Consider the following 113,184-nt stretch of genomic DNA (forward strand, 5'->3'; position numbering starts at 1 on the left):
CCGGCCTGCTGCTGGACCGTAATGACCACGACGAAGAAATTGACTTCGGGCAATGGCACACGATCAAGCAGCACGGTGACCGCTTCGGTCATGGTCATGCCGACAGCCTGCTGATCAAGCACCCGAGCGAATTCGGATTTGACGGGTTCTTTGGCGTCCTTGGCCACCACCCGCATGGAGTCATTGAGCGGCAGGCCGGTCTTGACGCCGCGCACAACGGCTTCAACAGCGTTGGGCAGCTCGTCGAGGAACCTGTCCTGATACTTGCGGCGCTTGCGATTGACATACATGCGCGGCACCAAATATCCGGCGGCTATCGCAAAGACCGGGGCAAAATAGATTGGCACCTGTACCAGGACCAGAACTACAAACGCCACGACGCCCAAAATGACGCTATTGCGAATGAAGGCCGCCGGCTTGATGGTCATGCCCGCCTGAAACAGGCGCTGCTTGAGCGTGGCGCGCTTTTTCTGGTTCAGCGCAGCAGTCTGGTTCTTGAGCGTCTGCTGCAGTTCCTTGCGGCGCTGGTCGCGGTTGCGCGTGGCATCCAGCTCCAGCCGATTGACCCGAATGTCACCCTGAAATGACTTCAGGCGCTGCTCGGCACGCCCACTGCCGATTGCCGAAGGCACCAGGGCAAAGCCGATGGCACCGACAACAATCATGGCAAGCAGAGCGATAATGAGGGGACCAAACATGCTACTACCCCATCAGCTCGTGCTGTTCGGTATTGGACTTCTCGAGCGCTTCGACCAGATTGGCTTCTTCGTTGAAATAGCGGGCGCGCTCGGCGAATTGCGGCTTGGTAATGCCGGTGGAGCGATGGCGGCCCAGCAGCATCCCATTGGCGTCTTCGCCCGTGATATCGTAGAGGAAAATGTCCTGGGTCACGATGACGTCACCTTCCATGCCGAGCACCTCGGTGATGTGGGTGATGCGGCGCGAACCGTCGCGCAGACGGGCGGCCTGGACAACCACGTCGATCGATGAGGTGATCATCTCACGAATGGTCCGGCTGGGCAGGGAGTAGCCGCCCATAGTGATCATGGATTCAAGACGCGCCAGGGCCTCGCGCGGGCTGTTGGCGTGCAGCGTGCCCATGGAGCCGTCGTGACCGGTGTTCATGGCCTGGAGTAGATCGAAGCTCTCGGGGCCACGCACTTCGCCCACGATGATGCGTTCGGGACGCATGCGCAGGCAGTTCTTGATCAGATCACGCATGGTGATCTCGCCTTCGCCTTCGAGGTTGGGTGGGCGGGTTTCGAGCCGCACCACGTGAGGCTGCTGCAGCTGCAACTCGGCCGAGTCTTCACAGGTGATGACGCGTTCGTCTTTCTCGATGAAGGCCGTCAAGCAGTTGAGCAGCGTGGTCTTGCCTGAACCGGTGCCGCCCGAGATCAGCACATTGGCGCGTACCTTGCCCAGAATGCGCAGCACCTCAGCGCCTTCTGGCGAGATGGAATTGTATTTGACGAGCTGCTGCAGGGTCAGCTTGTCGCGCTTGAACTTGCGGATGGTGAGCGCGGCGCCATCGATGGCCAGTGGCGGGGCGATGACGTTGACACGCGAGCCGTCCGGCAGGCGCGCGTCGCAGATGGGAGAGCTTTCATCGACACGGCGACCCACCTGGCTGACGATGCGCTGGCACACATTCATCAGATGGGAATCGTCGCGGAAACGGACATTGGTGAGCCGCACCTTGCCGTTCACTTCGATGTAGCAACGCTGGCTGCCATTGACCATGATGTCGGCGATGTCGTCGCGGGCCAGCAGTGGCTCCAGCGGACCGTAGCCCAGCACGTCGTTGCAGATGTCCTCAAGCAGATCTTCCTGCTCGGAAATGGACATGATGATGGATTTGAGTGCGATGATTTCGGCGACAATGTCGCGAATTTCCTCACGCGCGGCAACCTGATCCATGGTTGCCAGCTGGCTCAGGTCGATGCTGTCAATCAGTGCATTGAAGATGGCGGACTTGGTGTGGAAGTACTCCTTGTCACGCTGTGCGTTGACCGGAGTGCCTACGTCAATGACGTCTTCGCCGGGGCGAAGGCGCGAAGCCATGCTGTCCGTGTCGGCAGGGCGAGACACAGGCGGCGCCGCTACATCGGCTCGCGGCGGCGGACTCTGTACTGGGCGCGCGACTTCGCCGACGCCGGGGGTATTGCCGCCAAAACTGGTGCGCTTGCCAAACATAGTCATCCTACCATTCTAGGCTGTCGATACGCGGTCACGCCCGCTTCTTGAGAAACGAGGGCAGCTTCATCAGACCGGACGACTTGGTCGCGACATGGCCGACCTGCCGACCCGTCACCTGCATGCCGATGGCCCGATAGACCTCGTTGATTTTGTTGTTGGCCGCGACCTCGGCGATCATCTGACCGTTATTGGCTGCAGTACCAAACAGCGCCGCATCGAACTGCAACTGACCGATCAGCTCACATTCGACCGAGCTGGCAAATTCATCGGAGCCGATCTCGGGACGGCGCGGCAAGCCGACTTTGTTGAGCACCAGCGAGGGCGGATTTTCGGTGGGCCGCAAGGCCTTGATGGTATCGGCGAGGTTCTTGGCATTGCGCAGATTGGCCAGGTCAGGTTCGGCAACGATCACCACTTCATCAATGGTGGCCAGCGTGTGGCGCACCCAGGCATTCCAGGCGTGCGGAATATCAAGGATCACAACTGGCAGCGTGTTCTGGCACATCTCGATGATCTGTTCGAACTCGCGTTCCTCAAAATCAAAGGTGCGATCAAGCGTTACCGGGGCAGTCAGCAGGTTGATATGGCTGGCGGCCTTGCTCATCAGCCGCTCAAGTATGGTCTGGTCGACCTTCTGATTGGCAAGGACGGCATCGGCCAACCCGTGTGGCGGATCCTGATTGAAATTGAGGCCGGCTGTACCAAAAGCCAGATCCATGTCCAGCACGAGGCAATCCTGACGCAGCGCCGTGGCGATGGCCCAGGTAACATTGTGCGCCACAGTGGAGCCGCCAGCGCCACCCTTGGCCGAAACAAAGCCGACCGTCCGCCCGATCGGGGCGGCATTTTCCGAAGCGAAGAGCTCGGTGATCGCCGAAACGATCTGGCTGGCCGTCGCAGGGAGCACGATGTATTCGGAGATGCCTGAGCGAACCAGTTCACGATAGAGCTGGACGTCGTTGACGTGCCCCAGCAGGACGACCCGGGTCGACGCGTCACACACCTCGGCGAGCTTTTCGAGCGCCGCCGGAATCTGTTCGGGCGATAGCGTGCTCTCGACGATGATCAGATTGGGGGTGGGATTGGTCTTGTAGGTTTCAATCGCCCCGTCAATGCCACCATTGTGAGTGGTCAATGCCACCTTGGACATGCGCCGATCGTGGATCGCACTTTCGACCAGTTGGGCGGTCTGGGAATGCTCACAGAATGCCTGGATAGTGATACGCGGGATCAGGCGTGCGCCAGCCGCAATGTCGGTTGCCGGATCATCGGGCTTTTTGCCATCTGGGCTGAGAAAACTCATGAAACCTACTCTCCTTCATCGGGGCTGGTGCGCGGCCCCAAAGCCTTGGCAATCAAACTCAGTTCAATCACCGGCTCGCATTGATGTCTTGCCGCAGGGCAAGCAGTGAAACCCGGTTCGTCCCGCGCTAGTCGAGAACAAAACCGACAGACCCCGAAAAACTGCCGCGGATTTCTCCGGTGCCGGCCACGCCGTACATATTCTCAAGGCGCCCCAGGAAAATGCTTTCCGCATCACTGGCCACGACGGATCTGTCCGTGGGCACGGGGATGGCGTTGGCTGGGCTGGGATTGACCAGGTAGGGGGTAACCAGAATGACCAATTCGGTCTGTTCGGTCTGAAAGTCGCGCGAGCGGAACAGCGCTCCCAGAATGGGGATATTGCCCAGACCGGGGAGCTGATTGATCTGCTGGCGGGCGGTTTCCTGCAACAGCCCACCGATGGCAAGGGTCGTGCCCGCTGCCAATTCAACCGACGTGCTGGCCTGTCGCTTGGTGATGGAGAAGTCGGCCTGCGGCTCTGACACCGAGGTATCGACCTTGAGCGCAATCACGCCGTTCGATTTGACCACCGGTGTAAACGAGAGTTCCACGCCATATGGCTTGAAGATAACCGTCTGCTGTTGGTTGCTCGTATCATAAGTCGAGTATGGCAGTTCGCCACCGGCCAGAAATTTGGCTGGTTCGCCCGAAATCGCGGTGAGCGTGGGCTGCGCCAGCACGTGCAGGGCGCCACGGCCTTCGAGAGCCCGAATGGCGGCATTAACCGCAACGCCACCAATATTGAAACTGGCATCGGCGCCGCTGGGCGGAAAGGTATTGTTCATCGGCGAACTGTTGATGCCGAAGTTGGCCGTGCCAACACTGAAGGCAGCGCCCAGATTGATGCCGAACTGCTTGGCCACATCGCGCTTCACTTCCGAAACAGTGACCTGCAGCATGACCTGCTGGCTGCCCGAGACATCGAGGATGCTCGCGACATTTTCCGGGGCGCCGGCGTATTGAACAGCGACGGCTTCAGCGCGTTCCTTGTCCTGGCTCGACAGCACTGTGCCGGTCAGGACCACGCGGTTGGTGGCGCCACCCAGGGTAATCGACTCGACCGAGATATTGGAGCCGGGGATGATGCGTGCGAGCGCGGTCTCAAGGGCGTTGCCAACCTGGGATGGCTCAACGATAACCTTGACGTCCAGAACGGAGATGGTCCGCCCCTGGTCATCGACAAAAAAGATATTGGTATCGCCGCCCGTGACCCCCTGGATGATCGCGCGGGTGCGAGTGCGCATGATGGCGGCCGCAACGCCGGGTTGCGAGACAATGACTTCAGCGGCCCCGGCAGGCAGATCAACCAACACGGTCTTGTTGATCTGCACCTCAAGCTTGCGCGTCGCGCCATAGGCAGCCGATGCAATGGTCAGGTGCGTTTCCTCGGCCGCCGCAGGCGCCATGCCGAGCGGGCCGGCGGCGAGCCCCACGGCCAGAGCGGGAGCGAGCAGCAGGCCAACCAACGGGCGGGGAACTTTAGTCAAAGTCGTCTTCATGGTGTTCTCCGCCCTACTGGGGTGCAAGCTCAATTGCGGCGTCTGGCGCCTGCTCAATTGCGGGAAGGTTATTCTCACCTTCATCGGCACTACTTATTCCTGCGCTTTGGGCGATTTGCACCGCCCCGGTGCTGCCCGCCATGACGCTCTGCTCCTTGCCGAAGCGGAACACCCGAACCGTCTGGTTATTGCCGGGCCGCTGCGCCGTCGTGTCTTCGGCAAAATCGGCCACCGAGCGGAGTGTGAGGGTCAACTGCCCCCGCGTGGCCGCATTGATCAGCGTCTCGGCCTGACTTGGGTCCAGTTCGAGCGTGGCAATGGTGGAATCCTCAAAGGTGATTGCCTGGGGCGCACTGCCCGAGGAAACCTGATCTTCTGTCTGCCCGCCGCTGGTGCCAACTTCGCCGAGGCGCTTGCCGATGGCCAGGACCCGGACATTGGCTAAAATGACTTCGGAGCGTTCGCCGGCCGCGCCCTGGGTGGTGAGCAGAACATCGACATGGTCGTTGGGAACGACAAAGCCGCCGGCACTGGACACCGCGCTGACGCCAACCGAAACGCCGCGCATGCCGGGGGAAAGCACCGCCGAGAGATAGCCCTGATCGGCGCTGACCAGTTTGGCCTCGCGAATTGGTTCACCGGGAAAAAATTCATAGCGGGCCACGGCGCCGGTCAGCTCAGCTGGCGCATCGGGCATGGCCGCAATGGTCACGTAGTCGGCGCGCAGCGCGCCTTGCGGCCAATCCTGCCACTCAAGAGTTTGCTGATTGAGACGCTCACCTACGCCGATTGGCGTTCGGGCCACCAGGATCTGCGTCTTGGCCTCTTCGACAACCTCGGTGACATACTGCGTCTCGGTCACTGGGCCGCCACCTCGGGTAACCAGAAACGCCGCCAGTCCGCCGGCAACAAGGGCAACGAGCAACAGGATGATACGCGCCGGCTTCATAACTTACTCCGGTTTCATTCAGGGCGGTGACGCCCAACTCGACCGGTCGGACTTTGCACCCAAAGGGTCAAAGTTTGGTTAATTGAAGCTTGGCAAATTCAGTTAATGATAAGTAAATTCTGTTGATCCAAGAATCGTCAGGGCGGCAACACCGATGGGCATCAATCTGATATTCAAACAACAGTCAAACTATACTCAACGACTTAAATACTCACGCAGCAAGTCGTTCAAAGATGACGGAGTTGGAATAGATCAACAGTCCCGCTATCGCCAGGGCGATACCATAGGGCACGCCGGATTTGCGATCATGCAGCCGCTCCAGCCACCCATAGCGCGCCAGCACGGGCATCAATGGCAAATTGCGCAGGCCCAGGATTGCCAGGGTCAGCACACCGCCGAGCAGGGCGGAATAGACCAGGAATGGCACGGCCAGGTCAAAACCCAGCCACAGGGCGGTTGCGGCGGCCAGCTTGGCATCGCCGCCCCCGATCCAGCCAAAGGCAAAGAAGGCAAAGCCGACAGCCAGCACCAAAGCAGCGCACAACACATGCATACCCAGCACATCGAGTGGCAGCTGGACGGCGAGGGCGACGATAAAGAACGCCGCGACGATCAGCAGCACCAGCTTGTTGGAGATTTTCATGGTGAGCAGGTCAGAGGTCGCTGCCAGGGCCATCCCGGCCGGAAACAGCAGCAAAGCGACGCTCGAAATCATGACAAGGCTCCCCGTCAGGTCCGCGCCCGACGCTGCCAAACTGCCCATTCGGGGTTAACAAAGGCCAAATACGAAACGGGGGAAGCGTCGCGCCTCCCCCGTAGTCCACAATTCATATGCGATCGGTCGCCTACGGGGTCTTTTTCAACTCGGTGGAGATCTTGTTGAAGGTAGTACCCAGGTTGGTACCCAGAGCGCTGACGGCAACAATGATGCCGACAGAAATCAGTGCGGCGATCAGGCCGTATTCAATTGCGGTCGCGCCGGACTCGTCCTGCGCGAAACGTGCGAAGAGGTTCATTCCCAGACTCCATTTTTTACGTCATCAAGAGACGCCATCGTTCGACACGTCACACATCGAACATTGGCGAAACTAGGCGTCACTCCTTGAAAAGACGTTAATTGAATGCTGTAAATCGCATCGAAACACGAGCAAGTTCAATATAGTTACCAGCAGTTTAAGTAAATTCATTGCTATGGGGCGCAGCAACACACAGCATCGCGCGGGACCGCACCGTAACGCGCTCGACATTGTGGCGCCCGGCGGCAGGTCAAGCAGAATATCGTCCAGTTTTACTGATCCGACCGACCCAAACCAGCAAATCCGGCGTTTGCCAATTGTTCACCATTCGCGTGGAAAATAGGCATCCTGAGTATCAGTACCGCCGGAACAGCCATGCGCAACAAATTCCTCGCCGCTCTCGCCCTTTGCCTATCGCTTGGATCTGGTCTGGGCGTGGCGCCCGTGATGGCCGCCGATGGCGCGCCCATCAATGTCAATGTGAACATGGCCCGCATTTTGCGCATCAATGCTGCTGCGGCAACGGTGATCGTGGGCAATCCGGGTATTGCCGATGTCACCATTCAGGACCCCAAAACCCTGATTTTGACGGGAAAGAGCTTCGGCCAAACCAATCTGATCGTGCTGGACAATGCAGGAAACCCCATTGCCGATACGATCATCGAGGTGGTGCAGATGCAGGCGGGCGTCACAACAGTCTATCAGGGCCAGGCACGCACCAGCGTGGCCTGCGCCCCGGTTTGCCAGAACATCATCATGATGGGTGATGACCCGGCCTTTTCCGGCCAGGCCGTAGCCTCGTCCAGCCTCGTCAGTTCAATGAGCAACTAGCCGATTGCCGAGTGCAATATTGCGTTAACCAGTAGTGCACTTGCCAGCGCGACGAGGCCCTATCCTAACCTTCAGTTAGCCATGTGCGGATAGCGTCGCACTCTGGCAACAAGGCAAAACCATGGCGATCGCACTGGGAACATTGTTTGGACGAGCACTGCGCCGCTGGCCAATTGGGGCATTTTCGCGCAATCAGCGCGGTGCCACTGCCGTGGAGTTCGGCCTGCTCGCCCTGCCATTCTTTTCTATCATTGGCGCCATTCTGGAAACCTCCCTGGTGTTCCTGTCGGGCCAGGTGCTCGAAAGTGCCGTACAGGATACCAGCCGTCAAATTCGTACCGGACAGGCGCAAGGCATCATCATGAATGCGGCGGACTTCAAGGCCCGGGTTTGCGATCGGTTGTTTGGACTGTTTGGCGATTGCAGCGGGCTGCATGTCGAGGTGCAAACCATCAATAATTTCGCTGAGCTGGGAATTTCGCCGCCGGTGGACCTGAACTGCACCGCCAACTGTAGTTGGACCCGGCCTGAAATCTATACTTCGGGAAAAGGCTCCAGCATCGTCGTGGTACAGGTCTACTATAAGTGGCCAGTCATCCTGTCGATTGGCGATATGAGCCTGGCCAATCTACCCGAACAGAAGCGCCTGATGGCGGCAGCCACGGTGTTTCGTAACGAGCCCTATAGCTGATGCGATCGCGCGCCAGGGCTTTCCGCTGGATTGAGCGCTTCCAGCGCGCCGAGACCGGTGTGGCTGCGGTCGAATTTGCGATGATCCTGCCGATCATGTTGTTATTGTATGTCGGCATGGTGGAAGGCAGCACGCTGATCTCGATGGACCGAAAGGTGCAGTCCGTGTCGGGGGCCGTGGGTGATCTGGTGGCCCGCTCCAATGGCGCCATCATCAAAGACACTGTTGATGATTATGTCAAAGTCGCCGGCGGAATCATGACTCCCTACGCGGACGACACGCTGGAGCAGATCATATCGCAGGTCTATGTCGATGACAAAGGCGAGGCCAGGGTCAAATGGTCCATGCGCTATGTGGGCCAGGAGCGACAAAGCCTGGGGGCGCACGAAAAGGAAGCGCTTTATTTGTTGCCGGCTGCGATTGTGGCGATTGCCCCGGAGCAATTTGTCATCGTGTCGGAGGCTGCTACTACCTACACACCGCTCTACGGCATTGTCTTCGACAAGGCGATAAACCTGTATCGCGAGAATTTCTACATGCCGCGGTTTGGCGAGGAGATCAAGCTGAACTAGCGCACTTGCACCCCCCAGGCCTGCATGGCACAAGCCGGGTGCTATCCCTTCTCCAGGCAGGTTGACCATGACAGACACGCTCGTCCCCGTATTCGACATTGGCGGCGTCTTCGTCGACTGGAACCCGATGTATCTGTTCCGCAAGCTCTTCGAGTCGGAAGAAGACGCGCTGTGGTTTCACCAGAACATCTGCACGCTGGACTGGAATCTGGAATTTGACGCTGGCGAGATCTACTCTGAGGGCGTTGCCAGGCTGATTACGCGCTTTCCCAAGTATTGGCGCGAAATCCAGGCGTTTGACCTGCGCTGGAAGGAAACACTGGGCGACTTCATCCAGGGCACGATCGATATTCATGACGAACTGATCGAGCAGGAAGTCCCAACTTTCGCCATCACCAATTTTTCCTGGGAGAAGTGGGTCAGCTGCCTGCCCGACTGGCCCTTCCTGGAGAAGTTCGATGGGGTGATCGTCTCGGGTCTCGAAGGCTTGGTGAAGCCTGATCCACGGCTCTACCGGGTGTTCAGTGAGCGTTACGGCATTGCCGCCGAAAACTGCGTGTTCATCGACGACAGCGAGTCCAATATCATCTCGGCGCGCAAATTTGGCATGCATGGCATCCACTTCAAGGACCCGACCATGTTGCGCAAGGAATTGATCGCGCTCGGTCTGCCACTCAAGGCAAAGTAGGCAGGCGGGACCACCCAAACTCGGATGTCATCCGGCGAAGGCCGGAATGACATCGCAATTCAGGAAAGGTATGAGGCCTAGCCGAACCGGCCGCCCTGCTGGATAACTTCGATCTGATAGCCATCGGGATCGGCGACGAAGAAGAACCTTCCCACCAGCTTGTCACCATTCTTGAAATCGACCAGCTTGCGCGGCGCAAACCCCGCCGCGATCAGGCGTGCGTGCTCGGCATCGACATCGTCCACCACAACCGCCAGATGGCCATAGCCATCGCCCAGATCATAGGGTTGGGTGCGTCCGAAATTGACCGTCAATTCCAGCTCGAATCCGCCGGTCGTCGGATCATTGAGATAGATCAGCGCAAACTCGGGAAATTCGATCCGATCGACAATCTGCAGACCGAAGGCGCGCCGATAAAAATCGAGCGACCGCGCCTCGTCAATGACGCGGATCATCGAGTGGACGAGCTTGGCCATAAATTGAACTCTCAGTTGGCGTGGACGAGCGTAGCGAGGACCCCGCGCGTGACGACCGTTATTTCGTGCCGTACATGCGATCGCCTGCATCACCCAGGCCGGGGATAATGTAGCCCTTCTCATTGAGTTTTTCATCAATGGCGGCGGTGAAGACAGGCACATCGGGATGGGCCTCGGTGAAGCGCGCCACGCCTTCCGGCGCCGCCAGCAGGCACAGGAAGCGGATATTGTTGGCGCCACGTTCCTTGAGCTTCTCAATGGCTGCGGTAGCCGAGTTGGCTGTAGCCAGCATGGGGTCGACCACGATGATCAGCCGATCTTCAAGATTGGATGGCGCCTTGAAGTAGTATTCGACCGGCTGGAGCGTCTCATGGTCGCGATAGAGCCCGATATGGGCGACGCGCGCGGCCGGCACCAGATCAAGCATGCCATCGAGCAGGCCATTGCCGGCCCGCAGGATGGAGGCAAAGACCAGCTTCTTGCCCTTGATGGCAGGCGACTGCATCTGCGCCATCGGGGTTTCGATGGTGATCATTTCGAGTTCGAGATCGCGCGTCACCTCATAGCACATCAAATGGGCTATCTCGCGCAGCAGGCGGCGGAAACCGGCAATGGAGGTTTCCTTGTTTCGCATGATAGTCAGCTTGTGCTGAATGAGCGGGTGATCGATGACGGTTACGTTGCCGCGCACTGGATTCATGGGATCACCTGCTTGTTGTTATTCTAAAGAAAGCTCTTGCCGTGCGCGCCGGGCGCCAGCCCCAGCCAGTGGGCTATGCTTTCGCCAATATCGGCGAACGTGGTGCGAATGCCAATCTCTGACTGCCCCAGGCTTGGGGAAAAGACAAGGATCGGAATCTGCTCACGGGTATGATCAGAGCCGGTCCAGGTCGGATCATTGCCATGATCGGCCGTCAACACCAGCAGATCATCGTGCCGCATCGCCGCGATCATCTCAGGCAGGCGGCTATCAAAGAATTCCAGTGCCGCGGCATAGCCCGGCACGTCGCGGCGGTGGCCATATTCGCTATCGAAATCGACGAAATTGGTCATGATCAACGCCCTGTCATCGGCCATGGTCATGGCATCAAGCGTCTTGTCGAACAGTTGGTCCAGGCCGGTGCCCTTGATCTTGTGAGTGACCCCATGGCCGGCATAAATGTCCGAAATCTTGCCAATGGCATAGACCTGATGCCCAGCGGTCTGATTGCGATCGAGCAGGGTCGGGGCGGGCGGCGGAATGGCAAAGTCACGGCGATTGCCAGTCCGCTTGAAGCTGGCGGCATCCTTACCGACAAAGGGCCGCGCAATGACGCGACCGATCATCAGCGGCGCGGTGAGCTCAAAGGCGATCTGGCAAATCTCATATAGCCGCTCAAGGCCGAAATGGGTCTCGTGGGCGGCGATCTGGAACACCGAGTCGATCGAGGTGTAGCAGATGGGCTTGCCGGTGCGGATACTCTCCTCGCCCAGTTCGGCAATGATGGTGGTGCCCGAGGCATGCTTGTCGCCCAGAATGCCGGGCAGCTTGGCGCGCTTGATGAATTCGGCGATCAGATCGGGCGGGAAGGTCGGCTCGGTCTGGGGAAAATAGCCCCAATCGAACGGCACCGGCACACCCGCGATTTCCCAATGGCCCGATGGTGTGTCCTTGCCATTGCTGACCTCGCGACCGACACCGAAGATGCCGCCGCCGGCGGTTGCGGACAGGCCGGGCGGCAGTACGCCCGTCGAGAGCTTGATGGCAGCGCCGATCCCCAGCGCGTCCAGATTGGGCACGTTGAGCGGCCCGGCGCGCAGCCCGGCGCGGTCGGCCTTGCCGGCATGGGCCCATTCGGCGATGTGGCCGAAGGTGTTGGCGCCGACATCACCATATTTGTCGGCGTCGGGGGCCCCGCCAATACCGACGCTATCGAGAATGCAGAGGATGGCGCGGGGCATGGTCAGATCTCCTGAGCGGTCAGATACGGCACGGCGTCGGGGATCAGCGCATAGATCGTGGGAGTGCCTCCCAGACGGTAGGCGGCCTTGATGCGGCGCTCGGCCTCCGTGGCGGTGGCTTCGTCGCGCGCATGGATGCGGGCAATGGGGGTGTGACTGTCGAGCTGGGCGCCAAGCCCGGCCAGCCGATCAAAGCCGACCCGGTGGTCAATATCGTCGCTGGGCATGGTGCGACCGCCGCCCAGTGCCACCACCGCCATGCCAACGCCGCGGGTGTCGATCTCCGACACCGTGCCCGCGCTGTCAGCGAAGACATCGCGGATGATCGGCGCCGCGGCCAGATGGCTGTCGAGCCTGTCGATGAAGTTGCCCGGGCCACCAAGGGCATGGACCATGACGGCAAACCGTTCGGTGGCGCGGCCGCTGTCGAGTGCCGTTTCGGCCAGCATGCGACCGGCCTCGACCGTTGCGGCAACACCGGTCATTTCGGCGACGGCGGCGCAAAGTGACAGAGTCACTTCCTTGAGCCGCGCATCCTGATGCCGACCAGTCAGGAAATCGACGGCATTGCGCACTTCCAGCCCGTTGCCGGCAGCGCTGGCCAAGGGCTCGTTCATGTCGGTAATCAGCGCGCCGGTCCTCAGCCCCGCGCCATCGGCGACGGTGACCAGACTTTGCGCCAGCTCGCGAGAACGCTCCAGCGTGGGCATGAAGGCGCCCGAACCGGTCTTGACGTCGAGGATCAGCGCGTCCAGCCCGGCAGCCAGCTTCTTGGCCAGGATGGAGGCCGTGATCAGGGGGATGGATTCGACCGTGCCGGTGACATCGCGGATGGCGTAGAGCGTCTTGTCGGCAGGGGCCAGATCGGCGGTCTGGCCGATGATGGCGCAACCGGCCTGGCGCACGACCTGGCGGAACAGCTCATTGTCGGGCTGGGTCTGGTAGCCGGGAATGGCGTCGAATTTGTCCAGCGTGCCGCCGGTATGGCCAAGGCCACGTCCCGAGATCATCGGCACATAAATGCCCATGGCGGCCATGATCGGCGCCAGCATCAGGCTGACATTGTCACCCACGCCGCCAGTCGAATGCTTGTCGGCCACCGGGCCATCGAGGTCAGACCAATCGAGCACGGTGCCGCTATCGCGCATGGCCAGCGTCAGCGCCACGCGCTCGGGCATGCTCATGTCCTGAAAATACACCGCCATGGCAAAGGCAGCCGCCTGCGCGTGCGAGACCGTGCCGCGGGTAAAGCCATCCATGAAGGCGGCGATTTCAGCCTTGCTGAGTTCCTGGCCGTCGCGTTTGCGGGCGATGACTTCTTGGGGGAGGAAGACCATGGGCAGCTTTCTTTCTCGGGGGACGGCCAGGGTATCCGGGTCAGGCTCCGTACGGAATCCAGACGTTCTTGACCTGGGTGGCCTTGGCCAGAAAATAGTCACCCTCGAAACGACGGTTGGACAGATCGAACTCCAGGCCACGGCTGGTCCAGGTCTGCTTGAGATTGCTGGTTGAGGCCTTCTCAACCATGGCCGATGCGTCGGCGCTGCCGACAAACCACAGGCCGTCCACACCATCATGCTCGGCCAGGGTCTTGGCCAGCGCCACGCTATCGCCGGTGACGATATTGATCACGCCATTGGGCACATCGGAGGTTTCGATGACCTGATAGAGATCGGTCAACGAAAGCGGCGACGTGCCTGAAGGCACCAGCACCACAGGATTTCCCATCGCCAGCGCAGGCGCCAGCAGCGCGATCGAGCCCAGCAGTGGTCGCGCGTTTGGCGCAACAATGCCGATGACGCCGAGCGGCTCAATCATGGCGGCGGCGACGGCGCGCAGCGGCGGGTTGTGCACAGCGCCATCATATTTATCGGCCCAGCCGGCAAAGGCGAACAGGCGCTCGACCGATAGCGCGACTTCCTCGGTGCCGTCCTCGCCGGTCTGCAGCTTGAGGCGGGCGGCGAATTCGTCGCGGCGATAGTCAAGGTTTTCGGCGAGGAAGTAGAGAATTTGGGCGCGGGTATGCGCCGGGGTAGTCGACCAGCCGAGCGCAGCGCGCGCCGCTTCCACGGCGTTGCGAATATCCTTGCGATTGCCGTCACCAACCTCGCCAATCAACTTGCCGGAAGGGTCGAGTACGGCGCGCGAATAGCCGCTATCGGGTCGCGCCTGCTTGCCGCCGATATACATCTTGGCGGTCTGGTCGAGATGGCCCGTATCGAGCGGGTTGCCGGCTCGGGGCTCCACCGCTTTGGCAACAGGCACCGCTTTGAGCTCTTTCTCCCAGGCTGGCTTGAGATAGGCACTCATGCCCTCGCGGCCACCTTCGCGGCCATAGCCGGATTCCTTGTATCCACCAAAGCCCACGGCGGCATCGAAATTATTGGTGCCGTTGATCCAGACCACGCCCGCCTTGATCTGGGGGGCGATATCGAGGGCGAGATTGATGTTCTCGCTCCAGATCGTGGCGGCCAGGCCATATTTGGTATTGTTGGCCAGTTGCACGGCCTCTTCGGGTGTGCGGAAGCTCATGGCGACCAGAACCGGCCCAAAGATCTCCTCGGCTACCAGCGTATTGGCGGGCGAGACATTGGTCACCAGAGCCGGCTTGAGGAAGCAGCCGCGGGACGGCAACTGTCCATCGGGCTCATAGATATCAGCGCCCTCGGCAACGCCGCGCTTCATCAAGTCCTTGATGCGCTCGACCTGCACGGGCGCAATCATGGCGCCGATGTCGATGGATTTATCCAGCGGATCGCCGACGCGCAGGCTTGCCATGCGCTTTTTGAGCTTGGTGATGAAGCGGGCCTCAATGCTCTCCTGCACCAAGAGGCGCGAGCCGGCGCAGCAGACCTGGCCCTGGTTGAACCAGATGGCGTCGATCAGCCCTTCGATGGCGCTGTCGATATCGGCATCTTCGAAGACGATGTAGGGCGACTTGCCGCCCAGCTCGAGGCTGAGCCCCTTGCCCGACCCGGCGGTGACGGCGCGGATCGCCTTGCCCACTTCGGTCGAGCCGGTGAAGGCAATCTTGTCGATGCCGGCATGGGCGGTAATGGCCTGGCCTGTGCCGCCCTCCCCGGTCACGATATTGACCACGCCCTTGGGCAGACCGACCCGTTCGCAGATTTCGGCAAACAACAGCGCGGTCAGCGAGGTGAATTCGGCGGGCTTGAGGATCACCGTATTGCCGGCGGCCAGCGCCGGGGCGATCTTCCAGGCCAGCATCAGCAAGGGAAAGTTCCACGGGATGATCTGGCCGCAGACGCCATAGGGCACCGCGTCGGGAAATTCGCGGCTCAGGTGCTGGGCCCAGCCGGCATGATGATAGAAATGGCGGGCGACCAGCGGAATATCGATATCGCGGCTTTCGCGGATCGGTTTGCCATTGTCCAGGGTTTCGAGCACCGCAAACAAGCGGGCATGCTTCTGGATGGCGCGCGCGATGGCATAGAGATATTTGCCACGCTCATAGCCCGACAGGGCGCTCCAGCCCTTGAACGCCGCCCGTGCCGCCTTGACCGCAGCGTTGACGTCGTCCTCGCTACCCATGCTGATCTGGGCGAGGCTCTCGCCGGTGGCCGGATTGTCCGAGGAGAAAGTCTTGCCGGGCCTGGTCCATTTGCCGTCGATGAAATGACCAAACTTGCGGTCATGGGCATCGAGCCAGGCATTGGCCTGCTCGGGTCCTTCAGGCGCCGGACCGTAATCGAGGGTTTCAAAGATGCGCGCGATCTCGTTCATGGATGGCCTCCTTTAGAGTGCCGATAGTTCTGTGCTGGGGCCTTGCGACCCACTCCTGTCCCCTCCCCTCAAGGGGGAGACCCTCCCAATCAGTCATCATCCCCCAGTCACCGAGTGTGCAGCGCTGTCGCCTCCCCCTTGAGGGAGGGCCGGGGTGGGGCCGGCAAATTCACACCATGGGCTGCCGATAATCGGCCGCGTAGTGCCCGGTCAGTCCATGCTCGATCTGCCGCTCGATATCGGTGAGCAGGCTCGAGGCGCCGAAGCGGAACAGATGCGGCTGCAACCAGCCAGTGCCCAGTTCCTCCTTCATCAGCGCCATGTAGTTGAGTGCATCCTTGCTCCTGGAAATACCGCCGGCCGGCTTGTAGCCGATCTCGATGCCGGTCTCTTCGGCAAACCAGCGGATCATGCGGATCATGGTCAGGCTGGTGACCAGATTGGCATTGACCTTTTCCTTGCCGGTGGAGGTCTTGATGAAATCGGCGCCAGCCATCATGCAGACCAGGCTCGCCTTGGCGACATTGGTCTGGGTGGCCAGTTCGCCGGTGCCCAGAATAGTCTTGATGTGGGCGTCGCCGCAGGCCTTGCGGAAGGCGCGGACCTGATCGTACAGACCCTGCCAATCATTGCGCAGCACCATGCCGCGCTCGATGACGATGTCAATTTCGGCCGCCCCGTCGGCGACCGACATCTCGATCTCCTTGAGCCTGGTTTCGAGCGGCGCCAGGCCATGCGGAAAACCCGTCGAGACAGCGGCCACCGGGATGCCCGAGCCATCAAGCGCCTCGACAGCGGTTTTGACAAAGCGGTGATAAACGCAGACGGCGCCCGGCAGGATGCGCAGGTCGGGGACATCGAGCCGGTCAAGAATATCCTGGCGCAGCGGGTGGCGTGCCTTGGCACATAGCCGCTCGACGCGACCGTCAGTATCGTCGGAATTGAGTGTGGTCAGGTCGATCAGCGTGATGGCCTTGAGCAGCCAGGCCAGCTGGTAGTCCTTCTTGACGGTGCGGCGCGCGCCAATCGAGGCGGCGCGGCGCTCCAGCGCCGAACGGTTCATGCGGACGCGTTCGACCCAATCGAGATCGAGCGGAAAACCGGGATTGCGCTTGTGCGGGCTCTGCGGCTGGCTGTTGTCAACGACGCGCAGACTCATAACTCCTCCACCAGCGCCGGGATCAGCCGTTTCAGCTTCCCGGCGCCCTTAACCGCCATGATCTTGGTGTGCTCATGGCTGATGTTTTCGCTCGACAGGCCCGCGCCCATATTGGTGATGGACGAGCAGGCCCATACTTTCATTCCCAGGAAACGCCCGAGAATGACTTCGGGTGCGGTCGACATGCCCACGGCGTTGGCGCCCAGGTGGATCGCCATCTGGATTTCGGCCACCGTCTCAAAGCTCGGGCCGGAATACCACAGATAGATGCCTTCGCCGAGCTTGATATCAAGGCGCCCGGCCAGGGCATGCGCCTTGTCCCGCAGCTCAGGGTCATAGCAATTGACCATGTTCACAAAGCGGCGGTCGGTCGGCTCGCCGATCAGCGGGTTCATGCCGGCATAGTTGATATGATCGCTGAGCAGCATCAAATCGCCGGGCTGAAACCGCGCATCAAGGGACCCAGCCGAATTGGTCAGCAGCAGGGTCTTTGCGCCCAGATCGGCCATGGCCTCGAGCGCCGGCCGCATGGCGGCAGCATTGCCGTGTTCGTAATAGTGTTCGCGACCGGTCAGAACCGCAATCCGCTTGCCGCCCAGCATGCCGATCAGCAGATCGCGGCCATGGCCGGAGACGCCGCCGCCGGGAAAGCCCTTCAGCTCGGAATAGGGGATGGTAATCTTGTCGGCCAGCAGGTCACCGATGGCTGACAGCCCGGAACCCAGCACGATGGCGGCATCGATTGGTTGCTTGCCGGCGATCTTGTGGATGGTCTTGGACGCCTTGGTCATTTGGCAAGATACTCCGGTCCAAAACTATACGGCAGTAGAAAATCGAGGGTTCGGATCAGCGGCTCACCATCGACACCGTGCGAGATCACCTCAATGTCGAGATCGGCAAATTCGCGGATGCGCTGGCGGCAGCCGCCGCAAGGAGTGACGGGTGCGGTGCCCGGCCCCGTGACATAAATTCGGGTGATGCGCTTTCCACCACCAGCAATCATCGCCGCGATGGCCGAAGCCTCGGCGCAATTGCCCTGCGGATAGGCGGCGTTTTCAATGTTGCAGCCGGCATAGATCTTGCCGTCATCGGCCAGGATGGCGGCGCCGACATTGAAGCCGGAATAGGGTGCATAGGCTTTGGCCCGAATAGCTTCAGCGGCCTCGAACAGGGCCTGATCGGTCGGCGTTTTTGACATGTTTCGTCCTTTGCGCCAGGTGCGGCTAGCGCTCCTTGGTATAGGGAATGCCGCCGGCCTTGGGTCCCACGGCCTTGCCGATGAACCCGGCCAGCAGCACGACAGTGAGCACATAGGGTAGCGCCTGAATGGCCTGCACCGGAACTTCGATGTCGAAAACCCGCGCGCCCTGCAGTCGGATCTGCGCCGCGTCGAGAAAACCGAACAGCAGGCAGGTGAACATGGCGGGCAGTGGCTTCCATTTGGCAAAAATCAGCGCCGCCAGGGCGATGAAGCCCTTGCCAGCCGTCATGTTGTTGCCGAAGCCCGAGCCCTGCGCGATGGAGAAATAGGCCCCGGCCAGACCGCACAGCAGGCCGGTAATGATGACCGCCTGATAGCGCAATTTATTGACCGAGATACCGGCAGTGTCGACAGCCTTGGGGTTTTCGCCCACGGCGCGCAGCCGCAGCCCGAACCGCGTGCGATACAGCACATAGGCGGTGACCGGGACCATGATGAAGGCGACATAGACCAGAATATAGTGGCCCGAGATCAGCTCGGCGTAGATCGGGCCGAGAATGGGGATACCGGAAAGCTCATGGGCAAAAGGCAGGTCAATGGTGCTGAAACGACCGTTCGGCCCCAGGGCCGGCGTGCGTCCGCCCTGATGGAACCATTGCTGGCCGAGAAAGGTGCACAGACCCGCCGCCAGCATGTTGATGGCGACGCCGGCAATCAGCTGGTTGCCCTTGAGCGAGATCGCGGCGGCACCCTGGAGCAATGCCGTCGCCACTGATACGCCAATGCCGGCCAGCAGGCCGAGCCAGGCTGATCCGGTAACGGCAGCCACGGCGCCCGCACCAAAAGCGGCCGCCAGCATCTTGCCTTCAAGCCCGATATCAAACACCCCGGCTCGCTCCGAATAGAGCCCGGCCAGACACGCCAGCAGCAGCGGCGTGGACAGCCGCAGCGTGGCGTCGAGAATGGAAATAATGGCTGCAGCATCCATGTCTCAGTTCTCCGTCTTGACGGTAGAGACAGCGACGGCTTCGGCCTTCTGCTCTGGCGAAAACAACATGAAGCTGCGCTGCAGACCAGGTCGGAACAGACCCTCCATCGCCCCGGTGAACAGGATCACCAATGCCTGGATGATCACCACCACGGTGCGGTCGAGGCCGGAGATTACATATTGCAACTCATTGCCACCCTGATACAGCGCGCCGAACAGCAAGGCTGCCAGCCCGATGCCAATGGGATGGTTGCGCCCCATCAGCGCCACGGCAATGCCGACAAAACCGGCGTCGGCAACGAAGTCGAGCACCAGCCGGTTCTGCACCCCCAGCACTTCATTGAAGGCCACCAGGCCCGCCAGCGCGCCCGACAGGGTCATGGTGATGATGATCATGCGGGAGTTGGAAATGCCGGCATAGCGGGCGGCCGTCGGGTTCTGGCCCATGACGCGCAGGGCGTAGCCGAATTTGGTATGCCAGATCAGGATATAGACCCCGACCAGCGCCAGGATGGCGATGAAAATTGAAATATTGACCGGGGTATAATTGAAGGGCGCAAAGAAGCTGCCCAGCTTGGGCATGCGACCGCTTTCGGCGATCATGGCCGATTCCGGCCCCGAGACCCCGGCGGGCTTGAGCACGCGGTTGAGCATGTAGATCATCAGCGCCGAGGCGATGAAATTGAACATGATGGTGGTGATAACCACGTGGCTGCCGCGCTTGGCCTGCAGATAGCCGGGAATGAACGCCCAGGCGCCGCCAAATACCGCTGCGGCAACCAGCGCTGCCGGGGCGACGATCAGCCAATGGGTATCCTGCAGGGCCAGGGCAACCAGAATGACCCCCAGACCGGCCACATAGGCCTGGCCGTTGCCGCCGATATTGAACAGGCCGCCATGGGCCGCCAGCGCAACGGCGAGGCCGGTGAACACGAAATTGGTGGCATAATACAGCGTATAGCCGATGTTGTAGCCGCTGCCGAAGGCGCCGGTGATGACGGCCCAGATGGCCATGAACGGATTTTGCCCGATCATCAGCACCACGAGACCCGAGACCAGGATGGCCAGTGACAGGTTGAGCAGGGGCAGCAGGGCCACATCGGCCCAGCGCGGTAGGGGTTTGAGCGCGCTCAAGTGGTGGACCTTTCCTCGACGACGCCGGCCATCATCAGACCCAACTGGCCCTCGGTGGCGGTGGCCGGGTCGGCCTCCCCCACGATCTGGCCGTCGAACATCACCAGGATACGGTCAGCAAGCGAGCGTATTTCGTCAAGTTCGACCGAGACGAGCAGAATAGCCTTGCCCGCATCGCGCATCTTGATGATCTGGTTGTGAATGAATTCGATGGCGCCGATATCGACGCCACGCGTCGGTTGGCCCACCACCAGCACTTCGGGGTCGCGGTCCATTTCGCGCGCCAGCACGATTTTTTGTTGATTGCCGCCCGAAAACAGCGCGGTTTTCAGATTGATGTCGGCTGGCCGCACGTCGAATCTCTCGATCTGCTCGGCTGCCTTGGCTTTGGCGGCGGCAATATCGAGAATGGGACCGGCGCCGTATTCGGGCCGGGTCGAATAGCCCAGAATGGCGTTTTCCCATTCGGAGAAATCGGTGACCAGTCCCATGCGCTGGCGATCCTCGGGCACATGGGCAAGGCCCGCCATACGTGCCCTGGCGGCGCCATCATCGCCTTTGAGCGAGAGCGCCTGGCCGTTGAGGATGACCTGACCGCCGTGCTGGTCGCGCATGCCGGTCACGGCTTCGAGCAGTTCGGACTGGCCATTGCCGGAAACCCCGGCAATGCCAACGATCTCGCCAGCCCGCACCGAAAAGCTGATATTCTTGACGCGGGTAATACCCATGTCGTCCTTGACCACGAGATCCTTGACCTCGAGCCGTTTTTCGCCCGGCGTGGCTGGCCCCTTGCTGACATCGAGCAGGACGTGGCGACCGACCATGAGTTCGGCAATCTCTTCGGCATTGGTCTCGGCGGTCTTGAGCGTGGCCACCATCTCGCCCTGCCGCATCACCGAAACCGCATCGGTGATCGCCATGATCTCTCGCAGCTTGTGGGTGATCATGATCACCGTCTTGCCCTGTTCGCGCAGGGTGCGCAGCACGCGGAACAGATCGTCGGCCTCCTTGGGCGTCAGCACGCCGGTGGGCTCGTCCAGAATGAGGATTTCAGCGCCGCGATACAGTGCCTTGAGAATTTCGACGCGCTGCTGCTGGCCGACCGAGATTTCCTCGATAAGGGCGTCCGGGTCCACTTCCAGCTCGTATTCGCGCTCCAGCCGATCGAGTTCGCTGCGCGCCCGATCCAGGCTGGTCCGGATGAATCCGGAATCCTCGGCGCCCAGCACGACGTTTTCGAGGACGGAGAAATTGTCGACCAGCATGAAATGCTGGTGCACCATGCCGATACCCAGCGCCAGCGCATGGCGGCTGTCGGTAATGGCCTGGCGGGTGCCGTTGACGCGGATCGTGCCGCTGTCAGCGGTGTAGAACCCATAAAGAATGGACATCAGGGTGGATTTGCCGGCCCCGTTTTCCCCGACGATTCCGTGGATGGTGCCGCGTCCGACCTTGAGATCGATATCCTTGTTCGCCTGAACGGCGCCAAAGCGCTTGTTGATTTGTTCAAGCTCGATCGCCCAGCCGCTGGCTGGGGCCGAAGCAGCGGCCGTTTCCGGCCGCTGCTTGATGGGTGGGGGTGTGTCGCTCATCTGGCCGCTTACAGCGGGCAGGACGAATCGGATTCATAATCGTGGACGACAATCTCGCCCGACAGGACCTTGGCCTTGAGAGCCTCGACCTGGGCGATCATGTCTTCGGTGATCAGATCCTTGTTGTGCTCATCAAGAGCGTAGCCAACAAAGTCGCCTTCCAGGCCCAGATCGATCTTGCCTGGCTTGAACGTGACGTCATCGCCGGCATTGGTGAAGGCTTCGATGACCGCGTTATCAACACGCTTTTCCATCGAGGTCAGCACCGAACCAGGATGCAGATAGTTCTGGTTGCTATCGACGCCGATGCCGAACTTGCCGTTGTCAGCCATGGTCTGCAACACGCCCAGGCCCGAACCACCGGCGGCAGCAAAGACCACCTCGGCGCCCTGATCGATGGCGGCCTTGGCCAATTCACCGGCAGTCACGGGATCATTCCAGGCTGCGGGCGTGGTGCCCGTGTAGTTTTCAATCAGCTTTGCTTCGGGATCGACAGAGCGAACACCCTGCGCATAGCCGCAATAGAAACGATGGATCAGCGGCACGTCCATGCCCCCGATAAAGCCGAAGGTCCCGGCGTCGGACTTCATGGCAGCCAGGGCACCCACGAGGAATGAACCAGTATGCTCATCAAAGCGGATGGACTGCACATTGGGCGCATCCACCACCGCATCAATCACCACGAAGTTGGTGTCGGGGAACTCAGCCGCCAGCGGCCCCAGCACCGATTCCCACATAAAGCTCATCACCACGATCGGGTTGGCACCCTGGCTGGCGAAACGGCGCAGAGCCTGCTCGCGCTGGGCATCGTTCTGCAGTTCGAGGTCGATGTAGTTGCCGCCGGTCTCGGCCTTCCATTTTTCGGCGCCGTTATAGGCCGCTTCGTTGAACGATTTGTCGAACTTGCCGCCGAGGTCATAGATCAGTGCAGGATCGGCAAGGGCGGCACCTGTGAGAACCGCGCTCAGCGCAACGCTGCTGGCAAGGGCCTTGGTAAAGGTGGTGAATTTCATTGAGTTCGTCTCCCTGTCTGACACGCTTGCGCTGGCCGTTGGCTGCAGCGGATGCTCGGCGTGCACTATCAGTCGATACAATCGTGCAAATCGGCAGCTTGCAAGATGCAATTGATGATATTTTTCCGGTTGGTCAAAATTTGACCATCAGGCCGCTGACCACGCACCCGTCAGCCAGGCTGACAGCACAGCCCGAGCACTGCATTGCAACTGCCTGCAGCCGAAGATCGATACCGGGGTCGGAAACGGCCTGGCGCTGATTACCAGCGAGCCGTTGGCAAGGGGAACGACGTGTTCCCAGGCGCCGTCCTGCCGGCGTGACAACCGAAATCATGCAAGCCAATCAACAGGTTAGGTCACCTGGGCTCGTCGACGGGCAAGGGCGTCACCTGGGCATCCATGGCCGCGCCAAAACGCTCGAAAAAGCCATCGATGATCTTCTGCGCCGAATTGCCGATGATCGCTTTGCCCAGCTTGGTGATCTGACCGGAGGCGCCGCCCCGCGCAGCAAAGACCAGCAGGGTGTGTTCACCATGATCGGACAGAATGATATCGGCTGCGCCTTCAGCCAGTCCCAGCAGTCCGCCCCTGCCCCGGCCCGTGAGCGTATAGCGCTCGGCCGGGACGATATCGGTCAGCGCCAGATCGCCTTTGAAGATGGGATGGACGACGCCAAGATTGACCTTGATCTCGAGATCCAGTGTATCGGCCCCCGACCAGACGATCTTGTGGCAGCCCGGAATGGCGGCTTTCAGCATGGCGGTGTCATTGAGCGCGGCCCATACCGCGACCCGCGGCGCTGCCATCAGATAGCGTCCACCAAAATCCATCAGCGGCTCCCCTCGCGCCGGTGCTGGGACCCGGCCCTATTGTGGCCGCGATGCCAAGGGAAACAGCTAGGTGTCATAGGGGTGCTCCGGCTCTTTACGTGCGGCTTTTTCGCACCAATATGTCTAAATAGTTGTCGGGGCGAGCAGTTGCAATTGTCACGCAGCGGCACACCAGCGATCAATAGCACGACGACAGGCATTTGCCGGCTCGTCTGGATAGGATGAGGAGCGATAAAATGGCTAATGACGGGTCGACGACATCAACGGCTTCAGTTGCACCCGCTGCCATGGGGGCGGAAAAGCCGCTGCAGTATCTGGACAAGGCAGTCAACGCCATTCGTGACCTGGGCATCTGGCCCGAACAGCAGGGTGAAGCCCCGATTACGGGCCTGCTGGAGAAAATTACCGAGCTGGACGAAACCCGCGTGTTGCTGATCGGGCGGACGCTGAGCCAGGCGAGTGCCTTCAATGAGGTGGTGCGCGAGCAGATTGCCGCCATGCAGATCGGCGAGCGCTACGAGGACATCACCAAGGGCTTTGATTCCATCCGCGACGACGCCAAGGGCATGGTCGACCAGTTGGCAGACAACAAGCTCGACCTGCTCGAGCGGGCGTCCAATGTATGGATGAAGGTCAGCCGCGGCGATATTGCCACACGCTTTGACAAGATCCGCGATACCTATCTGGAGGTCACGGCCGATACCAAGGACCAGATCGATCGCGAGCACACCATTCTGGAGGCCTATCGCGATTTCCGTGGTGCGCTCAAGCAGTCCGAGGTGATGGCGCTCGAAGTGCTGCACACCGCTGAACAGCGCCTGAAGGGTAAAAAGGACATCCTGCTGGCGGCATCGACCGCTGTGTCGTCCTTTTCCGGCAGTGTGCCGGCGGACCGGGCACGGCTGGAAATGGATCGCGACGAAAAGCTGCGCGACATGCAAAATGAGGAAGCGCGGTACCAGATCGCCAAGGATCTGTCGGACAATCTGACTATTTCCTACAACACATCCGAAGTGGTAATGGCGCGGCTGATGCAGACCACCAACGCCAAGGAACGCGTGTATCAGCAGTCGATCTCGTTCTTTTCGACCAATGAAACCGTGCTGACCGCACTGTCTGCCTCGTTTACCGGCATGTTTGGTTTGCACGAGTCCACCGCCACGCTGAATGCGATGAAGGAAGGGATGAGCAAGAGCCTCGAAACCCTTTCGGAAATCGGCGACAAGGTGACCGAGGAGGCCGTGCGGGCCGGTTATGGCCCAACCGTACGCGCCGATGCGGTCAAGAAGCTGGTGGATTCCGTGGTCAACTTCCAGGAGAAGAGCCGCACCATCATCAACGAGATGCGGGTGGCCTCGACCAAGAATTCCGAGGAAATCCGCGACGCAGTGGAAGATGGCAAGCGCCGGCTGGCGGCTTTGGCCGCCGAGGGCAATGCATTGCTGCTTGAGGGCAAGAACTGAGGGGACCGGCGGGCAAGGGCGGGCGGCAATAATGAGTGACGTGACAGCGCGGTCCGCTGCCCCCCTGGACGAAGTCATGCTGGCCATGGACGTGGTGGACACGCTGCGCCACCAGCAGGGTCTGGCCACGCGTGAACTCGATACCGATGCCAAGGAAGCGCAACTGATCGACAGGCTGCGCGACATTTACCATCAGCAGGGCATTGAGGTACCGGACCACATTCTCAGGGAGGGTGTGGTGGCTCTGCAGGAAAGCCGGTTTACCTATGATCCCCCGGCACCCAGCTTTGGGGTGACGCTGGCGCGACTCTATGTCGGACGCCAGCAATGGGGCAAGCCGGTATTGCTGATCGCTGCGGCCCTGGTGGCGCTGTTTGTTGGCTATTTCGGCGTGTGGCAGCCCTATCAGGCCGAACAGGCCCAACAGGCGCGGATTGAGCTGGCCGAAGGTCTGCCCGCGCAGATGGACAATCTGTACGATACGATTTTTGAAGAGACCAAGGTGCAGCAGGCGGTGCTGGATGCCGAAGCCATCCGCACGCGAGGCCAGACCTTTGCCGCTGAGGGCAACCGCCCGGCAGCCGAGGATGCGGTGGCGGACCTGACGGCGCTGCGCGATCTGATCCGGCAGGAATATACGCTGCGGGTGGTCAATCGCGCGGACGAGCAATCCGGCTTCTGGACCTTCCCGGAGATTAATACCGACGCTACCAACTACTATCTGGTGGTCGAGGCGCTCGATGCCGACGGGCAGACGCTCAGCCTGCCCATTCTCAACGAAGAGACTGGCGCGACCGAAACGGTCAGCATCTGGGGCGTGCGGGTTCCCGAAGCGGTCTATGACGCGGTGGTGGCGGACAAGCGCGAAGATGGCATCATCCAGAACAATGAAATCGGCCGGAAATCCTATGGATTCATCGAAGTAAACTACAATGTGCCGGTGTCCGGCGGGGCGGTAACGCGGTGGTAGAGTTATGAGCATTCGCGGCCCTGAGGCACTGGCGAGCCTGGACGAGGCGATGCGGGATATCCGCCGCGAGGAAGACGAGATTTCCAAACGGCTGGCCCGCGCCGCCGATCGCATCAGCAAGATCCGCGAGGGCGAGGCAGAACTGTTCCGGCAGCTCGCGCGGCTGCGCCTTGACCCGGCAATACAGGGCGAGCTGGACGGCGCCATTTCGACGGCCGAAACCAGGGCGCGGGCGCAGGTCAAGGCCCATGCCAAGGATTTGAGCAGGGCCGAGAGCGCGGTGGCCGAGATCGACGCCCGGCTCAGCCAGTTGACCACAGAGCGGGCCGCCGTCCTCAAGCAATACGAGACCCATCAGGCCGAACTCAGGGCCCTGGCCAACTCTCTTGGTGCGTCAATTGCCCGCGATCCAGCCTTTGCCGCCAAGCAGGAGCAGGCAGTGGCGCTAGCCGAAGTGGCCGCCCAATCCATGCGCAAGACCGAGCAGGCCGAGGCCGATCGGGAGGAAAAGGGCAAGCCTTACCGCGAGGATCGGCTGTTCATGTATCTTTGGGAGGCGGGCTACGGCACGGCCAACTACCGGGCCAACAATCTGGTGCGCTATCTTGATGGCCTGGTAGCCAAGCTGGTGGGCTTCCACAAGACGCGGCCAAATTTTGCCATGCTCAACGAAATTCCGCTGCGGTTGCGTGAACATGCCGAACGGCAGATCGCAATGGCCAAATCCGCCGAGGCCGAACTCGACGAGATGGAGACCGCAGCGATTGATGCGGCAGGCGGCAAGCCGATCCGCGACGCCATGAAAAGCGCCCAGCAGCAGCTCACCGATTTTGATGCTCAGATGTTGGCCACCGAGGATCAGCGCGACGAGGCCGCCAGAACCGTGGCGACGCTGTCACAGGGCCTCAACCCGGCCATTGAAGGCACGCTGGGGGAACTGGCCACCGCGCTCGAGCGTGAAGACATCCAGAGCTTGCTGGCCGATGCGCGTCGCACCCGCACCGGCCAGGACGACACCATCGTGGCGCAGATTGACGATGCACGGGCCCGCGCCAAGGAAGAAGAGCAGGAAACGCGCGAGCAGAAGGAGCGGCTCAAGACCCTGGCCGCCCGCCGACGCGAACTCGAAGATATCCAGTGGGAGTTCAAAAAACAGCACTTTGACGATCCACGCTCGACCTTTCGCGAGGAACGGCTGGTGGGCGATCTGCTCAACGACTTCCTGCGCGGCAGCATCACGGCAGCGTCCTATTGGGACAAGTGGCAGCGCAGCCAGAATTGGGGTGCGGGCACCAGCGATTGGGGCGGCGGGGTCGGCCTGCCCAATAATGGCCGGCAGCGCTCCAACACGCCTTGGCCCGAAGGTGGGGGCTTTAGCTGGCCGGACAACAGCTTCGGGGGCGGCGGCGGCAAGTCCAAGGGTGGCTTTGGCGGCGGTTTCGGACGTCCCTCCGGGGGGGCCACTGGCGGCGGCTTCTCGCGTCCCCGCACCGGATCGAGCGGCACGCGCAAGCATGGCGGCTTCAAGACGGGTGGCGGCTTTTAGGGCAGCGGCAGCAAGTGTTGGGGCTCCTGCCCCCGCACTATCAGCGCCGCCCCTCTATGGAGGGTTTAGTGCGCTGGTGGCTTGGCCATCAGTTCCCAGACATTGCCTTCGCTGTCCTCGAAATAGGCTGAATAACCCCATTCCGATTGCGTGCCTTCGGTGATGATGGCGCCGCCAGCAACGAGCACCCGGCGCAGGATATCGTCGACATCGGCCGGACTTGCGGCCTGGTGGCTGAGCACGAAGCCAGGTGTGCCGGCGATGGCGACCGGCTTGCCAGCGGTCTGGGCGATCTGCTCACGCGGGAACAGCACGAAGGAAAAGCCATCATCGAAGAAAAAGGCGATGTGGTCTTCGCCAGCGCCAATCTGGTCATCGCTGATATCAAACAGGGTGCGGTAAAAGGCAAAGGCGCGTTCGAGGTCGTCGACACCGATGGTGATGATGGATATCGAGGGCTGCACGGCACGCTCCTTGTGGCTGTTGCGCGCAACCTAGCCAGCATAGCCCGCCTCGTCACCCACCAGTTTGGCGCGGGCGCAGTTCTGTGGGGTGGGTGCCCGATCCGCAGCACTGCGAACCGGGCGGTTTGATCTCAGGATTTGGCCAGCAAATTCCTGAGCTTGCCGACCGCCGTCTCCTGATCCTCGCCATAGGAGATGGTGCCCTGGAACGCTCCCTTGTCGTCGAGCAGGAATACAAGCGCCGTGTGATCCATGGTGTAGCCACCATCGTCGAGCGGAACGCGTTGATAGTAGACCCCCCAGGACCCAGCGATCTTGGCGATCTCCTCGGGCGTGCCGGTAATGCCGGTGATGCGATCGCTGACCCAGCTGACATAGTCGCCCAACATTTCCGGCGTATCGCGCTCGGGGTCGATGGAGACGAAATAGGCCCGCAGGTCCTTGCCCTCATCGCCCAGCGCCTCGAACCAGCCGGCCATTTCGGCCATGGTGGTGGGACAGACTTCCGGGCAATGGGTGAAGCCGAAAAACAGCGCCGACGGGTGACCGATAAACAGGGTCTGATCGACGGCCTTGCCGTTCTGGTCGATCAGGCTGTAGGTCCCGGTGCCGAAGGGGGTGGCGCCCGGCGGCGACTGACGCAGCAGCAGGGCACCGACACCAGCTGTCAGCGCCAGGGCGACAACCGCGCCCCAGAGCCAAAGCCGAACCGTCTTGATGGCCACTATTTGGTGGCCGCAGCGGGCGCCGCGGTACCGTGACCCATTTCCATGGCGCCCTGCTCGGCCGATTTCGCCGCATTGCCCAGTACTGGCAGGGCCAGCTCGACCGAACCGGCCTTTTCGAACACCAGCGTCACCGGCACGGCTTCGCCTTCGACAAAGGCCTGATTGAGACCCATGAACATGATATGGAAGCCGCCGGGGGCCAGCGCCACGGTTGCACCGGCCGGAATTTCAAGACCGTCGGCCAGCTCGCGCATCTTCATGACATCGCCTTCCATGGCCATTTCATGGATTTGCACATCGCCGGCCACGGCGGAACTGGCGTCGATCAGACGATCGGCCTCAGCTCCCGTATTGGCGATGGTCAAAAAGCCCCCGCCGACGGGTGCGTTGGGCAGGGTGGCACGCGTGAAGGGCTGGGTGATGTTGAGCTCGCCGACATGGGTGGTCCCGTCATGGGCGAAGGCGGGCGTGACGAGCAGCAGAATGGCTGCAACAGCAGCGTGCAGAGTACGGATCATGGTGATGACTTTCGAAAGAGAAATGGATCTGAATGAGCCAGGGGCTCGGGGCAATCAGACCAATGCCGGTGGGCCACGGGGCCCCGACGGCGGGGCAATCGTCGCCGGACGAACCGTGACGCGCGCCACAGGACGCGGGGCGGCGAGCATGATAGCGCCCAGATCCAGCACCACGGCGTCAAGAGCCGGGCCCACGAGCGCGGACTTGCCGACACCGGTGACCGGGCATTTGCTGACCGGCGTTTCGCTGTCAGGGTCAGAATCGGAAGTCGAAAGGGACGAACACAGCACCCAACCGCTCTGCAGCGTCGAATAGCCCAGCTTTTCAAAGGCCAGCTGGCTGGCGCGGGCTTCGTGCAGCGGCGCCAGCAGGGTAAGCAGATAGATCGCCAGCACGGCCAGGGCCGTTCCGATCTCGCTGCTGATGCTGCGCGTGCTGTTCATGGTTCACTCATAGGGCGGCGGCGGATCGCGTGAAAGCGCCGAAATGTCGCAAGCCTCAGATTGAGGGGGTATAGGTCTCGCTGCACAGGGCGATAAAGCTCTTCATGGCGGCTGACAAGGGGGTTGATTTGCGGCGGGCGACCAGCAATTGGCGCAGCGCCCATGGCTCGGCGAGCGGGGCGCAGACCAGATCGGTACCGGCCAGCAGATGCAGGCTGGTCGAGCGCAGGAAGCCGATGCCAAAGCCGGCCTCGACCATGCGCACCAGTGCCGGAAAACTCTCGACGCGAAGGGTCTCCGTCAGCGGCTTGCCGGCCGTGTTGGCTGCATCCGCCAATAGTCGGTCGAGCGAGCCGGCGTGATGGATGCCGACAATGGGATGGTCGAGCACGGCAGCAAAGGCAATTTCCTTGCGCGGCTCGATGCTGGCGGCCAGTGGATGGTCGGGCGGCACAACGACCCAGACGCGATCATCCTCGAAGGGTTTGATCTCAAAGCGGGTGAAATCGTAATTGTCGGAAACAATGGCGATATCGGCCCGCCCCTCATCAAGAGCCAGCAGCGCCTTGGCCGCGCTCATTTCCTGAATATCCAGATCAATGCCGAGATGCCGGGCCGCGTAGTGCGCCAACAGTTCTGGCAACCGTCCGGTCAGGGCCGAACTGGTACAGGCCAGCCTGAGCGCGCCGCGATGACCCGAACTGAAATCGGTCATTACCGCGTCAAGATCGGCAATGGCGCGCAACACGGTACGGCAGCCTTCGGCATAGGCCTCGCCCGCAATGGTCAGCCTGACGCCTTGTGCCGAGCGGTCAAACAGCACCACGCCGAGGCGGCTTTCCAGATCGGAGACGCGACGACTGACGGCCGATGAGGCAATGCCTTCGCGCTCGGCGGCGCGACCGATTGAGCCGGTATCAGCCAACAATAAAATCAGGCGCGCGGTAACGCTGTCGAACGGTGCCATCTGGTCCCCTGGCCGGCACCATACTGATCGCGATCAGATCAGCAAGGAAATGCCGCGGCCCAGATAGAATATCCCGATGGCGGTGACAATCCAGCGGGTCCAGGAACGGAAATTGGCATCAGTGAGCCGCTGCAAAATCCAGTGACCGGCGCTGGTACCGGCGATGGCAAAGGGCGCTGCGAGCGCAATGGCACCCCATTCCAGCGGGGTCAGCACCGCCGCGGCATTCCAGTAGAACACCACCTTGGCGGCGTGCGAGACCACCTGCGTCGTCGCCTTGGTGGCGATGATCTTGCGACGATCCATCTGGGTGCGGATAAAGAAGATATCGACGGTCGGTCCAGAGACCCCGACCGCCAGGTTGAGACCGCCACCGAGCAGGCCACAAAAGAAGGCATGCAACGGCTTGCTGGCGTCGAGTTCCAGCCAGCTTTTGGGAATCCAGACCAGAATGGGCAGCAGCCCGATGGCGATGCACACCGTTGTCAGATCCGGTGTATAGCGCACGATGAACAGGATGATGCCCGCCACCAGCAGGCCCAGGCAGATCATGCCCAGTATTTTCCAGTCGATATAGGCCCGTGACATGAAGGCGCGCGAGCCATTGGCCACGATCTGGATGGCGCCCTGCACGGCGATGGCCGTGCCGACCGGCAGGATGGCCAGCAGAATACCCAGCAAAACCAGTCCGCCAGCCATGCCGAACACGCCCGACAAAGTCGAGGTACCAAACACGGCCAGCAGCAACGCCGCACTCACCCACAGACTCACGCACTTCACTCCTGCTGTCGGGGCGCTTCATGCACCGGCGCGGCAAGCGGCGCCAGAACCGATGTGGCAAGAGGGGGTGTCGAGGTGGTCATGCCGGATTGGCAAGCACGGTAAGGCGGCAAGCGCGCACTGGGCTCAGGTGCTCGCCGCCTTGGCATTGGCCTTGCTGACCAGTTCGTCGGGAATGTCGTCAAAGCTGGAGTAGTTCATGTTGTAGAGCTTGGCGTAGAGGCCGCCGAGTTCCATCAACTCGTCATGATTGCCGGTTTCGATCAATTCACCATTCTGCAGCACGATGATGCGGTCGGCGCCGCGAATGGTCGCCAAACGGTGGGCGATCACCATGCCCGTGCGGCCTTCCAGCAGGGTCAGCAAAGCCTTCTGGATCTGCCGCTCGGTATAGGAATCGATGTTGGCGGTAGCCTCGTCGAGCACCAGGATCTTGGCGTCCGCCACCAGGGCACGGGCAAAGCTCAGCAATTGGCGCTGTCCCAGCGACAGATTGGAGCCGCGCTGTTCGAGAATGCTGTCATAGCCGTTTGGCATGCGCTCGATGAATTCGTGCGCCCCGACGGCCTTGGCCGCATCAATGACGTCCTGGCGCGTCGCGTTGACCTTGTTGTAGCGGATATTGTCAAACACGCTGCCGGTGAACAGGAAGGGCTCCTGCAGCACCATGGCGACCTGTTCGCCCAGCGATTGCTGGGTGATATCGCGCACATCATGGCCACCCACCAGCACGGCGCCGGACTGCACCTCGTAGAAGCGGTGCACCAGGGCCATGGCACTTGTCTTGCCCGACCCCGTGGGGCCGATCAGCGCGACCGTCTCGCCCGGATTGACCGTGAAACTGACATTCTTGAGCACCGGGCGATCCGGGTCATAGGCGAAATTGACATTGCGGAACTCGACCGAGCCATCCATGTCACGCGTCAGGGAAATGGCGTCAGGTTTGTCGGTGATCGAGGCGGGAATATCGAGCACTTCGGTAATGCGGCGGCCCGAGGTCATGGCGCGCTGCATGATGGAATACTGCATGGTCAGCGAGCGGATCGGGTCAAAGAAGCGCTGGATGTAGAACAGGAAGGCGACGATGACGCCGATCTCCAGCTTGCCATTGAGCGCCAGCGAGCCACCCACCACCACGACAATGGCCATGGCGGTGCCGGTCAGGGAGTCGACAATCGGCACCATCACCTGGGCAAAGCGCGAACCGATCAACTGGGTGCGCAGATTGGCATAGGCCTTGTCGTCGAACAGGTCGAAATTGACCTTCTGGCGGTCAAGATTCTGCACGGTGCGGACGCCATTGATGCCCTCGGCCATGGCGCCGGCAGTGATCGAATTGGTCTCATGGGCATTCCAGAAGGCGCGCTTGGCGGGAGGCAGCCAGAAGATGCGGACGATGAACAGGATGGGCATGGTGGACAGCGTCAGCAGGCCGAGCCGGAAATCGAGCGACAGCAGCACCACGACGATGCCAATCAGCAGCACCATGTCGCCGACCGAAATCACCGAGGTTTCGAGGAACTCCTGCATGGAATTGACGTCGCCCTGCAACCGGCTCATCAGGCGACCGACTTCGGTCTTGTCCATAAAACTGAGCGAGACGCGCTGCAGTTGGGCGAACATGGCGCGGCGCATGTCGAACAGCACGTTTTCGGCCACCTTGCCCACTTCGGTCTCCTGCACGAAGGAGGCGCCAAAGTTGAAGATGACGGCAACGGCGAAGGCGGCCACCGCCCAGAGCAGATTGGTGGCATTGCCCCCTTCGGTCATGCCGCTGTCGATGGCACGGCCAATGATCAGCGGAATGGCCAACTGGGTAGCGGTGAACACCAGTACCGCCGCAACCGAGAGAACGATCTTGGCCCGATAGGGACGCACGAATGCCCAGATGCGGCGCACCGTCTGGGGATCATAGGCCTTGCCAAAAACGTCCTCTTCAATGCGGTGGCTCCCGACACTGGCGCGGGGTGGACGCTGGCCCGGAAAGGCGGCAACTTCGCGTTCGTCTTCGTCAAGCACGCTCATTGGGCAGCGCTCCCGAGTTCAATATTGTCGCTGGGGCGGGTCTGCAGATCGTAGAGCGCACGGTAGCGACCGCCCTGGGCCAGCAGTTCGTCGTGGCTCCCCTGCTCGACGATTTTGCCATCTTCGAGGAACAGGATGGTGTCGGCATGCAGCAGCGAACTCAGGCGATGGGAAATCACCAGCGTCACCCGGTCGCTGGCATAGCGGCGAATGGCACTGCGAATGCGGTGCTCGGTCCCCGCATCAATGGCAGCGGTGGAATCGTCAAACACCATCACGGCAGGCTTGAGCACCAGGCTGCGGGCAATCGACAGACGCTGGCGCTGCCCACCGGAAAGCGACACCCCGCGTTCACCCACTACAGTGTCGTAGCCGGCGGGCAGACCCATGATGTAATTGTGCAATTGCGCGCTTTCGGCGGCCCGTTCGATCTTGGTTTCCTTGGACCAGGGATCGCCATAGGCAATGTTGTTTTCAATGGTGGTGGTGAACAGGAAGGTGTCCTGCTGCACGACCGCTACCGCGCGGCGCAGTGACTGCAGGGTGACCTGACTGACATCCTGGCCATCAATGGTGATCTTGCCGGCGTCGATGTCGTAAAAGCGCGGGATCAAATGGGCGAGCGTCGACTTGCCGCTGCCGGGGGCGCCAACAATGCCAATGGTCTGGCCCGCTTTTGCCTCGAAGCTGACGCCCGCCAAAGTGGGGTGGGTAGCGCCGGGATAGGTGAAGTGCACATCCTCAAAGCGCAGCGTGCCCTCGGTCAGCTTGAGATCGACCGCGCCGGGCACATCATCAATGGCCAACGGCTCGTCGAGGAAATTGAACAGCCGGTCGCCACAGATGGAAGCACGGGCGAAAGAATTGACCATCAGTCCGAGCTGGCGCACCGGCATCTGCAAAATGGTCATGAAGGTCAGAAACGAGGCCAGCGTGCCCACGCTCATGTCGCCAGCGATCACCTTGTTGCCACCGAACCACAGCACCAATCCCATGGCAGCGAAGAAGGAGAAGGTCATGGCGCTGGTATTGCGTACCCGCACATCGACCCGCTGATGGGACAGCGCCAAGGCTGCACGCGAGGCAGTATCGAATTTGTCGAGCTCGAAATCCTGCGCCGAAAAGGCTCGTACCACGCGAATGCCGCCCAGGTTTTCTTCCATCACCCGGGTCAGGCCGGAGAGCTTTTCCTGCAGGGCGATCCAGGTGGCGCGCAAGGTAAGCTGGGCCACCGAGGAGCGCCAGGCGACGAAGGGCACGAAGCTCAGCGCCAGCAAACCCAGCATCACATCGGTGGTGAGCAGCATGGTGGCCCCCACCCCGATCAGCACCGAGAGCAGCACCATGCGCACGAGGCCCGTGGCAAAGAACATGCGCACACCGTCGAGATCGAGCAGGCCCATGGTGATCAGGTCACCGGTGTGGATCTTGTCATGGTAGGAATAGGAGAGCTTCTGCACCTTGTCGTAAAAGGCCAGCCGCAGCTCATAGCCGACATGGTGGCCCACCGATTCCGAAAAATAGTTCTGCACCAGGGTGAAGGCGCCGCGCGCCACCGAGACGGCCAGCAGCGTCATGGCACTCCAGAACAGGGCCTGTTCGGCCCCCTCGGCGGCGGTGCTGAGAATACCCTGCGCCTGATCAATGGCGTGGCCGAGCAGGCGGGGAATCATCAATTGCAGCACTGAGGCGACAATGGTGGCACCGATGGCCAGCGACGCCTGCCAAGGATGACGCAGTGAAAACAGCGCAATTCGCACCAGCGGGCGGCGGCCCTTACCAGCGTGAGCGGCAGCCAAATGCGCCCGTGCATCGCCGCGAAAATGGTCGCGGCCAGCCGTATGGGTGGTCAAGGAAGTATCCAGACTTCAATAAATGTGGGGTCCGAACGGGCCAGGCGCCAACCGCTACCGGAGTTCGGACAAATCAGCTCGTGGTTTATTGAATGCCCAATCAGCCTACCATTCAAGACGCAATTTGGGCAAAAATGTAATTCGCAACGTTATCAGGCCGGCCTGCCCCTATTGGCTCATATTGAGTTCGGGATAGATCAGCGCCGAACACTGGCGATTGCTGGCGTCCAGAATGGTCTGCTCCTGCGCCGACACCATGCCGGAATAGACGGCGCCCCACAGATCGTTGGCCTCCACGCCCTCGAGGCCGCACTGGCAATAGGTGGTGCAGAGCGGGGCGCTGGTGCCGCCCGCCATGCAGGTGGTCTGGCATGAGCGAAGAAAATCGCTGCTGCGCATGGCGATCTCCGGCTGCAGAACCGCGGCGGCCGGATAGAGCAGGCCCAGCAGAATGGGCTGATGCAGCAGATAGATCAGCAGGCTCCAGCGGCCGAGCAGCGCCAGCAATTGCGGCAGGCGGCCCGCTGGACTGATGGCAGCGAGGCGCCCGGCCAATGGCGAGGCGAGCACCAGACGGGTGGCGATGAGGCCGACAAGGACGACGCCAAACCAGGGAAACAGCGGCACCAGATCATTGGCTGGCGGCGGCACTTGCCAGAAACCGATCCAGGAGAACAGCTTCTCGTTGAACAGCGGGTCCGAATACAAGAATGGCAATATGATAACAATCGCCGCCACCGCGATCGCCAGCCACAGCGGCGCACGCACAAAGGCGAGGCCCAGCAGGCTGAACAGGGCGATGGCGTGCAGCACGCCGAAATAGACAAAGCTGTCGGGAAACACCAGCCAGGTGCCAAGGGTGATCGCCAGCGCTCCCAGCACGACAAAGACGGTACGCCGCCAGAAGCTGGGCCAGCGAATGCCGTTCCCATGCCCGAGCACCAGACCGACGCCGACCAGCAGCATGAATGCCGCCAGAATGGTGCGGGCGATCAGCACCCAATTGGGATCGCGACCGACATCGGGGGCGATGAAGCGCAACAGGCTGAGATCCCAGCACAGATGATAGGCAACCATGGCGATGATCGCCACGCCGCGGGCGATGTCGACAATGGCGTAGCGCGGGCGGGAAATGGTCGGCTCGCTGGTCAAATTGTGCTCTCGTCCCGAAAAGCCGCTGGATTGCTTAGCGACTACCTAGCCGGTTTTGCGGCGCACTCCTAGTTGCGCGTCTTCACGAATAGCGCGCCGGCCGAGGTCGGGCCGCCGCGCGTTGCAAACAACAGCATCGCCCCTATAGTGCCGCCATGAAAACCTATTCCGCCGAAGACGTTCGCCAAGGCCTTGATTGGCCCGTTCTGCTTGCCGCGCTCAAGACGGCCTTTGTCGAGGGGGCGGAGGCGCCCCTGCGCCAGCACCTGCATGTGGGCGACGCTGCCACCAATGGCAATCTTCTGCTGATGCCGGCCTGGCAGCCGGGCCGGCATATTGGCGTCAAGCTGGTGACGGTGTTTCCCGATAATGACCAGCTCGGGCTGCCCGCCGTGGCCAGCGTCTATACCCTGTTCGACGGCAAGACCGGCGCCGTTATTGGCCAGATCGATGGTGGCGAGCTGACCGCCCGCCGTACCGCCGCCGCCTCCGTGCTGGCCGCGACCTTCCTGGCGCGGACCAATGCCCGCCATCTGGTGATCCTGGGCACCGGCCGGGTATCGCGGAACCTGGCCCAGGCCTATTGCGCCATCTTCGCCATCGACAAGCTGACCCTGTGCAGCCGCTCGCTGGACAAGGCGCAGGCGCTGGCCGACGAACTGGGCCCCATTGCGCCGAACATCGTCACCACCACCGATTTCGCCAGCGCCGTCAGCGACGCCGATATCGTCAGCACAGCGACCCTGGCCAAGACGCCGATCATCCTTGGCGAGCTGCTGCGCCCGGGCACCCATGTCGATCTGGTGGGCAGCTTCCGCCCCGATATGCGCGAGGCCGATGACGCCGTGCTCAGCCGTGCCGGGGGAATTTTCGTCGATACCTTTGAGGGCGCCAGCAAGGAAAGCGGCGACGTCACCCAGCCGCTGGCAGCGGGCAATTTGAGCCGGGAGGGCCTGTTGGCCGATCTGGCCATGCTGTGCCGTGGCACCCATCCGGGGCGCCAGAGTGAAACCGCGATCACCGCCTTCAAGTCGGTGGGCACGGCGCTCGAAGATCTGGCCGCTGCCGTGGCACTGACGGCTGCCGACCGCGCCTGACTAGCTGATCCTGGGCCAGGTGTCCGACAGCCGATAGCCTGCCGGCCAGGGATCGGCGGGGTCGAGCATTTCCTGCCGCGTCCCGGTGATCCAGGCGCGGCCGGTAATGGTGGGGATGATCGCCGGCGTGCCGGCCAGATCGGTCAGCGCTTCAAGCTTGCAGAAGAATTCCGAGCCGATGATCGAGCGGCCGACAAACTCATCGCCCACCGCCATCAGCCCGCGCGCATGCAAAGTCGCCATGCGGGCCGAGCAGCCCGTGCCGGTGGGCGAGCGGTCGATCTTGCCCGGCTGGATCACCACAGCATTGGCGCCGGTCAGCCGGCCCTCAACAGTCTCAAGCGGCGCTGCGATCTGGCAGAACGAAATATGGGCCCAGTCGGGATTGGTGGGGTGGGTGAAGCCGAGTTGTTCATTGGCCGCGCGGGTGATGCGGATGCCGGCTTCAGCGATGTCGCGCGCCTCATCCTGGGCAATGGCAAAGCCCAGCGCCCGTGCATCGGCAATCACGAAGCTGTCGCCGCCATAGGCGGTGTCGACGCGCAGCGTGCCGATCCCCTCCACCTCGATAGTGGCATCAAGCCTGTCGACGAAAGAAGGCACATTGCGCACGGTGATCGACTGCGCCTTGCCATCGCGACACTGCGCCACCACTTCCACCAGCCCGCCCGGCGCTTCGAGCACCATGTGGGTTTCCGGCTCGGTCATCGGCACAATGCCGGTATCGAGCAATACCGTCGCCACGCAGATCGAATTGGATCCCGACATGGGCGGGGTGTCCTCGGGCTCCATGATGATCCAGCCCATCACCGCCCGCTTGTCCTTGGCCGGCACCAGCAGATTGATATGGCGGAACACCCCGCCGCGCGGCTCGTTCAGTACGAAATTGCGCAGGCTCTGGTCCCTGGCAATCCAGCGCGACTGTTCCCAGATGGTGTCGCCGGGCGGCGGCGCCACCCCGCCCACGATCACGTCTCCCACCTCACCCTCGGCGTGGCAGGAAACGATGTGAATGGAGCGGGTGGAACGCATGGCAGGGTCTTTCGCGGGCGAAGAATTGGTTTAGCTGACCAGAAAGCCGTGTCTGAACGGGTCGCGGTCATCGACAAAAATGGTGTTGAGGCCGGTCATTCGCGCCCAACCGGCAATCGAGGGCACGATGGCGGGCAGCCCGCCGACGCTCAGCGTGTTCTCCACCTGACCCTTGAAGATCGAGCCGATAATGCTCTCATGGACAAAGGCGTCACCTGCCTTGAGCTTGCCCTTGCCATACCACTGCGCCATACGCGCCGAGGTGCCGGTGCCGCAGGGCGAGCGGTCAATCGCCTTGTCGCCGTAAAACACCGCATTGCGTGCCGTGGAGCCGGCCAGCTTGGGCGCGCCGGTCCACATGATGTGGCTCAGCCCATTGATCTCGGGCTGCTCGGGATGAACAAAGCTGTGCGCCGCGTTCAGCCGTTGCCGCAGCACCGGGCTCCAGCGGATGAAGTCGGCGGCCGAATACCGGTCCATGTCGGCGAAGTTGTCCTGCGGGTCGATGATCGCGTAGAAATTGCCGCCATAGGCCACGTCGACCTTGAGCAGGCCCAGATCAGGGCACTCCACCTCCAGGTCGGTCTTGTAGAGGAAGGACGGCACGTTGGTGATTTTCACCTCTTCGACGTAATCGCCGACCTGGGTGTATTCGGCGATCACCAGCCCGGCCGGCGCTTCGAGCCGCACCACGCCCGGCACCCTGGGCACGATCAGTCCCTGCTCGATCGCCATGGTCACCGTGCCGATGGTGCCATGGCCGCACATGGCCAGGCATCCCGAGGTCTCGATGAACAGGATCGCCATGTCATTGGCCGGGTCACTGGGCGGATAAAGGATCGAGCCCGACATCACGTCATGGCCACGCGGTTCGAACATCAGCGCGGTGCGGATCCAGTCGTGCTGCGCCAGAAAATCGGCGCGGCGCTCCAGCATGGTCTGGCCCTTGAGCTGCGGCCCGCCGCCCGCCACCAGCCGCACCGGATTGCCGCAGGTATGTCCGTCTACGCAGAAGAAGCTGTGTCGTGCCATGGCTGTTCTCGGCTCATAAGTGGTCTGCTGCAGCGGGGTATAAGGTTCGCAGCTGCTGCATTGGACATGCCTTGCCGCAGCGGGCATGTCCAGCACGCCGCTCTGCGTCATTTCCGTCGTCAGGGCCGCACTGCCGCCTTGGCAATTGACGGCCGCGCAGTCTTGCCGTCCCGGGAGCGAGGCCGGATCATTCGCCCAGATAGGCCTGCACGATGGATTTGTCGGCCCGCAGCGTGGCTGCCTCCCCCTGCATGCGGATATGACCGCTTTCGAGCACATAGCCGTAATGGGCAAGCTTGAGCGCGAGGCGCGCATTCTGTTCGACCAGCAGGATGGTGGTCCCGGCCTCGCTCAGCCGTTTGACGATCTGCATGGTCTCGATCACCAGCTTGGGCGCCAGTCCCATCGAAGGCTCGTCCAGCAGCAGCAGGCGGGGGCCATGCATCAGTGCCCGGCCAATGGCCAGCATTTGCTGTTCACCCCCCGATAGCAGCGAGCCATCGCCGTGTTGGCGCTTGGCCAGCACGGGAAACAGCGCGAACACCTCATCCATCCGCTTGCGCCGTGTGGCCGGGTCCTTGACGGTGAACGCCCCCAGTTCGAGATTTTCGCGCACGCTGAGACCGCGCAGCACGTGGCGGCCTTCGGGCACATGCACCAGGCCCCGCCGGGCAATTTCATGCGCCGGGGTCTGGGTGATATCCTCGCCGGCAAAGCGCACTGTGCCGCCCGACGCCCGCACCAGCCCCGAAATGGTCTTGAGCGTGGTGGTCTTGCCCGCCCCATTGGCGCCCAGCAGGGTCACCATGGCGCCAGTCTGCACCTTGAGATCAATGCCGTTGAGGGCCACGATCCGGCCATAGCCAGCGGTGATATTTTCCAGCTCAAGAAGGGTCTCGGTTGGCGCGCTCATAGCAGATCCTCCCCGTCGTCCTGGCCCAGATAGGCTTCGATCACCTTGGGGTTGGCCTGGATCTCCTTGGGCGCGCCCTCGGCGATAATCACGCCATGGTCGAGCACGCTGATGCGTTCGGAGATTTTCATCACCATGCCGGTGTCATGTTCGATCAGCAGCACGGAGATAGCGAGTTCGTCACGAATGCGGCCGATCAGATTGAGCAGGTCCTGTTTCTCGCCGGCATTGAGGCCTGCCGCGGGCTCATCGAGCAGCAGCAGCTTGGGCCGGGTTGCCAGCGCGCGGGCGATTTCGACCCGGCGTTGATGGCCATAGGCCAGATTGGTCGCGTCGCGATCCATCTCATCGGCAATGCCGACAAACTCCAGACACTCAATGGCATGGGCGCGGATCGCTGCCTCCTCGCGGCGCTGGCTGGGCAGGCCCAGAATGGCCGATATGGCGCCGGCACTGGAGCGGCAATGGCTGCCGCTCATCACGTTTTCCAGCACGGTCATCTGCTGGAACAACCGCACATTCTGGAAGGTGCGGGCAATGCCGGCCTGGGTAACCTTGTGCGGCTTGAGCCCCATCAACTCGTGGCCATCGACCTTGATCGAGCCCGATTGCGGTTTGTAGAAGCCGGTAATGCAGTTGAACAGCGAGGTCTTGCCGGCTCCATTGGGGCCAATCAGGCTGACGATCACGTCACGCCCGACGCTGAAGTCGACATTGTCGAGCACGGTATTGCCGGCAAAGCTCAGATTGACGCCGCGCAGTTCAAGCAGGGGAAGGGCCATGCTCATTTCCCCCTCACTGGCCAGATGCCACTGGGGCGGAACAGCATGATCAGCAGCAGGCCCACCGCGAACAGCAGCAGACGATATTCGCCCAGATCGCGCAGCAGTTCGGGCGCCAGCACCACGATGAAGGCGCCGAGGATGACGCCGGGGATCTTGCCCATACCACCCAGAATAACCGCCATCAGGATCAGTACGGATTGCTGGAACGAGAAGCTCTCCGGTGAAATGGCCCCGAGATTGACGGCAAAGAACGCCCCGCTGATCGAGCCAAAGATCGCCCCGATCACATAGGCTGCCAGCTTGACGCGCACCGTATCGATGCCCATCGCCTCGGCTGCGTCCTCATCATGGCGCACATAGAGCCAGGCCCGGCCCAACCGCGAATGCTGCAACCGCACGCTGACGATCACGGCGATGATCGCCAGCACCACGAACACATAGTAGAATTCAAACGGCGTGTTGATGTGCCAGCCAAACAACCAGGGCTGCTGAATGCCCGAAATGCCGCTGGCGCCGCCGGTGATTTCCATATTGCGCGCGCTGAAGCGCACGATCTCGCCAAAACCCAGTGTCACGATCGCCAGATAGTCCGAGCGCAAGCGCAGGGTGGGCGTGCCGATGATGACACCGGCGATCATGGCAGCGCCCACTGCAAATGGCAGGGTGAGCCAGAAATCGAGCCCGAAAATGTGGGTCAGAATGCCCACCGTATAGGCGCCCACCGCAAAGAAGGCCGCATAGCCCAGATCGAGCAGGCCGGCATAGCCGACCACCACATTGAGCCCCAGCGCCAGCACCACATAGAGCAGCGCATTGGTCAGGATCACGGTGGCATAGGGCCCCAGCGAAATGGGGGCAATCAGCAGCAGCGCGACGATCACCGCAAACGCTGCATAGCGTTTCCAGGGCTCGTCGAACTGGGCGATGATATTGTTGAAAGCGTTGGAGCGGGGCTGAGCCATGTTACATGCGCTCCTGCTCGGACTTGCCCAACAGGCCAGTCGGTTTGAGCACCAGCACCAGGATCAGCACGGCGAAGGAGAACACGTCCTTCCACTCGCTGCCAATGCCGGGGATCTGGGTACCAAAGGATTCAAGCAGGCCCAGGATCAAGCCACCCAGCATGGCGCCGGGGATCGAGCCGATGCCGCCGATCACCGCGGCGGTAAACGCCTTGATGCCGATCAGAAAGCCCATGAAATACCAGACCGAGCCATAATAGGCCCCGGCCATGGTGCCAGCCGCGGCGGCCAGCGCCGAGCCGATAAAGAAGGTCACCGCGATCACGGCGGTGACATTGATGCCCATCAGGCGGCACATGTCCTTGTCGATCGAGATCGCCCGCATGGCCCGGCCATATTGGGTGCGCGACACGAACAATTCCAGCGCGATCATCAGCGCGGCGGCGGTGCCCACCAGGATCATCTGATTATAGCTGATGAACAGCAGGCCCAGATTGACGCCGCCAAAGCCGAGATCGGCGCCCATCGGCTGATATTGTCCATGGGTCAGCGTCAGCACGCCATTCTGCAGCACCAGCGAAACCGCCAGCGCCGTAATCAGGATGGAAAGCCGGGGGGCGTTGAGCATGGGTTGGTAGGCAACCCGCTGGATCACCACGCCGAGAAAGCCGACCGCGATCATCGCCACGACCATCGAAACGGCCACGCCAGTCCAGCCCGGCCCGACCATTGGCGCCACCACAGAGAGCACCAGAAAGCCGACAAAGCCGCCGACCATGTACACGTCGCCATGGGCGAAATTGAGCAGCTTCACCACACCGTAGATCATGGTGTAGCCCAGCGCCACCAGCGCATAGAACGAGCCGAGCACAAGCCCGTTCACCAGTTGCTGCAAGAAGATATCAAAGACGGACATGCACAAGTTCCCCCACCGGACGCCGATCGTCATTGGCCCCGCCGCCCATGCGGCGGCGGGGCCAGTGTTCGGGTTGGGCTACTGCGCCAGGCCCCACTTGCCGCCATTGCCCTTCAGCACGACGAAGTTCGAACGGGCGAGGGTGTTTTCGGGGGTGAAGGTGATCTGACCGGCAATGCCGGGATAGTCAGCATCCATCAGCGCGGCGTTGATCGCGGCGGGATCGGTGCTGCCGGCTGCCTCGATTGCGGTGGCGAGCAGGTGCATGCCGTCATAGGCCAGCGGCGCATAGGGGCCCGGAGGCGAGCCATTGGCTGCCGTGTAGTCGGCAATGAAGTCCTTGGCCCCGGGCAGGAACTCAGCGATGGGATTGGAGAACCCGATCACGCCCTCGGCCGCCGAGCCGGCAATGCTGAACAGTTCCGGAGAATTGGAGCCATCGCCCACAGCGATCGTGCCCTGATACCCGGCCTGGCGCAGCTGGCGGATCAGCAGGCCGCCATCAGCATAATAGGCAGTCCAGAACACGGCATCAGGATTGGCCGAACGGATGGCCGTCACGATGGCCGAATAGTCCTGCTCGCCCTTGTTGGCGACTTCGAAGGCGGGGACCGTGTTGCCGGCAGCTTCCCAGTCCTTTTTGGTCAGGTCAGCAAGGTCCTGCGAATAGGCATCGCCCTGGTTGACGATGGCCAGCGATTTCGCGCCAACGGAATTGAAGTACTCGATGGCCTTGGCCACCTGATCATTGCCGGTGGAATTGATCATGAAGGCGTTGCCGGGATTGGCCGGGATCAGCTTGGTGGAATTGGCGCCGGTGATCACGAACGGAATGCTGGCATCGCCGAAAATCTTGAGGGTGGGAACGGTGGCGCCCGAGCAATAGCCCCCGACGACACCCACGACATCGGATGACGCCAGCTTGCTGGCAGCATTGACGGCCTGCTGCGGATCGCAGCCATCATCGCCGATCACCGAGCTGAGCTGCTCACCCAGAACACCGCCCGCAGCATTGATTTCGGAAATGGCCAGATTGACGGCATTGGCCATGTCCTGCCCGTAGGTGGCTTCCGAGCCGGTGGTGGGCGCCAGAATGCCGATTTTCATTTCCGCATAGGCGGGGCCCGCCAAGGCCATGGCAATCGCGGTAGTCGCAAGAAGTGTCGTGAGTTTCATCGTGAAGGCTCCTCAACCTGTTATCGATCCTGGCGTTGTTCCCTCCACCAGGGCATCTAAAACTTAGGTTTGCACGATTGTATCCAATATACAACATGCTATGTTCTGCTTCGGCGCCCAGACGCCGGGAGGCAGATAGCGCCGGCAAAAAGCCGGTATGGGCCACAGTGGAGGAGCTGGATTGATGGAAGGGCTGAGTGCACGAGCGTCCAATATCGGTGCCGGCGCGTCCTCGTCGGACGTGATTCTTGACGCCCTGCGCACGGCCATTATTCGCGGTGAACTCGCAGAAGGGCAGACCCTGCGCCAGGATGCCATTGCCAAGATGTTCAATGTCAGCCGCATCCCGGTGCGCGAGGCGCTCAAGCAGCTCGAAGCCAGCGGCCTGGTCACTTCGGTGCGCTACAAGGGGGTGGTGGTCAGCCGCATCTCGGTCGCCGAGATCCAGGAGATCTTTGACTTCCGCGCCACGGTCGAACCGAAATTGATCGCCCATGCCGTGCCGCGCATGAGCCAGCATTCGCTCGACCATGCCCAGCAGCTTTGCGAAGCCTTTGCCGAGGAAACCGATGGCGTGCGCTGGGGCGATCTCAATCGCCAGTTCCATTCCTCGCTCTATCTCGATGCTGGTCTGCCATATTATTTTGCGGCCGCCGAAGCTGCCAATGACCGCATCGAGCGCTATATCCGCGCCCAGCTCAGCCTGGGCCATGGCCGCGCACTGGCCATTGCCGAGCATCAGCAGATCATCGATGCCTGTCGGGCCGGCGAGGCCGAGCGCGCCGCCGATCTGACGCGCAAGCACATCGTCAAGGCCTCGGAATCGTTGACCCGGATTATCACCGAACGCGGCTGAGCTGGCCCGCGCAGTACGCAGGCCAATAAAATATCTGGCCCTGCCATAACGATACCGTCATTATTGCGGTGGTTTGACAGGGGCGTCGCCGCCGTACGCAGCGTGCGGATTGACGATAGTCAGGAGCTCCCCCTGCGGAGCCAGCCCGGAGGAGCATTCTGCATGACCACCCTAATGTCTCGCGCGCTACCGCTCGCTACTGCCCTGGCCATAATCGGCACCATGGCACCCGTTCAGGCCCAGCCGGCCAATCTCGATCTCAGTGCGGCGCCGAATATGGATGCTGTCAAACTCGCCCCTGGCGGTCTCGATCTGGCCCTCGACCAGCTTGAGGACACCATCGCAACCATCATGGAACGCAGCCTGGTCCCCGGCGTGGCGGTGGCGGTGGTGCATGGCGGCGAGACCGTCTTTGCCCAGGGCTTTGGCGTGCGCAAGCTGGGCGAGGACGATCCGGTTACCCCCGATACCGTGTTCCAGATTGCCTCGGTTTCCAAACCGCTCGCCGCCACCGTGGCAGCCATTGCCGTCAGCAATGGCCTGGTTGCCTGGGATGATCTGGTCACCGCCTATCTCCCCGAATTCCGGCTCAATGACGACTGGGTCACTGAGCACGCGACCATTGGTGATCTCTACGCCCATCGCTCGGGCCTGCCGCTGGGCGGCGGCGATGAGCTTGAAGATCTCGGCTTCACCCGCGCCGAGATCATGGCGCGACTGCGCCTTCTGCCGCTCGACAGTTTCCGTACCTCCTACAATTACTCAAATTTCGGCATTACCAGCGGCGCCGAAGCGGTCGCTGCAGCGACCGGCAAGAGCTGGGAGGATTTGTCCGAAGCGACGCTGTACGACCCACTTGGCATGACGGCGACCAGTTCCCGCAATGCCGACTTCGTCGCCCAGGCCAACCGCGCCAGCCTGCACACGCTGGTCGATGGCAGTTTGCAGCCTCTGTATCAACGCAACGCAGACCCCCAGGCGCCCGCTGGTGGCATTTCCTCCACTGTCATTGATCTGGCCGAATGGCTCAAACTGCTGCTGGCCGATGGCGAACGCGATGGGCAGCAGCTGATCGACCCGGCCGCCCTGCAGGCGGCACTCAGCCCCCAGGCATTCAGCTCGCCCGGCCACGTCCCCAGCGCCCGTCCCAGCTTTTACGGCTATGGCTTCAATGTCGGCATTGGCGCTGATGGCCGCACGGTGTTCGGTCATTCCGGAGCCTTCACCCTGGGCGCTGCCACCCGTATCCAGTTCATCCCATCGGCCGATGTCGGCATTGTCGTTCTCACCAATGCCGGACCGCTAGGCGCGGCCGAAGCCATCGCCAACAGCTTTCTGGACACCGTGCAATTTGGCGAGCCTACCCGAGACTGGTATGACGCCTTCCATCCCCGCATGGTGGCGTTTTACGACCCCGAAGGCGATCTGGCCGACAGCGCGCCGCCCGCCCAACCCGCCCCTGCCCGGCCGCTCGATGCCTATCTCGGCACCTATCAGAACGATTATTTCGGGCCGCTCGAAATCACCCAGGGTGATAGCGGGTTGACCGCCCGGCTGGGCCCGCGCGGCGACAGCTTCGCCCTGATCCATTGGGATGGTGAGGTGTTCGCGATGGCGCCGCGCAACGAGAACGCGCCGGCCGGTTCAAAGTCCTCGGTCACCTTCGATCCGGCGGACGGTAGCGTGCTGATCGAGTATTTCAACCGCAACGGCCTTGGCCGCTGGCAGCGCTGACCGGCAGTTTTGGCCCCGGCCTGATAGGCGCCGTTCCCCACGCCGCAAAACAAAACTCCCGCAGGGCATGGCGCTGCGGGAGCAGGGGATGATCAGGCTGCTGCGGGCAACGCCTTGATCGCTTCCATCGCCTGATGCTGGCTCAGATGCACCCCACCGGACAGATGCTGCAGGAATTCGGTGCCCGCCAGGCGGTCCATCACCGGTCCCTTGACCTCCGACAGGTGCAGGCGGACGCCCAAATCCTGGAGCTGGTGCTGGATCGCCTCAAGGCTTTCCAGCGCCGACATGTCGATGGCGTTCACCGCCGAACACATCAGCACCACGTCCTTGAGTTCAGGCCGCCCGGCGACCTCGCCATAGACCAGATCCTCGAGATAGCGCGCATTGGCGAAATAGAGACTTTCATCGACCCGGATCGAGAGCACGCTGGGAATGGTGTGCACATCATGGCGCTTGACGTTGCGGAAGTGCTCGGTGCCCGGCACCTGACCAACCACGGCGGCATGCGGCTGGGATGAGCGATAGAGAAAAATCAGTATCGAGGCGGCAACGCCCAGGGAAATGCCCACCTCCACGCCCATCAGCAAGGTGCCCAGCAGCGTGATGGCCACGGCGGTGAAGTCGGCCTTGGAATAGGTCCAGGCGCGTTTGAGGATCGAGAAATCCACCAGGGTCAGTACGGCCACAATGATCGTTGCCGCCAGGGTCGCCTTGGGCAGAATGGCCAGGAACGGGGTCAGCAGCAGGGTGGCGCCGGCAATACCAATGGCGGTGAAGGCACCGGCGGCGGGGGTGGCCGCACCGGCATCGAAATTGACCACCGAGCGGGCAAAGCCGCCCGTTACCGGATAGCCGCCACCGACAGCGGCCGCGATATTGGCCGCGCCCAGGCCGATCAGCTCCTGATTGGGGTCGATGCGCTGGCGGCGCTTGGCCGCCAGGGTCTGGGCCACCGAAATGGATTCCACAAAGCCGACGATCGAGATGATCAGCGCCGGCAGCAACAGCGCCTGCATGGTATCGAGATTGAAATTGGGCAGCGAGAGCATGGGCAGGCCCTGCGGCACGTCGCCTACCAGTGCCACGCCCCTGGCACCCAGATCGCCCAGCACCGACCAGGCCATGGTCAGGAAGACCACAAGTACCGGCCCGGCGCGGGTGATGATGGTCACCGCACCCTTGGGCAGGCCGAAGCGGATCAGCCAGTTCTTGAGGTCCATGCGGATCCACAGCAACAGGGCCAGGGACACCGCGCCGACGGCCAAGGTATACCAGTTGATGGTGCCGATATTGTGCACAATCGACATCACCAGTTCGGGCAATGCATGGCCCTCGGTCTTGATGCCGAGCATGCCACCCACCTGGCTGGTGGCGATGATCAGGCCCGAGGCGGTGATGAAGCCCGAGATCACCGGGTGTGACAGGAAATTGGCGATGAAGCCGAGCCGGAACAGACCCAGCACCGCCAGAATGATGCCCGACATGGCGGCTAGCAGGATGGCGGCGCTGGCATAGTCCACCGTACCCTCGGCAGCGATGCTGCCAATGGCCGAAGCGGTCATCAGCGACACCACCGCCACCGGGCCGACGGCCAGCGCCGTCGAGGTGCCGAAGATGGCATAGGCCACCAGCGGCAGCACCGAAGCATAAAGACCTACCTCCGGCGGCAGGCCGGCCAGCAGCGCATAGGCCAGCGATTGCGGGATCAGCATGATCGTCACGATCACCGCCGCAACCAGGTCGCTGGTCAGGGAGTCCCGATTATAGCGGCTGCCCCATTCGAGAATGGGAAGATAGGTCTTGAGCTTCATGGTGTCTTACTTGGATAGAGTCGCGTAGAGGCTGCCGGCGCGTGCGCCGGAGCGGCAATAACCCAGCATTGGCTTGGGCAGGTTGGTCCAGGCATCGTGAAAGCGGATAACCTGGCCTTCGCCCAGCATGCCGGAAACCGGAATGTGGACAATCTTCAGGCCCGCCGCTTCGGCGGCGCGGGCAACTTCGGCATAGCTGGGCTGGCCGCCTTCTTCATGATCGGGACGGGCGCAGACGATGGACTTGTAGCCCGCGTCGGCAATGGCCTTGATCTGGTCGGGGGTGATCTGGCCAGTGGTGGCGTAATCGGCAGTAATCTTGTTGAGGTGCATGGTCTTCTCTTTGGGTTTTGCTTGAGTAAAGGGCCACATGGTCAGAGCCCGTTCACGGGGACTTTGAGAAAGGTATTGCCGTCTTCATCCTTGGGGGGAAGCTTGCCGGCGCGCATGTTCACTTGCAGTGACGGGATGATCAGCTTGGGCATGTCCAGTGTCGCGTCGCGCGCTTCGCGCATGGCCACAAAGGTGTCTTCGTCGGTGCCCTTGCCCACATGGATATTGTGCTCCAGCTCGTCGGCCACCGTGGTTTCCCACTGGATGTCGCGGCCATTGGGACCGTAGTCGTGGCACATGAACAGCCGGGTCTGGGCAGGCAGGGCGAGAACACGCTGGATTGAACGATACAAGGTGCGCGCATCGCCGCCGGGGAAGTCGGCACGGGCCGAGCCACCATCGGGCATGAACAGGGTGTCACCGACAAAGGCGGCATCACCAACCACATGCGTCATGCAGGCCGGGGTATGGCCCGGCGTGTGCATTACATGCGCGGTCAGGCCACCGATCTTGTAGCTGTCACCATCGGTGAAAAGCCGGTCGAACTGGCTGCCATCGCGCTGGAATTCGGTGCCTTCATTGAAGACCTTGCCGAAGGTTTCCTGCACGATCTTGATATTCTCGCCAATGCCCAGCTTGCCGCCCAGCTTGCCCTGGATATAGGGCGCCGCCGAGAGGTGATCGGCATGCACATGGGTTTCGATCAGCCACTGCAGATCCAGCTTTTTATCCTGGATATAGGCGATGATCTTGTCGGCACCATCATAGGTGATGCGACCGGCCGCGTAATCGATATCCATCACGGAATCGATGACCGCACAGGCGTTGGAATTGGGATCCTTGACCACATAGCTGATGGTGTTGGTTGGCTTGTCAAAGAACGCCACCACTTCAGGATGCACATCAAGTTCTGGGGTGAATGGAATGGACGTCATGGTCATATCCTCTTCTTGAATGAATTCAGACGGTTTTGGCGACCCGAGGCAGCAGGGCGTCACGGGCCGTTTTGGCGGCGGCGATACCAACCAGCATCGCGGCAACAAAGATCCAGGCGGCACTCTCTCCCAGGCCCAGGGCCGGGATGGCGCCGCCGGGGCAGAAACCGGCAATTCCCCAGCCTATGCCGAACAATGCAGACCCTGCCAGTAGCGATGCATCGAGCTTGCGGTTGGTCGGCAGGTGAAACCGGGTTTCCAGGATCGGCCTGTCGCGCTTGAGCACGAAGAAATAGCCGACTGCCGCTACCAGCAGGGCGCTGCCCATGACAAAGGCAAGCGAGGGATCCCAATCGCCAGCAAGGTCAAAGAAGTTGAGCACCTTGGCCGGGTTGGCCATACCAGAAATGGCGATGCCGGTTCCAAATACAAGGCCAATCAGGCCAGCGAAAATTGTGCGGCGCATCAGAAGCCTCCCAGCACATGGCGAACGACATAAACGGTGGCGAAAGACGCCCCCATGAAGACCGCTGTTGCGGCGATCGAGCGCGGCGACAGGCGGGCCATGCCGCAGACGCCGTGACCCGAGGTGCAACCAGAACCGAAGAACACACCGACGCCGACGATCAGACCACCAATGATGACCCAGGGTGTGGGAACGGGACTGGCGAAACCGACATCATAGCCGGTCAGCAGCACCATGAGAGCGGGCGCGATGATTGCACCGCCCAGAAACGCTGCGCGCCAGGCCCAGTCGGGGGCTATGGGCGGCAGCAAACCAGTCAGAATGCCGGTCATACCGGCAATGCGACCATGAAAGGCCATGAGTAATACGCTGGCGAGACCGATCAGCGCGCCGCCAAGCAGCGACACGAGAGGGGTAAATTCCGTCATCTATAAATAACCTTGCACGTCGAGGGGCCAGTTGGCGTGTAAACAGGATAGAGGCTGGTGTCCGTCCAGTGGCGCAGTCAGCGCTGTCCATCTGGGTCGTCAAATCAGCCTCCTTGATCATTGCTATGTTTGAGTGCTACGTCTCAAAGCGAATATACACTTATTAGAACATTCTAATATGGTCAAGATGGAAATTGAAAAACTCGAGGCCAATGCCGAGCAGGCGTCACGCCTGCTCACAGCCATGGCCAACGCCAAGCGCCTGCGCATTCTGTGCTGCCTGCTTGATGGTGAAATGAATGTGGGTGACCTGGAAACGCGAGTCGGGCTGGCCCAGTCCCCACTCAGCCAGCACCTGTCCAAGCTGCGGGCCTGGAACTTCGTTACGACGCGGCGCGACGGCCAGCAGGTCTTCTACTCCATCGCGTCCGATGATGTGCGCCATATTCTGACGACGCTATACGGCATCTACTGCACCTAGTGTCCGCCCCCGCGCGAGGCGCACGGCTCAGCGCTGTTCGGCGCGCTTTGACCAGAATACCTCCGGCGCCCAGGCAAAATCCTTGTCGAACGGATATTGCGGTACGCTTTTGTGCCGCCGCTCCAGCCGCTCGACGGACTGATCCACCACGCCGGGCGACAACGCCATCAGGCTGGGATTGGCGATGGGACCCAGATCGGGCGACAGATAGCCCGACTTTACCACCACGATCCTGGCGGTACGAGGATCGAGCCCGAGCCGGGTGAAGTCGGCAATGTTGTGGAACGGTCGCCGCCGCGCCGTGATCACCAGATCAATACCGCCAATCCGCACCACCGCTTCGCGCAGCTGCGGGTCGCCGGTTTCGAGCAGGAACTGCACTGTAGCTTCGGTTTTAACCATGACGCTGGACGGGTCCAGACTGGCCCCAATGGTCAGCTCGAGGCTCGCGCCCGTGCTGGCGGCATAGGCCGCGTCGGTGGCTTGCTTGTCGGCAATGCCGGCAAACACCACGCCCTGCGCGTCATTGGCCATCAGTTCGGCCAGCACTTCGGCCCGGTCGCCGACACCGCCGCCCGTCGGATTATCGCCCGATTCGGCCAGCACCACCGGGGCAGTGGTGGCGGTCACGGCCCAGTCGACGCATTCCTCGATGCTGCCCGTGGTGGTGCCGAACACGAAGCGCTCGCGCAAATCCCAATAATCCTGCGCCAGCACCCGCGCCGCCGCGGTCATGGCCAGCCGGTCGGTCCCGGTGATCACGGCACAGGCCGTGGCGCGGGGCTCGTCCGCCCACACATAGCCCACCTGAAACGAGGCATCCCAGATTCCGGTGGGGTCTTCGACCGCCTGCAACTGGCTGTAGAACGAGCGCGCCGGCTCATCCTGCGTCGAGGTGCGCTCACCCGGCAGCAACACCGGCACCGGCGCCCAGGCCAGTACTGGCCGCTGCCCGGAGCGGAGCGCGCGCACCAGCATGGCCACCGCCCGGCGCATGGTATCGGCCACATCGATATGGGGCGCGGTGCGATAGGTGGAGAATATGTCCAACCCGTCGACGATGCGCTGGCTGACATTGCCATGCAGATCATAGCTGGCCGCGATCAGCACATCGGGCCCGACCAGATCGCGCACCGCACTGATCAAATCGCCCTCGGCGTCCTGCAGGCCCTCGACAAACATCGCACCATGCATGGCCAGATAGACGCCATCAAGCGGCAGGGCGGCCTTGATCCCGTCAAGGATTTCCGCCTTCCAGCGCGCATAGAGCGCCCCCTCCACCGGCCCGCCGGCAATCGCCCGCGCATGCAGCACGGTGATGAACTCGGCTGGAAAATGCGTCAGGAAATCGAAATAGGCGTCCTTGAGCATGGTGGGTCCACGCAGCACGCGGAAATCGGCCTCCCGCGCCAGAACGGGATTATAGGTGCTGCACTCCGTGTGCAGGCCGGCAACAGCAATGCGCATCACAGCACTCCAGCGATTTGAGCTTCAGGATTGGATTTGGAGACAGCTTTGTTGGTGTTGAGCCGGCCGGTCAACACCAGGCTCAGCAGCAGCCCGGGAATGACGCAGGCCAGGCCCAACCGCATATCGGCATGTTCGGCTACAAAACCGATCACCGGCGGGCCGATCAGAAATCCCAGCAGGGCGACAAAGCTCAAAATGGCGACATTGGCTGAGGCGGCGCGATCGGTCAGGGCGGCCGCGGCCGTTACCGCCAGCGGGAACCCCACCGAGACGCCCAGGCCGATAATGCCGAAGCCGAGCAGCGCCAGTATGGTATTGGGTGTGAACACCAGCATGGTCGCGCCTGCCAGGGCCAGCACGCCGCAGATCCGCGCTGTGGTCACCGCGCCGAACCGGCGTTTCAGACTATCGCCGCCAAACCGGCCGGCTGCCACCATCAGCGCAAATACCGAATATCCCAGCCCCACCGTGCCCGCTTCGGCGCCGAGGGCATCGCGCAGGAAGATCGCCGACCAGTCGGCCATGGCGCCCTCGGTCATGGTGATGCCGAATACGAAAAAACAGATGCCCAGCAGCGCCCAGCTGGGTAGCGCCCAGGCCGAGCGACTGCCCTCATGGCTCTGGCTCGTCTCGGCATAGGCCGGCAAGGTCAGGGCGGCCGCAATGGCCAGCGGGAGCACCGCTCCCGATACCAGCAGGATCGCCCAGCGTGGCTCCAGCCCCAGTGCCGCCAGGGCCGCGCCAATCAGGCTACCCGCCATGATCCCGACCGACCAGAAACCGTGTGCGGTGGTCATGATCACCGAGCCGGTGGCCTTCTCCACCGCGTCGGCCTGCACGTTGAGCCCGAGTTCGACAAACGACATGGAGGAGCCGATCAGCATCAGCGCCCCGAACAGCAGGGTCGCGTCAGTGGCGAAACCGGGCAGCGCAACAGCAATCGAATACAGCACAAAGCCGACAATGATCGCCCGGCGCGGCCCGATCCGCCCCACCAGCGGCCCGGCAAATGGCAGGGTGAGCAGCGTACCGCAGGGCAGGCCCAGCAAGGCCAGAGCCAGTCCGCCCGGGCCGAGCCCCAGCGCCAGCTGCACCTCGGGAATACGCGGCAGCCATGACCCGAAGGCGATCGGCTGCAGAAAGAAGATCAGCATGGTCAGGCGCTGGGGAGTGAGCATGTTCCGGTTCTCAGAAAAAAGTCCCCTCCTCCGCCCTTTGGGCAGCTTCTCCCACGAAGGGATAAGGGGGCTGCGGCACGAGTGGAGAGGGTGGATCGGCCGCTGGCCGGGACGGATGAGGGGGCGCGGGCATAGGCACGCCGCGGCTTACCCCGCCATCGGATAAGGCAGATACCCGGCAAAGCCCGTCAGCTTCCACACGCCCGCGACCTTGCGGCAGAAATACAGCGTCTGCCAGTTCAGCACGTCCTTGCCGCCATCGCGCAGCGCGATCTCGCCGTCGAATTTCTTGTGCGCGATGGCGATGTCGCCATTGATCTCGATCTCGGTCAGGCTGGTGGCGCGGTGGATGCCGGTCAGCACGTCTTCGGCATAGTCGAGCTGCTGGCTCGCCTTGGCCTGGGCGATCCAGTCGTCGCGATAGGCCCCGAGCGTGGGAAAGCTGATGCGCCAATTGTCTGGATTGCCGGACTTGCCGCCATTGATGCCGAGAAAGCCCGGCTCGATGAAGTCGCCTGCCACCATGCTCCAGTCGGCAGCCACGAAGGCGGCAATGTCGCGCTCCACCAGCATGGTCCAGATGGCGCTGCGGTCGGCATCATTGGGGAAGGGATTGGTGCTGGTCATGTCCATCTCGTCGCGTTGCTCTGATCGTATCTGCCATGGTTCTGAACTCGGTCATCCTGGCCGATGTCCATGGTGGCCGCCGTCGCCGGCGTGCCCACCGCCTTGGTGTCGCAAATTTTCAAATTGGCCATCCGGCAGCAGATGACATTTGGAGGCCAGATGAATACCAATTTTGACAATCTGTCTGTTTTCCGCCGGCTTGTCCACACCGGAACCAGCGAAAACCGGCCGATAAATGCCCAGAAAATCAGCAAATTGCTGATCGCTTATGCAAAGTTCATGCGTGGCTTATATTGGTATTGTTATTGCGGCGGATTCGTGTTGACATTGGTTTCAAAGCGACCCTAATCTTGAAAATAGTTTACAAAAATACGACCAATCCGACAGAGACTGGCGTCAAAAAACAGGGATCATTATGCGGGTAGGCGTCATCGGTCTTGGCTATCGTTTGGGCTATTTGGCGCGGGTTTTTTCCGCTGCCCGCGATGACTTCTCGATTGCCGGATATGTCGACCCCTCGCCGGCTGGCCTGCCCTATGCCACCGAACATGGCGTCTCGGTCGGTACCGCGTTCGACAGCCTCGAGGCCATGCTCGACAGCGAACCACTCGACCTGCTGATGGTGGGCTCGCCCAATCACCTGCACCTTGAGCACATTCGTATCGGCCTGGAACGCGGGGTCAAGATTTTCACCGAAAAACCGGTCGTGACCTCGGTGGAGGACACCATGGCGATCGCGCGGCTGATCGCCCAATATGGGGCCGACAATTTGATGGTCGGCCTGGTGCTGCGCTACGCGCCACTCTATGTCGATCTGCGCAAGGCGCAGGCCGAAGGCCAATTGGGTGACATCACCTCGATCGAGGCCTCCGAGCATATTCCGCCCTATCACGGCGCCTTCTTCATGCGCGACTGGCGCCGCTATGAGCGCTATTCGGGCAGTTTCATGCTCGAAAAATGCTGCCATGACCTGGATCTCTACAATGGCGTGATGGGCTGTCGCCCACACTACGTCTCCAGCTTTGGGGGACGTCGTACCTTCGTGCCGGCCAATGCGCCGACAAATGTCGGCATCAACGACCTGGAAGTCTATCACCGCAAACCCACCGGCTGGATGGGCAGCGACAAGGTGTTCGACAGCGATGGCGACATCATCGATTACCAGACTGCCATGGTGCAATACGCCAATGGCGCGGCGCTGAGCTTCCACACCAATCTGAATGTCCCAGACGATTTCCGCCGCTTCGCCGTGATGGGCGCCAAGGGCATGGCCGAGGGCGACTTCATCCGCAATTTCCTGCGGGTCACCGACAGCCGGACCTCGGACCGACTGGTCGATACCACCTACAAATTGAGCGAACTCAGCCAGCACTATGGCGCCGACGAGCAGATGGCCGAGGATATTCTCAAGCACGTGCTCGATGGTGAGCCCCTGCCGGTGTCGATCATCGACGCGCTGGAAGCGGGTCTGCTGGCGCTGACCATGGATCAGGCGATGCGCACCAGAACGGTCATCGACATGACTCCCATCTGGCAAGAGTTCGATACCGCCCTCGGGCGAGAAGGATAGGGAGAAGCCGATGACCAGCACCCGTAGCGCCTCCCTGTTCGCCCTCGCCCTGCTGGCGCCCGCGCTCATCTACATTCTGATCATCGTCGCCTATCCGCTGTTTGATACAGTGGTGCTGTCCTTCACCAACGCCTCGCTGCGGCCCACCTCCGACTGGGTCGGCTGGGCCAATTACGAGCGCATCTTCGGCGCGGGAAATTTCACCGAAGTCATCATTCGCACCTTCGTCTGGACCTTCTTTTCGGTCGCCACCAAGATGATCATCGGCACGCTGGGCGCCACGCTGCTCAATGCGGCCATTCCCGGCCAGGCCATGTTCCGCATTCTCATCATGCCGCCCTGGGTCGTTCCCATGGCCATCGGCATTTTCATGTGGGGCTGGATGTATAATGGCCAGTTCGGCATGATTTCCGGCCTGCTGCAGAATTTTGGGGTGATCGAAAAACCCTGGCCCATTCTGGCCTATGGTGACAGCGCCTTCTGGGCCACCATCCTGACCGATGTGTGGATCGGTGTGCCGATGGTCACCATCTATTTGCTGGCGGCGATGCAGTCGATCCCGCGCGATCTCTATGAGGCCGCCTGGACCGATGGCGCCGGACGGGGTTACCGCTTCCGTCGCATCACCCTGCCCCTGCTGGTCCCGGCGCTGCTCACCATGAGCCTGCTCAGCCTGATCGCCACCTTCAATTCCTTCGACATCATCTGGATCCTGACCCAGGGCGGTCCCTCGGGCAGCACCACCACGATGATCATCGATACCTACAAGACCGCCATGGGCAGCCGAAAATACGGCGAGGGTGCCGCGCGTGCCGTGGTGATCTGCATCTTCGTGTCGCTGTTCTGCATCGTCTATTTCCGCGCCGTCCGGAAGCTCTCACAGGGAGAAGCCAAATGAGCGATGTCGCCCGCACTACCGAGGTTGCTGCTGTCGACAGCAAGGCGCTGGTCCGGCCCGCCAAAGCGCGCCGAGCCCGCTCCACCAAGCCGATGATCGATCGCTACAAATGGTGGGAAGCCGGCCTGATGTATGTGGCCATGGCGGTGTTCCTGTTCTTCATCCTCGCGCCCTTCATCGAGGGCTTCCTGGTTTCACTCAAGCCGCTGGCCCTGCTGTTCTCCACGCCCTACAGCTTCTGGCCCAAGAACGGCTCGTTCGACGCCTATTTCACCATGTGGCAGTCGGTACCCGCGCTGGGCATGCACATCTTCAATTCCTTCTTCATCTCTTCCATCGTGACCCTGATCGTGGTCGTCATCGTGGTGCCGGCCGCCTATGCCTTTGCCCGGTTCCAGTTCACCGGCTCCAGTCTGATGCTGGGCGGGTTTCTGGCGGTCAACATGTTCTCGGGCGCCGTGCTGCTGATCCCGCTGTTCCGCCTGATGCGCCAGCTGGGGCTGCTCAACACCTATTGGGCGATGATCGTGCCGGGCGCGGCCTTTCTCATTCCCTCGTCGATCTGGCTGCTGCGCACCTATATGATGCGCATTCCCAGGGAACTGGACGAGGCCGCCTGGGTGGACGGCGCCAGCCGGCTCTATACCCTGCGCCGGGTCATACTGCCGCTGGCCATGCCGGGCATCGTCGTGGTCGCCATCATGACCTTTATCGGCGCCTATGCGCAGCAATTCATCTTCGCCCTGACCTTCAACTCCAAGACCGAATTCATGCCGCTGCCGGTTGGGCTCTTCGCCTTCTTCGGCAAGCAGGAAGTGATCTGGAACGAGTTGATGGCAGCCAGTTTCGTCGGAATCCTGCCGGTCATGATCGTCATCGTGTTCCTGCAGCGCTACCTGGTCGCCGGCCTCACCGCCGGTGCCATCAAGCAGTAAGACCACCAGGGAATCGAGATCGGGGTCGCTTGGCCCCGATTGAGGGAAGTCGCCTCTCGGGGCGCACACAAAGGGAGACTGAACACCGTGAAAAAAATCATCGGACTTACCGCCGTATCGTTGCTGGCTGTCGCCATTGCAACGCCGGCCGCCTTCGCTCAGGACAAGGAAATCGCCTTCATCAACTGCGGTGACGAGCTAACCGCCGGCTATGCCGACTACTTCGCCGAGTGGGAAGCTGCCAATCCCGGTTTCAAGGTCGCGCCTGAAATCGTCGGCTGGGGCCAGTGCCAGGACAAGGTCACAACACTGGCTGCGGCCGGGACCCCGGTCGCCCTGGCCTATGTCGGCTCGCGCACCCTCAAGCAGTTTGCGCTGAACGACCTCATCGTGCCTGTGCCCATGAGCGACGAAGAGAAGGCCGCCTACTACAATTATGTACCCGACACCGTCACCTTCGACGGCACCCAGTGGGGCATCCCGGTTGCCTTCTCCACCAAGGCCCTGTTCTGGAACAAGGACCTGTTCGAGGCTGCCGGCCTCGATCCAGAAACCCCACCCAAGACCTGGGAAGAGAAGATCGCCTTCTCCAAGCAGATCGCCGAGAATACCGATGCGGCCGGCTATGGTCTCGTCGCCAAGACCTTCGACAACACCATGCACCAGTTCCTGCATTGGGTTTACACCAATAATGGCCAGATCATCGACGCCGATGGCAACATCACCATCGACAGCCCGCAGGTTCTGGCTGCCCTGACTGCGCTCAAGGACATCACGCCCTACTCCGAAGAGGGCCCGACCGCCTACGAGCAGAACGAAGTGCGCGCCATCTGGCTCGATGGTGGCGTTGCCATGATCGAAGCGTCGCCCGGGGCGGCTATCCGCGCCGAGGAAGCCGGCATGAACTGGGGTGTTGCCGATCTGCCGCTCGGTCCGGACGCCAAGGGCCCCGGCACGCTGCTGATCACTGACGCCCTGGCCGTGTTCAAGGGCACCGGTGTTGAAGAGCAGGCGATCAGCCTGGCCAAGTACATCACCGATGGCGAGCGCCAGTGGGCTGCCGAGATGGCCCAGGGCCTGACGCCGCTCCGTCCGCTGCAGCCCCAGACCGACGAACTGGTTGCCGCGCAGCCATACTGGAAGCCGTTCCTTGACGGCATCGAGTTTGGTGGTCCCGAGCCGCTGTTCACCGACTATATCGGTCTGCAGAACGTGATGATCGAAATGGTTCAGTCCGTGGTGACTGACGCTGCTACCCCAGAAGATGCCCTTGCCAAGGCTGCTGGTGAACTTGAGCAGTACAAGTAAGGTCCTCCGACCTGACCGCCGCCCCGAATCTGGGGCGGCGGCACCTTTCCCATTGCCTGCCCGCGGGTATCAAGCCCCGCCGCCCGGAGACGGCCCATGTCGCTGCTAAGGCTCAAACGCCTCGAGAAATCCTTCAACACTGCCCGCATCATCAAGGGCATCGATCTGGACGTGTCCGAGGGCGAATTCGTGGTCTTTGTTGGCCCCTCCGGCTGTGGCAAGTCCACGCTGCTGCGCATGATCGCGGGCCTTGAAGACGTCACGTCGGGTGACATCGAGATCGGCGGCAAGGTGGTCAACGACCTGCCGCCTGTGCAGCGTGGCATTGCCATGGTGTTCCAGAGCTACGCGCTCTATCCGCACATGACGGTCTATGAGAACATCGCCTTCCCGCTACGCGTGGAAAAGCTGCCCAAGGCCGAGGTCGAGGCGCGCGTCGACGCTGCCGCCAAGGTCCTGCAACTGGAATCGCGCCTGCAGCATCGTCCCGGCCAGCTCTCGGGTGGTCAACGCCAGCGCGTTGCCATTGGCCGCGCCATTGTGCGCCAACCCAAGATTTTCCTGTTCGATGAACCGCTGTCCAATCTGGATGCCGCGCTCCGCTCGGAAATGCGCATCGAGCTGATGGAACTGCACAAGCGCCTCGGCTCGACCATGGTCTATGTCACCCACGATCAGGTCGAGGCCATGACCATGGCTGACAAGATCGTCGTGCTCGACGCCGGTGAAATCTCCCAGATCGGCTCGCCGCTCCAGCTCTATCACAAGCCCGACAATCTGTTCGTTGCCGGGTTTATCGGCAGCCCCAAGATGAACTTCATCAACGGCACCGTAGCCAAGGCTGATGGCACCACACTCAGCGTTGATCTGGGGGCCCTGGGCAATATCGCCTTGCCGCGCAGCACGAAGGCCAAGGCCGGGGCGCCCATCACACTGGGTATTCGGCCCGAGCACCTGCAACTGGGCAAGGGTGACTTCACGCTCAACGTCACCCCCAATATCGTTGAATATTTGGGCATCCACACCGTGGCCTACTCCACGCTGCCAGGCGGGGAGAACTTCATCGCGCTGTTCGAAGGCGCCCCGGCGATCGCCGAGGGGAAGGTCAGCGAGATCGGCTTTGCGCTTGATCAGGTGCACCTGTTTGATCAGGCGGGGCTGGCAGTTTACTGATCGGCTGATTGCACGCCGGGGAAGTGACCATGCTCGATATTGTTGGACAGCTGCAGAGCGAAAAGCACGCGTTCACGCGCTCTGAACGCGCCTTGACCGAAATTGTGCTGGCCGACGTCGACAGTGTGCTCAAGCTCTCCATTGTCGATCTTGCCGCGCAGGCCGACGTCTCGCCGCCGACCGTGACCCGTTTCTGTCGCCGGCTTGGCTGCGACAGCTATGCCGATTTCAAGGTACGGCTGGCGCAGTCCCGTTTTGTTGGCCAGCGCTATTTCGCTCCTGCCGCCGGTCCCTCCAGCGTGCACGAAATTGCCCAGGGCGTGGTCAACGGCATCCAGTCGATCATCTACGAGACCTTCGACCATTTCGATTTCGCTGCCGTCGAGCGCGCTGCTGAAAGCCTGGTCAAATCCAGTTTCGTGCTGGCCTTCGGATCGGGTGGCGCCTCCTCGATGATGGCGGGCGAGATCGAGGCACGGCTGTTCCGCCTCGGGCTCAAAATCGCTGCCACGGACGACCACCAGATGCAGATGATGCGGACCGCCGCAGCGCCATCCGGCACCGTCATCGTGGCCTGTTCGCTCTCCGGCAATAACGCCCAACTTGCCAAGGCGCTGACCGTGGCGGGGGAATATGGCCTGACCCGGGTGGTCATCACCAGATCCGCCTCCATTGTGTCGGAGCAGGCCGATATCCTGTTGCCGATCAACTGGCAGGAGAACGGCGATATTTTCCGCCCCACACCGGGCCGCTATGCCTTCCTGGCGACAATTGACGTCTTGGCGCAAACCGTCGCCACCCGGCTCGGCCCGTCCGCTATCGCCAGCATGCGCCGCATCAAGCACCAGCTCGTCGTCAACCGTGACGGCGACGACGCCCAGCCTTTGGGGGATTAGTCCGTCACTGTTGCGGTTAGCCTTCCCTGCCCCTTGCAAGGCTTCGCCATCGGTCGGCACGGCCGATAAAAGGCTCCAAGTGGAGCCTTTCGAGACAAGAAGGCCATGAGAGCTGTGCTCGAATGGCCAGATCGAGGGAGGGGGTCGTTCAGTTCATCACTGCTGGACCTCCACCCCCACCCGGCCCCGCAAGGGGGAGGGGAGCCACACATCCGACCAAGAGACATTTCCATGACCACCTCCTTCTCCCTCGTCACCACCTGGACCCCCGCCAAGGATGACGCGCCGCTCGCCTATGGCCTCGAACTGACCAACACGGGCGACAGTCCGGTCAGCGGTTTCACCCTCGGCTTCTCGGGCCCGGCCCGGATCGACCCGACGGCGACGCTGGAAAACGGCAAGCTGCTCAAACGGCTGTCCAACTACACCTTGATCGCCCCGCCTGACGGCCTTGTGCTGGCGCCGGGCGAGACCTGGACGTCCATCGCGCGCGGCCTGTCCTATGGCTTGCGGCACTGGAGCGACGGCGCCAATGCCGCCTATGTCGAGCTGGCTGATGGCACCATCGTCAATCTCGCGACCGCGCCCACCCAGGGCAAGGGCCACAATTCGCCGCTCCTCAAGGGCGCGGCAAAGTTCCCCGTGCCGGCCAAGGCACCGGTACAAGTCTCCATCATCCCCTGGCCGAAGTCGGTGGCCACTACCGGCACCCGCACCCCGCCGCCTGGCCTGGATCTCAAGCCGGAAGGCACGGATGCCGGCCGCGCCGCCGCCGCCTTTGCCGGTCTGGTCGATGACCTGTTTGCTGTCGAGGCCATTGTCCGCCCGGCTTCCGAGGCCGGCATGCCCGTTGCCATTCGCTATCGGGATGGCCTGGGCGCCGAAGCCTATGAAGTGAGCTTCAGTCAAGACCACGCGGTTGTGGAGGCCACCACCCGCCAGGGCATGTTCTATGGCCTCGTGACCCTCGGCCAGATCCTGCGCGGCGCCAAGAAGTACCCGCAGACCTTTGTCTTCCCCACTGGCGGCACCATTGCCGATGAACCCGGCTTTGCCTATCGCGGCTGCCATCTCGATGTGGCCCGCCAGTTCTATTCCAGCGCCGAAGTCAGCCAGTTGCTCAAACTGCTGGCCTGGAACAAGCTCAACAAGTTCCATTGGCACCTGAGCGAGGACGAGGCCTGGCGGATCGAGATTGATGCCTATACCCAGCTCACCGAAATCGGCGCCTGGCGCGGTCACGGCAAGGCGCTGCCGCCCTTGCTCGGCTCGGGCCCGCAGCCCACGGGCGGCTATTATTCCAAGGAGGCCGTGCGCCAGATTGTGGCGCTGGCCGATAGCCTGGCCATCGCGGTGATCCCCGAGATCGACATTCCCGGCCATTCCTACGCCACACTGCAATCACTGCCGGAGCTGCGCGACCCCGATGAGAGGGGCGAGTACCAGTCGGTGCAGGGCTTTCCCAATAACAGCCTGAACCCAGCCTATGAGCCGGTGTACAAATTCGTCGAAACTGTCGTCGACGAAGTCCTCGAGCTGTTCCCCGCTGGCATCTTCCATCTCGGTGCCGATGAGGTGCCACTGGCCGCCTGGTCCGGCTCGCCCCTGGCGCTCGACATGATTGAAAAGCTCGGCGGCCCGGACATGCGCGCCAAGCACGAGCGGCAGTTCAACCGGCTTGGCAATCATCACGGTGCCGACGAAATCGAGGGCTCACCCACCGCGCTGATCCAGGCCGCTTTCATTCGCCGCGTGCATGATTACATCGCCGCCAAAGGCGCCATTACCGGCGGCTGGGAGGAGGCTGCGCACGGCAATGCGGTGGACCCCGACAAGAGCTTCGTCATCGGCTGGCGCAATGTCGAGATCAACGCCGCCCTCGCCGAAAAGGGCTTCAACATCGTCGTCTCGCCGGGGCAGCGCTACTATCTCGACATGGCCAATGGCGTCGACTGGGCCGAACCCGGTGCCGGTTGGGCCGGCTGGTCGGGCCCGCAGGAAACCTATGAGTTCGAGGCCCGCGACGGATTCTCCGAACAGGGGCTGGAAAGGCTCATGGGTGTGCAGGCCTGCATCTGGAGCGAGTCCATGACCGACCGCGCCATCTTCGACCGTCTGGTCTTCCCGCGCCTGTCGGCCATTGCGGAAGCCGGCTGGACCATGCGCGAACGCAAGAGCTGGGACCGTTTCAAGTCGCTCGTGGGCCTGATGCCCATCATGTACGGCAACTGGGCCTCCGAATAAGCGCTTGCACCGCGGCTCATCCTCCCCCGCTTGCGGGAGAGGGGGACCGCCAATAGGCGGTGGAGGGGGTGTGACACCCGCGATGGCCGGGATCCATCCTGACATTTAGCAGTTGGCGCCGCAGTTTCACGCGTCGCCCCGTCGATGCTAACAGTCCGTTAACGCCAAGGCCTCAACTGCCACGCCCGAACCGTTAGGCCCAGGGGTTCTCCACCATCGGCCAGATATCTCGGCGCGCCTTGCGGTAGGGGGTCGTGGCGGGGGTGTTGGGATAAGGCTTTCCGGCCGCGCAATAGATGATCTCCGAAGCGATTCTGGAGAACGAGTCGTAAAAGTGATTGGTCGATTTGATCAGCAGGATCTTGCGCGACTTCGGGTCAATGCCCATCACGGAAAACAGTGATGGATCAAAGCTTTGCGCCCGGGTGGAATTGAGGATCACATCGATCCCGGCAAAGCTGATCCAGGCCGCATCACCGAAGGGCGCATAGCTCTCGCCAAAGCGCATTTCGGCATCACGCACCAGCCGGTTTACCCGCACAAGCTGATCGATCGGACTGCCTGTATGTGGGGCCGATTTGGCGCCAAAACGCAGTGGAATTTCAGCCCCTTCGCCCGCTGCCATGCAGATCTGAACCGCGATCGGGTCCCAGATCGTGCCGACGGCGACGTCACTTATCCCCCGGGCGATCAGCTCTGCTAGAATGACCGTTGCATCGCCCGCCGTGCCGCCACCGGGATTGTCCCACACATCGGCAATCACCACGGGCCCCCGCGGCGCGGCAATCGCCGCGTCAACGGCCGCGCGCTCATCCACCTGCGCCACCATGAAGGTGCCGCGCATGGCAAACAGTTCGCGCCCGAGCTTTTCGGCCAAGGCCGCGCCCTTGGCGGCATTGTCATTGGTGATGGCGATGATCTTGGTGCCCATTTCGGGCACATCGCCGGCCATGAAGCCGTGGATCACCGAGAGCGAGAGCACACCCGGCTCGGCCCGTTCCAGCGCATAAAGCTGATCAACAAAACCGCGCATGGGTTGTTTGGAGGTGGGGAACACATCGATCATGCGACAGTCGAACACGCTCATCACCGGGGTGATCTCGCCCTTGAGCGCCCGCACCGCGATGGACCAGAGGTCCCGCGCCCGGTCGACGAAATCGGTGTGCGGGAATTCTTTGAACGCCACCAGGAAATTGGCGGCTGCGACGCGTTTGGCGGTGAGGTGACTATGCGGATCAAGCTCGGCGCAGACCAGCACGCCGGGGCCGACAATGGTCCGGATACGGCTCAGCAGATCACCCTCGGGATCATCATAACCCTGCGCCACCATGGCGCCATGCAGCCCCAGCACGACGGCGTCGACGGGCATGGCGGCCTGCAATTGCGCCAGAATTTCGTCGCGCAGCTCTTCATAGGTGGTTCGCGCCACCAAGCCTGCCGGGTCGGCCCAACTGGCGCTGCCTTCGATCAGCGTCCAGCCTTGCCGGGCGCAGACCTCGCGGCCCACCGTGATCGGCGCGGTGCACAGGGTGGGAGTGGCCGGATGCTCGCCCGGCCGGGCATAGAGCGAGGCCTCGAACGCCCGCCGGTCCACGGCAATGGGTGAAAATGTGTTGGTTTCAGTGGCTAGGGCGGCGGTAAAGACGCGCACTTGGAAACTCGCAATAGTGACTATTTCTGGGCTTGGGCTAAGGTGTCTGGAGAGCACGGTAACACAGGCCATATGGGGCAATCACGTAAGAAATTTACATTTTGATCCGTGATTTGTCGGTGAAACCGCTCTCTTGGCCCGATATGATGGCTGATAACGAAATTTGATTACAAGATTCTCCCAGGAGTGCTGCGATGTCGATCAAACGCTATGGTGCCGAAAAGTCCGGGGCCGGTGGCCAGAACCTGCCCTTTGCCCGTGCCGTCGAGGCCGGCGGCTTCCTGTTCGTTTCCGGCCAGGTGGCCATGAAGGACGGCGAAATCCAGGGGGCTGGCATCGTCGAGCAGACCCACCTCACGATCAAGAACGTCATCGCGATTCTGGAAGAAGCCGGCTATGGGCTGCAAGATGTGGTGCGCTGCGGGGTCTGGCTGGATGATCCGCGCGATTTCTGGAGCTTCAACGCTGTCTACAAGAGCTATTTCGGCGAGAACCCACCGGCGCGCGCAGCGGTGCAGAGCCACATGATGGTGGACTGCAAGGTCGAGATCGACTGCGTCGCCTACAAGCAGCCGCAGGGATGATCGGATAATGGACAGCTCGGTGTTCGGATTGAACGGCAAGACCGTTCTGGTCAGTGGCGCCGGCGGCGGCATCGGCCAGGCACTGGTGGCCAGCCTGCGGGCGGCGGGGGCCAAGGTGGTGGGCGCCGACCGCGAGGCCAGCATGCTCGCGGGGCTCGATCTGGTCGACACGGTGCTGTTTGACCAGGCCGACGCCAGGGGAACACGGGCATCCATTGAACGGTATCTGGCCAAAAGCGGCGCGCCCGACGCGGTGATCGCCAATGCCGGTTTCACACGGGCCGAAACCCTCGACCAACTCGATGACGCGGTCTGGGCAGCCGAACTCGCCATCAATCTGAATGGCGCCTATGCCATGACCGACCCGATCATCGCCGCCATGGCCAGGCGCGGCGCCGGCAGCCTGGTGTTTATCGCCTCGGTCAATGGGTTGGGCCATTACGGCAACCCGGCCTATGCCGCTGCCAAGGCCGGGTTGATCGCCTATGCCAAGGCCATCGCGGTGGAGCGCGGCGGCCAGGGCGTGCGTGCCAATGTGATTTGCCCCGGCTCGGTGCGTACGCCGGCCTGGGATCACCGCCTGGAGGCCGATCCGGGCCTGCTGGACAATGTGCTGCCGCATTATCCGCTGGGTCGCATGGTGCTGCCGGCTGAAGTCGCCAATGCGGCGGTGTTTTTTTGTTCGGACGCCGCCTCGGGCATTACCGGCACGGTGCTGCCGGTCGATGCCGGGCTCACCGCCGGCAATCTGCGTTTCGTCGATGATGTGTTGAGGGGCAAATGAGCCGTATTTTCGAGGTCGATACTCCCGCCGTGCTGATCGACATTGATCGCGTCGAGGCCAGTCTCAAACGGGCGCAGGATTATGCCGATGCCCATGGCATCAAGCTGCGCCCGCATATCAAGACGCACAAGCTGCCGCGCTTTGCCAAGCGTGCCATGGCGCTGGGCGCGGTCGGCATCACGGTGCAGAAGCTGGGCGAGGCCGAGGTGATGGCCGATGCCGGGATCAGCGAAATCTTCCTGCCCTACAATATCCTGGGCGCTGCCAAGCTGGCGCGCCTCAAGGCGCTGCATGAGCGTGTGCATATCACTGTCACTGCCGACAGCGTCGACATCGTGGCTGGCCTGTCGAGCACCTTTGCCCACGCCGCCCAGCCGCTAACCGTGCTGGTTGAGTGCGATACCGGCATGGGCCGCTGCGGGGTGCAGAGCCCCGAGGCGGCGCTTGAATTGGCGCGGACCATTGCGGCGTCGCCCGGCCTGGTGTTTGGCGGCTTGATGACCTATCCGGCCGCCGGGCAGGTCGAAGCCAATCAGGCGTTTCTGGCGGCTGCCAAGGCAGCACTGATCGCAGCAGGTCTTGCCCCCGCGATCATTTCCAATGGCGGCACGCCCGATCTGTGGCACGCCCATGAGGTGACAGCGGCCACTGAGCATCGCCCCGGCACCTATATCTATATGGACCGCTTCCAGGTCAGCAAAGGCGTGGGCGGGTTCGAGGACTGTGCCCTGACAGTGCTGGCCACTGTGGTCAGCCGGCCCACCGAAAACCGTGCCATTATCGACGCCGGCTCCAAGGCGCTGACCAGCGACACGCTGGGGATGAGTGGTTTCGGTTTGATCGAGGCCTATCCCGGGGCCCAGATCGTCGGGCTGAGCGAAGAGCATGGCACGATCGATCTGACCGGGTGCGTGGACAAGCCGCAGATCGGCGACAAGATCCGCATCATCCCCAACCACGCCTGCGTGGTGAGTAATCTCTTTGACAGGGTGACGCTGATTTCGGGCGATGACGTTGTCGAGAGCGTTCGGGTCGACGCGCGCGGTCGGGTGGATTGAGGGTGATGCGTCTGGTTCCGCCTTTGCGGTGTCGCCCCAGCCTCAGCCCTTCGCCCTTATGGGGAGGGATCAAGGGTGGGGGTTCTGAGACCCTCAGCGGCACCCGGTGATGCCGCAGCTTGCCCCCACCTTCTTTGATCGCCCCGCCCCCGAGGTGGCGCGCGATCTCATCGGCGCCACGCTCCTGGTCGATGGCGTGGGCGGGGTCCTGGTCGAGGTGGAGGCCTATGACCAGCAAGACCCTGCCTCGCACAGCTTCAAGGGACCGACCCCGCGCAATGCGGCGATGTTCGGTCCGGCCGGGCATGCCTATGTCTACAAGATCTACGGCATCCACTGGTGCCTGAACTTTGTCTGCCAGCCGGGCAGCGCCGTGCTGATCCGGGCGCTGGAGCCGCTCCATGGGCTGGCGCTGATGCAGCAGCGCCGCGGTGGCATGTCCGGGCGCCAACTCTGTTCGGGTCCCGGCAAGCTCTGTCAGGCGCTGGGCATTGATGCGGCACAAAACGGATTGCCGCTTGCCAGCCCCCCCTTCAGCCTCGCCGCCAGCGCCGAGAGCCATGAGATCGCCACCGGGCCGCGCATTGGCATCACCAAGGCGGTGGCGACACCCTGGCGCTTTGTGCGGCGCGGCTCGCCGTTTCTGAGCAGGCCACTGTCGTAGCCACAGGGGTGGTCTGGTGGCCGGAGGCGGACCCCACCCCGACCTGTCCCATCAAGTAGGAAGGGAGCGCGCCTCTCTTCTCTCGGCAGTCTCAAACCGTCGCCGAACTCACAGAAAAATCGTGACGGAACCAATAACAGCCTCTGGTGATTTCGGGTAGCAAGAGACCAGAGCGTGTCAATCGGACCAGGCGGCAGAGGGAACGGGGATGGTTTTTCCGATTTCCCGCCCCGGCCAACGAAATGGCAGCCGAGCCCTTCCCCCGTCCGCTCTGGTCTCGCGCAGTTGCAGGAGACGACCATGCCGCAGGGCGACAAATCCGCTTATACCGACAAGCAGAAGCGCAAGGCCAAGCATATTGAAGAGTCCTATGAGGAGAAGGGCGTGAGCCAGGACCAGGCCGAAAGCCGCGCCTGGGCGACGGTCAACAAGGATGATGGCGGCGGCAAGAAATCCGGCTCGGGCCGCGGCGCCGAAACCGGTCATCCGGCAGCCCGGGCAGCCCAATGATGTTGCCACCTGCCATCTGTTCCTCGCCTGCGATGAAAGCTCCTATGTCACCGGGCAGGTGCTCCACCCCAATGGTGGGGAGATCGTCGGTGGATAGCATGTCACGTTGACCCAAGCCGCCTTGCGGCGCGCCCCGTCCCGTGATTCAAGGGCGGGGTGAGCGCCCTTGAATCGAGTATCGATCTGTTCGGCGCGGGCGACGCGATCATGCCGCGTGACCCGCTGGGCATTCTGCGCGAGGTTTTCGGGCATCAGCATTTTCGCGGCCTGCAGGCCGATGTGATCAATCACGTCGTGCAGGGCGGCGATGCGGTGGTGCTGTTCCCCACCGGCGCCGGCAAATCAATGTGTTACCAGATTCCCGCCATGGCCCGGCCCGGTGTCGGGATCGTCATTTCGCCGCTGATCGCCCTGATGCGCGATCAGGTCGAGGCACTGCGCCAGGCCGGTGTGGCCGCTGCCGCGCTCAACTCCTCGCTGACTGCCGAGGAATCGGCTGAGGTACGCGGGCAATTGCGACGCGGCGAACTTGATCTGCTCTATGTGGCGCCGGAACGGGTGGCGACGCCCGGCTTTGCCAATATGCTGTCGGGTATCGATATTGCCCTGTTCGCCATTGATGAAGCCCATTGCGTCAGCCAGTGGGGCCATGATTTCCGCCCAGAATATCGCGAGCTGACCAGGCTCACCGAACTGTTCCCCGGCGTGCCGCGCATTGCCCTGACCGCGACGGCCGATCCGACGACGCGCGAAGACATCATCGAGCGGCTGGGGCTTGAGACGGCCGAGGTGTTCACTACCAGTTTTGACCGCCCCAATATTTCCTATTCCATTGTCGAGCGCGACAAGGCGCGCGACCAGCTGCTGAGATTTCTGGCCGCACACAAGGGCAGCTCGGGCATTGTCTATTGCCTGAGCCGCGCCAAGGTCGAGGACACGGCGGACTGGCTCTGCGGCAAGGGGATTCCCGCCCTGCCCTATCATGCCGGGCTCAGCGCCGAGCGGCGCAACGCCAATCAGGACGCGTTCCTCAAGGAAGAGAATATCTGCATCGTCGCCACGGTGGCGTTTGGCATGGGCATAGACAAGCCCGATGTGCGCTATGTGGCGCATATGGATCTACCATCCTCGATCGAGGCCTATTACCAGGAAACCGGCCGCGCCGGGCGCGACGGCCAGCCGGCGGACGCCTGGATGAGCTACGGCATGGCCGATGTGGTGCAGCGCCGTCGCATGATCGACGAGGGCAATGCGCCCGACGAGATCAAGCGCCTCGAACACGGCAAGCTCAATGCGCTGCTCGGGGTTTGTGAGACGGCCGAGTGCCGCCGCAAGGCGATATTGAGCCATTTCGGCGAGGCCTATCCCGGCGATTGCGGCAATTGCGATACCTGTCGTTCGCCGGTTGAAACCTGGGATGGCACCGAAGCCGCGATCAAGGCGCTGGCGGCAATCTATCGCACCGGCATGCGCTTTGGTGCGGCCCATGTCATCGATGTGCTGATGGGCAAGGCCACCGAAAAGGTCGAGCGCTTCGGCCACCAGAACCAGGCCGTGTTTGGCCAGGGCGCCGACCTTGACCCGCGCAGCTGGCAGTCGGTCATCCGGCAGTTGACGGCCTCGGGCCTGATCGTGGTGGATCACGCGTCCCATGGTGCGCTGACGCTGGGAGAAGGCGCCCGCGCCGTGTTCAAGCGCGAACGCAGCGTTACCCTGCGCAAGGACCGCCCGAAAAAGGCCACCGAAGTGCGGCGGCAGCTGGCTAATGCGGTACAGTTGCCCGAGCCGGCGATGAGCGTGTTCAACGCGCTGCGCGAAGAACGGCTGCGCATCGCCAAGCAGCAGGGCGTGCCGCCCTATGTGATCTTCCACGACGCCACGCTCAAGGCCATGGCACTGGCCATGCCCGCCCATCCGCATGACATGCTCAACCTGCCCGGCGTCGGCCAGGCCAAGCTAGACCGCTATGGCGAGGCATTTCTGGCGGTGTTGGCGAGGGTGGCGGTCTGAACCGGAGGACCGGGGGCCATGTGGCCTTGCCGCGGCGCGGAATCACGGCTTAAGGTTCAATTCAGCCATCAACGTATCGACCGGCACCACCCGGGCGCACCACCACGAAGCCGGACAGGATTTCCGCCGTGGCATCACGACAGATAACGACGTCCAATCCATTCGGGCCTTGATCGGCCACCGGGTGGCACCAGCAACGGAAACCAAGCACCATGACCGCATCCCACCTCGTTATCCCCGACCTCGCCGGCAAGGCGGTCCTGATCACCGGCGCGTCGACCGGCATTGGCGCAGCGCTGGCCAAAGCCTTTGCTGCCCAGGGGGCAATGGTGGGGCTGCACTACAATTCCAGCGTCGATTCTGCCCGGCAACTGGCCGCCGAGATCACGGCGGCGGGTGGCAGGGTGGCGCTGATCAGGGCCGATGCCAACCAGTCCTCGGAGATGGGCCGCGCGGTGGAAGAGACCGTGGCAGAATTCGGCCGGCTCGATGGGCTGATCAACAATGCTGGCGGCATGGTCGCCCGCCTGCCCTACGCCGAGATGACCGACGCGCATTATGACGCCGTCATGGACCTCAATGGGCGCTCGGTGCTGGCTGCCAGCGCCGCGGCCATTCCCCATTTGCGGGCGGCAGGCGGGGGTTTCATCATCAACACCACCTCGATCGCGGCGCGCAATGGCGCCAGCAATGGCGCCGGCATCTATGGTTCGTCCAAGGCTTTCGTCGCCAATGTCACGCGCGGCATGGCCAAGGAACTCATCGCTTACGGCATCCGCGTCAACGCCGTGGCGCCGGGGGTGATCACCACGCCGTTCCACGAGCGCTATTCAACCTCGGCGCAACTTGAGGCGGCGCTCACCACCATTCCCCAGGGCCGCCTTGGGGTGCCCGAGGACTGCGTCGGTACCTATCTGTTTTTGGCCTCGGCCGCGCTATCGGGCTACATTATTGGCCAGGAGATCGAGGTCAATGGCGGCCAGTTGATGCCCTGAGGGCAGTTGGAAGGATAATCCATGAGCAAACGCATCGTTTTCACCGGCGGCAGCGGCAAGGCGGGACGGCACGCCATCGCCTATCTGCGCGCCCAGGGCCACGCCGTTCTCAATCTGGACCTCAAGCCGCTGGACATGGAGGGGGTCAACACAGTGATCACCGACCTCACCGATAGCGGCCAGGTGTTCAATGCCCTGTCCATGCATTTCGACTTTGACGGGTTCACCACCGGCAAGGGTCCGGCGCCGATCGATGCAGTGGTGCACTTCGCCGCCATTCCCCGCGTGCTGATCCAGACGGACAATGAGACCTTCAAGGCCAATGCGGTTTCCACCTACAATATCCTCGAGGCGGCGACCAAGCTGGGGATCCGGAAAATCGTCATCGCCTCGAGCGAGACCACCTATGGGGTCTGCTTTGCCGAAGGCGACAAGGATTACCATTCCTTCCCCCTCGAAGAGGATTACGACGTTGATCCAATGGACAGCTATGGCCTGTCCAAGCTGGTCAACGAGAAGACCGCGCGGGCCTTTGCCATGCGCAGCGGCGCCGACATCTATGCGCTGCGCATCGGCAATGTCGTGTCACCGGAAGACTATGCACAGTTCCCCGCCTATCTCGCCGATCCGCCATCGCGCAAACGCAATGCCTGGAGTTATGTCGACGCGCGCGATCTCGGGCAGATCGTTGATCTGTGCATCGCCAAGGACGGGTTGGGGTTCCAGGTGTTCAATGCCGTCAATGACGAGATCACGGCCAATGAGCCGACCGAGGCATTCCTGCGCAAATGGGCCCCCAACTCGCCCATCACCCGGCCGATGGGCGAGTGGGAAGGCCCGCTGTCCAATCGCAAGATCCGCGACGTTCTTGGCTTCAGGGAACAACACAGCTGGCGAAAATACGTCCCCGGCGCCTGAGACGCGCAGGGCCTGTTCTTTGTGCGCAGGCTGCAGCGGCTGACGAAGCGGCGCAGCGACTGCACTGCCGCATGGACACCGAAATTCTGACCCTGCGGGCGGGGCTGCGGGCACTCGCCCATCCCATCCCATCCCAGCCCCGCCCGCGCAATGTCCCATTGTTGTTACCTGCCCGGTCTGCTCTCATGCACTTTATCCCGACTGCCCTGCGGGGCCCCCTCTTCATGGTTATTGCGACCGGATCCTACGTGGTCAACGACACCATGATGAAACTGGCCACGACGGGCCTGCCGCCCTATGAGGTGCTGTTCCTGCGCGGCGTAGCGGCGACGCTGTGGAGCATACCGCTGCTGTTCATGCTGGGCTACGCGAGGCAGGTGCCGCAGCTCGTCGACAAACGCGTGCTGGTCCGGAACCTGTTCGAGACTGCCGGGATCGTCGCCTATGTCGTGGCGCTCGCCAATATGCCGATTGCCGACGCCAGTGCACTGGCCCAGATCACCCCGCTTCTGGTCATTATCGGCGCTTCAATGTTCTTTGGTGAAAAGATCGGTGCCACCCGCCTTGGGCTGATTGCCCTGGGCTTCATCGGCGCGCTGATGATCGCCCAGCCGACCCTGCAGGGGATTTCAATCTTCGCCTTGCTGGCGCTGGCCAACGCCGCATTCGGCGCCGCCCGTGACCTGACCGGACAGCGTGTCGCCGCCGAGGTGCCCGGCATGATCGTGGCGATATCGGCCGTGCTGGTGGTGCTGCTCGGTGCGGGAATCATGCACCTGTTGTTCGAGCGCTGGGTGACGCCAGAACCCTATCACCTCACCCTGATGGCCGGCGCCGGGCTGTTCCTGATCTCGGGCCACTTCTTCATCTTCATGGCCTATCGCGTCGGCCCCACCGGCGTGGTGGCGCCATTCTTTTACAGCTTCACCGTCTGGGCGGTGATTTCGGGCCTGCTGGTGTTCGGCGAGTTCCCCAATCCGCTGGCCATTGGCGGTATCCTGCTGGTCGTTTCCAGTGGCCTGATCATCGTCATGCTGGATCAACGCAAGCGGCGGCAGACCGGGATGAAGGAGACGAACGGTACAGCACCCCTGTCGGAACCTGTGCCGCCCGCTCCCCTCCCCGGCAAACCCTAGCCCAGCGCTTCAGGCGCGCGCTGATTGCGCCGGGAGATGATTTGCCGGAGCCAGACCAGGCCAAGGATGGTCGAGCCAATCGCCGTCGATATCAATTCGGGGGCAATCAGCAGGAGCGCGCCGATGACGAGCAGGGTTCGTTCGATCTTCCACAATGGCGCGGTCAGCCAGTTGGTGATGGCCGCCGACAGCGACAGAATGCCCAGCACCGCCCCCGTGAACGCCAGCAAGAAGTCCGGCCAGGTAAAGCCCTCGGTGACCAGCAGCAGCGAAGGCGAGAAGACGAACACAAACGGCACCAGTGCCTTGCCCATCGATAGCCGGAACGCGGTGTTGCCGGCCTTGAAGGCATTGCAGCCGGCAATGCCTGAAGCGGCATAGGCGGCCAGGGCGACCGGCGGCGTCACGTCAGCGATGACCCCGTAATAAAACACGAAGAAGTGGGCCACCAGCGGCTCCACATTCAACATGCCAAGCACCGGCGCGGCAACCGCGACCATGATGATGTAGTTGGCCGTGGTCGGAATGCCGGCGCCCATCAGCACGCAGACCACCGCCGTCATCATCAGGGTGAACAGCAGGGTCAGATTTTCCTGGCTCAGCAGTTCAAACGGCAGAAACGCCATGGCTCCATGCACATCAAAGGCCCATTGCTGAGCCACCGAGGTGACCATATAGGCGATCTTGAAGCCAACCCCGGTCAGTGTGACAACGCCGATAACCACGCCCACCAGGGCGGCTGCCGCCGTAATCGACAGCGTCTGGCGCGCGCCGAGCGAAAAGCCCTCATAGACCCCGACGGCGAAATCCTTGAGCCCACCCAGAAGGCCACTGCGCATGAACGACTGGATCAGATACACCACCATGCAGGCGGTGATCGACCAGAATGCAGCCGCGAACGGCGTGCGCCCTGACATCAACATGTAGACCAGCAGGATGAGGGGGATGGTCGACATCCAGCCCTCGCGCAAGACCTTGATCGCGTTGGGGAGTTCTTCCTTGCTCAGGCCTCTGATGCCCTGCCGCCGCGCCTCGAGATGCACCTGCACCAGCACGCCGAAAAAATGCATGAACGCGGGCACAATGGCCGCGATCAGGATGAGGCGCAGGGGAATGCCGAGATACTCGACCATGAGAAAGGCCACCGCGCCCATCACCGGTGGCGTGATCTGCCCACCGGTCGATGAAGCGGCCTCAACTGCCGCCGCGAAGTGGCGCTGGAAGCCGATCTTGATCATGGCTGGAATGGTCAGCGCGCCGGTGGTCACCGTATTGGCGATGGACGATCCCGATATCGAGCCAAGCATGGCAGAGGCCAGCACCGACACCTTGGCCGGGCCACCCGAATACCGTCCGGTCAGTGCGCTTGCCAGGTCAATGAACAACTGGCCCAGGCCGATGCGCTGGGCCATGACACCAAACAGCACAAAGTGAAACACATAGGTGGCAATGACCCCCAGCGCGGTGCCGTAAATGCCCTGCGAGGTCAGGTAGAGGTGATTGATAATGGTGTCCCAGCCCGCGCCCGGGTGGACAAAGATGCCCGGCATGTACCGGCCAAAATAGGCATAGGCAATGAACAGGATGGCGATGACTGGCAGCGGCCAGCCCATCGACCGCCGGACCGCCTCGAGCAGCACGACCAGCAGGACCGTGCCCATGACGACGTCGATGGCCAGCGGATTGCCGACCCTGAAGGCCAGCTCGCTATAAATCCACGGGACGTAAAATGAGGCAATGGCGCCGGCAATGGCCAGAACCCAGTCCAATACCGGCAAGCCGAGAATACTCGGCTGACGGGAAGGCTTTTTGGACCCGGCGAATGCGGCAAAGCTCAGAAAGACCAGGAATAGCGACACCCCCATATGCAAACCACGGTGGGTGGTGGCCTGGGGAATGCCAAATCCTGCAGTATAAAAGTGATAGCACGACAGCAGGAACAGAATGATGCCGACCAGCACTGCAACAGGTCGACCGACCGATCGAAAGCGGGCTTCCGGATCATATTCGGCTTCCAGAGCTTTGAGGGCTTCGGCGCTCAGAGGTTCATCGTCTTGCTTAAGGGCGCTGCTGGTCATCGCGTCTGGTCCCAATTAAAATACGCGGCCAGAAACTGGCCGCGTATGGTCGTGATCCTGGAGACTGCCTAGAGCTTCCCGGCTTCCTTGTAGAAGCGCTCTGCACCGGCGTGGAACGGAATGCCGGCACCCTGGACGGCATTGTCGAGCGTGATCGACTTGCCCTTGGCATGACCCGAGGCAAACAGGCGCTGCGTGTTGTCGTTGTAGATCGCCTTGGTGATGCCATAGACGAGGTCATCGGACAGATCCGCCGATGTCACCAGCTGGGCGCCAACCGAAAGCGTAGGGACGTCTTCGGAAACGCCGTTATAGGTGTCAGCCGGGAAACTGTCCTTGGCGAAGAACGAATACTCAGCAAGCATTTCGTCGACTTCGGGGCCGGTCACCGGCACCAGCACGATATCTTGCTGGGAGGCCAGTTCGGCAATCGCGCCGGCGGGGTAGCCGCCAACGAAGAAGAATGCATCCATCTGGCCGTCGCGCATGCGATCAGCAGCCTGGTCTGGCTTGAGATACTCTGCCTGAATATCGCTTTCGCTCAGCCCAAAGGCCTCAAGAATGATCTTGGCGTCAACCAGCGTGCCCGAGCCGGGCTCGTCCAGCGAAACCTTCTTGCCCTTCAGATCGGCTACCGATGCAATTCCGGAGTCCCGGCGGGCCACGATGTGAATGCTCTCGGGGTAGAGATTGGCGATCAGGCGCAGATTGTCGATCGCGTCCTGGCCTTCCCAGATCCCGGTGCCGGTCTGCGCCCAGTAGGCGACGTCGGACTGCGAGAAACCCGCTTCCAGATTGCCGCCAGCAACGCCGTTGATATTGCCGACCGAGCCGTTCGATGCAACGGCGGTGGCAACCAGGCCGGGCACACCGCACGAGCCGCCATCTTCACAGGCGCGCGAGCCAGGTGGGTTGGAAATGGCATTGGCGATGAGGCCGCCGATTGGATAATAGGTGCCGGCGGTGCCGCCGGTGCCAATGCGGAAGAACTGCATATCCTGCGCAATAGCTGGCTGAGCCATGAGCCCGAGCAGCGAGGCAGCTGCGATAGCGATCCATTTTTTCATGTATCTAATCCCTGTATAAGCAGTTTTTGTGCTGGCCGATTTTGCATAGGCCCGGCGCATTATGAACGACACGCCGGATATAACAACTCCTTGCAACGCGAGATTGCCGAGCGGCGGGAAAACGCCTTGCCGCAGACCGCCCTGGTGGCGATGCCCCCAAGGCAAGTTGCGCCAGCAGGATCTGCCAGCAGCGACAGACGGGCCGCTAGGATGCGCTCATGGTTTCGACCAGTATGCGGGCGGTTGTCGGGCCCAGCGTAAACCCCTGGTGCCCGTGCCCGAAATTGTACCAGAGACCGGGCTGATGTGGCGAGGGCCCGATCATTGGCAGCATGCCCGGCAGGCAGGGGCGCGTGCCCATCCAGGCCTGGTCCTCGACCTTGTCGCCCAGCTGGAACAACTGCTTTGCCGCCACGGTCGAACGCTGCAGCTGCCGCAGGCCCGGCGCCGCCTTGATGCCGTTCAGCTCGGCTCCGGTCAATACCCGCAAACCCTTGGTCATGGGCGACAGGAAGGTGCCGGTCTCGACATCCATCATCGGCAGAACGGGCCCGTTCTCGACCGCAAAGTGCAGGTGATAGCCGCGCTTGAAGACCATGGGTATGCGATGGCCGAAGCGGGACAACAGGGCTGGTGACCAGGGGCCGAGGCAGACCACCACGCGCTCGGCATTGACGGACCCGTCCTCGGTCGTAACCTGCCAGCCCTTGCCGTCCCGCTGCAGGCTCATTGCGTCGCCGCGCCTAATTTGCCCGCCGCGGCGCAGGAACAATTCGGCATAGCGCTCAACCAGTCCGCCGGGATCGCGGCAACTCCAGGCGCTGGTCCAGTGCACCGCGCCGGCCAGCGGCTGACGCAGTCCCGGTTCAGCCGCCGCCAGTGCCGCACCGTCCAGCAACTGGTGTGGCACACCATGCTCGGAACGATAACGCTCGGCAGCTGCTGCAGCCAGTTCGAACCCCCGCGCGGTACGATAGACCTTGCGGTACCCTTCGCGCGAGATGAGGTCGTCGGCACCTGCCGCCGTGATCAGCGCATTGTGGTCGGCCGTCGCCCTGTGGATCATCCTGGACCACACGGGCACGATGTTGGCGCGATAGCCACGCGGCAGCGAGTGACGCGCATAGCGCAGCGCGGGGCCAAGCCAATGGCGCATCCCGCTGAGGCTCCAGGCGACGTTATTGGTGCGGCCCAGCGCGATATCGATCAGGCTGGGCAGATCCAGCGGCAGCGGATACGGCTCGACTGCCTCGGCCTGGATGATGCCGGCATTGCCATAGCTGGTTTCCTGGCCTGGCCCGCGCCGGTCGACCACGGTCACCGCATGGCCCTTCTCCTGCAGGGCCAGCGCTGAGCCGATGCCGACCATGCCGGCGCCAAGGACGATAATCTCTGTCATGATTGGCCTAATCCTGGCTCGTATTCGGCCATCTGGGCTACGCTATTGTGGTATGGGACCGTCCGGCCAGGTCCGCAATCCCGGCGCCTGGGGCCGACATCAATTGGGTCCGGGTTGACAGAAGTTGTCGCGACTGGCGGGAACGATGTCAACCATCTTGCAGCCGTGATACGACAAGGTCATTCTGGCGCATATCGGCCCTTGCCACCATGTCCCCGGGCGCGACGCCCAACCCGTGCCATAACCCACCGCGGCCGAAACCCTGCGGGCCTGAGTTGAGGATGCCTCAGCGGCCAGTGTGGCTTTTGCCGCTAGCCGAGTTGAAGCAGCCGCCCCAGGACGTCCTCGCGGCGCAGCATGCCCACCAACTGGCCGGCCCGGAGCACCGGGAAGGATCGATGCGGCTCGGACAGAAACATCTCGGCTGCGGCAACAATGTCCAGTTCGGCGTCGATGGACTTGACCTGGGCGCTCATCTGGTCACCCACATTCCCCCGCCATTGTCTGTAGTAGCTCGCCATCATGGCCGGGCGAAAACAGTCCTTCTGGGTGAGAATACCAATCAGGTCGCCCGTCGAATTCACCACGGGCGCCGATTCCTGGCCATTGGCATGCAGCAGCCCCGCCGCCTGCCGGATCGGCATGGCAGCGTCCAGCGTCAGGTAGTCCGTGCGCATGACGGCAGAGATGGGATCAGTCATGATGGCCTGCCTCCCGCAGTCTCTTCGGGCAGGCCGCACAGCGATCGGCATCAGGGAGGCAGCTCATGCTGCCACATGAGGACTGCAGCGGGCGCCCGCGCAGCATCAGCCCAAGCGACAGCCCGGCAGTGACCAGCAGCACTATGACCGGCGCGAAGATCATCTCCATCACACTCTCCTCAAAGCAGGTGCTCGGCGAAGCGGCCGACCGCCACCCGCCGCAGCCCCGCCGGTTCGTTGAACAGGAACAGGGCGTCCACCCCCTGCTGCTGCGCCAAGGCAGGCCCGGCCGCACCTGCCGCCACCAGCGCCGTGGCCCAGCCATCTGCAGTCATCGCCGCGTCGGCAATGACCGAGACCGAGGCAGCGGAGCCCAGCACCGGCTCCGCCGTGCCGGGGTCGATAATGTGGCTGTAGCGTCGCGCGCCCAGGGTGAACCCATTCACCTTGTCGCCCGAGGTGGCAATGGCCCGGCCGCCGAGATCGACCACTTCGACGGCGCCAGCAGCGCCGAGGCGTGGGTCCTCGACGGCGACATGCCAGCCTCGACCACTGGGATGGTGGCCGCGGGCGGCGATCTCGCCGCCCAGATCGACGACAAAATCCCGCACATCGTGATGTTCGAGAGTGCGCACCATCTTGTCGAGCGCATAGCCCTTGGCGATGCCACAGAGGTCGAGGGTGAGTTTGGGGTGTCCCTTGCGCAGGGCATCGTCGGTAAGCTCGAAACCCGGGCTGTCGGCGGTAAATTCCCCGACAACCGGCCCGAACCCCCAGCGACGCACCAGCGGGCCGACCGATGGATCGTAGCTGCCGGCGCTGGCCGTGCGCAGCGCCAATGCGGCAGCGATGACCATGTGCAGCTCGGGGTCAATGCGCATCGGGTCGAGCATTTGAGCCTGGTTGAACCGGCCAATGGCGCTGTCGGACCGCCACGGCGACATCAGCCCGTCGATCCGCGCCAGCGCTGCCTCCAGGGCGGGCCGCAGGCGCGCGGCGTTCGTCTGTTCGGGCAGGGTCACGGCCCACCCCGTTCCGAAAGCGGGTCCGTCCAGCACCATCGTGGCGGGGGAGCGGGCGAAGGAGGGAGCGGCGATGGCCGCGAGGCCGGCCGCCAGAACGAGACGGCGATTTGGACGGCGAAGGGTCATGGCCTCAACTCCCGAAGTCATCGTTGAAGATGGAATGCGGCTCAACCCCGAGCTGATCGAGCGCCGAGAGCACGGCGGAGATCATGACGGGTGGCCCGCATAGATAATACTCGCAATCCTCGGGCGCGGGATGGCTGCCAAGCGCCTTGAGGAGCACCTCGTGGACAAATCCGGTCGGTCCGTGCCAGCGGTCGCCCGGGGAAGGATCGGACAGCGCCACGGTCCAGTTGAAATTGGCATGGCTGGCAGCGAGTTGCTCAAACTCTTCGACATAGAACAGGTCGGCGCGGGCCCGGGCGCCATAGAAGTAGGAGATGGGCCGCTGGGTGCCTTGTCCGAGCTGCTCGTGGATCATGGCGCGGAGCGGCGCCATGCCGACGCCACCGCCGACAAAGACCATTTCGCGCTCGGTCGGCTGCACGTGGAAGTCGCCAAAGGGGCCGGACACATCGATGCTGTCGCCCGGCTCCAGCCCGAACAGGTAGGAGGACACCACCCCCGGCGGGATCTCGGCCTCCTGTCCGGCCGGGGGAACGGCCAGCCTGATATTGAACACGACCCGCCCGCGGTCTTCCGGCCGGCTCGCCAGGGAATAGGCCCGGGTCGTGCGCTCCGACGCCTGCGCGCGCAGGCTTTCCCAGCCCGATATCCGCCAGGTCAACTGGTGTTCCGCTTCGACGTCGAGGCGGGAGAAATCGCGCTCATAGGGGGGCGCGGTGAGCAGCATGAAACTGCCGGCCCGAAACTTGAGGTCGTGTTGCGCGGGTAGTTCAAGCACCAGCTCGCGGATCAGCGGGGCCAGCATACGGTTGCTGGCAACGGTGCAGGCAAAGGTCTCGGCCGACAGGATTTCGGGGCCGACCGTCACTTCCACCGGGCCGCGCAGGTTGAGCTGGCACGCCAGTCGCACATGGTCCCGCCGCTCCCGCGCCGACAGCAGGCCGCGCTCGGTGGATCGCAGCTCGCCCGCACCTTCGCCCGTCACGATGACCCGGCACTGGCCGCAGGTCCCGCTGCCGCCGCAGGCCGCGGGCACTGCAATGCCGGCCCCATGCAGCACTTCGAGCAGCTTGGCTCCCCGCTTGGCCGGGATCACCTGGCCCCCATTGACGCTGACGGACAGCGCGATGTCGGGCACGAGCAGGGCACGCACGGCAAGCAGGCCGAGCGCCAGCGCCAGGATCAACACGATGATCAGCAGGCTGCCGAGCGCGATCTCGATCATCATGGTGCCACCACCTGCGCGAAGGCGGAAAAGCCCAGCGACATCATGCCGGTCAGGATGAAGGCAATGCCCAGGCCCTGCAGCCCGTCGGGCAGGTCGGCATAGACCAGGCGGCGCCGGATCGCCGACAGCATGATGACGGCAACGGCGAAACCCGTGCCCGAGCCAAGCCCGAAGACCGCGCTCTCGGCCAGGTCATAGTTTCGGTCCGCCATGAACAGGCTGCCGCCCAGAATGGCACAGTGGACGACAAGCAATGAGAGGAACACGCCGAATGTGGTGAACAGCGCTGGCAGGTAGCGGTCGAGCACCATCTCGACCAGTTGCACGGCAGCAGCGATCACGCCGATAAAGGTCAGCAGGCGCAGATAGCTCAGGTCGAGATCGGGCAGGCCGGCCCAGCTCCAGGCGCCGGGGGCCAGCACGAAGCGGAACAGCAGGTGATTGACGGGCACGGTGACGCCCATCACGGCGATCACGGCAATGCCGAGGCCAACCGCCGTGCCGGGCCGCCGCGACAGAGCAAGAAAGGTGCAGAGGCCCAGGAACAGGGTCAGCGGCATGTTCTCGACAAAGGCGGAACGGATGAAGAGGCTGGCGAGCTCGTTCATGGTCCCGGTTCCTTGACCCGGGTGAGGCCGAATTCGGACGTCTCGACCTGCTCGGGCCGCCAGCTCCGGATTGCCCAGACGAGGCCGCCGAGCAGAAAGAACGCGCTGGGCGCCAGCAGCATCAGGTTGAGCGGCTCGAACCAGCCGCCCTGCTCCACCGTGCGCAGCACCTCGACGTCAAGCAGCGTCCCCCGGCCGAACAGCTCGCGCAGGCTGCCAAGAATGACGAGGACCAGCGAATAGCCCAGCCCGTTGCCCAGCGCGTCGACCATGGCGGGGAGCGGCCGATTGTGCAGGGCGAATGACTCGGTGCGACCCAGGACCACGCAATTGGTGGCGATCAGGCTGACAAAGACCGAGAGGCGCTGGCTCATCTCGTAGAAATAGGCCTGCAGGAGCTGGTCGACGACGATCACCAGCGACGCGACGATGATGATCTGCATGATCAGCCGGATCGAGGACGGCAGGTGGTTTCGCAACAGGCTGATGATTCCTGCGGCGCAGACGATAACAACGGTCAGGGCCGCCGCCATTGTTGCCGCGGCCGCCAGCGTGGTGGTGACGGCCAGCGCCGAACAGATGCCGAGAATCTGCAGGGTTACAGGATTCTGGCGCAGGATGGGGTCGGTAAGCGTTGACCAGGGGGACATCAGAACTCCCCTCGCCTGATGGCATCGAGCAGCGGACCGTAGCCCTGCGGTCCGAGCCAGAACTGCAGCATCCTGGCCATGGCCGTACTGGTCCTGGTGGCGCCGGTGATCGCGTCGACCTCATATTCCGTGGTCGCCGTGCCCTGGGCGACAGAGAGCCGCACGGTACCGGTCTCGTCTGCCACCTGCTTGCCGGCAAATTGCGTCCGCCAGGCCGGCTCGTCGATCCGGGCGCCCAGGCCGGGGGTCTCGCTATGCGACATGACCGCCAGGCCGGCGACGGTATTCATGTCCGCCTCGATGGCGATCATCGCCTCGATCGGACCGCCATAGCCGGTGCCGCTGACGGGCAGGATCACCAGCTCGACCCGGTCATCGGGGCCGCGCAGCAGATAGACCTGCTTGAGGTTGGCGCGGCTCCCCAGATTGGCAATATCCTCCTGCGGGGAAAGCTCGGTCCAGTTGCTCGAATTGGCCAGGGCAGCGGGAAGTGTTTCGGGGGTCACGTCCAGCGCGGCTTCGGCGCGGCGCAGGTCGACGACGACGGTGGACAGGGCCATTTCATCGGAGGCTGCGAGAATCTGGCTCAAGCCGGGGATCTCGGCAAGCAGCGCCTCGAGCCGGGTCTGCTGTTCCAGCGCGCGGTTCTGCGCCTGGATTGGCCGAAGCGCGACAGTGGCGCCCGTCACCATCACGGCGCAAACGGACGAGATCAGAAAGGCGATGACAATCGTCTTGGTCCGGCTTTCGTTCGGCAGGGATAAAAGCCTGCGCCAGAGCTGGATCGGGTTCAGTTCAGCCATGTCTATGTCTCCGGACCGCGCGCCACAAGGCAATGGCAATTTCGTCCAGCAGCGGCGCGGAAAGCGATGCCAGCAGCGCCGCAGACACGGCAATCTGCGCCGATGCGGTATCCCAGCTGGCCGCGAAGAGGACGATCAATGACCCGAACAGGGCACCATGAAGCCAGCGTCCAAGCGAGGTGGAGGCGGCGGTGGCCGGGTCGCAAACCAGAAAGACCAGGGCGAGGGCGACCGCGCTCGTCAACAGGTCGAGACTGAACCCGCCGGCGAGCACCAGCACCACCAGCGCCCCTGCCAGCACGCGCCACGGCAGCACACCGAACGCCAGCAGCAGCAATGCGGCAGGTATGGTGGCCCAGCCGATTTGAATGGCCAGGACCGGCCAGGCGGCCGAGGGAAAGCCGAAGCCGAGGAACATGATCGCCACCACAGCCGGGCTCAGCACGCTGCGCCCCCAGCCGCCAAAGACGAGTTCGCCGAATACGAAGCCGAAGCTGATGCCCAGCACAAACTGCACGGGCCCCACCTGGGGCGCCAGCATCGCAATGATCAGGGCCGACACGGCCCCTGCCGCGCTCGGCGGCTGGGCGCGCAGGGCGGTGAACAGACCCTGCCACAGCCCGCCGACAATGACCGCAAGCAGCAGGCGACTGCCGCCGGTGACGCCTTCCTCCCATAGCCAGGTGGCAGCCACCGGCAGCGCCGCCGCCAGCAGGATGAGCGCCACGGTCTCGCGGTTCCATATGCCGCGCATCATCGGTTGGCCTCGATGCGATCGAGCGACGCCCGGAGCAGATCGGAGAACCGGGGCGAGGCGGCCGTCACGTAATCGACAAGCGCCATGTCTTCCTCCAGCAGTGACAGCGCTCCAAGCTCTTGGGCTGCCTCGTCATCGCCGACCGACAGGGCCCGCAGCAGCGCCATGCCCGGCATGAGGCCGCCGAGTGCCTGTTCCACCGCGGCCGTGGCAATGATCGGCTCAGGGCGGGACGCGCGGCGCAATGCGGCATCCAGCCAGTGTTGCTGTGGCCTGGAGTTCGAGCTGTCCAGCACCGTCACCTGCCGATCGTGATAGCCGAGCCAACGCGACGGGGTGCCGTCAATCACCGAGCCGGAAAGGACCACTGTCTGCCCGGGCTTGCTGTGCTTGTAGCAGAGTTCACGCAGATCGGCGCCCGGCTGGCAGCGCACCAGCCGGGTTTCGCGCAGTCCGGGCCCCGCTACCGAAACCAGCCGCGTGGCGGGGAGGCTCCCCGTGGCCAGCAGTTCCCCAATGGCGACGACGTCCTCAATGCTGATATCCCATACCGGGCGATCGGGTTCCGCCGGATAGTGGCGGTAAATCTGGAATCCGGCAAGACCGGAGGGGTGCAGGTCTCCGACGCGCGACACCGTCACGCCGGCCATGCTCGGCACGATATCGGGTCCGCTATTCTGGCAGAGATGAACCGGCCCGCTGCAGAGCCGGACAAGCGCCGTCAGGCCCAGCGTCACCCAGTCGCCCGCTTCCCCGTCCAGCACAAGCCGCAGATCTACCGCGAGTGGCCGGGTATCAGCACCCATGACGAAGACGGCAGCCGGGCGGGCCACGGCTGCCGGGACCCTGCCGAACGGCCGCGAGCGAAAGCGCATCCAGAGGCCGGCACCTTGCAGCAGCGCGCGCAGCGCATCCGAGCCGCTGCCGCCCGCCATCTCGTCACGGGCCTGCTGCGCGTCATGGATATGCGGTTCGCGACGATCGCCAGTGGCAACGACCAGGCTGGTCAGTCTGCGGCCGGCGCCGATTTCAAGCTCGGTGATCCGTCCCGACACCGGCGCGGTGACGATACATTCGGGCCGTCGGCGATCCCGCAGGATCGGCTGACCCTGAATGACCATGTCATCGAGCTGCACCAGGGGTTCAACCCGCAGGTCCATCTGCGGGCCCAGGCTCAGGCCGGCTTCCGCCGTGATGTGGGTTTCCGGCGTCGTGGGCAGCGGATGGGGCGTGCGGATGGGCACCGTGAGGCCGCGTTTCCCAAGTCCTAAGATGGCGCAATCCTCCCTGAAGACCTCGGGGCCCAACCAGTCCGCTGGAGGCTTTGCTTGACAAGCCGGGCCTCAGCAGCGACTTTTTCATGGTCCAGTCCAGTGAGCAAGGCCGCAATGCGCATCCAATCATTACTGCTCTGGGGCAGCATACCATTCATCTTTGCCGTGGTGTCTGCCACGGGGCAGAGCCCCGGGCGAACGCCGAACATGGAAGAGATAACGCAGTGGGCCCGTTCCGGGCACGCCAATGTGCACTCGGAGTCTTTCGCGCACTGGAACGATTCCGGTGAAATACCGCCCGTCTGTTCCACCTGCCATTCAGGCGCCGGCTTCCGCTCATTTTACGGATTTGACGGCAGCGAGCCGGGACTGCCGCAAAGCCCCGTCCCCGTTGGCGGCGTGGTCGATTGCGATACCTGTCATAGTCCGGGACTGCCTGGCGTGACCGAGGTGCCGCTGCCATCGGGACGGGAGCATCCGGTGACCGGCGCCGAGGCCGCATGCATGACCTGCCATCAGGGGCGCGCATCGGGTGCAACTGTAGACAAGGCGATCGCCGGACAACCGGACGACGAGGTCAACCCCGAACTCCGCTTCATCAATCCCCACTACGCCGTTGCGGCGGCCAGCCTGCTGGGCAGTGCCGGGGCGCTTGGATACCAGTATCCCGGCAAGGAGTATCAGCCCCGGTTCCTGCATGCCCGCCCGGTCGCAACCTGCATCTCCTGCCACGAGCCCCACAATCTGAGTGTGGCCGAGGAAACCTGCCTCACCTGCCATGACACAGCAGACTCCCGGCAGATCCGGATTTCGCGCCAGAGCTATGATGGTTCGGGTAATTTGCAGCAGGGCATCCACGCCGACATCGGCGCCAATCGGCAGCGCCTGTTTGTGCTGATGGCGGACTATGCTCGCGAAGTTGCCGGCACGCCCATGGTCTATGACCCTGGAAGCCACCCCTACTTCTTTGCCGACCACAATAGCGACGGGTTGGCGGACCAGCGCGAGGGCGCGCCGGTTGCCTATGCCAGTTGGACGCCGCGCTTGCTCAAGGCCGCCTATAACTGGAAATTCGTGGGCGCCGATGCCGGCATCCACGTGCACAACCCGCATTATGCGCTGGAGCTTATATTCGACTCTGCCGAGGACCTATCGGCTGGTCTGGGCCGGGATCTGACGGATATGGCCCGATGAGGTCATCCCAGGCTCCAGGGGATTGTCGACCACCCGTTGATTGACTGAAGCCCGTTCGGCAACGTCACCGATCATCGCGAGAATGCCGATACGTTTCTGCAGCGCGCCGGTCAGACGCTGCGCAGAGCAAAGGCGCGCCTGGTTGGCGCGCCTTTGAGGGAAGAGGCTGACCTTTAGGCTCAGGCGACCTTTACGCGCACCATCTGGTACGAATAGGGGGGCAAGGTCACCGACAGTTTGCCCTTCGCGACCGTTGCGCCATCACCCTTTGTGGGGGCAACCTGCTGCTGGTCCTTCGCCGTATTGACCGCCTTGAGATCGGGATGGGTCATCACCTGGTGATCGATGACGCTGCCCGCAGCAAAGCCCTGCAGTTCCAGTTCTGTCTCAATGCTCTCGCTGGTGTGGCGATTGACGAGGAAGAAGCTGAGCGTGCCATCTTCATTGACAACCCCGGACACGTCGACAAAGGGCGAGTCCTTTGCATGCGGCGTCTCGTAGCCCGGCGAATTGACCTTGAGGTCGAGCGCTGTGCCGCGACCAAATACCGAAGCGAAATAGTAGGGGTAGTAGATGGTCTGTGCCCAGGCCGGGCCGCCTTTTTCCGTCATGATCGGGGCAATGACGTTCACCAGTTGGGCAATACAGGCGATCTTCACGACGTCGGACCGGCGGATGAAGGTATTGAGGATCAGTCCCACCATAAGCACGTCTTCGAAGTTGTAGATGTCTTCGAGCAGACCCGGCGCATGCGGCCATCCACCATTGCCGTCCAGGATCTCGCGATCCTTCTTGTTGGAATGGTACCAGACGTTCCATTCGTCAAAGCAGATATAGACATCGCGCTTGGACTTCCGCTTGGCCTTGACCTGCTTGATGGTCGCGGCAACGGTCTCGATATAGGTGTCGAGTTTTTCCGCCAGGCCCAGGAAATTGGGCGTATTGTCGTCGCGATTGGCGAAATACATGTGGAGCGAGATGTAGTCCACATGATCATAGGTATGCTCGAGCACAATACGTTCCCAATCGGGATAGCTCGGCATATCGGCATTGGATGAGCCGCAGACGATCAGTTCGAGCGAGCCATCGAACATGCGCATGGCGCGGGCCGTGTTGGCCGCCAGCTTGCCATACTCATCAGCGGTCTTGTGGCCGACCTGCCATGGACCATCCATCTCGTTGCCCAGGCACCAGAGCTTGACGTTCCAGGGTTCCTTGCGGCCGTTCTTGACGCGCAGGTCGCTCCAGTAGGAGCCGCCCGGATGATTGACATATTCGAGGAAATTGCGGGCTTCGTCGACGCCACGCGAGCCAAGGTTCACAGCCAGCATCATCTCGGTGCCGACTGTCGCACACCAGTCGGCAAACTCATGAATGCCGACCTGGTTGCTTTCCGAGGTGTGCCAGGCAAGGTCGAGACGAACCGGGCGCTGGTCGGCCGGGCCAATGCCGTCTTCCCAGTTATAGGCCGAAACAAAGTTGCCGCCGGGATAGCGCACTACCGGGACGTTGAGCTTTTTGACCAGCTCGACCACGTCGCCGCGCATGCCGTCCTTGTCAGCGGTGGGGTGGTCGGGCTCATAGATGCCCTCATAGATGGCCCGCCCCAGATGCTCGAGAAATGCGCCATAGACGCGATCATCGATCCTGCTGATCGTATAGTCCTTATTCGAGGTAACATACGCTTTCACGACACCCTCCAAGCAATCCCGTTTTTATGATTCATATCATTTCCTCCGTTGTAAACGAGGCGTTTGGCGTTGCGCAAGTGGAGGGGCCCAAAAAATATGACTATTCATCCGGCATCCTTGCAGCGCGTCGTATCTCTGTGGCCGCAGCACGCTGTCCTGGTCGCACCTGCCAGAACTACAGTCAAAATATCTATGTCTCCCGGATATTTAGCAGCATTCTTGACGCCAATCCGCAGGCGGATCGAAGGGTGTCTGGTCAGGTCCAGACCGGCCAGGCGGCGGAACCGGGGGCGCCCCGGCTGGCACACTATCGATCATTTGCGCTGTTTCTTCACGATCCCGATTCCCCTTGTGCCCATGATTGACACGCAACCCCACCTGCCGCACCATGCCGGCTTCGGTGCCGCATGAGCAGATCGACAATGCACGGCGCAAGGCTCGACAGGCTGCCGAGGGTACCGGCCCGATCGACCAGGGCCAGCCCGGCACCCAGTTTGCAACGGATATTGTGATACTTATCAAAATAGTTGATCTTTTCCGTCCTTGTGTCTTGACTGCGGCGGCGTTCCGTCTGAAAAATATTATAAATGATCGCACAGCCGCACTTTGGATAGCGCGACGGCCGACGCAGTTGTGTCTGGGGAGATCTCTATGTCTGATATCGTGCTCAAAGAGGTCAGCAAGTCCTTTGGCGTCGTGAGCGTCCTGGACAAGGTGTCCATGCAAATCAAGTCGGGCGAGTTCATCGTATTCCTGGGGCCATCGGGCTGCGGCAAGTCCACGCTTCTGCGCATGATTGCCGGGCTCGAAGAAGTCACGGACGGCGAAATCTATCTGGGTGGCGAGCGCGTCGACCAGTTGCCGCCCAATGAGCGTGGCGTGGCCATGGTGTTCCAGAACTACGCGCTCTATCCCCATATGACCGTGCGGGACAACATGTCCTTCGGCCTGCAGAACATCGGTACGCCGAAGGACGAAATTGTCCGCCGCGTCGAGGATGCAGCCCGCATGCTGGAGATAACCCAGTTACTCGATCGCAGGCCGGCCCAGCTCTCCGGTGGCCAGCGCCAGCGCGTTGCCATTGGCCGCGCCATCGTGCGCGATCCCAAGGCATTCCTGCTCGATGAGCCCCTGTCCAATCTCGACGCGGGTCTGCGCGTCCGCACCCGCCTCGAGCTGGCGCAGCTGCATAATCGGATCAGGGCGACGATGATTTTTGTCACCCACGACCAGACCGAGGCAATGACCTTGGCGACCCGCATCGTGGTGATGAACAACCGGCGCATTGAACAGATCGGCACGCCGATGGAAGTCTATTCCCGCCCCGCGACCCGTTTCGTTGCAAGCTTTGTCGGCTCCCCGGCGATGAACTTCATCCCCGTCGCGGCACTGGACGATGTGGGGGGCAAGGCATCGGTGACCTTTGCCGGGCAATCACCAGTTGAGACCGGCGTGCCTGCTGCGGGCCTGCCGACCGACAATCTGACGCTGGGCATCCGCGCTGAATCGGCGCGCATCACCCAGGGCGAAGGCGCCATCAAGGGCGTTGCCGACGTGGTGGAGCGCCTGGGTGAACGGACACTGGTCTATACGCGCTTGCCCGACAGCACGATCCTCGTCGCCGAAGATGCCGGCATCAGTCAGATCCAGCCAGGCGATGCGGTGAACATCACCATCGACGGCAATGCCGCCATTCTTTTTGACGAGAGCGGAAAGGCCTACCACGCCGCTGCCTGAGGCGGCGCGACACAATCAACTGGAGGCAAGCGCTGGGAGGCTCCGTGCTCCAGGACGAGAAATTCAGGGCCGCAACGCGGTCGTCTGAATATCGGCGCGGTCTCCGCTTCGCCAGCGAACCGCAAAGCTGAGGAATGGCGTGGGGTCAAACCCCAAAGGGAGGAAGAACATGAACAAGATTTTCAAGCTGGCTATGCTGTCGACGACCGCAACCGCGCTGTTGCTCAGTGCCGTACAGGCGCAGGAAACCGTCGTGTGGTGGGACTTCCTCGGTGGCGGCGACGGCGTGCGCATGAAGTCGCTGATCGAGCGCTTCAACACCGAGCATGAAGGCGAAATCACCATCGAAGGCACGACGCTTGAATGGGGTACCCCATTCTACAGCAAGGTGCAGACCTCGTCGGCCATCGGCGAAGGCCCGGACGTGATGACCTATCACCTCTCGCGCGTTCCACTTGGGGTTGATTCAGGGGCGCTGGCCGAAATCAGCACCGATGATCTTGCTGCGGTTGGCCTTGGGGCGGACACTTTCGCTTCGGCAAACTGGGAAGCCGGACAGAGCGACGGCAAGCAGTACGCCGTGCCGTTCGATATCCACTCCATCGTCCTTTATTACAACAAGGACAAGCTGGCCGAAGCCGGTCTGCTTGGCGAAGACGGCAAGCCCACAGGGCTCGATGGCGCCGACAACTTCATGGCGGCCCTCGAGCAGTTGCAGCCCAATTCGGAGTATGCGCTGTCGCTGCAGACGTCGGGCGATGGTACGCCGTGGCGCGTATTCTACTCGCTGTTTGGCCAGCAGGACGGCGTTTTCCTCGGTGAAGACGGCACCTTCCTGCCCGATGACAGCATTCCGAAAGCCGTGTCTGCGGTCGAAACCATGGCCAGTTGGGTCGAAGGCGGCTTTGCGCCTGCCTTGACCGAATATGAAGGCTCGGTGGCCTTGTTCACTTCGGGCGCCGCTGCCCTGCACATGAACGGGGTTTGGGAAGTCCCCACCATGACCGACCTTGCGGCCAAGGGTGAGCTGGGCTTCGAATGGGGCGCCATTGCCATCCCGACCTTCTTTGATCATCCCGCGACCTGGGCGGATTCGCATGGCTTTGCCATCCCGAGCAATGGCGGCAAGGAAATGACGCCCGAAAAGAAGGCGGCCGTGTTCGAAGTCATCGCATGGATGAACAAGAACTCCCTGGCCTGGGCTGACGCTGGCCATATCCCGGCCTATTCGCCGACCCGCGACAGCGAAGAGTTCAAGACCATGGAGCCGAACGCGACCTATTCGGTTCTCGCCGACACCGCCGTGTTCGATCCAAAGTCGACCCTGGCTGGCGTTGCCTCGCCCGTTTACGACGCTGTCGCGAACTATATCGCCCCGGCGATGAACGGCGAAATGTCGCCGCAGGATGCCATCGACGAGATGAAGGCCGACCTGCAGGATCAGGCCGACTAACATTGCGAAGCACAGGATCCGGCGGCCACCCGTCGCCGGATCTATCTTAGGGCGGGAGCAGCATGCTTAGAAATCACCGACAAGAGATGGTTGTTGCCCTGCTGTTCGTGCTGCCGTTCGTCCTGATTTATGGCGTGCTGTTTCTGTGGCCGACCTTTCAGATGGTCTATCTCAGCTTCACCGATGCGCCGCTGATCGGCCCCGGCGAGTGGATAGGCATCGAAAACTACGTTGAGATGTTCGACGATCGGCGGTTCTGGACCTCGGTAAGAAATACCGCCTATTTCGTTGTCCTGACCGTGATCCCCAACACGCTGATCGGCCTCGTCATCGCCATGATGGTGTCGCGCCTGAAAGGCTGGCAGCAGAGCCTTATCCTGGCGATGTTCTTCCTGCCCTATATCCTGCCGGTGACCGTGGTCTATCGTATCTGGAATTGGATGTTCAACGTCCAGTTCGGCATCATGCAGTACCCGCTGACCTGGATTTTTGGCAAGGCAACCCCTGTGTTCCGCACGCAATGGATGTTCATGCCTGCCGTGGCTTTCGTCACCGTGTGGTGGACCTGCGGCTTCAATATCCTGCTGTTCCTGTCCGGTCTGCGCTCGATTTCGACCGATATCTATGAAGCGGCAGCCCTCGACAATGCCAGTCGCTGGACCATTTTCCGCCGCATCACCTGGCCGCTGATCTGGCCCGTGACAGCGCTGGTTCTCACCATCCAGCTGATCCTGCAGCTCAAGATCTTTGACCAGGTCTACCTCTTTGTGCAGGGCGGGCGCCCTGACCCCTCAATGGTTATGGTGCAATATATCTACAGCCAGGCCTTCCAGAAAAACGAGGGCGGCTATGCCGCGGCGATCTCGGTGGCGTTGTTCGTGATTGTCATCGTCTTTTCCATCCTGCAGTTCCAGGTTCTCCGTGGGCGAGGTCAGAAATGAGCACCGTCGAAAGCCGCGCTGCCACCCTGGACTCGGGAGCCACGACACGTCGCTCGCGCGCCAACAAGGCGTTTGACATCGGTGGACTGATCCTGACGCTGATCACGGTCATCTTCGCTGTCCTATGGGCCTTCCCGATCTATTGGGCGCTCATCACCACGCTCAAGCCGGAACAGCAGGCGATCGCCAAGACCGTCGAGTTCCTGCCGCGAACCTGGACGGTGGAGGCCTATTGGCACGTGCTGGTCAACACCATGATCGGCCGCTGGTACATCAACTCGCTGGTGACTTCGCTCGCCGTCACGGTGATCACCCTGGGGACCAGCGCACTGACCGCCTACGCGCTGTCGCAGCTGCGATTTCCGGGTCGCACGGTGCTGTGGTACCTGATCCTGGCCAGTTTCATGGTCCCCCTGACGGCGCTGATCGTCAATCACTTCATCCTGATGGCGCAGTTCTCGCTGATCAATACCTGGATGGGCGTGGTCCTGCCCCAGCTCATCCATCCGGTGGTGATCATCGTCTACAAGAATTTCTTCGACTCGGTACCCAAGGAATATCGCGAAGCCGCCAAGATGGATTCTGCCGGTGAGTTCCAGATTTTCCGGCGTATCTACCTGCCGATGAACTGGGGTGTCACCACTGCCTTGGCCATCGTCACCTTCATCGGCGCCTGGAACGCCTTCCTGTGGCCATTCCTTGCCGTGTCGCGGCCTGAAATGATGAACGTCGCCGTGGGCATCACCTCGGTCAATGACGCGTTCGGCGTGCAATATGCCCGCGAGCTTGCAGGGGCCATCCTGGCTGCGCTGCTGGTGGCGGTGCTCTATCTGATCTTCCAGCGCCGCGTGACCCAGGCGATCATGCTCTCGGCAGGGGTCAAGGGCTGAACAATGCCCTGATCGGCCACCTGCCCGAGGCCCATTCCAGACCCTGCGGAGCGGCAATCGGGGCCGCTCTGCACGAGGAGCGGCCCGACGGAAACACTGGTCCCGGAACCAGCGACCCCGCGGCGGCCGTCAGCGGACAGACAGCGTCATTCACGTAAACTGCTTGAGCGCAGAGCTGGAGTTGGTTGCGTGCCGTGGGCCGGGTGTTCGTTCGTGATGCCCAGGGGTAATTAGTCTCGCGGATTTTGGGTCTTGAACCAGTCCAGGATTTCCGAGCCCGTCAGCATGGCCACCCCCTCGTGGCCCAAAATATAGTCATAGAGCATCTCGAGATATTTGATGCGATGGGGCGCGCCGGTCAGATAGGGGTGGATGGAAATGGCCATCACCCGTGGGTGCTCGCTGCCCTCGAGATAGAGTCGATCAAACTGGTCGACGCCGCGCCTGTAAATCTCGTCGGACCGGTGCCCCTGCACCGCCGTCATCACTACGTCGTTGATCTCGACCGTATAGGGCACCGAAACGATCGGGCCCGATGTGGTCTTGAGCGTTACCGGCTGGTCGTCGAGGCACCAGTCACAGACATATTCGATGCCGGCTGCCGCCAGCAGATCGAGCGTGTCGAGGGTTTCAGTCAGGCCCGGGCTTTCCCAGCCGCGCGGCGGCGCGCCGGTCAAGGTCTCGATCGCCGCAATGGTGTCGGCAATGGCCTTGGCCTGATCCTCGACGCGGTGCATCGGCCGCTGCACGAAGCCGTGGCCGATGAAATCCCAGCCCGCCGCATGCGCGGCGCTGCAGGCCGCTTCATAGACGCTGCACGCCGAGCCGTTGACGGCAAAACTGGCGCGCAGATTGCGCTTGCCCAGCACCTCGAGAAAGCGCCAGAAGCCCACCCGCATGCCATATTCATGCCAGGCCCAGTTCGGCACGTCGGGCAATAGCGGCTGTCCCGTCGGCGGCGGCAGCACCGCCCGCGGCATGGGGCCGGCGGGCGACCAGTTCTCGACATTGACAATGGTCCACACCGCGATGCGCTCCCCCTTGGGCAGGCGCAGCCGGGGCCGGTCGACAATGGGGGAATAGTCGAGGCGGTCCCGGATGATGGCAGGGTTGATGTCGGCGTCGGTCATGGATGGGATCTCGTCAGGCATAGCGGTGGAAGATTTCGGCGATGGCGGCGCGGTCGCGCCCCTGCGCCAGCAGGAAGGCCAGCAGCAGCCGCGCCTTTGGGGCACTCAGCAGGCCGGCGGGAATGAGCCCCCGGGCGATCAGGTCGCGCTCGGAACCGGCAAAGCCATAGGTGGTCTCGAAAACCGGCCCGGCCGGCACGCGCGACGCCAATACGATGGGCAGGGTCGCGGGCAGCGCCGCCAGGGCCGGCAGCAGCGCGGCCGGTATATGCCCGGCGCCCATGCCCTCGATGACGAGCCCAGCATAGCCAAGCGCCGCTGCGGCCCCGATGAGATCGCCGTCATCCCCCAGGCCCGGCTTGAGCATGGCGACCCGCGCTAGCTCCGGCATCGCGCCGTGCGCCTCGGGGCGCTGCGGCCGGAGCAGGATGCGCACACGCTCCTCGATCACCGCGCCCAGCGGTCCAGCCGAGGGGCTGGTAAAGGCCGATGGCAGGCCCTTATGCGATTTCTCCACCAGCGCGGCGGCGTGGATCTCGTCGTTGAGCACCACCAGGGCGCCCAGCCCCCTGGCGCTCTCCGCGGCGGCAACGCTGATGGCGACAAGCAGGTTTGCCGGGCCGTCGGCGCCCGGCGCAGCGGCGCCACGCATGGCCCCCGTGACCACCAGCGGCGCGTCTGCGGCGTGGGCCAGACCCAGGAGAAACGCGGTCTCATCGATGGTGTCGGTGCCCTGGACCACCACCACCCCCCGCGCGCCCGAGGCGATGGCGGCAGCAACGCGCTGCGACACCTGCCGCAGCTGGGCAAAGCTCAGCGACGCGCCCGGCACCAGAAACGGCGTCTCCACGGTGATCGCGGCAATATCGGCCAGCTGCGGCACCGCCGCAATCAGGTAAGCCCCGTCCAGCGCCGGGACGATCCCGCCCTGCGGTTCGGGCATCATGGTGATGGTGCCGCCCAGGACGATCACATGGACGCGCGGCAAACTGGCAATAGTCAAAGTTCTGTCTTCCGTTTTCTGCCGCCCGCACCCGCTCAGGACCGTCGGGCCAGCTTGACCACCTGTTGAGCAAGGGCGCCACCAGGTTGAGCCAGTTGCTCCAGTATGGAGAAGTGGTTGTCCCCTGTCAGCGGCAGCAGCGTGCCGTCATGGCCCGCCGAATGCCAGGCCTGCGCGTAATCGACCGACTGGCGTTGCAGCTCGGGCAATTCAGCCGTGCCATAAGCCATCACCAGCGGTCCTGCCCGCGACCGAATGGTGTGGATGGGGCTCAGCTGCTGCACATCAGCAGGGGTCAGCCCCAGTTTGTCATTGAGCGTGCCCAGCCGGATCGGCTCCAGATCGAATATGCCCGAAACGGCCAGTCCCGCATCGACCTGCGGCAGCGCCATGGCGCTCGCCGCCAGCTGCCCGCCGGCCGACCATCCCGAGACAATCAGCTGTCCGGTCGCAAGGCCCAGGGCCGGGCCCTCCTGGCGCAGCCAGGCAAGCGCCGCGGCGATTTCGTCCATGATCTGACCGAGGCCCGCAGCCGGCGCCAGCGTATAGCCGGGCACCGCCACATCAATGCCCGCCGCCAGCACGCCTTCGGCCATGCAGGAGAACACATCCCTGGAATTGCGCTGCCAGTAGCCGCCATGGATGAAGACCAGCAGCGGCGCATGGGCGGCGCCGGAGTGGAAGATGTCCATCCGGTTGCGTTCGCGCGGACCATAGGACAGTCCGGTCAGCTCGGGCAGCCGGGCCCGCAGCGCCTCACTCCGCCGGGTCCAGTCCGCCAGCATCGCCGCACTGGTGCTGACCGCACCGCTATTGTCATAGGCGCGGTCCAGTTCGGCCCGGTCCATGTCCCGCCACAGCGGTGGCGCCGCCTGCACTGCCGTTGTGCTCGAGGTCACGCCGCAACCTTGGCGTGGTGGCTGTGCAGCTTGTCCGCCAGCGAGCGGCGCAGGGCGTTGAACTCGGCGCCGGCCACGTCGCGGGGACGCTGCAGTTCTATGGCGATGTCGCTGTCGATGCGGCCCGGCCCGGCACTCATCACGATCACCCGGTTGGACAGCACGATGGCCTCCTCAATGGAATGGGTCACGAAAAGCACCGTCAGCTTGGTGCGCTCCCACAGCTCGAGCAGTTCGTCCTGCAGCCGTTCACGCGTCATGGCGTCGAGCGCCCCGAAGGGCTCGTCCATCAGCACCATTTCGGCCTCGTTGGCCAGCACGCGGGCGATAGCGACGCGCTGCTTCATGCCACCCGAGAGCTGGTGCGGATAGACATCGGCAAAGCGGGCCAGGCCGACCAGATCGATGAAATGATCGACGGTTTCCTTGATCTCTTTTCTGGGGCGCCGGCGCGAGGCGGGACCGAAGCCGATATTGTCGCGCACGGTGAGCCAGGGAAATAGCCCGTAGTCCTGGAACACCATGCCGCGCGTGGGGTCCGGCCCCTTGATCGGCCTGCCCCACATCAGCGCCTCGCCGCTGCTGGCGCTCTCAAAACCGGCCACGATGCGCAGCAGGGTCGACTTGCCGCAGCCCGAGGCCCCGATCAGGCAGACGAACTCGCCGCGCGTGATGTCCAGATTGGCGTTTCGAAGCGCCTCGATGCGGCGTCCCTGAACGTCGAAGGTCTTGCCAACATTGCGCAGCGAAAGAACGGGCGGGGTTGCGCTAGACATGATTGGGGCTCCAGGACAAAAGTTTGCGGCCGATCATCAGGATGATGCGGTCAGAAATAAAACCCGCCACGCCGATGGCGATCATGCCGCAGATGACGATCTCGGTGCGCGACAACTGGCGGGCTTCCATGATGATGGCGCCCAGCCCGACCGACACACCGGTCATTTCGCCGATGACGATGATCATCCAGGCAAAGCCGAGCCCCAGGCGCAGGCCGGTGAAGATGGCGGGCAACGCCGCCGGCAGTACTACCTTGGTGAATTGCGCAGATGGGGTGCAGCCGAGCATGCTGGCCGCCTCGAACAGCCGCGGCTCGACCGAACGCACGCCGAACACAGTATTGATCAGGACCGGGTAGAAGGCGCCGAGGAACACCAGGAAAATCGCCGAGGTCGGCCCGATGCCGAAGATGATCATGGCTAGCGGCAGCCAGGCCGTCACCGGAATCGGTCGCAGGATCTGCAACATGGGGTCAAACATCTGTCGCACTGTCGCGATGCGGCCGATCATCAGCCCGAGCGGCAGCGCAACAATGACGGCGAGGAAGAAGCCGCCATAGACGCGGGACACCGAGGCAATGACGTGGTTGAGCAGCGTACCGCTGAAAAAGTCGTTGCGCACACCCCCCACCGCCAGGTCATAGAAGGCGATGGCCACCGCCGATGGCGGGGGGATCAGGCTATAGCCCTCGCCCGTCGTTGCCAGGTGCCAGGCTGCCAGCAGCAGCAGCGGCAGGATCAATGCAAGGACAGGTTCACGCAGCCGGGACGCCTCGAAGGCAGATTGCCTCCGAGGCGCCGCAGCGGCGGGCGGGATGGTCCGGTCGGCCGCAATGCTCATGGGTTAGGCTTTCTGCTTGAGTTCCTCGACAAAGCGCGTGTCGAAAAGCGTGTCAAAATCGGGAAGCGCCTGGATCTGGTTCAGCTCGACCATGTGCTGGGCATAGATCTTGGACTGGCTCAATTCGGTCTCGCCAAAATACCAAGTCAGCTCGACATTGGGTGCAGATAGCTCGATGGCCTCGCGCTGCTGCCCCAGCTTCATCACCGCCATTTCGACCATCGCCTCGGGGTTGGCCATGGCGTATTCCGAAGCCTGACGGTGAATGTCGAGAATGACGCTGGCCAATTCGGGGCGTTCGGCGAGCGTGTCGCTATGGGCGCCGAAGATCATGTTGAGCGCGCCCATCTCGGTGCCATAGGGATACTCGACAATCTTGCCGACACCCGAGGCCAGGCTGACGCCCGGTGCAGGCTCCGCGCCGACATAGGCGTCGATGTCGCCCCGCGCCAGCGCCAGATGCATTTCGCTGAACGAGATGCGCACCGGGGTGATGTCGGCGATCGAGAGGCCCTCCATGCGCAGGCGCTCGAGGATGAAGACCTCCTGCGTCGAGCCGGGCCAGATCGCCACCCGCATGCCCTTGAGGTCGGCAATGCTTGCGATGGGGCTGTCCTTGCCGGCCACCACGCCCATGCCCTTGTTGCAGGCGCCGCCGATGACGACGATCGGCTCGCCTGCCGCCGCACCCAGCGTTGCCGCCGCGATGCCGAACATGCCGAAATCGACCGACTTGGTGACGACGGCGTTCTTGCCTTCGGTCGGGCTTTCAAAGGGAATGACCTCGACCTTGTAGCCCGCTGGCGTGAACTGTTCGTAGAAGTGCGGCGCGATGGAATGGATGAGCTTGAGCGCGCCCATCTTGATCACCGTCTCCGACTGCGCCCGCACGAAGGGCATGGGCATCAGGGCGGTGGCAGCGGCGCCTGCGGCGGTAGTGGCGAGAAATTTGCGTCTGTTCATCATGGCCTGTTCTCCTGAGCGGCAATGGTTATTGCGGGGTTGTTCTGATTGGCTGAACCGGCGGCGAGATAGTGCCGCCAGCCGCCGAATGCGGTGATGTTCTCGGCGTCGGTGAGGGCGTAGTTTTCGCAGATGAAGCCCTTTACGATGGCGCCATCCTCGGTCTCCACCGAGCCGATGCCGAGCGGTCCGGGAATGGCCGCAACGAAGCTGCCGAATTCCCGCACCGGCACGTCCCAGAGCTCGATCTCTATGCCGCCAGGCCCGCCATCGCGCGACAGGCCCGGCTTGGCCGGCGTCGAATTTGGCAGCGCATAGAGGCTGTAGCCGGTGGCTGTGCGCGTGGTGAGGACAAGGCTCGCGCCGCGCTCCGTCAGTTGCCTGTTGAGCGGCTGACCTTCGAGATGCGCGCCAACAACCGCAAGACGAATGCTTTCCTGCTCGTTGTTCACAGGAACGACAGCGCTGGACTGCGTGAGAGGGGTCGAGCCGGCGCCGAGCCTGGCCGCTGGGTCGCTGCGATGGAGACGGTCGCCCATTTGGGCAAGCATGCCGTCGCTGAACTGCGGACCAATCAGGGTGACGCCGACAGGCAGCCCCTTGTCGCCCCAGCCGGACGGAACGGAGATTGCCGCCATATCCAGCAGGTTCACGAAGTTGGTGAACAGTCCCAGTTTCGAATTCAGGGCCATCGGGGCCGCCAGCATGTCATCAATCGTGGGGTGCTCGGGCGCCGTGGGCACCAGCAGCAAATCGATATCGTCCAGCGCCGTGCGGACCTGCAGCGCCAGGTCCGCCAGGCGGTATTGCGCGTTGAAGGCATCGACGGCGGAATACTCTGTGCCCGATGTCACGATCTCGCGCACGACGGGATGGATGCTCTCGGGCTGGCTCTGGGCAAAGTCGCTGATCGCAGCGTAGCGCTCGGCGACCCAGGGGCCGGCATAGAGCAGCGAAGCGGCTTCCTCGAAGGGCGCGTAGTCGATCATGACCGGGGCGCCTCCCAGACTTTCGAGGCCGGCGATGGCGGCCTCATATCGCGTCGCCACATCCGGCGCGCAGCGCGCCAGCACTGCTGGGTCCAGCACCCCGAAACGGAAGGCGTTCAGGCTGGTTGGTGTCACGGCGCCATCCTTGGCACGCGAATAGGCATCCTCGCCGTCGTAGACAGATGCCACGCGCAGGACGGTCAGTGCATCCTGCGCCGTGCAGGCCAGGATCGATACGCAGTCCAACGTGCGGCATGCCGGTAGAACGCCACGCGTGCTGATCAGCCCCCTGCTCGGCTTGATCCCCACAATATTGTTGAACCCAGCCGGCACCCGCCCTGATCCGGCCGTATCGGTACCCAGCGCAAAGGGCACCAGGCCCTTGGCAACCGCGACTGCCGACCCTGAACTCGAGCCGCCCGAAACATAGCGGGAATCAAAGGCACAGGACGGGATACCATAAGGCGACCTCGTCCCGTTCAGCCCGGTCGCGAACTGGTCGAGATTGGTCTTGCCGACAGGGATCGCCCCGGCCTCGATCAGGCGCTCGACCACGAAAGCCGATGCCTGGGGCTCGAAGGCAAATTGGGGGCACCCGGCCGTGGTCTCGAGGCCTGCAACATCAATATTGTCTTTGACGCCGAACGGGATGCCGAAGAGCGGCAGATCCTCGCCGGCGTCCAGCCGTGCCTTGGCCGCTGCCAGCAAGGCATGCGCCCGGTCGCGCGGCATCACGGAGATCCAGACCGGAAGCCCTTCGGCTTCCACGGCGTCGAGCGTGTCATCCAGATCGCGGAAAGCATCGCGACCGGCGCGGTAGGCTGCAACCTGCTCAGAGATTTCAGAGAACGCCGCAGGCGATGATGTTGCGAGACTGGTCAAGGCTGCGTTCCTGTTGGTTTGCTGTCCCTACCGTAGCGAACCTTGCGTTGCCGTCTATTGCTAGTTTTTGACTGCTGTGTTGCGTTATGCTCAACACGACGCAAATGGGGGAGCCGGATGAAACACCTCAAGACCATGCAGTGCATTGACGATGTGGCGGGCAGCGGCTCGATTCGGCGAAGCGCAGAACGCCTATCGATCACGCCGTCTGCGTTGACCCGCCGAATACAGGATTTTGAGGCCGAGCTGGGCACGCCTGTCTTCGAGCGCATGCCGCAGGGAATGCGGCTCAACGCGGCCGGGGAACTGCTGCTGCGCCACATCCGCGCGCAGCTCTCCGATTTCGAGCGGTTGCGCTCCCAGATAGCTGATCTTTCAGGGGTCCGCCGCGGCCATGTGACCATCGCTACCAGCCAGGCTTTCGCACACGATCTCATCCCCCACGAAATCGCCATCTACCGGGCACAGCACTCGCTCGTCTCCTTCTCCGTCCTGGTGCGCGACCACTTCCATGCCGTAGAAGCGGTTGCCGCCTTCGAGGCCGATGTCGCACTGGTCATCGCCCCGCCACCGGCACCGGAGTTTCAGCCGCTGCTGGTAATCCACCAGCCGCTATGCGCCCTGATGAGCAAGGACCACCCCTTGGCGGCTGCCCGGACACTGAGATTGAGGGAGTGTCTTGAATATCCGATCGCAATGCCGGGGCCGTCGCTGGCCATCCGTCACCTGCTGCAGGGCGCAATTGTTCGCGCCGCACTACCCGTCAATAGTGTGGTCGAGTCCGACTCTTTCGAGGTGCTGCGAAGCTATGCCGGGGGCGAGCAGGTCATTTCATTCCAGATACGGGCTGGCATCCCTCAGGGAAACAGCAACCTTGTGGCGCGCGAAATCGATCATCGGGATATGCCGCTGACCCAATTGGTGCTTGGCCAGTTGCGAGGCCGATCGCTGTCGGTCGCCGCCTCAAAGTTTGTCGATCAAATCTCGGGCAGCCTGCACACTCGCTATGGCGCCGGCGGGTGACCTGACCAGGCCTGTCCAAAGCGGGGCCGTTGCCGGTCTGCCGGCTTTGGGGATGCGGCGCCATTGGCGGGTATCGGTCAAATTGTCATGGATGTCGAGGAACTGGCTGCCGGCGCGAGTTCCTGGGCAGCGTTGACCAGGCTACGCGTATAGAGATTGAGGGGGGCGGTAAGGATATCGCAGGTCGGCGCCTCTTCGATCACGCGGGCATTGCGCATCACCAGCGTCCGATTGCACAGGGCCCCCACGACAGCCAGATCGTGGCTGATAAAAATCAGGCTCAGGCGGCGTGTCAGCCGCAGTCGCGACAGCAGATCGAGCACCTGCGCCTGTACCGTGACGTCCAATGCCGAGACGATCTCGTCGCAAATCAGAAGCTCGGGCGAGACGGCGAGGGCCCGGGCGATATTGACCCGCTGCCGCTGCCCCCCGGACAGTTCTCCAGGATAGCGCGTGAGATGGTGACTGCCGAGATCCACCTCCTCCAGCAGCCGCACGGCTTCGTCACGCCAGGTGCGGCGCGGCTTGCCATAGATGGCGAGCGGCTCGGTAAGCGCCTGCTCGACATTGAGGCGAGGGTTCAGCGCGCCGTAGGAGTCCTGAAAGATATACTGGATGGCCTGGCGATCAGCGGTTGTCATCCTGGCGGGGCGGAGTTCGCGGCCCTGAAAGCGAATGCGCCCGCGGTCCGGTCCAACGAGGCCCACCAGCACCTTGCCCAGCGTGCTCTTGCCGCTGCCGCTCTCGCCGACAATCGCCAGAGCATCGCCGCGACGAAGCGCGAAATCGACAGCATCGAGCGCCTGGATGCGAGGGCTCAGCGGGCCCTGGCCGGGATAGCTGACACTCAGGTCGGAGACCGAGAGAATGTCGTCGCGCGTCTGCTCGCTGGAGGCGGCGGCCGTGGCAACGAGCCTGGGGCGGCTTTGCAGCAGCATGCGCGTATAGTCGTGGCGGGGCGCGCCCAGAACAGATGCGGTTGGTCCCGCTTCCATCGCTGTGCCGCGCTGCAGCACCACGACACGCCTGGAATATTTCGAGACGACGCCGAGATCATGGGTGATGAGCAGCATCGCCATGCCGCGCGCCTGCTGCAGGGAATGCAGAAGCTCCAGGATTTGCGCCTGGACGCTCATATCGAGTGCCGTCGTGGGTTCGTCGGCAATCAGCAGGTCTGGATCCCCCGCCAGTGCCGAAGCGATGACGACGCGCTGCTGCTGGCCGCCGGAGAGTTCATGGGCGTAGCGGCGGCGCACATTGGGAACGTCCGCGAGCCCCACCTCGGCCAACAGCTCCCCGACGCGGCGGTAGGCATCGGCGCGGCTCAGGCCGCTTGGCAATGCCTCGCGAATGTGGTCGCCGGCATTCATCAGCGGGTTGAGAGCGGCAGCGGGGTCCTGGAAGACAACACCAATGCGCTTGCCGCGAAACGCCCGCATCTCACGCTGGCCGAGCGCCAGCAGATCTGCGCCATCGAACACGGCCTTGCCCGAAATACGCAGGCTGGTTCCCGGCGGTGCCAGACCCACCAGTGACATGGCCGTGATCGACTTGCCCGACCCCGATTCGCCGACGAAACCCAGCGTTTCCCCCTTGCCGATGGAAAAGGACAGGCCGCGGATAACCTCGACTGGGCCGTTGCGGGTGTCGAGGGTAACGTGCAGGTCGGTGACACTGAGCAACGGGGTCATCAGATAGTCCTCAGCCGCGGGTTGATAAGCTTGCGGATGACGTCCGCAACGAAGTTGGCGAAGATCACCGTGACCCCCAGCCAGATGATGATCGCCTGGACCACGGCATAGTCCCGACCGCGGATGGCCTGGAGGGTGAGTGTGCCGAGGCCTGGCAGGCCGAAGACAACTTCCATCGTGATCGCACCGGTGAAGATGCCGGCCAGCATCAACCCGACAATGGCGATGGTGACGGTGAATGCATTGGGCAGGATGTGTCGCAGCACGATCGAGGTGCGGCTGAGGCCACGAGCTTGCGCGGCGCGGACAAACTCGGCTGTCTCGGCCTCGCGCATGTCCTCATGCAGGGCCTTGGTAATGGAGCCAGCCGCATCCATGCCCAGAATGATCGCCGGCACGAGGAAGTTGCCGATAGCGGAAATCCAGTCGAGCCAGACAGCGAAGACGATCAGCGACACGATGCCGATGGAAAAGGTAGGGACCGCGATCGACCAGATGGTGATGATATCCACGATCTTGACGAAGATGGAGCGCGGGAACAGCACAGCCAGTACCGAAACGGAAACGCCGACAACCACACCGATGACCAGGGCTGTGGCGCCCAGCAGCAGCGTCGAAGGAAGCACCGCACCCAGCAGGTCGGCGATAGGACGGGCGAAGCGTGCCGACTGACCAAGATCGCCGGAGAGGATCATCATCGACCAGTCCAGGAACTGGGTCAGCCAGGGCTTGTTGAGGCCCAGTTCCTCGCGCATCACCGACTGCTGCGAATAGGTTAGCGAGCCTTCGATACCGCGCACATCCACCACATCGCCCGGGATCATGCGGATGAGAAAGAAGGTGAAGACGATGATGCCGATGGTGACAGCCACGGCGCGTAGCAGATCAACGCCTATGCTGGCTGCAAACCGGAAACTGTGGGAGTTCATGCCGGAATCCTTTTCTGCGCGGGAGTCAGTCGTTGGCGCTGGGCGTTGCCGATGATGGCGAGAGCGAAGGTAATGGCCGAAAGGGCCAGGATCGGCGCGAGGAGAGCGTGCGGCGCCCCCTCCATGTATGGTGTGGCGGCTGCGATCATGCGGCCCCAGGTGGGTTGCTCTGAAGAGGCGCCCAGACCAAGGAAGCTGAGAACGGATTCAGCAACGATGCAGCGCGGCAGGATGATCGCGAATTGAGTGATCAGGGCACCGCCGATATTGGGCAGCACATGCATGATTGCGATACGCCTGGGGCCCGCCCCCAGGACCTTGGCGGCCTGGGTATAGGACTGCGCCATCTGCTGCTGGTAGGTAGCGCGGGTGATGATGGCGAAATTGGGCGCAAACGATACGCCAAGAGCCAGAACCACGGAAAACGCTCCCGGCTCGAAGGCCACGATAAATGCCAAGGCAAACAGGATGCCTGGCAGGGCGCGAACGAGATCCACCACGGCGAAAAGTCCATACTCGACGGGTTTGCCCAGCGGCATGGCAAGCAATGCCGTGCCGGCGCCGAGCACCAGCGCCAGCAGAGCCGCACTGGCGCCGTAGAAAAGGCTGAGGCCCGTTCCAACCATCAGCCGGGAGAACACGTCCCGTCCGCCGTCGTCAGTGCCCAGCAGATGCCCATTGCCGGGCGCCTCGTTCATGGCGGCGCTGAACATCATCGGATCGTGGGTGGCGAGCCAGGGGCCCGCCACCGCGATGATCATGGCCGTGACGAAGATGCCCCAAGCCAGCGTGGTAACCGGATCCAGGCGCGCCAGGCGGGCGCTTGTGGTCCGTGTCAGGGTTTCTGTCGTCATTGCCATCCTCCAGGCTAGGGGTGGTTACTCCTGGTCCATCCACGCAAAGGCCAGACCGCCATCGACGCGGTGTGCCGATGTGTTGAAACCGATCGTCATGTCGTGCACTTTCGGGCTGATGGCGTAGACGGACGGCTTCTGGCTGATGCTGAAGGTGTAGTAGTTGTCCATCACCCGCTGCCAGGCCTGCAGGTAGAGGGCACGGCTTTCATCGAGATCCGCGGTGGAGATCGCCCCCTCAATCAGGGCATCGAGTTCGGGGTCCTGAACGCCGCCCCAAAGGCCCGGATTGGGGCCATCGCTCATCAGCCTGACGTAACGCAGGAAGATGTCATTGCGGGCGCCCGAACCGCCGGGGAAGATGTCCCAGTCGTATTCCGACAGCGCGCGCTGGTAGCCGAGATCGTCATATTCGCGAACATCGACACCGAAGCCGAGGCTGCGCAGGACCTGGGACATGAGCGGGCCGCTGCGGCTCCCCACGGTCGACACCATGTAGAGCGTATGGTCAGCCGGATTGACACCCTCCTCGGCCAGCATCTGCTTTGCCTTTTCGAGGTCGGCAACATTGTGCGGGTCATTGGCCGCAAGCTCTGCGTCATAGAAGAAGTTGCCTTCACCCACGGGCTGGTTGCCCGGCGTGCCATAGCTGCCGTTCATGATTGTGTTGAACTCGGCGCGGTCGACGGCCCACATGACAGCTTCACGCACCTTCACATTGTCGAAGGGCGGGCGCGGACTGCGGTTGTTGAAGGAGATGAAGTCCCAGCTGGTGCCGCCCTGGAAGGCGATCTCGAAGCCTTCGCCTTCGATGGTCTCGACCTTGGCCAGCGGAATGCCGGCGATATCGTAGTCTCCGGCGCGCAGGGCGAGCGTCGCGTCGGCAACTTCGCGCACGTCGAACTGGATGGCATCCAGATAGGGCTTGCCTTCCATCCAGTAGTCTTCGAACTTGCTGCCATTGAGCGTCAGCTGCGGCGTCCAGCTGTCGAACGTGAAGGGTCCGGTACCGATCGGCTGGGTGATGCTGCTGTCCCAGCCGGGCGATTCCGGCGCCAGGATCCAGGCTTCGGCGATGAGGTTGAGCAGCGGACCGAAGGGGGCCTTGAGCTGGACGACGAACGTATCGTCGTCGGGCGCCGAGAAGGATTCCACCTGCGCCATGGCGGTGGTCAGCCAACCAGCTTCCACGGTGTCACGGATGCGTTCGAAATTCTTGAGCACGTCATCGGCGGTCATGGCGCGGCCGTTGTGGAACTTGACACCGTCCCGCAGGTCGAACGTGTAGGTCAGCGCGTCGTCCGACACCGTCCAGCTTTCCGCCAACAGGCCCTTCGGGCTGCCGTCGAACGCGATTGAGGTCAGGGTTTCGGCAAAGGGATGCGGCAGGGATATGGTGCCGGTATGCCGGTGGAAGTCGGTGGTGTCGAGGGTGCCCCATTTGAGATGCAGCGTGCCCCCATATTCCTGGGCCAGCACCGGCAGGCTGGCCTGGCTGAGCAGCAAGGCGGTGACGAGTGACAGTAGACGCGTTTTCATCTGAATGTTCTCCAAGGGTCCGTTCAGTTCTGCGGGAGGGCGAGACCGTCCATGCCGTCTCGGTGGAGGCCGAGGTAGCGCATGACGGTAGGCGCGATGTCGATCAGCCGTGTGACACCGTGTTCGATGCTGCCGGGGGCGAAGCCGCCGCCATTGGCGATCAGAAAGGGGTGGCGCTCGAAGTCGCCCAGGCCGCCATGGCTGCCAAAGCCTTCAGGCTTGCCGGGTTTGTCGTCGCTGACACAAACCGTGATCAGGCCGGGGACGCCGAATTCATTCGGCTCGCTGCTGCAGGCCATGGAGAAGGCGATGTGCAGGCCGTTTTCCGGACGCTGGCCGATATGCAGCATTTCGGGGCCGTGGAAGATCTCTGCGATATAGGGCTGGGCGCGCAGGAAGCCGAGGATGGCCGGGATGCGGTCTTCGGCACTGGGCGCCACATAGAGCAGCCCGCTGCCGCCCTGGGGGGCAATGACGACTTCGGTGCTGTCGGGCCCGTCCTTGAGGCCGGCCTCGACAAGCCGGGCGGCGACAGCCACCCGCTCGCGCACCGTCTCCTGGCCATGGTCTGACCCCACCAGGAAGAGGATATCCTCGCCTTGGGCGCGCTGTGCATCGACGGTGCGCTCGACCTGGGCAAAGGCGCGGTCGGCGCTGGCGATTGCGTCGAGGTGAATTGGTGAGCCCAGAGGCCCCGCATGCATGCCCTGGTCGGGATTGGCGAGCCAGAGCACCGAGAGACGCGGGCGGCGGACCTGCAGCACTTCGGTGCAGAACCAGTCGGCCAGCGCCAGGTCACCCGCCTCGTCGTGGCTGACGACTGGTGCCTCATCGAGACCCAGCTTGCGTCCGCCGGGGCCGAGTGAGCCGGCGCGATGCACCACGGATCCGAAATTGTCAGGATCCTGGAAGTAGGCCGCGCCCGGGGAGACGTTGGAGGCAATGAGAGCGCCGCCATGCGGAGCGAGGCGTTCGGCCATGGTCGGCACCTTGAGGGTACGACCAAAGTCATTGCGCAGCTTGCCGACAAAGGCGGGATCGCCGACATCGTGCACCCGCACGCCCGCACCATCGGGCAGGCCCATGGTGTTGCCGTGCAGCCCGTGATTGGCCGGCCAGCAACCGGTGGCAATGGCTGCCGCGCTGGCGCGCGTCGCCGATGGGAAGATCGCCCGGTGATTGAGGAATCGCCGCGAGCGCGCCGCGAAATCGAAAATGGCGGGGCAGGTGTCGGCGCGGACGAAATCGTTGCGGTGTCCGTCGCAGATCATGAGGACGACGCGTCCCATGTCCGTGCTTTGGGCGGTCATTCCGTCACTCCATTGATGGCAAAGTCGAAAATGTCGTAGTTGCGCAGACCCGCCTGGGCGCGGGCGGCGTATTCCGCGTTCAGCGGGCGCGACAGGATGAACGGCACCGCCTGCTCGCTGAGCCCGCCATGCGAGCGCAGCCGCTGCCCGGCCAGCGCGGAGAGATCGTGCTCGCCACGGGTGGCGCCCAACGCGACGCCGGGTGCGCCGACCACCACCACGTCCCCCTCGCCCTCGACAGGCAGCTCGAAACGGGCGCAGGCCTCGTCCGCGGGCAGCGCCACGGCAATGCCGGCCGTGCCTGCCAGCGCCGCCTGCACTTCTTTGGGGGAGAGCGATGGGTCCTTGATATAGACGCGGACAAAGCCGCCCAGAGAGGCGTGGTGGCGCACGAAGGGATCGGTGATCGGGCAGATGACCCGCACCGAGCCGGCGCCGAACCGCGCCTCTAGCTCGTCCTGGACATAGATGATGCGGGCCGTGCCATCGGGTTCTGACATGTCGGTCATGCCATGGTCGGCAACAATGCCGATGGTGGCGCCAAGGTCTGCGAGGCGACCGAGGCGCTGATCGACAGCGGCCATGAAGGTCAGCGCTTCTGGAGCCTCCGGGGCATATTTGTGCTGCACGTAGTCCGAGAGGGAGAGATAGAGGATGGTGCCGCGGCCCGCTTCGAGCAGGCCGATGCCGGTGTCGAGCACGTAGAGCGACAGCGCCTCGGAATATTTGTCGATGACCGCCGCCGGCGCGCGGTCTCCCAACACGGCCACTGCGCCTTCCGGCGACTCCGCCGAGAGGGCGATGCCGCCCATATTGCGCCCCAGGGCGCCAAGCAGCTTGTCCTTGGCGGTCACCACCGCAACGTCTGCCCCGCCCTCGGCGAAATGGGCAAAGATCGTGTCAACCAGCATCTGGTGACCGTCGAGCACCATGACCTCGCGACCGGTTGCACGGTCGAGGTAGTAGTTGCCCGCCACCCCCGTAACCGCTGGCGGTGCGCCACAAGCGATCGCGACATTGTTGGGATTGGTGAAGGTGGGCATGGCGGCCAGCGCGATGTCGCTGAAACCCTCGCTCATCATGCGCGCCAGGTTCGGTACGACGCCGTCCTTTATCGCCGCGGCGACATATTCGGGGTCGCAGCCGTCAAAGCAGATCACCACCACCGGGCGTACGGGGAAGCGATAATGCCGGCCGTTGATCAGCAACGGCGCCCGCTCCTCAATGAAAGATGTGCGCGAGAAGGCCTCGGTCATATGGGTGTCACCTGATGCATATATAATAGTTTCTTTGGAAAAATTTCGAATAACCAATCCTCAACGAAACTATAAAATCTAACGCTCCAAGTTGAAATGGAAATATAATATCGGTGATGTGAGGTTTTGGAACATATGAATAGAAAACTGCCGCCGCTGAAATCTATCGCGGCCTTTGAAAGTGTTGCTCGTCTTGGAAGTGTTACAAAGGCCGCCAATGAGTTGTTTGTGACGCATGGAGCAATCAGCAAACAGATTGCGGCGCTGGAAGACTGGCTGGGACGCCCCCTGTTCGAGGCCAACCGCAAGCAGATGCGGCCCTTGCCTGAGGCGGTCACTTGGGCCCGGACGCTCGGGGAAGTTCTCGACACACTGAACATTTCGGCGGCGCAGATGCGCGACGATCGTCAGGCGCGCGTCCTGCGGATCATCGCGCCATCGACCATGGCGACGCGCTGGCTGATCCCCCGCAGCTGGCACTTTTCCGAGCAGCACGGCGACATTGCCCTGCAGGTGCGGCATACCGATAGCGGCGAAGACTGGCGCGACATGCCGTTCGATGTCGCCATCCGCACCGATCAGGATTTGCCGGTGCCGATGCAGTCCCAGAAGATATTTTCAGAACAGCTGACGCTGGCCGTTTCACCCCGGCTGGCGGCGAAGGCGAACCTGTGGCGACCCGCCGACATCCTGCGCCAGCGGCTCTTCGCGTCCCAGACGCGGCACGGTGAACTCGAGCAATGGCTGGCGGCCGCCGGTCTTGCCGGTCAAGCCGGCGCGATCACCAGCTTTCCGCATTTCTACCTGGCACTTGAGGCGACCCTGGCCGGTGGTGGCGCCTTGATCTGCCCGCGCCGTACCCTGACGGATCAGTTCCGACGCGGTGACCTGGTCGAGCCCTGGCCGCAAATCCGGGTGGCGGGGCCGACCTTCTTCGTCATCTGGAGAAAGAACACCAGCCTTCAGAAAGACGTAGAGATCTTTGTACAGTGGCTGACCCGGATGGCCGAGAACGAAGCCCAACGCGCCGCGGCGGCCAGCGAACAACTCCACGCTGTTCTCTAGCGCCTATCGGCGCGTTTCGCGCATTGCTCGGCGTCCCATGTCCTGTGGGAACCCGGCCCACAGCTTGAACTCGGTGCACGGCACTCTTGAGCGCTACCTGGCCCGCACGGCGACGCTCGCCACAGCAGCGATGGATAAGTTCCAGAACGCAAGCAGCACAGATTCTGCAAACCACCGGCCGCGGCGGCAGCAAGAATATTGCTATGTGATTGAAAAGATTGGCGCGCCGGTCAGAATGAAACTGCGAACACCTACTCCATTGAATTGAAAAGATAACTTGAAAGCTTTTAAGCGTGAGCGCCGTCGCGGAGATTCTTCCGAAGCCCACAGCCATGGAGCCGTCGGCGAATTGTGACGCGGCAATGTGCCGACCTAGCCGATGTTCAATTGCCTAGCGCTGATCGGCCGATATGGGGCCGGTTGCGGACTGGCAGCTTTTTTTGTTTGAACACGCGATAGCAGACATTTACAGACAGTGAGCATCGCGTTTCGGGCTGTGGAGAGGCGCTTCGGGAGTGCGGGTACAGTTCAATCTCTTGAGTATAGATACGGATCTAGCTCGCACCCGCTTAGCAACCAGGAGAGTTCACCGTCGGACAGGCGCCATAGTGCTGGGAGCCGGAGCGCATTGCTTCTATGGCGAACTGAGTGCGGGCGTTCTCCCGCTGACGGGCCAATTCGCCATATTGGGTCGCTGCATCCCCGGTGCCGGACTGCCCGGCTGCGCCAACTACCAGGCCGTACAGCAACCCCTCCAAAAAATCGGGTTCGGCTGGCTTGCTGAGCGCGTCCTGCTGACTGAAATCTTTCCAGCTGTCTTCAATCTGGAAGTGGCGTTGCATCTGGCACGCTTCGTTGTTGGTGCTGCGCATCTGGCATGACAGGTCGGCATACTGTCGCGCCAGCGCTTCGTTGCGCAGGCCATAACGATCATCCCAGCTCATTAGCGCCACGCTGTAGCAGCTATCGGCGGCCAGATTGTCGGTGCCACATTCATCCTGAAAGGTGCGCTGGGCCGCCTGATTGCGGCTCACACCTGCCGACCCGCCCAGAAACAGAGCCGTGCGCGCAAATTCCCCACAACCAAACTCGACCGTCTCGTCACATAGGTTTTCGAACATCGACAGCGCCGTGTACCGATCCTGCGGCACGCCGTTGCCATCGGCCAGGGCGAGCGCCTGATAATAGCAGCCATAGACTTCGCCAATTGCGCAGGAGCGCACCAGAAACGGGAAGGCACCGGCCGGGTCGTTGCGCGCAAGACGATATTCCGCCTGCTGCCAATTGGTGGGTGGACCGATATGTTCGGTTTCCCATCGGCGAATGGCAGCTTCCTCGATGCCGGCGGCTTCAGCTTTGGCATACCACTCTACGGCAACGTCCATGGGACCACCCGCGCGGTATTCCCATTCCGCCAATACGCCGAGCAGAAAATAGGCGTCCGCGATGCCGGCTTGCGCGGCAACATCAAGGTGGATCAGCGCCCAAGGCAGATCGACGGCAGCGCCTTGCCCAATGGCAAGCATGCGTCCTGCCTCATAGGCGGCTGCGGGATAGTCGTGGATAGCGGCACTTTTAAAGTACTTTAGCGCTTGGGCCGGATCGGTAATCCTCGGTTCGCTCAGCAAGAGCTGGCCCAGTTCATATTCTGCGGGAGCAAAATCCATCTCGGCGGCGCGCGTGAGATAGGTGACCGCCGCTGACGCGTCGCGCGGTACCACATCACCCAGAAGATAAGCGATGCCGGTGTGATAGCTCGCCTGTGGTTTGACCATGGCCGGGTGATCAGCAGAGCGCTTGTAGAGAGTAAACGCCAATGCCCGGTCCTGAGATACGCCCTGCCCAGTATAATAGAGCAGGCCCAGATTGTTCATGCCATTTGGATCGTCGGCGTCGGTCAGTTGCTGAAAGATCCGGGCTGCAGTCGTCACATCGCCGCGTGTCAAGGCAGCCTTGCCTGCCTCGTTCAAAGCCTGGGCATCGTCCTGCGCCAGCGCGGGCAGGGCCGCGGACATGAGCATGATCGCAATTATGAGAGCCAGGATCTGGCGCATCAATGTGTTCCT

General features: G+C 62.5%; 108 protein-coding genes and 1 pseudogene (1 of these 109 only partly in view). 37 read left to right on the forward strand and 72 right to left on the reverse strand.

Annotated features, from left to right (window positions below; all coding sequences use genetic code 11):
• From ABFY71_RS12670 to ABFY71_RS12700, 7 genes are all read right to left on the reverse strand, one after another.
• Positions 1–698, reverse strand: the 5' portion of a protein-coding gene (locus tag ABFY71_RS12670) for a type II secretion system F family protein (RefSeq protein ID WP_305579263.1). The gene continues 280 nt to the left of window position 1, outside the view; the window shows 698 of its 978 coding nt (coding positions 1–698); the start codon lies at positions 696–698; the stop codon falls past the left edge of the window.
• Positions 699–702: 4 nt separating this feature from the next.
• The gene (locus ABFY71_RS12675; RefSeq protein WP_347946365.1) at positions 703–2,064 is read right to left on the reverse strand and encodes a TadA family conjugal transfer-associated ATPase; all 1,362 of its coding nucleotides are present in this window, start codon (positions 2,062–2,064) and stop codon (positions 703–705) included.
• 166 nt (positions 2,065–2,230) lie between these two features.
• Positions 2,231–3,502, reverse strand: coding sequence for a CpaE/TadZ family protein (locus ABFY71_RS12680; protein ID WP_347946366.1), 1,272 nt, complete (start codon positions 3,500–3,502; stop codon positions 2,231–2,233).
• A 127-nt stretch (positions 3,503–3,629) separates the two neighbouring features.
• On the reverse strand, positions 3,630–5,042 hold the full coding sequence (locus ABFY71_RS12685; protein WP_347946367.1) for a type II and III secretion system protein family protein: 1,413 nt from the start codon (positions 5,040–5,042) through the stop codon (positions 3,630–3,632).
• 13 nt (positions 5,043–5,055) lie between these two features.
• Entirely contained in the window at positions 5,056–5,991 is a 936-nt protein-coding gene (gene cpaB / locus ABFY71_RS12690; RefSeq protein WP_347946368.1) for a Flp pilus assembly protein CpaB, read from the reverse strand.
• Positions 5,992–6,202: 211 nt separating this feature from the next.
• Positions 6,203–6,706, reverse strand: coding sequence for an A24 family peptidase (locus tag ABFY71_RS12695; protein WP_347946369.1), 504 nt, complete (start codon positions 6,704–6,706; stop codon positions 6,203–6,205).
• 130 nt (positions 6,707–6,836) lie between these two features.
• Entirely contained in the window at positions 6,837–7,007 is a 171-nt protein-coding gene (locus tag ABFY71_RS12700; RefSeq protein ID WP_347946371.1) for a Flp family type IVb pilin, read from the reverse strand.
• Positions 7,008–7,382: 375 nt separating this feature from the next.
• Between ABFY71_RS12700 and ABFY71_RS12705 the strand changes: the two genes are divergently transcribed.
• The 4 genes from ABFY71_RS12705 to ABFY71_RS12720 all read left to right on the forward strand — a co-directional run bounded on the left by ABFY71_RS12705 (position 7,383) and on the right by ABFY71_RS12720 (position 9,789).
• Positions 7,383–7,838 (forward strand): pilus assembly protein N-terminal domain-containing protein, encoded by a 456-nt coding sequence (locus ABFY71_RS12705; protein ID WP_347946372.1) that lies wholly within the window; start codon positions 7,383–7,385, stop codon positions 7,836–7,838.
• Between the two features lie 121 nt (positions 7,839–7,959).
• Positions 7,960–8,529, forward strand: coding sequence for a TadE/TadG family type IV pilus assembly protein (locus tag ABFY71_RS12710; RefSeq protein ID WP_347946373.1), 570 nt, complete (start codon positions 7,960–7,962; stop codon positions 8,527–8,529).
• The gene (locus ABFY71_RS12715) at positions 8,529–9,101 is read left to right on the forward strand and encodes a TadE/TadG family type IV pilus assembly protein (RefSeq protein ID WP_347946374.1); all 573 of its coding nucleotides are present in this window, start codon (positions 8,529–8,531) and stop codon (positions 9,099–9,101) included. Before ABFY71_RS12710 ends, ABFY71_RS12715 begins: the two co-directional genes overlap by 1 nt.
• Before the next feature lie 67 nt (positions 9,102–9,168).
• Positions 9,169–9,789, forward strand: coding sequence for an HAD family hydrolase (locus ABFY71_RS12720; RefSeq protein WP_305579254.1), 621 nt, complete (start codon positions 9,169–9,171; stop codon positions 9,787–9,789).
• Positions 9,790–9,866: 77 nt separating this feature from the next.
• Here the strand turns inward: ABFY71_RS12720 and ABFY71_RS12725 are convergent, their stop codons facing one another.
• The 13 genes from ABFY71_RS12725 to ABFY71_RS12785 form a co-directional block, all read right to left on the reverse strand.
• Positions 9,867–10,265 carry a VOC family protein gene (locus tag ABFY71_RS12725; RefSeq protein WP_347946375.1) on the reverse strand — a complete coding sequence of 133 codons (399 nt, stop codon included), beginning with the start codon at positions 10,263–10,265 and terminating at the stop codon, positions 9,867–9,869.
• 58 nt (positions 10,266–10,323) lie between these two features.
• Positions 10,324–10,965 carry a uracil phosphoribosyltransferase gene (gene upp / locus ABFY71_RS12730; RefSeq protein WP_305579252.1) on the reverse strand — a complete coding sequence of 214 codons (642 nt, stop codon included), beginning with the start codon at positions 10,963–10,965 and terminating at the stop codon, positions 10,324–10,326.
• A 23-nt stretch (positions 10,966–10,988) separates the two neighbouring features.
• Entirely contained in the window at positions 10,989–12,206 is a 1,218-nt protein-coding gene (locus ABFY71_RS12735) for a phosphopentomutase (RefSeq protein ID WP_347946376.1), read from the reverse strand.
• Positions 12,207–12,208: 2 nt separating this feature from the next.
• Positions 12,209–13,543 carry a thymidine phosphorylase gene (deoA, locus tag ABFY71_RS12740; protein WP_347946377.1) on the reverse strand — a complete coding sequence of 445 codons (1,335 nt, stop codon included), beginning with the start codon at positions 13,541–13,543 and terminating at the stop codon, positions 12,209–12,211.
• A gap of 40 nt (positions 13,544–13,583) precedes the next feature.
• Positions 13,584–15,950 (reverse strand): aldehyde dehydrogenase family protein, encoded by a 2,367-nt coding sequence (locus ABFY71_RS12745; protein ID WP_347946378.1) that lies wholly within the window; start codon positions 15,948–15,950, stop codon positions 13,584–13,586.
• Between the two features lie 169 nt (positions 15,951–16,119).
• Positions 16,120–17,109, reverse strand: a complete 990-nt coding sequence (deoC, locus tag ABFY71_RS12750) for a deoxyribose-phosphate aldolase (RefSeq protein WP_347946379.1) — start codon at positions 17,107–17,109, stop codon at positions 16,120–16,122.
• Positions 17,106–17,900 (reverse strand): purine-nucleoside phosphorylase, encoded by a 795-nt coding sequence (locus ABFY71_RS12755; RefSeq protein WP_347946380.1) that lies wholly within the window; start codon positions 17,898–17,900, stop codon positions 17,106–17,108. Before ABFY71_RS12755 ends, deoC begins: the two co-directional genes overlap by 4 nt.
• Positions 17,897–18,307: a cytidine deaminase gene (locus tag ABFY71_RS12760; protein WP_305579245.1), complete on the reverse strand. Its 411-nt coding sequence runs from the start codon at positions 18,305–18,307 to the stop codon at positions 17,897–17,899. Before ABFY71_RS12760 ends, ABFY71_RS12755 begins: the two co-directional genes overlap by 4 nt.
• Before the next feature lie 25 nt (positions 18,308–18,332).
• On the reverse strand, positions 18,333–19,298 hold the full coding sequence (locus ABFY71_RS12765) for an ABC transporter permease (protein WP_347946382.1): 966 nt from the start codon (positions 19,296–19,298) through the stop codon (positions 18,333–18,335).
• A gap of 3 nt (positions 19,299–19,301) precedes the next feature.
• Complete coding sequence (locus tag ABFY71_RS12770; RefSeq protein ID WP_347946383.1) at positions 19,302–20,432, reverse strand: ABC transporter permease; 1,131 nt, start codon at positions 20,430–20,432, stop codon at positions 19,302–19,304.
• On the reverse strand, positions 20,429–22,024 hold the full coding sequence (locus ABFY71_RS12775; RefSeq protein ID WP_347946384.1) for an ABC transporter ATP-binding protein: 1,596 nt from the start codon (positions 22,022–22,024) through the stop codon (positions 20,429–20,431). Before ABFY71_RS12775 ends, ABFY71_RS12770 begins: the two co-directional genes overlap by 4 nt.
• An 8-nt stretch (positions 22,025–22,032) precedes the next feature.
• Positions 22,033–23,037, reverse strand: coding sequence for a BMP family lipoprotein (locus tag ABFY71_RS12780; RefSeq protein ID WP_347946386.1), 1,005 nt, complete (start codon positions 23,035–23,037; stop codon positions 22,033–22,035).
• A gap of 356 nt (positions 23,038–23,393) precedes the next feature.
• On the reverse strand, positions 23,394–23,867 hold the full coding sequence (locus ABFY71_RS12785; RefSeq protein WP_347946387.1) for an SRPBCC family protein: 474 nt from the start codon (positions 23,865–23,867) through the stop codon (positions 23,394–23,396).
• 236 nt (positions 23,868–24,103) lie between these two features.
• Between ABFY71_RS12785 and ABFY71_RS12790 the strand changes: the two genes are divergently transcribed.
• Genes ABFY71_RS12790 through ABFY71_RS12800 form a run of 3 tightly spaced genes read left to right on the forward strand, consistent with a single transcriptional unit; the run spans position 24,104 to position 27,846 of the window.
• Entirely contained in the window at positions 24,104–25,330 is a 1,227-nt protein-coding gene (locus ABFY71_RS12790) for a cell surface protein (protein WP_431021534.1), read from the forward strand.
• A gap of 31 nt (positions 25,331–25,361) precedes the next feature.
• Positions 25,362–26,300, forward strand: coding sequence for a DUF6384 family protein (locus tag ABFY71_RS12795; protein ID WP_347946388.1), 939 nt, complete (start codon positions 25,362–25,364; stop codon positions 26,298–26,300).
• A 4-nt stretch (positions 26,301–26,304) separates the two neighbouring features.
• Positions 26,305–27,846, forward strand: a complete 1,542-nt coding sequence (locus ABFY71_RS12800) for a coiled-coil domain-containing protein (protein WP_347946390.1) — start codon at positions 26,305–26,307, stop codon at positions 27,844–27,846.
• A gap of 65 nt (positions 27,847–27,911) precedes the next feature.
• Here the strand turns inward: ABFY71_RS12800 and ABFY71_RS12805 are convergent, their stop codons facing one another.
• The 9 genes from ABFY71_RS12805 to ABFY71_RS12845 form a co-directional block, all read right to left on the reverse strand.
• Complete coding sequence (locus ABFY71_RS12805; RefSeq protein WP_305582891.1) at positions 27,912–28,310, reverse strand: VOC family protein; 399 nt, start codon at positions 28,308–28,310, stop codon at positions 27,912–27,914.
• A 131-nt stretch (positions 28,311–28,441) separates the two neighbouring features.
• Complete coding sequence (locus tag ABFY71_RS12810; RefSeq protein ID WP_347946528.1) at positions 28,442–29,029, reverse strand: SCO family protein; 588 nt, start codon at positions 29,027–29,029, stop codon at positions 28,442–28,444.
• A gap of 5 nt (positions 29,030–29,034) precedes the next feature.
• Positions 29,035–29,556, reverse strand: a complete 522-nt coding sequence (locus ABFY71_RS12815) for a copper chaperone PCu(A)C (RefSeq protein ID WP_347946391.1) — start codon at positions 29,554–29,556, stop codon at positions 29,035–29,037.
• Between the two features lie 54 nt (positions 29,557–29,610).
• Positions 29,611–30,000, reverse strand: coding sequence for a hypothetical protein (locus ABFY71_RS12820; RefSeq protein WP_347946392.1), 390 nt, complete (start codon positions 29,998–30,000; stop codon positions 29,611–29,613).
• Between the two features lie 55 nt (positions 30,001–30,055).
• A complete protein-coding gene (locus tag ABFY71_RS12825) occupies positions 30,056–30,967 on the reverse strand; it encodes a LysR family transcriptional regulator (RefSeq protein ID WP_347946393.1) in 912 nt (303 codons plus the stop codon).
• A gap of 33 nt (positions 30,968–31,000) precedes the next feature.
• Positions 31,001–31,738, reverse strand: coding sequence for a TSUP family transporter (locus ABFY71_RS12830; RefSeq protein WP_347946394.1), 738 nt, complete (start codon positions 31,736–31,738; stop codon positions 31,001–31,003).
• A 135-nt stretch (positions 31,739–31,873) separates the two neighbouring features.
• A complete protein-coding gene (locus ABFY71_RS12835; protein ID WP_347946396.1) occupies positions 31,874–33,772 on the reverse strand; it encodes an ABC transporter ATP-binding protein in 1,899 nt (632 codons plus the stop codon).
• Complete coding sequence (locus ABFY71_RS12840) at positions 33,769–35,625, reverse strand: ABC transporter ATP-binding protein (RefSeq protein ID WP_347946397.1); 1,857 nt, start codon at positions 35,623–35,625, stop codon at positions 33,769–33,771. Before ABFY71_RS12840 ends, ABFY71_RS12835 begins: the two co-directional genes overlap by 4 nt.
• A 168-nt stretch (positions 35,626–35,793) precedes the next feature.
• Positions 35,794–36,777 (reverse strand): heparan-alpha-glucosaminide N-acetyltransferase, encoded by a 984-nt coding sequence (locus tag ABFY71_RS12845; RefSeq protein ID WP_347946399.1) that lies wholly within the window; start codon positions 36,775–36,777, stop codon positions 35,794–35,796.
• A gap of 155 nt (positions 36,778–36,932) precedes the next feature.
• Between ABFY71_RS12845 and lhpI the strand changes: the two genes are divergently transcribed.
• Entirely contained in the window at positions 36,933–37,874 is a 942-nt protein-coding gene (gene lhpI / locus ABFY71_RS12850; protein ID WP_347946400.1) for a bifunctional Delta(1)-pyrroline-2-carboxylate/Delta(1)-piperideine-2-carboxylate reductase, read from the forward strand.
• On the opposite strand, the gene ABFY71_RS12855 is transcribed toward lhpI, so the two are convergent.
• The 7 genes from ABFY71_RS12855 to ABFY71_RS12885 form a co-directional block, all read right to left on the reverse strand.
• Complete coding sequence (locus ABFY71_RS12855) at positions 37,875–38,906, reverse strand: trans-3-hydroxy-L-proline dehydratase (protein WP_347946401.1); 1,032 nt, start codon at positions 38,904–38,906, stop codon at positions 37,875–37,877.
• A gap of 30 nt (positions 38,907–38,936) precedes the next feature.
• Positions 38,937–39,938, reverse strand: a complete 1,002-nt coding sequence (locus ABFY71_RS12860; protein ID WP_347946529.1) for a 4-hydroxyproline epimerase — start codon at positions 39,936–39,938, stop codon at positions 38,937–38,939.
• A 187-nt stretch (positions 39,939–40,125) separates the two neighbouring features.
• Positions 40,126–40,851 carry an ABC transporter ATP-binding protein gene (locus tag ABFY71_RS12865; RefSeq protein WP_305582869.1) on the reverse strand — a complete coding sequence of 242 codons (726 nt, stop codon included), beginning with the start codon at positions 40,849–40,851 and terminating at the stop codon, positions 40,126–40,128.
• Positions 40,848–41,633: an ABC transporter ATP-binding protein gene (locus ABFY71_RS12870; RefSeq protein WP_347946403.1), complete on the reverse strand. Its 786-nt coding sequence runs from the start codon at positions 41,631–41,633 to the stop codon at positions 40,848–40,850. Before ABFY71_RS12870 ends, ABFY71_RS12865 begins: the two co-directional genes overlap by 4 nt.
• 2 nt (positions 41,634–41,635) lie before the next feature.
• The gene (locus tag ABFY71_RS12875) at positions 41,636–42,598 is read right to left on the reverse strand and encodes a branched-chain amino acid ABC transporter permease (protein WP_347946405.1); all 963 of its coding nucleotides are present in this window, start codon (positions 42,596–42,598) and stop codon (positions 41,636–41,638) included.
• 1 nt (position 42,599) lies between these two features.
• Entirely contained in the window at positions 42,600–43,514 is a 915-nt protein-coding gene (locus ABFY71_RS12880; protein WP_305582863.1) for a branched-chain amino acid ABC transporter permease, read from the reverse strand.
• A gap of 78 nt (positions 43,515–43,592) precedes the next feature.
• Positions 43,593–44,690 (reverse strand): branched-chain amino acid ABC transporter substrate-binding protein, encoded by a 1,098-nt coding sequence (locus tag ABFY71_RS12885; RefSeq protein ID WP_347946406.1) that lies wholly within the window; start codon positions 44,688–44,690, stop codon positions 43,593–43,595.
• A 184-nt stretch (positions 44,691–44,874) separates the two neighbouring features.
• Here ABFY71_RS12885 and ABFY71_RS12890 point away from each other — a divergent pair, with 184 nt between their 5' ends.
• Together ABFY71_RS12890 and ABFY71_RS12895 are read left to right on the forward strand one after the other, a co-directional pair.
• Positions 44,875–45,546, forward strand: coding sequence for a GntR family transcriptional regulator (locus ABFY71_RS12890; RefSeq protein ID WP_305582859.1), 672 nt, complete (start codon positions 44,875–44,877; stop codon positions 45,544–45,546).
• Between the two features lie 162 nt (positions 45,547–45,708).
• Positions 45,709–47,280 carry a serine hydrolase gene (locus ABFY71_RS12895; RefSeq protein ID WP_347946408.1) on the forward strand — a complete coding sequence of 524 codons (1,572 nt, stop codon included), beginning with the start codon at positions 45,709–45,711 and terminating at the stop codon, positions 47,278–47,280.
• A gap of 92 nt (positions 47,281–47,372) precedes the next feature.
• Here ABFY71_RS12895 and ABFY71_RS12900 read toward each other — a convergent pair whose 3' ends face one another.
• Genes ABFY71_RS12900 through ABFY71_RS12920 form a run of 5 tightly spaced genes read right to left on the reverse strand, consistent with a single transcriptional unit; the run spans position 47,373 to position 51,256 of the window.
• The gene (locus ABFY71_RS12900; protein ID WP_347946409.1) at positions 47,373–49,094 is read right to left on the reverse strand and encodes a SulP family inorganic anion transporter; all 1,722 of its coding nucleotides are present in this window, start codon (positions 49,092–49,094) and stop codon (positions 47,373–47,375) included.
• A 6-nt stretch (positions 49,095–49,100) separates the two neighbouring features.
• Positions 49,101–49,427, reverse strand: coding sequence for a protein tyrosine phosphatase family protein (locus tag ABFY71_RS12905; RefSeq protein ID WP_347946410.1), 327 nt, complete (start codon positions 49,425–49,427; stop codon positions 49,101–49,103).
• Between the two features lie 41 nt (positions 49,428–49,468).
• Positions 49,469–50,362, reverse strand: a complete 894-nt coding sequence (locus ABFY71_RS12910; protein ID WP_347946411.1) for an MBL fold metallo-hydrolase — start codon at positions 50,360–50,362, stop codon at positions 49,469–49,471.
• 25 nt (positions 50,363–50,387) lie between these two features.
• Entirely contained in the window at positions 50,388–50,828 is a 441-nt protein-coding gene (locus ABFY71_RS12915) for a DUF6691 family protein (protein ID WP_347946413.1), read from the reverse strand.
• Positions 50,828–51,256, reverse strand: a complete 429-nt coding sequence (locus tag ABFY71_RS12920) for a YeeE/YedE family protein (RefSeq protein ID WP_347946414.1) — start codon at positions 51,254–51,256, stop codon at positions 50,828–50,830. Before ABFY71_RS12920 ends, ABFY71_RS12915 begins: the two co-directional genes overlap by 1 nt.
• A gap of 178 nt (positions 51,257–51,434) precedes the next feature.
• On the opposite strand from ABFY71_RS12920, the gene ABFY71_RS12925 reads away from it, so the two are divergent.
• A complete protein-coding gene (locus tag ABFY71_RS12925; protein ID WP_305582843.1) occupies positions 51,435–51,737 on the forward strand; it encodes an ArsR/SmtB family transcription factor in 303 nt (100 codons plus the stop codon).
• 27 nt (positions 51,738–51,764) lie between these two features.
• On the opposite strand, the gene ABFY71_RS12930 is transcribed toward ABFY71_RS12925, so the two are convergent.
• The 3 genes from ABFY71_RS12930 to ABFY71_RS12940 form a co-directional block, all read right to left on the reverse strand.
• Positions 51,765–53,204, reverse strand: a complete 1,440-nt coding sequence (locus ABFY71_RS12930; RefSeq protein ID WP_347946415.1) for a M81 family metallopeptidase — start codon at positions 53,202–53,204, stop codon at positions 51,765–51,767.
• The gene (locus ABFY71_RS12935) at positions 53,204–54,385 is read right to left on the reverse strand and encodes an MFS transporter (protein ID WP_347946416.1); all 1,182 of its coding nucleotides are present in this window, start codon (positions 54,383–54,385) and stop codon (positions 53,204–53,206) included. The genes ABFY71_RS12930 and ABFY71_RS12935 overlap by 1 nt, the downstream gene beginning before the upstream one ends.
• 147 nt (positions 54,386–54,532) lie before the next feature.
• Positions 54,533–55,012 (reverse strand): hypothetical protein, encoded by a 480-nt coding sequence (locus ABFY71_RS12940; protein WP_371136250.1) that lies wholly within the window; start codon positions 55,010–55,012, stop codon positions 54,533–54,535.
• A 69-nt stretch (positions 55,013–55,081) separates the two neighbouring features.
• Here ABFY71_RS12940 and ABFY71_RS12945 point away from each other — a divergent pair, with 69 nt between their 5' ends.
• The 8 genes from ABFY71_RS12945 to ABFY71_RS12980 all read left to right on the forward strand — a co-directional run bounded on the left by ABFY71_RS12945 (position 55,082) and on the right by ABFY71_RS12980 (position 64,036).
• On the forward strand, positions 55,082–55,360 hold the full coding sequence (locus ABFY71_RS12945; RefSeq protein ID WP_347946417.1) for a hypothetical protein: 279 nt from the start codon (positions 55,082–55,084) through the stop codon (positions 55,358–55,360).
• A 67-nt stretch (positions 55,361–55,427) separates the two neighbouring features.
• The gene (locus ABFY71_RS12950; protein ID WP_305582833.1) at positions 55,428–56,582 is read left to right on the forward strand and encodes a Gfo/Idh/MocA family protein; all 1,155 of its coding nucleotides are present in this window, start codon (positions 55,428–55,430) and stop codon (positions 56,580–56,582) included.
• A 10-nt stretch (positions 56,583–56,592) separates the two neighbouring features.
• Positions 56,593–57,480, forward strand: a complete 888-nt coding sequence (locus ABFY71_RS12955) for a carbohydrate ABC transporter permease (RefSeq protein WP_347946418.1) — start codon at positions 56,593–56,595, stop codon at positions 57,478–57,480.
• Positions 57,481–57,572: 92 nt separating this feature from the next.
• The gene (locus ABFY71_RS12960; protein ID WP_347946530.1) at positions 57,573–58,415 is read left to right on the forward strand and encodes a carbohydrate ABC transporter permease; all 843 of its coding nucleotides are present in this window, start codon (positions 57,573–57,575) and stop codon (positions 58,413–58,415) included.
• An 87-nt stretch (positions 58,416–58,502) separates the two neighbouring features.
• Positions 58,503–59,723, forward strand: coding sequence for an ABC transporter substrate-binding protein (locus tag ABFY71_RS12965; RefSeq protein WP_431021535.1), 1,221 nt, complete (start codon positions 58,503–58,505; stop codon positions 59,721–59,723).
• A gap of 96 nt (positions 59,724–59,819) precedes the next feature.
• Entirely contained in the window at positions 59,820–60,896 is a 1,077-nt protein-coding gene (locus tag ABFY71_RS12970) for an ABC transporter ATP-binding protein (protein ID WP_347946419.1), read from the forward strand.
• A 29-nt stretch (positions 60,897–60,925) separates the two neighbouring features.
• Positions 60,926–61,792: a MurR/RpiR family transcriptional regulator gene (locus ABFY71_RS12975; RefSeq protein ID WP_305582825.1), complete on the forward strand. Its 867-nt coding sequence runs from the start codon at positions 60,926–60,928 to the stop codon at positions 61,790–61,792.
• 231 nt (positions 61,793–62,023) lie between these two features.
• Positions 62,024–64,036, forward strand: coding sequence for a beta-N-acetylhexosaminidase (locus ABFY71_RS12980; protein WP_347946421.1), 2,013 nt, complete (start codon positions 62,024–62,026; stop codon positions 64,034–64,036).
• Between the two features lie 193 nt (positions 64,037–64,229).
• On the opposite strand, the gene ABFY71_RS12985 is transcribed toward ABFY71_RS12980, so the two are convergent.
• A complete protein-coding gene (locus ABFY71_RS12985; RefSeq protein WP_347946423.1) occupies positions 64,230–65,687 on the reverse strand; it encodes a M81 family metallopeptidase in 1,458 nt (485 codons plus the stop codon).
• A gap of 194 nt (positions 65,688–65,881) precedes the next feature.
• Here ABFY71_RS12985 and ABFY71_RS12990 point away from each other — a divergent pair, with 194 nt between their 5' ends.
• From ABFY71_RS12990 to ABFY71_RS13035, 10 genes and pseudogenes are all read left to right on the forward strand, one after another.
• Positions 65,882–66,271 carry a RidA family protein gene (locus tag ABFY71_RS12990; RefSeq protein ID WP_347946424.1) on the forward strand — a complete coding sequence of 130 codons (390 nt, stop codon included), beginning with the start codon at positions 65,882–65,884 and terminating at the stop codon, positions 66,269–66,271.
• Between the two features lie 7 nt (positions 66,272–66,278).
• Positions 66,279–67,055, forward strand: coding sequence for an SDR family oxidoreductase (locus tag ABFY71_RS12995; RefSeq protein ID WP_347946425.1), 777 nt, complete (start codon positions 66,279–66,281; stop codon positions 67,053–67,055).
• Positions 67,052–68,113, forward strand: coding sequence for a D-TA family PLP-dependent enzyme (locus tag ABFY71_RS13000; RefSeq protein ID WP_347946426.1), 1,062 nt, complete (start codon positions 67,052–67,054; stop codon positions 68,111–68,113). Before ABFY71_RS12995 ends, ABFY71_RS13000 begins: the two co-directional genes overlap by 4 nt.
• Before the next feature lie 109 nt (positions 68,114–68,222).
• Positions 68,223–68,777, forward strand: coding sequence for a DNA-3-methyladenine glycosylase (locus ABFY71_RS13005; RefSeq protein WP_347946428.1), 555 nt, complete (start codon positions 68,223–68,225; stop codon positions 68,775–68,777).
• 300 nt (positions 68,778–69,077) lie between these two features.
• Positions 69,078–69,272 (forward strand): annotated as a pseudogene (locus ABFY71_RS13010) (plasmid stabilization protein); the annotation flags it as partial.
• On the forward strand, positions 69,214–69,384 hold the full coding sequence (locus ABFY71_RS13015; RefSeq protein WP_347946429.1) for an SDR family oxidoreductase: 171 nt from the start codon (positions 69,214–69,216) through the stop codon (positions 69,382–69,384). The pseudogene ABFY71_RS13010 and the gene ABFY71_RS13015, both read left to right, overlap by 59 nt.
• Before the next feature lie 110 nt (positions 69,385–69,494).
• Complete coding sequence (recQ, locus tag ABFY71_RS13020) at positions 69,495–71,297, forward strand: DNA helicase RecQ (protein WP_347946532.1); 1,803 nt, start codon at positions 69,495–69,497, stop codon at positions 71,295–71,297.
• A 212-nt stretch (positions 71,298–71,509) separates the two neighbouring features.
• Positions 71,510–72,292: an SDR family NAD(P)-dependent oxidoreductase gene (locus tag ABFY71_RS13025; protein ID WP_347946430.1), complete on the forward strand. Its 783-nt coding sequence runs from the start codon at positions 71,510–71,512 to the stop codon at positions 72,290–72,292.
• A 21-nt stretch (positions 72,293–72,313) separates the two neighbouring features.
• On the forward strand, positions 72,314–73,210 hold the full coding sequence (locus tag ABFY71_RS13030) for an NAD-dependent epimerase/dehydratase family protein (protein ID WP_347946431.1): 897 nt from the start codon (positions 72,314–72,316) through the stop codon (positions 73,208–73,210).
• Positions 73,211–73,395: 185 nt separating this feature from the next.
• Positions 73,396–74,346 (forward strand): DMT family transporter, encoded by a 951-nt coding sequence (locus ABFY71_RS13035; protein WP_347946433.1) that lies wholly within the window; start codon positions 73,396–73,398, stop codon positions 74,344–74,346.
• On the opposite strand, the gene ABFY71_RS13040 is transcribed toward ABFY71_RS13035, so the two are convergent.
• The 12 genes from ABFY71_RS13040 to ABFY71_RS13095 all read right to left on the reverse strand — a co-directional run bounded on the left by ABFY71_RS13040 (position 74,343) and on the right by ABFY71_RS13095 (position 86,095).
• On the reverse strand, positions 74,343–76,424 hold the full coding sequence (locus ABFY71_RS13040) for a TRAP transporter permease (protein WP_347946435.1): 2,082 nt from the start codon (positions 76,422–76,424) through the stop codon (positions 74,343–74,345). The genes ABFY71_RS13035 and ABFY71_RS13040 overlap by 4 nt on opposite strands.
• A 68-nt stretch (positions 76,425–76,492) precedes the next feature.
• Positions 76,493–77,491 (reverse strand): TAXI family TRAP transporter solute-binding subunit, encoded by a 999-nt coding sequence (locus ABFY71_RS13045; RefSeq protein WP_347946436.1) that lies wholly within the window; start codon positions 77,489–77,491, stop codon positions 76,493–76,495.
• A gap of 205 nt (positions 77,492–77,696) precedes the next feature.
• Positions 77,697–78,890 carry an NAD(P)/FAD-dependent oxidoreductase gene (locus ABFY71_RS13050; RefSeq protein ID WP_347946437.1) on the reverse strand — a complete coding sequence of 398 codons (1,194 nt, stop codon included), beginning with the start codon at positions 78,888–78,890 and terminating at the stop codon, positions 77,697–77,699.
• 311 nt (positions 78,891–79,201) lie between these two features.
• The gene (locus tag ABFY71_RS13055) at positions 79,202–79,591 is read right to left on the reverse strand and encodes a CBS domain-containing protein (RefSeq protein ID WP_347946438.1); all 390 of its coding nucleotides are present in this window, start codon (positions 79,589–79,591) and stop codon (positions 79,202–79,204) included.
• A complete protein-coding gene (locus ABFY71_RS13060) occupies positions 79,584–79,760 on the reverse strand; it encodes a hypothetical protein (RefSeq protein ID WP_305580354.1) in 177 nt (58 codons plus the stop codon). Before ABFY71_RS13060 ends, ABFY71_RS13055 begins: the two co-directional genes overlap by 8 nt.
• A gap of 10 nt (positions 79,761–79,770) precedes the next feature.
• Positions 79,771–80,742 carry an FAD:protein FMN transferase gene (locus tag ABFY71_RS13065; protein ID WP_347946441.1) on the reverse strand — a complete coding sequence of 324 codons (972 nt, stop codon included), beginning with the start codon at positions 80,740–80,742 and terminating at the stop codon, positions 79,771–79,773.
• 4 nt (positions 80,743–80,746) lie between these two features.
• Positions 80,747–81,970 carry an NADH:ubiquinone reductase (Na(+)-transporting) subunit F gene (nqrF, locus tag ABFY71_RS13070; protein WP_347946443.1) on the reverse strand — a complete coding sequence of 408 codons (1,224 nt, stop codon included), beginning with the start codon at positions 81,968–81,970 and terminating at the stop codon, positions 80,747–80,749.
• Positions 81,967–82,578 carry an NADH:ubiquinone reductase (Na(+)-transporting) subunit E gene (nqrE, locus tag ABFY71_RS13075; protein ID WP_305580348.1) on the reverse strand — a complete coding sequence of 204 codons (612 nt, stop codon included), beginning with the start codon at positions 82,576–82,578 and terminating at the stop codon, positions 81,967–81,969. The genes nqrF and nqrE overlap by 4 nt, the downstream gene beginning before the upstream one ends.
• On the reverse strand, positions 82,575–83,228 hold the full coding sequence (locus ABFY71_RS13080) for an NADH:ubiquinone reductase (Na(+)-transporting) subunit D (protein WP_305580346.1): 654 nt from the start codon (positions 83,226–83,228) through the stop codon (positions 82,575–82,577). Before ABFY71_RS13080 ends, nqrE begins: the two co-directional genes overlap by 4 nt.
• Positions 83,228–84,031 (reverse strand): NADH:ubiquinone reductase (Na(+)-transporting) subunit C, encoded by an 804-nt coding sequence (gene nqrC, locus ABFY71_RS13085; RefSeq protein ID WP_347946445.1) that lies wholly within the window; start codon positions 84,029–84,031, stop codon positions 83,228–83,230. The genes ABFY71_RS13080 and nqrC overlap by 1 nt, the downstream gene beginning before the upstream one ends.
• A complete protein-coding gene (locus ABFY71_RS13090) occupies positions 84,024–84,788 on the reverse strand; it encodes an RnfABCDGE type electron transport complex subunit D (protein WP_347946446.1) in 765 nt (254 codons plus the stop codon). Before ABFY71_RS13090 ends, nqrC begins: the two co-directional genes overlap by 8 nt.
• Complete coding sequence (locus ABFY71_RS13095) at positions 84,785–86,095, reverse strand: Na(+)-translocating NADH-quinone reductase subunit A (RefSeq protein ID WP_347946448.1); 1,311 nt, start codon at positions 86,093–86,095, stop codon at positions 84,785–84,787. Before ABFY71_RS13095 ends, ABFY71_RS13090 begins: the two co-directional genes overlap by 4 nt.
• A 408-nt stretch (positions 86,096–86,503) precedes the next feature.
• On the opposite strand from ABFY71_RS13095, the gene ABFY71_RS13100 reads away from it, so the two are divergent.
• Positions 86,504–87,256 carry a polyheme membrane-associated cytochrome C gene (locus tag ABFY71_RS13100; protein ID WP_347946449.1) on the forward strand — a complete coding sequence of 251 codons (753 nt, stop codon included), beginning with the start codon at positions 86,504–86,506 and terminating at the stop codon, positions 87,254–87,256.
• Between the two features lie 179 nt (positions 87,257–87,435).
• Here the strand turns inward: ABFY71_RS13100 and arfA are convergent, their stop codons facing one another.
• Positions 87,436–88,947: an arabinosylfuranosidase ArfA gene (arfA, locus tag ABFY71_RS13105; protein WP_347946451.1), complete on the reverse strand. Its 1,512-nt coding sequence runs from the start codon at positions 88,945–88,947 to the stop codon at positions 87,436–87,438.
• Between the two features lie 26 nt (positions 88,948–88,973).
• Between arfA and ABFY71_RS13110 the strand changes: the two genes are divergently transcribed.
• From ABFY71_RS13110 to ABFY71_RS13130, 5 genes are all read left to right on the forward strand, one after another.
• Positions 88,974–89,312, forward strand: a complete 339-nt coding sequence (locus tag ABFY71_RS13110; RefSeq protein ID WP_347946452.1) for a hypothetical protein — start codon at positions 88,974–88,976, stop codon at positions 89,310–89,312.
• A 286-nt stretch (positions 89,313–89,598) separates the two neighbouring features.
• Positions 89,599–90,684: an ABC transporter ATP-binding protein gene (locus ABFY71_RS13115; RefSeq protein ID WP_347946453.1), complete on the forward strand. Its 1,086-nt coding sequence runs from the start codon at positions 89,599–89,601 to the stop codon at positions 90,682–90,684.
• A 169-nt stretch (positions 90,685–90,853) separates the two neighbouring features.
• The gene (locus ABFY71_RS13120; protein ID WP_347946455.1) at positions 90,854–92,137 is read left to right on the forward strand and encodes an extracellular solute-binding protein; all 1,284 of its coding nucleotides are present in this window, start codon (positions 90,854–90,856) and stop codon (positions 92,135–92,137) included.
• A gap of 62 nt (positions 92,138–92,199) precedes the next feature.
• Complete coding sequence (locus tag ABFY71_RS13125) at positions 92,200–93,078, forward strand: carbohydrate ABC transporter permease (protein WP_305579064.1); 879 nt, start codon at positions 92,200–92,202, stop codon at positions 93,076–93,078.
• The gene (locus ABFY71_RS13130; protein ID WP_347946457.1) at positions 93,075–93,968 is read left to right on the forward strand and encodes a carbohydrate ABC transporter permease; all 894 of its coding nucleotides are present in this window, start codon (positions 93,075–93,077) and stop codon (positions 93,966–93,968) included. The genes ABFY71_RS13125 and ABFY71_RS13130 overlap by 4 nt, the downstream gene beginning before the upstream one ends.
• A gap of 230 nt (positions 93,969–94,198) precedes the next feature.
• Here ABFY71_RS13130 and ABFY71_RS13135 read toward each other — a convergent pair whose 3' ends face one another.
• The 7 genes from ABFY71_RS13135 to atzF are packed head-to-tail and all read right to left on the reverse strand — an operon-like array spanning position 94,199 to position 101,451.
• Complete coding sequence (locus ABFY71_RS13135) at positions 94,199–95,098, reverse strand: polysaccharide deacetylase family protein (RefSeq protein ID WP_347946459.1); 900 nt, start codon at positions 95,096–95,098, stop codon at positions 94,199–94,201.
• 13 nt (positions 95,099–95,111) lie between these two features.
• Entirely contained in the window at positions 95,112–96,101 is a 990-nt protein-coding gene (locus ABFY71_RS13140; protein WP_347946461.1) for an asparaginase domain-containing protein, read from the reverse strand.
• A gap of 35 nt (positions 96,102–96,136) precedes the next feature.
• Positions 96,137–97,000, reverse strand: coding sequence for an alpha/beta hydrolase (locus ABFY71_RS13145; protein WP_347946463.1), 864 nt, complete (start codon positions 96,998–97,000; stop codon positions 96,137–96,139).
• Positions 96,997–97,776: an ABC transporter ATP-binding protein gene (locus ABFY71_RS13150; RefSeq protein ID WP_347946465.1), complete on the reverse strand. Its 780-nt coding sequence runs from the start codon at positions 97,774–97,776 to the stop codon at positions 96,997–96,999. The genes ABFY71_RS13145 and ABFY71_RS13150 overlap by 4 nt, the downstream gene beginning before the upstream one ends.
• Positions 97,769–98,617 carry an ABC transporter permease gene (locus tag ABFY71_RS13155; RefSeq protein ID WP_347946467.1) on the reverse strand — a complete coding sequence of 283 codons (849 nt, stop codon included), beginning with the start codon at positions 98,615–98,617 and terminating at the stop codon, positions 97,769–97,771. The genes ABFY71_RS13150 and ABFY71_RS13155 overlap by 8 nt, the downstream gene beginning before the upstream one ends.
• Before the next feature lie 3 nt (positions 98,618–98,620).
• Complete coding sequence (locus ABFY71_RS13160; RefSeq protein WP_347946468.1) at positions 98,621–99,583, reverse strand: ABC transporter substrate-binding protein; 963 nt, start codon at positions 99,581–99,583, stop codon at positions 98,621–98,623.
• Positions 99,580–101,451: an allophanate hydrolase gene (gene atzF / locus ABFY71_RS13165; protein WP_347946469.1), complete on the reverse strand. Its 1,872-nt coding sequence runs from the start codon at positions 101,449–101,451 to the stop codon at positions 99,580–99,582. Before atzF ends, ABFY71_RS13160 begins: the two co-directional genes overlap by 4 nt.
• Before the next feature lie 117 nt (positions 101,452–101,568).
• On the opposite strand from atzF, the gene ABFY71_RS13170 reads away from it, so the two are divergent.
• Positions 101,569–102,474, forward strand: coding sequence for a LysR family transcriptional regulator (locus ABFY71_RS13170; RefSeq protein WP_347946471.1), 906 nt, complete (start codon positions 101,569–101,571; stop codon positions 102,472–102,474).
• Between the two features lie 77 nt (positions 102,475–102,551).
• Here ABFY71_RS13170 and ABFY71_RS13175 read toward each other — a convergent pair whose 3' ends face one another.
• From ABFY71_RS13175 to phnA, 6 genes are read right to left on the reverse strand one after another with little or no spacing between them, the layout of a single operon-like run.
• Complete coding sequence (locus ABFY71_RS13175; RefSeq protein ID WP_347946473.1) at positions 102,552–104,165, reverse strand: dipeptide ABC transporter ATP-binding protein; 1,614 nt, start codon at positions 104,163–104,165, stop codon at positions 102,552–102,554.
• Complete coding sequence (locus ABFY71_RS13180; RefSeq protein ID WP_305579042.1) at positions 104,165–105,094, reverse strand: ABC transporter permease; 930 nt, start codon at positions 105,092–105,094, stop codon at positions 104,165–104,167. The genes ABFY71_RS13175 and ABFY71_RS13180 overlap by 1 nt, the downstream gene beginning before the upstream one ends.
• Positions 105,091–105,948, reverse strand: a complete 858-nt coding sequence (locus ABFY71_RS13185; RefSeq protein WP_347946475.1) for an ABC transporter permease — start codon at positions 105,946–105,948, stop codon at positions 105,091–105,093. Before ABFY71_RS13185 ends, ABFY71_RS13180 begins: the two co-directional genes overlap by 4 nt.
• A 24-nt stretch (positions 105,949–105,972) precedes the next feature.
• Positions 105,973–107,487: an ABC transporter substrate-binding protein gene (locus ABFY71_RS13190; protein ID WP_347946476.1), complete on the reverse strand. Its 1,515-nt coding sequence runs from the start codon at positions 107,485–107,487 to the stop codon at positions 105,973–105,975.
• 23 nt (positions 107,488–107,510) lie between these two features.
• A complete protein-coding gene (locus ABFY71_RS13195) occupies positions 107,511–108,797 on the reverse strand; it encodes an alkaline phosphatase family protein (RefSeq protein WP_347946478.1) in 1,287 nt (428 codons plus the stop codon).
• The gene (gene phnA, locus ABFY71_RS13200; protein ID WP_347946480.1) at positions 108,794–110,053 is read right to left on the reverse strand and encodes a phosphonoacetate hydrolase; all 1,260 of its coding nucleotides are present in this window, start codon (positions 110,051–110,053) and stop codon (positions 108,794–108,796) included. The genes ABFY71_RS13195 and phnA overlap by 4 nt, the downstream gene beginning before the upstream one ends.
• Positions 110,054–110,188: 135 nt before the next feature.
• On the opposite strand from phnA, the gene ABFY71_RS13205 reads away from it, so the two are divergent.
• Entirely contained in the window at positions 110,189–111,118 is a 930-nt protein-coding gene (locus ABFY71_RS13205; RefSeq protein ID WP_347946482.1) for a LysR substrate-binding domain-containing protein, read from the forward strand.
• Between the two features lie 569 nt (positions 111,119–111,687).
• Here the strand turns inward: ABFY71_RS13205 and ABFY71_RS13210 are convergent.
• Positions 111,688–113,172 (reverse strand): tetratricopeptide repeat protein, encoded by a 1,485-nt coding sequence (locus tag ABFY71_RS13210; RefSeq protein ID WP_347946483.1) that lies wholly within the window; start codon positions 113,170–113,172, stop codon positions 111,688–111,690.
• Between the last annotated feature and the right edge of the window lie 12 nt (positions 113,173–113,184).

This window comes from Devosia alba, from assembly GCF_039938915.1.
In the GTDB taxonomy this organism is placed as follows: domain Bacteria; phylum Pseudomonadota; class Alphaproteobacteria; order Rhizobiales; family Devosiaceae; genus Devosia; species Devosia alba.

Excerpts from the sequence above, each read along its gene's own strand:
- ABFY71_RS12675 (WP_347946365.1), bottom strand. The coding sequence starts at position 2,064 with ATGGCTTCGCGCCTTCGCCCCGGCGAAGACGTCATTGACGTAGGCACT.
- ABFY71_RS12680 (WP_347946366.1), bottom strand. The coding sequence starts at position 3,502 with ATGAGTTTTCTCAGCCCAGATGGCAAAAAGCCCGATGATCCGGCAACC.
- ABFY71_RS12685 (WP_347946367.1), bottom strand. The coding sequence starts at position 5,042 with ATGAAGACGACTTTGACTAAAGTTCCCCGCCCGTTGGTTGGCCTGCTG.
- cpaB (WP_347946368.1), bottom strand. The coding sequence starts at position 5,991 with ATGAAGCCGGCGCGTATCATCCTGTTGCTCGTTGCCCTTGTTGCCGGC.
- ABFY71_RS12695 (WP_347946369.1), bottom strand. The coding sequence starts at position 6,706 with ATGATTTCGAGCGTCGCTTTGCTGCTGTTTCCGGCCGGGATGGCCCTG.
- ABFY71_RS12700 (WP_347946371.1), bottom strand. The coding sequence starts at position 7,007 with ATGAACCTCTTCGCACGTTTCGCGCAGGACGAGTCCGGCGCGACCGCA.
- ABFY71_RS12705 (WP_347946372.1), top strand. The coding sequence starts at position 7,383 with ATGCGCAACAAATTCCTCGCCGCTCTCGCCCTTTGCCTATCGCTTGGA.
- ABFY71_RS12710 (WP_347946373.1), top strand. The coding sequence starts at position 7,960 with ATGGCGATCGCACTGGGAACATTGTTTGGACGAGCACTGCGCCGCTGG.
- ABFY71_RS12715 (WP_347946374.1), top strand. The coding sequence starts at position 8,529 with ATGCGATCGCGCGCCAGGGCTTTCCGCTGGATTGAGCGCTTCCAGCGC.
- ABFY71_RS12720 (WP_305579254.1), top strand. The coding sequence starts at position 9,169 with ATGACAGACACGCTCGTCCCCGTATTCGACATTGGCGGCGTCTTCGTC.
- ABFY71_RS12725 (WP_347946375.1), bottom strand. The coding sequence starts at position 10,265 with ATGGCCAAGCTCGTCCACTCGATGATCCGCGTCATTGACGAGGCGCGG.
- upp (WP_305579252.1), bottom strand. The coding sequence starts at position 10,965 with ATGAATCCAGTGCGCGGCAACGTAACCGTCATCGATCACCCGCTCATT.
- ABFY71_RS12735 (WP_347946376.1), bottom strand. The coding sequence starts at position 12,206 with ATGCCCCGCGCCATCCTCTGCATTCTCGATAGCGTCGGTATTGGCGGG.
- deoA (WP_347946377.1), bottom strand. The coding sequence starts at position 13,543 with ATGGTCTTCCTCCCCCAAGAAGTCATCGCCCGCAAACGCGACGGCCAG.
- ABFY71_RS12745 (WP_347946378.1), bottom strand. The coding sequence starts at position 15,950 with ATGAACGAGATCGCGCGCATCTTTGAAACCCTCGATTACGGTCCGGCG.
- deoC (WP_347946379.1), bottom strand. The coding sequence starts at position 17,109 with ATGAGTCTGCGCGTCGTTGACAACAGCCAGCCGCAGAGCCCGCACAAG.
- ABFY71_RS12755 (WP_347946380.1), bottom strand. The coding sequence starts at position 17,900 with ATGACCAAGGCGTCCAAGACCATCCACAAGATCGCCGGCAAGCAACCA.
- ABFY71_RS12760 (WP_305579245.1), bottom strand. The coding sequence starts at position 18,307 with ATGTCAAAAACGCCGACCGATCAGGCCCTGTTCGAGGCCGCTGAAGCT.
- ABFY71_RS12765 (WP_347946382.1), bottom strand. The coding sequence starts at position 19,298 with ATGGATGCTGCAGCCATTATTTCCATTCTCGACGCCACGCTGCGGCTG.
- ABFY71_RS12775 (WP_347946384.1), bottom strand. The coding sequence starts at position 22,024 with ATGAGCGACACACCCCCACCCATCAAGCAGCGGCCGGAAACGGCCGCT.
- ABFY71_RS12780 (WP_347946386.1), bottom strand. The coding sequence starts at position 23,037 with ATGAAATTCACCACCTTTACCAAGGCCCTTGCCAGCAGCGTTGCGCTG.
- ABFY71_RS12785 (WP_347946387.1), bottom strand. The coding sequence starts at position 23,867 with ATGGATTTTGGTGGACGCTATCTGATGGCAGCGCCGCGGGTCGCGGTA.
- ABFY71_RS12790 (WP_431021534.1), top strand. The coding sequence starts at position 24,104 with ATGGCTAATGACGGGTCGACGACATCAACGGCTTCAGTTGCACCCGCT.
- ABFY71_RS12795 (WP_347946388.1), top strand. The coding sequence starts at position 25,362 with ATGAGTGACGTGACAGCGCGGTCCGCTGCCCCCCTGGACGAAGTCATG.
- ABFY71_RS12800 (WP_347946390.1), top strand. The coding sequence starts at position 26,305 with ATGAGCATTCGCGGCCCTGAGGCACTGGCGAGCCTGGACGAGGCGATG.
- ABFY71_RS12815 (WP_347946391.1), bottom strand. The coding sequence starts at position 29,556 with ATGATCCGTACTCTGCACGCTGCTGTTGCAGCCATTCTGCTGCTCGTC.
- ABFY71_RS12820 (WP_347946392.1), bottom strand. The coding sequence starts at position 30,000 with ATGAACAGCACGCGCAGCATCAGCAGCGAGATCGGAACGGCCCTGGCC.
- ABFY71_RS12825 (WP_347946393.1), bottom strand. The coding sequence starts at position 30,967 with ATGGCACCGTTCGACAGCGTTACCGCGCGCCTGATTTTATTGTTGGCT.
- ABFY71_RS12835 (WP_347946396.1), bottom strand. The coding sequence starts at position 33,772 with ATGAGCGTGCTTGACGAAGACGAACGCGAAGTTGCCGCCTTTCCGGGC.
- lhpI (WP_347946400.1), top strand. The coding sequence starts at position 36,933 with ATGAAAACCTATTCCGCCGAAGACGTTCGCCAAGGCCTTGATTGGCCC.
- ABFY71_RS12855 (WP_347946401.1), bottom strand. The coding sequence starts at position 38,906 with ATGCGTTCCACCCGCTCCATTCACATCGTTTCCTGCCACGCCGAGGGT.
- ABFY71_RS12860 (WP_347946529.1), bottom strand. The coding sequence starts at position 39,938 with ATGGCACGACACAGCTTCTTCTGCGTAGACGGACATACCTGCGGCAAT.
- ABFY71_RS12865 (WP_305582869.1), bottom strand. The coding sequence starts at position 40,851 with ATGAGCGCGCCAACCGAGACCCTTCTTGAGCTGGAAAATATCACCGCT.
- ABFY71_RS12870 (WP_347946403.1), bottom strand. The coding sequence starts at position 41,633 with ATGGCCCTTCCCCTGCTTGAACTGCGCGGCGTCAATCTGAGCTTTGCC.
- ABFY71_RS12875 (WP_347946405.1), bottom strand. The coding sequence starts at position 42,598 with ATGGCTCAGCCCCGCTCCAACGCTTTCAACAATATCATCGCCCAGTTC.
- ABFY71_RS12880 (WP_305582863.1), bottom strand. The coding sequence starts at position 43,514 with ATGTCCGTCTTTGATATCTTCTTGCAGCAACTGGTGAACGGGCTTGTG.
- ABFY71_RS12885 (WP_347946406.1), bottom strand. The coding sequence starts at position 44,690 with ATGAAACTCACGACACTTCTTGCGACTACCGCGATTGCCATGGCCTTG.
- ABFY71_RS12890 (WP_305582859.1), top strand. The coding sequence starts at position 44,875 with ATGGAAGGGCTGAGTGCACGAGCGTCCAATATCGGTGCCGGCGCGTCC.
- ABFY71_RS12895 (WP_347946408.1), top strand. The coding sequence starts at position 45,709 with ATGACCACCCTAATGTCTCGCGCGCTACCGCTCGCTACTGCCCTGGCC.
- ABFY71_RS12900 (WP_347946409.1), bottom strand. The coding sequence starts at position 49,094 with ATGAAGCTCAAGACCTATCTTCCCATTCTCGAATGGGGCAGCCGCTAT.
- ABFY71_RS12905 (WP_347946410.1), bottom strand. The coding sequence starts at position 49,427 with ATGCACCTCAACAAGATTACTGCCGATTACGCCACCACTGGCCAGATC.
- ABFY71_RS12910 (WP_347946411.1), bottom strand. The coding sequence starts at position 50,362 with ATGACGTCCATTCCATTCACCCCAGAACTTGATGTGCATCCTGAAGTG.
- ABFY71_RS12915 (WP_347946413.1), bottom strand. The coding sequence starts at position 50,828 with ATGCGCCGCACAATTTTCGCTGGCCTGATTGGCCTTGTATTTGGAACC.
- ABFY71_RS12920 (WP_347946414.1), bottom strand. The coding sequence starts at position 51,256 with ATGACGGAATTTACCCCTCTCGTGTCGCTGCTTGGCGGCGCGCTGATC.
- ABFY71_RS12925 (WP_305582843.1), top strand. The coding sequence starts at position 51,435 with ATGGTCAAGATGGAAATTGAAAAACTCGAGGCCAATGCCGAGCAGGCG.
- ABFY71_RS12930 (WP_347946415.1), bottom strand. The coding sequence starts at position 53,204 with ATGCGCATTGCTGTTGCCGGCCTGCACACGGAGTGCAGCACCTATAAT.
- ABFY71_RS12935 (WP_347946416.1), bottom strand. The coding sequence starts at position 54,385 with ATGCTCACTCCCCAGCGCCTGACCATGCTGATCTTCTTTCTGCAGCCG.
- ABFY71_RS12940 (WP_371136250.1), bottom strand. The coding sequence starts at position 55,012 with ATGACCAGCACCAATCCCTTCCCCAATGATGCCGACCGCAGCGCCATC.
- ABFY71_RS12945 (WP_347946417.1), top strand. The coding sequence starts at position 55,082 with ATGGTGGCCGCCGTCGCCGGCGTGCCCACCGCCTTGGTGTCGCAAATT.
- ABFY71_RS12950 (WP_305582833.1), top strand. The coding sequence starts at position 55,428 with ATGCGGGTAGGCGTCATCGGTCTTGGCTATCGTTTGGGCTATTTGGCG.
- ABFY71_RS12955 (WP_347946418.1), top strand. The coding sequence starts at position 56,593 with ATGACCAGCACCCGTAGCGCCTCCCTGTTCGCCCTCGCCCTGCTGGCG.
- ABFY71_RS12960 (WP_347946530.1), top strand. The coding sequence starts at position 57,573 with ATGATCGATCGCTACAAATGGTGGGAAGCCGGCCTGATGTATGTGGCC.
- ABFY71_RS12970 (WP_347946419.1), top strand. The coding sequence starts at position 59,820 with ATGTCGCTGCTAAGGCTCAAACGCCTCGAGAAATCCTTCAACACTGCC.
- ABFY71_RS12975 (WP_305582825.1), top strand. The coding sequence starts at position 60,926 with ATGCTCGATATTGTTGGACAGCTGCAGAGCGAAAAGCACGCGTTCACG.
- ABFY71_RS12980 (WP_347946421.1), top strand. The coding sequence starts at position 62,024 with ATGACCACCTCCTTCTCCCTCGTCACCACCTGGACCCCCGCCAAGGAT.
- ABFY71_RS12990 (WP_347946424.1), top strand. The coding sequence starts at position 65,882 with ATGTCGATCAAACGCTATGGTGCCGAAAAGTCCGGGGCCGGTGGCCAG.
- ABFY71_RS12995 (WP_347946425.1), top strand. The coding sequence starts at position 66,279 with ATGGACAGCTCGGTGTTCGGATTGAACGGCAAGACCGTTCTGGTCAGT.
- ABFY71_RS13000 (WP_347946426.1), top strand. The coding sequence starts at position 67,052 with ATGAGCCGTATTTTCGAGGTCGATACTCCCGCCGTGCTGATCGACATT.
- ABFY71_RS13005 (WP_347946428.1), top strand. The coding sequence starts at position 68,223 with ATGCCGCAGCTTGCCCCCACCTTCTTTGATCGCCCCGCCCCCGAGGTG.
- ABFY71_RS13015 (WP_347946429.1), top strand. The coding sequence starts at position 69,214 with ATGGCGGCGGCAAGAAATCCGGCTCGGGCCGCGGCGCCGAAACCGGTC.
- recQ (WP_347946532.1), top strand. The coding sequence starts at position 69,495 with ATGCCGCGTGACCCGCTGGGCATTCTGCGCGAGGTTTTCGGGCATCAG.
- ABFY71_RS13025 (WP_347946430.1), top strand. The coding sequence starts at position 71,510 with ATGACCGCATCCCACCTCGTTATCCCCGACCTCGCCGGCAAGGCGGTC.
- ABFY71_RS13030 (WP_347946431.1), top strand. The coding sequence starts at position 72,314 with ATGAGCAAACGCATCGTTTTCACCGGCGGCAGCGGCAAGGCGGGACGG.
- ABFY71_RS13035 (WP_347946433.1), top strand. The coding sequence starts at position 73,396 with ATGCACTTTATCCCGACTGCCCTGCGGGGCCCCCTCTTCATGGTTATT.
- ABFY71_RS13040 (WP_347946435.1), bottom strand. The coding sequence starts at position 76,424 with ATGACCAGCAGCGCCCTTAAGCAAGACGATGAACCTCTGAGCGCCGAA.
- ABFY71_RS13045 (WP_347946436.1), bottom strand. The coding sequence starts at position 77,491 with ATGAAAAAATGGATCGCTATCGCAGCTGCCTCGCTGCTCGGGCTCATG.
- ABFY71_RS13050 (WP_347946437.1), bottom strand. The coding sequence starts at position 78,890 with ATGACAGAGATTATCGTCCTTGGCGCCGGCATGGTCGGCATCGGCTCA.
- ABFY71_RS13055 (WP_347946438.1), bottom strand. The coding sequence starts at position 79,591 with ATGACTGATCCCATCTCTGCCGTCATGCGCACGGACTACCTGACGCTG.
- ABFY71_RS13060 (WP_305580354.1), bottom strand. The coding sequence starts at position 79,760 with ATGGAGATGATCTTCGCGCCGGTCATAGTGCTGCTGGTCACTGCCGGG.
- ABFY71_RS13065 (WP_347946441.1), bottom strand. The coding sequence starts at position 80,742 with ATGACCCTTCGCCGTCCAAATCGCCGTCTCGTTCTGGCGGCCGGCCTC.
- nqrF (WP_347946443.1), bottom strand. The coding sequence starts at position 81,970 with ATGATGATCGAGATCGCGCTCGGCAGCCTGCTGATCATCGTGTTGATC.
- nqrE (WP_305580348.1), bottom strand. The coding sequence starts at position 82,578 with ATGAACGAGCTCGCCAGCCTCTTCATCCGTTCCGCCTTTGTCGAGAAC.
- ABFY71_RS13080 (WP_305580346.1), bottom strand. The coding sequence starts at position 83,228 with ATGTCCCCCTGGTCAACGCTTACCGACCCCATCCTGCGCCAGAATCCT.
- nqrC (WP_347946445.1), bottom strand. The coding sequence starts at position 84,031 with ATGGCTGAACTGAACCCGATCCAGCTCTGGCGCAGGCTTTTATCCCTG.
- ABFY71_RS13090 (WP_347946446.1), bottom strand. The coding sequence starts at position 84,788 with ATGATGCGCGGCATATGGAACCGCGAGACCGTGGCGCTCATCCTGCTG.
- ABFY71_RS13110 (WP_347946452.1), top strand. The coding sequence starts at position 88,974 with ATGATTCATATCATTTCCTCCGTTGTAAACGAGGCGTTTGGCGTTGCG.
- ABFY71_RS13115 (WP_347946453.1), top strand. The coding sequence starts at position 89,599 with ATGTCTGATATCGTGCTCAAAGAGGTCAGCAAGTCCTTTGGCGTCGTG.
- ABFY71_RS13120 (WP_347946455.1), top strand. The coding sequence starts at position 90,854 with ATGAACAAGATTTTCAAGCTGGCTATGCTGTCGACGACCGCAACCGCG.
- ABFY71_RS13125 (WP_305579064.1), top strand. The coding sequence starts at position 92,200 with ATGCTTAGAAATCACCGACAAGAGATGGTTGTTGCCCTGCTGTTCGTG.
- ABFY71_RS13130 (WP_347946457.1), top strand. The coding sequence starts at position 93,075 with ATGAGCACCGTCGAAAGCCGCGCTGCCACCCTGGACTCGGGAGCCACG.
- ABFY71_RS13135 (WP_347946459.1), bottom strand. The coding sequence starts at position 95,098 with ATGACCGACGCCGACATCAACCCTGCCATCATCCGGGACCGCCTCGAC.
- ABFY71_RS13150 (WP_347946465.1), bottom strand. The coding sequence starts at position 97,776 with ATGTCTAGCGCAACCCCGCCCGTTCTTTCGCTGCGCAATGTTGGCAAG.
- ABFY71_RS13155 (WP_347946467.1), bottom strand. The coding sequence starts at position 98,617 with ATGAGCATTGCGGCCGACCGGACCATCCCGCCCGCCGCTGCGGCGCCT.
- ABFY71_RS13160 (WP_347946468.1), bottom strand. The coding sequence starts at position 99,583 with ATGATGAACAGACGCAAATTTCTCGCCACTACCGCCGCAGGCGCCGCT.
- ABFY71_RS13170 (WP_347946471.1), top strand. The coding sequence starts at position 101,569 with ATGAAACACCTCAAGACCATGCAGTGCATTGACGATGTGGCGGGCAGC.
- ABFY71_RS13175 (WP_347946473.1), bottom strand. The coding sequence starts at position 104,165 with ATGACCCCGTTGCTCAGTGTCACCGACCTGCACGTTACCCTCGACACC.
- ABFY71_RS13180 (WP_305579042.1), bottom strand. The coding sequence starts at position 105,094 with ATGAACTCCCACAGTTTCCGGTTTGCAGCCAGCATAGGCGTTGATCTG.
- ABFY71_RS13185 (WP_347946475.1), bottom strand. The coding sequence starts at position 105,948 with ATGACGACAGAAACCCTGACACGGACCACAAGCGCCCGCCTGGCGCGC.
- ABFY71_RS13190 (WP_347946476.1), bottom strand. The coding sequence starts at position 107,487 with ATGAAAACGCGTCTACTGTCACTCGTCACCGCCTTGCTGCTCAGCCAG.
- ABFY71_RS13195 (WP_347946478.1), bottom strand. The coding sequence starts at position 108,797 with ATGACCGCCCAAAGCACGGACATGGGACGCGTCGTCCTCATGATCTGC.
- phnA (WP_347946480.1), bottom strand. The coding sequence starts at position 110,053 with ATGACCGAGGCCTTCTCGCGCACATCTTTCATTGAGGAGCGGGCGCCG.
- ABFY71_RS13205 (WP_347946482.1), top strand. The coding sequence starts at position 110,189 with ATGAATAGAAAACTGCCGCCGCTGAAATCTATCGCGGCCTTTGAAAGT.
- ABFY71_RS13210 (WP_347946483.1), bottom strand. The coding sequence starts at position 113,172 with ATGCGCCAGATCCTGGCTCTCATAATTGCGATCATGCTCATGTCCGCG.